This window comes from Halopenitus persicus, from assembly GCF_900107205.1.
Taxonomy (GTDB): domain Archaea; phylum Halobacteriota; class Halobacteria; order Halobacteriales; family Haloferacaceae; genus Halopenitus; species Halopenitus persicus.
Map to the genome: position 1 here is coordinate 1 of NZ_FNPC01000007.1, position 115,343 is coordinate 115,343.

General features: G+C 56.4%; 85 protein-coding genes and 5 pseudogenes (1 of these 90 running past the window's edge). 41 read left to right on the forward strand and 49 right to left on the reverse strand.

What is annotated here, in order from left to right; all coding sequences use genetic code 11:
- From BLV25_RS11845 to hutU, 4 genes are all read right to left on the reverse strand, one after another.
- A partial coding sequence (locus BLV25_RS11845) for an extracellular solute-binding protein (protein ID WP_176819484.1) occupies positions 1-980 on the reverse strand: 980 nt, incomplete at its 3' end.
- 369 nt (positions 981-1,349) lie between these two features.
- The gene (gene hutH, locus BLV25_RS11850; protein WP_092733468.1) at positions 1,350-2,924 is read right to left on the reverse strand and encodes a histidine ammonia-lyase; all 1,575 of its coding nucleotides are present in this window, start codon (positions 2,922-2,924) and stop codon (positions 1,350-1,352) included.
- Complete coding sequence (hutI, locus tag BLV25_RS11855) at positions 2,917-4,134, reverse strand: imidazolonepropionase (protein ID WP_092733471.1); 1,218 nt, start codon at positions 4,132-4,134, stop codon at positions 2,917-2,919. Before hutI ends, hutH begins: the two co-directional genes overlap by 8 nt.
- Positions 4,135-4,214: 80 nt before the next feature.
- A complete protein-coding gene (gene hutU / locus BLV25_RS11860) occupies positions 4,215-5,969 on the reverse strand; it encodes a urocanate hydratase (RefSeq protein ID WP_092733474.1) in 1,755 nt (584 codons plus the stop codon).
- A 155-nt stretch (positions 5,970-6,124) separates the two neighbouring features.
- On the opposite strand from hutU, the gene BLV25_RS18240 reads away from it, so the two are divergent.
- Both BLV25_RS18240 and BLV25_RS11870 read left to right on the forward strand, forming a co-directional pair.
- Positions 6,125-6,775, forward strand: a complete 651-nt coding sequence (locus tag BLV25_RS18240; RefSeq protein ID WP_092733477.1) for a helix-turn-helix domain-containing protein — start codon at positions 6,125-6,127, stop codon at positions 6,773-6,775.
- Positions 6,776-6,842: 67 nt separating this feature from the next.
- Complete coding sequence (locus BLV25_RS11870) at positions 6,843-8,018, forward strand: ABC transporter ATP-binding protein (protein ID WP_256335710.1); 1,176 nt, start codon at positions 6,843-6,845, stop codon at positions 8,016-8,018.
- Positions 8,019-8,764: 746 nt separating this feature from the next.
- Here the strand turns inward: BLV25_RS11870 and BLV25_RS11875 are convergent.
- The 5 genes from BLV25_RS11875 to BLV25_RS11895 form a co-directional block, all read right to left on the reverse strand.
- Positions 8,765-9,718 (reverse strand): C-terminal binding protein, encoded by a 954-nt coding sequence (locus BLV25_RS11875; RefSeq protein WP_092733831.1) that lies wholly within the window; start codon positions 9,716-9,718, stop codon positions 8,765-8,767.
- Positions 9,719-9,822: 104 nt separating this feature from the next.
- On the reverse strand, positions 9,823-10,983 hold the full coding sequence (locus BLV25_RS11880; RefSeq protein ID WP_256335711.1) for a pyridoxal phosphate-dependent aminotransferase: 1,161 nt from the start codon (positions 10,981-10,983) through the stop codon (positions 9,823-9,825).
- A gap of 65 nt (positions 10,984-11,048) precedes the next feature.
- On the reverse strand, positions 11,049-11,492 hold the full coding sequence (locus BLV25_RS11885) for a RidA family protein (RefSeq protein WP_092733834.1): 444 nt from the start codon (positions 11,490-11,492) through the stop codon (positions 11,049-11,051).
- A gap of 220 nt (positions 11,493-11,712) precedes the next feature.
- A complete protein-coding gene (locus BLV25_RS11890; RefSeq protein ID WP_092733483.1) occupies positions 11,713-12,960 on the reverse strand; it encodes a M20 family metallo-hydrolase in 1,248 nt (415 codons plus the stop codon).
- A 200-nt stretch (positions 12,961-13,160) separates the two neighbouring features.
- Positions 13,161-13,805: a helix-turn-helix domain-containing protein gene (locus tag BLV25_RS11895; RefSeq protein WP_092733486.1), complete on the reverse strand. Its 645-nt coding sequence runs from the start codon at positions 13,803-13,805 to the stop codon at positions 13,161-13,163.
- A gap of 1,508 nt (positions 13,806-15,313) precedes the next feature.
- Here BLV25_RS11895 and BLV25_RS11900 point away from each other — a divergent pair.
- Complete coding sequence (locus BLV25_RS11900; RefSeq protein ID WP_176819494.1) at positions 15,314-16,603, forward strand: orc1/cdc6 family replication initiation protein; 1,290 nt, start codon at positions 15,314-15,316, stop codon at positions 16,601-16,603.
- A 592-nt stretch (positions 16,604-17,195) separates the two neighbouring features.
- On the opposite strand, the gene BLV25_RS11905 is transcribed toward BLV25_RS11900, so the two are convergent.
- From BLV25_RS11905 to BLV25_RS11945, 9 genes are all read right to left on the reverse strand, one after another.
- Positions 17,196-19,343: a type B DNA-directed DNA polymerase gene (locus tag BLV25_RS11905; protein ID WP_092733492.1), complete on the reverse strand. Its 2,148-nt coding sequence runs from the start codon at positions 19,341-19,343 to the stop codon at positions 17,196-17,198.
- Between the two features lie 319 nt (positions 19,344-19,662).
- Entirely contained in the window at positions 19,663-20,871 is a 1,209-nt protein-coding gene (locus BLV25_RS11910; RefSeq protein WP_092733495.1) for an RNA-guided endonuclease InsQ/TnpB family protein, read from the reverse strand.
- A 202-nt stretch (positions 20,872-21,073) separates the two neighbouring features.
- Positions 21,074-21,427: a hypothetical protein gene (locus tag BLV25_RS11915; RefSeq protein ID WP_092733498.1), complete on the reverse strand. Its 354-nt coding sequence runs from the start codon at positions 21,425-21,427 to the stop codon at positions 21,074-21,076.
- A 17-nt stretch (positions 21,428-21,444) separates the two neighbouring features.
- Positions 21,445-21,861, reverse strand: a complete 417-nt coding sequence (locus BLV25_RS11920; protein ID WP_092733501.1) for an HVO_A0114 family putative DNA-binding protein — start codon at positions 21,859-21,861, stop codon at positions 21,445-21,447.
- A 33-nt stretch (positions 21,862-21,894) separates the two neighbouring features.
- Positions 21,895-22,212: a toxin-antitoxin system TumE family protein gene (locus tag BLV25_RS11925; protein WP_092733504.1), complete on the reverse strand. Its 318-nt coding sequence runs from the start codon at positions 22,210-22,212 to the stop codon at positions 21,895-21,897.
- A 95-nt stretch (positions 22,213-22,307) separates the two neighbouring features.
- Positions 22,308-22,988, reverse strand: a complete 681-nt coding sequence (locus tag BLV25_RS11930; RefSeq protein WP_092733507.1) for a ribonuclease H-like domain-containing protein — start codon at positions 22,986-22,988, stop codon at positions 22,308-22,310.
- Positions 22,985-23,299 carry a hypothetical protein gene (locus tag BLV25_RS11935; protein ID WP_092733510.1) on the reverse strand — a complete coding sequence of 105 codons (315 nt, stop codon included), beginning with the start codon at positions 23,297-23,299 and terminating at the stop codon, positions 22,985-22,987. The genes BLV25_RS11930 and BLV25_RS11935 overlap by 4 nt, the downstream gene beginning before the upstream one ends.
- Before the next feature lie 2 nt (positions 23,300-23,301).
- A complete protein-coding gene (locus BLV25_RS11940; protein WP_176819485.1) occupies positions 23,302-24,246 on the reverse strand; it encodes a hypothetical protein in 945 nt (314 codons plus the stop codon).
- A gap of 230 nt (positions 24,247-24,476) precedes the next feature.
- The gene (locus tag BLV25_RS11945) at positions 24,477-25,370 is read right to left on the reverse strand and encodes a hypothetical protein (RefSeq protein ID WP_143114433.1); all 894 of its coding nucleotides are present in this window, start codon (positions 25,368-25,370) and stop codon (positions 24,477-24,479) included.
- A gap of 160 nt (positions 25,371-25,530) precedes the next feature.
- Here BLV25_RS11945 and BLV25_RS11950 point away from each other — a divergent pair, with 160 nt between their 5' ends.
- Positions 25,531-26,217: an SOS response-associated peptidase gene (locus BLV25_RS11950; protein ID WP_092733516.1), complete on the forward strand. Its 687-nt coding sequence runs from the start codon at positions 25,531-25,533 to the stop codon at positions 26,215-26,217.
- A gap of 18 nt (positions 26,218-26,235) precedes the next feature.
- Here the strand turns inward: BLV25_RS11950 and BLV25_RS11955 are convergent, their stop codons facing one another.
- Positions 26,236-27,264, reverse strand: a complete 1,029-nt coding sequence (locus tag BLV25_RS11955) for a Cdc6/Cdc18 family protein (protein WP_092733519.1) — start codon at positions 27,262-27,264, stop codon at positions 26,236-26,238.
- A 458-nt stretch (positions 27,265-27,722) separates the two neighbouring features.
- Here BLV25_RS11955 and BLV25_RS11960 point away from each other — a divergent pair, with 458 nt between their 5' ends.
- Positions 27,723-28,694 (forward strand): competence protein CoiA family protein, encoded by a 972-nt coding sequence (locus BLV25_RS11960; RefSeq protein ID WP_176819486.1) that lies wholly within the window; start codon positions 27,723-27,725, stop codon positions 28,692-28,694.
- A 6-nt stretch (positions 28,695-28,700) separates the two neighbouring features.
- Here the strand turns inward: BLV25_RS11960 and BLV25_RS11965 are convergent, their stop codons facing one another.
- Together BLV25_RS11965 and BLV25_RS11970 are read right to left on the reverse strand one after the other, a co-directional pair.
- Positions 28,701-29,918: a hypothetical protein gene (locus BLV25_RS11965; protein ID WP_092733525.1), complete on the reverse strand. Its 1,218-nt coding sequence runs from the start codon at positions 29,916-29,918 to the stop codon at positions 28,701-28,703.
- A 222-nt stretch (positions 29,919-30,140) separates the two neighbouring features.
- Positions 30,141-30,467 (reverse strand): DUF262 domain-containing protein, encoded by a 327-nt coding sequence (locus tag BLV25_RS11970; protein ID WP_092733528.1) that lies wholly within the window; start codon positions 30,465-30,467, stop codon positions 30,141-30,143.
- 89 nt (positions 30,468-30,556) lie between these two features.
- Between BLV25_RS11970 and BLV25_RS11975 the strand changes: the two genes are divergently transcribed.
- Entirely contained in the window at positions 30,557-31,612 is a 1,056-nt protein-coding gene (locus tag BLV25_RS11975; RefSeq protein ID WP_092733531.1) for a GNAT family N-acetyltransferase, read from the forward strand.
- 21 nt (positions 31,613-31,633) lie between these two features.
- On the opposite strand, the gene BLV25_RS11980 is transcribed toward BLV25_RS11975, so the two are convergent.
- The gene (locus BLV25_RS11980; RefSeq protein ID WP_092733534.1) at positions 31,634-32,071 is read right to left on the reverse strand and encodes a TIR domain-containing protein; all 438 of its coding nucleotides are present in this window, start codon (positions 32,069-32,071) and stop codon (positions 31,634-31,636) included.
- A gap of 53 nt (positions 32,072-32,124) precedes the next feature.
- Here BLV25_RS11980 and BLV25_RS11985 point away from each other — a divergent pair, with 53 nt between their 5' ends.
- The 7 genes from BLV25_RS11985 to BLV25_RS12015 all read left to right on the forward strand — a co-directional run bounded on the left by BLV25_RS11985 (position 32,125) and on the right by BLV25_RS12015 (position 45,907).
- On the forward strand, positions 32,125-33,141 hold the full coding sequence (locus tag BLV25_RS11985; protein ID WP_092733539.1) for a TIR domain-containing protein: 1,017 nt from the start codon (positions 32,125-32,127) through the stop codon (positions 33,139-33,141).
- Entirely contained in the window at positions 33,134-33,904 is a 771-nt protein-coding gene (locus tag BLV25_RS11990) for a RipA family octameric membrane protein (protein ID WP_092733542.1), read from the forward strand. Before BLV25_RS11985 ends, BLV25_RS11990 begins: the two co-directional genes overlap by 8 nt.
- A 6-nt stretch (positions 33,905-33,910) precedes the next feature.
- Positions 33,911-34,132 carry a hypothetical protein gene (locus tag BLV25_RS11995; protein ID WP_092733545.1) on the forward strand — a complete coding sequence of 74 codons (222 nt, stop codon included), beginning with the start codon at positions 33,911-33,913 and terminating at the stop codon, positions 34,130-34,132.
- A gap of 128 nt (positions 34,133-34,260) precedes the next feature.
- Positions 34,261-37,320 (forward strand): Eco57I restriction-modification methylase domain-containing protein, encoded by a 3,060-nt coding sequence (locus BLV25_RS12000; RefSeq protein ID WP_176819487.1) that lies wholly within the window; start codon positions 34,261-34,263, stop codon positions 37,318-37,320.
- A 7-nt stretch (positions 37,321-37,327) separates the two neighbouring features.
- Positions 37,328-38,968: an Eco57I restriction-modification methylase domain-containing protein gene (locus BLV25_RS12005; protein ID WP_092733551.1), complete on the forward strand. Its 1,641-nt coding sequence runs from the start codon at positions 37,328-37,330 to the stop codon at positions 38,966-38,968.
- 248 nt (positions 38,969-39,216) lie between these two features.
- On the forward strand, positions 39,217-42,273 hold the full coding sequence (locus BLV25_RS12010) for a PD-(D/E)XK nuclease family protein (protein ID WP_092733839.1): 3,057 nt from the start codon (positions 39,217-39,219) through the stop codon (positions 42,271-42,273).
- Entirely contained in the window at positions 42,266-45,907 is a 3,642-nt protein-coding gene (locus tag BLV25_RS12015; RefSeq protein ID WP_092733554.1) for a UvrD-helicase domain-containing protein, read from the forward strand. Before BLV25_RS12010 ends, BLV25_RS12015 begins: the two co-directional genes overlap by 8 nt.
- 71 nt (positions 45,908-45,978) lie before the next feature.
- Here BLV25_RS12015 and BLV25_RS12020 read toward each other — a convergent pair whose 3' ends face one another.
- From BLV25_RS12020 to BLV25_RS12030, 3 genes and pseudogenes are all read right to left on the reverse strand, one after another.
- A complete protein-coding gene (locus BLV25_RS12020) occupies positions 45,979-46,536 on the reverse strand; it encodes a hypothetical protein (RefSeq protein WP_092733842.1) in 558 nt (185 codons plus the stop codon).
- Positions 46,537-46,550: 14 nt separating this feature from the next.
- The gene (locus BLV25_RS12025) at positions 46,551-47,174 is read right to left on the reverse strand and encodes a transcriptional regulator (RefSeq protein ID WP_256335713.1); all 624 of its coding nucleotides are present in this window, start codon (positions 47,172-47,174) and stop codon (positions 46,551-46,553) included.
- 182 nt (positions 47,175-47,356) lie between these two features.
- Positions 47,357-47,910, reverse strand: a pseudogene (locus BLV25_RS12030) (RNA polymerase subunit sigma-70); the annotation flags it as partial.
- Here BLV25_RS12030 and BLV25_RS17910 point away from each other — a divergent pair.
- The 6 genes and pseudogenes from BLV25_RS17910 to BLV25_RS12055 all read left to right on the forward strand — a co-directional run.
- Positions 47,905-48,073: pseudogene (locus BLV25_RS17910) on the forward strand (ArsR family transcriptional regulator); the annotation flags it as partial. The pseudogenes BLV25_RS12030 and BLV25_RS17910 overlap by 6 nt on opposite strands.
- Positions 48,074-49,114: 1,041 nt before the next feature.
- Positions 49,115-49,399 (forward strand): ubiquitin-like domain-containing protein, encoded by a 285-nt coding sequence (locus BLV25_RS12035; RefSeq protein ID WP_092733560.1) that lies wholly within the window; start codon positions 49,115-49,117, stop codon positions 49,397-49,399.
- 1 nt (position 49,400) lies between these two features.
- Positions 49,401-49,892 (forward strand): hypothetical protein, encoded by a 492-nt coding sequence (locus BLV25_RS12040; protein ID WP_092733564.1) that lies wholly within the window; start codon positions 49,401-49,403, stop codon positions 49,890-49,892.
- Entirely contained in the window at positions 49,889-50,479 is a 591-nt protein-coding gene (locus tag BLV25_RS12045; RefSeq protein ID WP_092733567.1) for a Mov34/MPN/PAD-1 family protein, read from the forward strand. Before BLV25_RS12040 ends, BLV25_RS12045 begins: the two co-directional genes overlap by 4 nt.
- Entirely contained in the window at positions 50,476-51,888 is a 1,413-nt protein-coding gene (locus BLV25_RS12050) for a ThiF family adenylyltransferase (RefSeq protein ID WP_092733570.1), read from the forward strand. Before BLV25_RS12045 ends, BLV25_RS12050 begins: the two co-directional genes overlap by 4 nt.
- An 88-nt stretch (positions 51,889-51,976) precedes the next feature.
- Complete coding sequence (locus tag BLV25_RS12055; protein WP_092733573.1) at positions 51,977-52,297, forward strand: hypothetical protein; 321 nt, start codon at positions 51,977-51,979, stop codon at positions 52,295-52,297.
- Between the two features lie 16 nt (positions 52,298-52,313).
- Here BLV25_RS12055 and BLV25_RS17665 read toward each other — a convergent pair whose 3' ends face one another.
- The 8 genes from BLV25_RS17665 to BLV25_RS12090 all read right to left on the reverse strand — a co-directional run bounded on the left by BLV25_RS17665 (position 52,314) and on the right by BLV25_RS12090 (position 64,569).
- On the reverse strand, positions 52,314-53,120 hold the full coding sequence (locus BLV25_RS17665; protein WP_218128635.1) for a hypothetical protein: 807 nt from the start codon (positions 53,118-53,120) through the stop codon (positions 52,314-52,316).
- Between the two features lie 23 nt (positions 53,121-53,143).
- Complete coding sequence (locus BLV25_RS12065) at positions 53,144-55,027, reverse strand: Piwi domain-containing protein (RefSeq protein WP_218128636.1); 1,884 nt, start codon at positions 55,025-55,027, stop codon at positions 53,144-53,146.
- Between the two features lie 46 nt (positions 55,028-55,073).
- The gene (locus BLV25_RS17670; protein WP_218128637.1) at positions 55,074-55,883 is read right to left on the reverse strand and encodes a hypothetical protein; all 810 of its coding nucleotides are present in this window, start codon (positions 55,881-55,883) and stop codon (positions 55,074-55,076) included.
- Positions 55,880-56,782, reverse strand: coding sequence for a DUF2797 domain-containing protein (locus BLV25_RS12070; protein WP_092733576.1), 903 nt, complete (start codon positions 56,780-56,782; stop codon positions 55,880-55,882). Before BLV25_RS12070 ends, BLV25_RS17670 begins: the two co-directional genes overlap by 4 nt.
- 175 nt (positions 56,783-56,957) lie before the next feature.
- Positions 56,958-58,817 (reverse strand): ATP-binding protein, encoded by a 1,860-nt coding sequence (locus BLV25_RS12075; protein ID WP_092733579.1) that lies wholly within the window; start codon positions 58,815-58,817, stop codon positions 56,958-56,960.
- Positions 58,814-60,187 carry a DNA double-strand break repair nuclease NurA gene (locus BLV25_RS12080; protein WP_092733581.1) on the reverse strand — a complete coding sequence of 458 codons (1,374 nt, stop codon included), beginning with the start codon at positions 60,185-60,187 and terminating at the stop codon, positions 58,814-58,816. The genes BLV25_RS12075 and BLV25_RS12080 overlap by 4 nt, the downstream gene beginning before the upstream one ends.
- Before the next feature lie 3 nt (positions 60,188-60,190).
- The gene (locus BLV25_RS12085; RefSeq protein ID WP_092733584.1) at positions 60,191-63,367 is read right to left on the reverse strand and encodes an AAA family ATPase; all 3,177 of its coding nucleotides are present in this window, start codon (positions 63,365-63,367) and stop codon (positions 60,191-60,193) included.
- Positions 63,364-64,569: a metallophosphoesterase family protein gene (locus BLV25_RS12090; RefSeq protein WP_092733587.1), complete on the reverse strand. Its 1,206-nt coding sequence runs from the start codon at positions 64,567-64,569 to the stop codon at positions 63,364-63,366. The genes BLV25_RS12085 and BLV25_RS12090 overlap by 4 nt, the downstream gene beginning before the upstream one ends.
- A gap of 231 nt (positions 64,570-64,800) precedes the next feature.
- Here BLV25_RS12090 and BLV25_RS12095 point away from each other — a divergent pair, with 231 nt between their 5' ends.
- Positions 64,801-66,201 carry an ATP-binding protein gene (locus tag BLV25_RS12095; RefSeq protein WP_176819488.1) on the forward strand — a complete coding sequence of 467 codons (1,401 nt, stop codon included), beginning with the start codon at positions 64,801-64,803 and terminating at the stop codon, positions 66,199-66,201.
- A 1,302-nt stretch (positions 66,202-67,503) separates the two neighbouring features.
- On the opposite strand, the gene BLV25_RS12100 is transcribed toward BLV25_RS12095, so the two are convergent.
- Positions 67,504-68,739, reverse strand: coding sequence for an orc1/cdc6 family replication initiation protein (locus BLV25_RS12100; protein WP_092733593.1), 1,236 nt, complete (start codon positions 68,737-68,739; stop codon positions 67,504-67,506).
- 807 nt (positions 68,740-69,546) lie between these two features.
- Between BLV25_RS12100 and BLV25_RS12105 the strand changes: the two genes are divergently transcribed.
- From BLV25_RS12105 to BLV25_RS12115, 4 genes and pseudogenes are all read left to right on the forward strand, one after another.
- The gene (locus tag BLV25_RS12105; protein WP_092733596.1) at positions 69,547-69,888 is read left to right on the forward strand and encodes a DUF6788 family protein; all 342 of its coding nucleotides are present in this window, start codon (positions 69,547-69,549) and stop codon (positions 69,886-69,888) included.
- Between the two features lie 89 nt (positions 69,889-69,977).
- A pseudogene (locus BLV25_RS18155) lies at positions 69,978-70,727 on the forward strand (helix-hairpin-helix domain-containing protein); the annotation flags it as partial.
- A 78-nt stretch (positions 70,728-70,805) separates the two neighbouring features.
- The gene (locus tag BLV25_RS17915) at positions 70,806-71,423 is read left to right on the forward strand and encodes a ribonuclease H-like domain-containing protein (RefSeq protein WP_256335715.1); all 618 of its coding nucleotides are present in this window, start codon (positions 70,806-70,808) and stop codon (positions 71,421-71,423) included.
- A gap of 2 nt (positions 71,424-71,425) precedes the next feature.
- On the forward strand, positions 71,426-73,825 hold the full coding sequence (locus BLV25_RS12115) for a DEAD/DEAH box helicase (RefSeq protein ID WP_092733602.1): 2,400 nt from the start codon (positions 71,426-71,428) through the stop codon (positions 73,823-73,825).
- Positions 73,826-73,852: 27 nt separating this feature from the next.
- Here the strand turns inward: BLV25_RS12115 and BLV25_RS12120 are convergent, their stop codons facing one another.
- Positions 73,853-74,260 carry a hypothetical protein gene (locus BLV25_RS12120; protein ID WP_092733605.1) on the reverse strand — a complete coding sequence of 136 codons (408 nt, stop codon included), beginning with the start codon at positions 74,258-74,260 and terminating at the stop codon, positions 73,853-73,855.
- Positions 74,261-74,619: 359 nt separating this feature from the next.
- On the opposite strand from BLV25_RS12120, the gene BLV25_RS12125 reads away from it, so the two are divergent.
- The 3 genes from BLV25_RS12125 to BLV25_RS12135 all read left to right on the forward strand — a co-directional run bounded on the left by BLV25_RS12125 (position 74,620) and on the right by BLV25_RS12135 (position 77,378).
- Positions 74,620-75,504, forward strand: coding sequence for a ParA family protein (locus tag BLV25_RS12125; RefSeq protein ID WP_092733608.1), 885 nt, complete (start codon positions 74,620-74,622; stop codon positions 75,502-75,504).
- Positions 75,504-75,929, forward strand: coding sequence for a hypothetical protein (locus tag BLV25_RS12130; protein WP_092733611.1), 426 nt, complete (start codon positions 75,504-75,506; stop codon positions 75,927-75,929). The genes BLV25_RS12125 and BLV25_RS12130 overlap by 1 nt, the downstream gene beginning before the upstream one ends.
- 180 nt (positions 75,930-76,109) lie before the next feature.
- A complete protein-coding gene (locus tag BLV25_RS12135; protein WP_092733614.1) occupies positions 76,110-77,378 on the forward strand; it encodes an RNA-guided endonuclease InsQ/TnpB family protein in 1,269 nt (422 codons plus the stop codon).
- 45 nt (positions 77,379-77,423) lie between these two features.
- On the opposite strand, the gene BLV25_RS12140 is transcribed toward BLV25_RS12135, so the two are convergent.
- The 9 genes from BLV25_RS12140 to trkA all read right to left on the reverse strand — a co-directional run bounded on the left by BLV25_RS12140 (position 77,424) and on the right by trkA (position 89,772).
- On the reverse strand, positions 77,424-77,858 hold the full coding sequence (locus BLV25_RS12140; protein ID WP_092733845.1) for a TRAM domain-containing protein: 435 nt from the start codon (positions 77,856-77,858) through the stop codon (positions 77,424-77,426).
- A gap of 614 nt (positions 77,859-78,472) precedes the next feature.
- Complete coding sequence (locus BLV25_RS12145) at positions 78,473-79,078, reverse strand: hypothetical protein (RefSeq protein WP_092733618.1); 606 nt, start codon at positions 79,076-79,078, stop codon at positions 78,473-78,475.
- Complete coding sequence (locus BLV25_RS12150; protein WP_092733621.1) at positions 79,075-79,740, reverse strand: phosphate starvation-inducible protein PhoH; 666 nt, start codon at positions 79,738-79,740, stop codon at positions 79,075-79,077. The genes BLV25_RS12145 and BLV25_RS12150 overlap by 4 nt, the downstream gene beginning before the upstream one ends.
- Complete coding sequence (locus tag BLV25_RS12155) at positions 79,737-82,358, reverse strand: ABC transporter ATP-binding protein/permease (RefSeq protein ID WP_256335716.1); 2,622 nt, start codon at positions 82,356-82,358, stop codon at positions 79,737-79,739. The genes BLV25_RS12150 and BLV25_RS12155 overlap by 4 nt, the downstream gene beginning before the upstream one ends.
- Positions 82,355-83,356: an ABC transporter permease gene (locus tag BLV25_RS12160; protein WP_092733624.1), complete on the reverse strand. Its 1,002-nt coding sequence runs from the start codon at positions 83,354-83,356 to the stop codon at positions 82,355-82,357. Before BLV25_RS12160 ends, BLV25_RS12155 begins: the two co-directional genes overlap by 4 nt.
- Before the next feature lie 4 nt (positions 83,357-83,360).
- Positions 83,361-85,010 carry an ABC transporter substrate-binding protein gene (locus tag BLV25_RS12165; RefSeq protein WP_092733627.1) on the reverse strand — a complete coding sequence of 550 codons (1,650 nt, stop codon included), beginning with the start codon at positions 85,008-85,010 and terminating at the stop codon, positions 83,361-83,363.
- Between the two features lie 105 nt (positions 85,011-85,115).
- Complete coding sequence (locus tag BLV25_RS12170; protein ID WP_092733630.1) at positions 85,116-86,174, reverse strand: DUF7350 domain-containing protein; 1,059 nt, start codon at positions 86,172-86,174, stop codon at positions 85,116-85,118.
- A complete protein-coding gene (locus BLV25_RS12175; protein ID WP_092733633.1) occupies positions 86,161-87,459 on the reverse strand; it encodes a DUF7405 family protein in 1,299 nt (432 codons plus the stop codon). The genes BLV25_RS12170 and BLV25_RS12175 overlap by 14 nt, the downstream gene beginning before the upstream one ends.
- A 975-nt stretch (positions 87,460-88,434) precedes the next feature.
- Entirely contained in the window at positions 88,435-89,772 is a 1,338-nt protein-coding gene (gene trkA / locus BLV25_RS12180) for a Trk system potassium transporter TrkA (protein WP_092733636.1), read from the reverse strand.
- Between the two features lie 254 nt (positions 89,773-90,026).
- Here trkA and BLV25_RS18160 point away from each other — a divergent pair, with 254 nt between their 5' ends.
- From BLV25_RS18160 to BLV25_RS12205, 6 genes are all read left to right on the forward strand, one after another.
- The gene (locus BLV25_RS18160; RefSeq protein ID WP_394327124.1) at positions 90,027-90,230 is read left to right on the forward strand and encodes a double zinc ribbon domain-containing protein; all 204 of its coding nucleotides are present in this window, start codon (positions 90,027-90,029) and stop codon (positions 90,228-90,230) included.
- A 215-nt stretch (positions 90,231-90,445) separates the two neighbouring features.
- Positions 90,446-92,014: a TrkH family potassium uptake protein gene (locus tag BLV25_RS12185; protein ID WP_092733639.1), complete on the forward strand. Its 1,569-nt coding sequence runs from the start codon at positions 90,446-90,448 to the stop codon at positions 92,012-92,014.
- A gap of 119 nt (positions 92,015-92,133) precedes the next feature.
- A complete protein-coding gene (locus BLV25_RS12190; protein WP_092733642.1) occupies positions 92,134-92,574 on the forward strand; it encodes a universal stress protein in 441 nt (146 codons plus the stop codon).
- Positions 92,571-94,931: an amino acid permease gene (locus BLV25_RS12195; protein ID WP_092733645.1), complete on the forward strand. Its 2,361-nt coding sequence runs from the start codon at positions 92,571-92,573 to the stop codon at positions 94,929-94,931. The genes BLV25_RS12190 and BLV25_RS12195 overlap by 4 nt, the downstream gene beginning before the upstream one ends.
- A gap of 87 nt (positions 94,932-95,018) precedes the next feature.
- Complete coding sequence (locus tag BLV25_RS12200) at positions 95,019-95,702, forward strand: potassium channel family protein (protein WP_092733648.1); 684 nt, start codon at positions 95,019-95,021, stop codon at positions 95,700-95,702.
- Between the two features lies 1 nt (position 95,703).
- A complete protein-coding gene (locus BLV25_RS12205) occupies positions 95,704-97,398 on the forward strand; it encodes a potassium transporter TrkG (RefSeq protein WP_092733651.1) in 1,695 nt (564 codons plus the stop codon).
- Between the two features lie 42 nt (positions 97,399-97,440).
- On the opposite strand, the gene BLV25_RS18165 is transcribed toward BLV25_RS12205, so the two are convergent.
- Positions 97,441-97,797: a hypothetical protein gene (locus BLV25_RS18165; protein WP_092733654.1), complete on the reverse strand. Its 357-nt coding sequence runs from the start codon at positions 97,795-97,797 to the stop codon at positions 97,441-97,443.
- Positions 97,798-98,037: 240 nt separating this feature from the next.
- On the opposite strand from BLV25_RS18165, the pseudogene BLV25_RS12215 reads away from it, so the two are divergent.
- Positions 98,038-99,619: pseudogene (locus tag BLV25_RS12215) on the forward strand (transposase).
- Between the two features lie 256 nt (positions 99,620-99,875).
- Here BLV25_RS12215 and BLV25_RS12220 read toward each other — a convergent pair.
- Entirely contained in the window at positions 99,876-103,796 is a 3,921-nt protein-coding gene (locus BLV25_RS12220) for a PAS domain-containing protein (protein ID WP_092733657.1), read from the reverse strand.
- Positions 103,797-103,906: 110 nt separating this feature from the next.
- Between BLV25_RS12220 and BLV25_RS12225 the strand changes: the two genes are divergently transcribed.
- From BLV25_RS12225 to BLV25_RS12240, 4 genes and pseudogenes are all read left to right on the forward strand, one after another.
- Positions 103,907-104,320: a response regulator transcription factor gene (locus tag BLV25_RS12225; protein WP_004062125.1), complete on the forward strand. Its 414-nt coding sequence runs from the start codon at positions 103,907-103,909 to the stop codon at positions 104,318-104,320.
- Between the two features lie 53 nt (positions 104,321-104,373).
- Complete coding sequence (locus BLV25_RS12230; RefSeq protein WP_004977674.1) at positions 104,374-105,540, forward strand: poly-gamma-glutamate biosynthesis protein PgsC/CapC; 1,167 nt, start codon at positions 104,374-104,376, stop codon at positions 105,538-105,540.
- Positions 105,537-107,177 carry a Mur ligase family protein gene (locus BLV25_RS12235; RefSeq protein ID WP_256335717.1) on the forward strand — a complete coding sequence of 547 codons (1,641 nt, stop codon included), beginning with the start codon at positions 105,537-105,539 and terminating at the stop codon, positions 107,175-107,177. The genes BLV25_RS12230 and BLV25_RS12235 overlap by 4 nt, the downstream gene beginning before the upstream one ends.
- Before the next feature lie 79 nt (positions 107,178-107,256).
- A pseudogene (locus BLV25_RS12240) lies at positions 107,257-108,922 on the forward strand (transposase).
- Between the two features lie 290 nt (positions 108,923-109,212).
- On the opposite strand, the gene BLV25_RS12245 reads toward BLV25_RS12240, so the two are convergent.
- Entirely contained in the window at positions 109,213-110,001 is a 789-nt protein-coding gene (locus BLV25_RS12245; protein ID WP_092733663.1) for a TrmB family transcriptional regulator, read from the reverse strand.
- A gap of 83 nt (positions 110,002-110,084) precedes the next feature.
- Here BLV25_RS12245 and BLV25_RS12250 point away from each other — a divergent pair, with 83 nt between their 5' ends.
- The 3 genes from BLV25_RS12250 (at position 110,085) to BLV25_RS12260 (ending at position 113,516) form a co-directional block, all read left to right on the forward strand.
- The gene (locus tag BLV25_RS12250; RefSeq protein ID WP_092733666.1) at positions 110,085-110,417 is read left to right on the forward strand and encodes a DMT family transporter; all 333 of its coding nucleotides are present in this window, start codon (positions 110,085-110,087) and stop codon (positions 110,415-110,417) included.
- Positions 110,418-110,511: 94 nt separating this feature from the next.
- Positions 110,512-111,759: a digeranylgeranylglycerophospholipid reductase gene (locus tag BLV25_RS12255; protein ID WP_092733669.1), complete on the forward strand. Its 1,248-nt coding sequence runs from the start codon at positions 110,512-110,514 to the stop codon at positions 111,757-111,759.
- A gap of 80 nt (positions 111,760-111,839) precedes the next feature.
- Positions 111,840-113,516, forward strand: a complete 1,677-nt coding sequence (locus BLV25_RS12260) for a transposase (RefSeq protein ID WP_092733672.1) — start codon at positions 111,840-111,842, stop codon at positions 113,514-113,516.
- Positions 113,517-113,813: 297 nt separating this feature from the next.
- On the opposite strand, the gene BLV25_RS12265 is transcribed toward BLV25_RS12260, so the two are convergent.
- Positions 113,814-114,572 carry a sugar phosphate isomerase/epimerase family protein gene (locus BLV25_RS12265; protein WP_092733675.1) on the reverse strand — a complete coding sequence of 253 codons (759 nt, stop codon included), beginning with the start codon at positions 114,570-114,572 and terminating at the stop codon, positions 113,814-113,816.
- A 49-nt stretch (positions 114,573-114,621) separates the two neighbouring features.
- Positions 114,622-115,343 carry the 3' portion of an alpha-D-ribose 1-methylphosphonate 5-triphosphate diphosphatase gene (locus BLV25_RS12270; RefSeq protein ID WP_218128638.1) on the reverse strand. Its footprint extends 442 nt past the window's final position, so 722 of the gene's 1,164 nt are visible here — the last part of the coding sequence; its start codon lies off the right edge, out of view — the gene reads right to left on this strand; the stop codon is at positions 114,622-114,624.

Genomic DNA, 115,343 nt, shown 5'->3' on the forward strand with positions numbered 1-115,343 from the left:
GCTGCTGCGTAGTTGATGAATTTCTGCCCCCAATACGTTTGCCCTGGATCGAGATTTTTCGGGATATACATCCCGTCACGCTGTGCGAGAGCGCCTTCCTCAGGAACCGTGAAATCAACCGGCGCCCCGTCAGTTTTCAGATTATAGGCGGTCGCAGCTGTTTGACAAACCATCGGCGTTTCACCACTCCTCAAGCTTTGGGAAATCGAAGCCGTGTCCCCAAGCGCACCGACATTAGGTTTTAATTCCCGAATTTTATCCCAAACGGGTTCCATCGACTCAGCTGGGCCGAGCTCTGTATCAGTGATCTCAGCAACTACTGGGATGAAGCCTCCCCCGTCAGAGAACAGACCGATGCTATCATCCCACTCGTCATTCCAGAGTTTGGTCCATGACGCGGGAGTCTCGGAAATTGTGTCCGTATTGTACGAAAGCGAGTATACATACGAATAAAGGTTAACATAAGGCCAGTCCGTCTCGGTGTCTGGTTGCGTTGCAGCTAATAAGGAACTTAGATTTGAAACAACGTCTTGATCGAGTTCCTGACTGAGATCTTGTGCATAGGCCCGATAACAATACGGGGTAGTTGCCCAGTTCACGTGGACTGGAGGAGTTCGTCCTTGATTGATCGCCGTTCGGATCTTACCGTGCATCACCTCGCCTTCGGTATTATCGTACTCAACCGTGATTCCGGTGTCTTCACTAAACGGTTGTGCAACGGCTTGATCAAGTGCTTCCTGCCATGACCCACCCCAGGCCCGCACAACGAGTGTGTCGGGCTTGTCAGGAATAGATGAACCTCCAGTGGATGTGCTTGATCCCCCTGAGTCCGTCGACGGACTTGACTCATCTGAAGGGTCACCCGATGATTGTAAACAACCTGCTAGACCAACGATTGAGGTTCCTCCAGCAGCTTGGATTACTTGTCTTCGGGAGAGTTTCTTTTTCAGCCGTGTACAGGTCTTTGGTGCTTCTGCCATGCAAGAACTTCTCATACACATACAACCAAGGAGTTTAGCTCACCACATGGAGTGTTCTTTATGTACACATCGCCGTTCCCTTGGCAATGGTGAGAAAGCTATTCTACGCTTAAGGGGATCAGTAATCCGGTCACCACTACCTGAGCGAAAGCGGTAATCGAGTTTCCAAGCATCTCTCATATTGGCTCACAATTCCCATCATCTAGCTACTAATCGCAAGGCTGGAGTCCGTCAACAATGTCTATACGAGAGCGAAGAGCAATTTATAACCAAAGACAAAAAGGAATGGAGTTGACTCGTTGCTATCCGATCAAATATTATCAATTTCTTACATATATTAATTTTATAATTTCATATCAACAGTATCACTTATCGAAGTGAGCCATCGATTGCGCGTTCAACCCGATCGTCGAGCGTGTCTGACACAATTAGTTCGGTCACCGCATCAATATCGGAGTAGATTTGTCGATCACCATTGAGTCTCGGGACGCGTTCGCGTACACAGTCCTGAGCTGCTCTCGTCCCACTACCTGGTTCAAGATCCGAATCAACGTATTCGAGCGCCTCCGTCGCACAGACGAGTTCAGAAGCAATGACACGAAGTGTACGGTCAACAGCGCTGTTGGCGCGAAGAGCGCTTTGAGCGCTCATACTGACGTGGTCCTCCTGGTTACCACTCACCGGAATGTTAGTCGTTGACGGCTTCCCTTCAGCCTGATTCGTACTAACCAGATCCGCAGCAGCATACTGTGCGATCATATAGCCGGACTGAATCCCTGCATCTTTAGCGAGGAATGGGGGGAGATGGTCTTCCTGCACGTTCGGATTGAGAAGACGGTCAAGTCGCCGTTCACTAATTGCAGCGAGTTCAGAAAGTGCGCTCGTAACATAGTCAAGCGGGAGTGCTAATGGTTCGCCGTGGAAATTCCCACCTGAAAGTACTGCTGCGTCATCTGTACCGCTTGCCCGATTGTCTACGCCACTAGCATCGAAGACGAGCGGGTTATCAGTGGCACTATTTAGTTCGGTTGTGACAGCTTCTCTGAGATGACGAACAGCGTCACGAACCGCACCGTGAACCTGCGGCAAACACCGGATCGAGTAAGCATCCTGAACGCGATCGCAATTCCGGTGAGACTGTATGATCTCGGAATCAATTGTAATCGCGTGGATGTTATCAGCTGACTCACGATGACCCCGGTGAGGTCTAACATCGTTGATTCGAGAGTCTGCCGATGCGGTCGTACTAAACGTCACCTCTGTTGTCATCGCACCCGCTATATCCGCAGCGCGGATTGCTCGCTCGGCATCCAGAACGGTTAACGCTCCAAGACTGACGGTGAGTTGCGTACCATTAATGAGCGCTAAACCTTCTTTAGCGTGTAGCTCTACCGATGTTAGACCAGCACGTTCAAGAGCTGTAGCACCATCTAGCCGTTCGCCATCGATCGTTGCCTCTCCCTCACCCAGAAGTACCAGCGTCATATGGGCCAAAGGAGCAAGGTCACCACTCGCACCGAGACTACCTTTCGATCGGACGACAGGATGGACACCTTTGTTAAGCAACCCAGCGAGGAGATCGATGATTCGCTCCCGCACACCAGAAAACCCTTTCACAAGCGCATTGAGTCGAGTTACCAACATCGCACGGACAGCGGCTGTTGGCAGCTCTTCACCAGCACCTGCAGCATGGCTCCGTATGAGATTCTGTTGAATTGTCTCGATTTTATCGTTAGGAATTCGTTCCTGGACGAGTTCACCGAAACCAGTATTAACTCCGTAGACCGGTTCACCAGTTTCTAGAATATCCTCAATTCTTTCACGGGAATCTCGTACCTGCTCGCGAACGTATTCAGGGATTGTGACCTTGGCGTTCTGACGAGCAACAGCCTCGACATCGGCCGGAGTGAGAGACTCGCCATCAAGGGCGATTTCCTCACTCATTGTGAACCACCTGCCCATCTTTAAGGACGGTTTCGGTCGTTTGTACGCCTGTGTTATAAGGGATATACTCAAAGCGTGGAACGTCGGCGATGATTACATCGCCTGGAGCGCCCTCCTGTAACGTTCCGCGCCCGTCAGTAATTTGGAGTGCCTCAGCGGCGTGCTGTGTTGCACCGCGAAGTGCAGCCGTCGGCGTCATCCTCATCCCATTGCAGGCAAGTGAAATGGTAAATTCCATACTCTGAGAGTAGCAGTTCGGATTAAAGTCAGACGCAAGCGCCACCGATGCACCTGCATCTTCGAACAGTGTTGGCTTGGCGTACTCCGCTCCAAGTGTGAATGCGGTCCCGGGAAGCAACACCGGCGTAACACCTCCCTCCGCCAGCGATTCAGCGTCCTCCTCAGTAGCTTGGAGAAGATGATCAGCGCTCGCTGCTTCGAGATCTCCGGCGAGTTGCGCACCGCCGAGCCTCAAGAATTCTTCCGCATGAATCTTCGGTGTCAAGCCGTGGTCGATGCCGGCTTCCAGGATACGGCGCGACTGATCGAGTGAGAACGCCCCCTCATCACAGAAGACGTCACAAAAGACCGCGAGGTCATTGTCAGCAACTGCTGGTAGTTGCTCGTTGATCACTTGGTCGACATATGCTTCCTCCTCCTGTTCGTCAGGCACAGCATGTGCGCCGAGGAACGTCGGTATCACATCGATCGCGTGACGACCGTTGGCTCGGTCAACCGCTTCCAGAAGCTTCAATTCGGCATCCGTAGAGAGACCGTATCCTGATTTCACTTCCGCAGTCGTGGTGCCGTAGGCGAGCATCACATCTAGTTGATCAAGAAGATTCTCAGTGAGTGTTTCAAGCGACGCATCACGGACAGACCGGACCGTCGAGAGAATTCCTCCACCCTCAGATTGAATTTCCTGATAGCTCTTTCCACTAAGTTTCGCAACAAATTCGTTTATTCGCTCGCCTGCAAAAACAGCGTGTGTGTGCGGATCGACGTAGCCCGGGAGGACGGTCTTACCGCTTGCATCGATAACCGTCTCGACAGCATCGACCGGATACTTCTCGGTTATCTCCGCAGTCGTACCAATATCATCAACAGTTCCATCGGTGATAGCGATGCTTCCGTCTGCGATAGCGTCAATACCATCTTCGCTAATGCGGACGACCTGACTTGCGTCGTGGATAAGTGTAGTTCCAGTCATCAATACGCTTCCTCGTTACCAAGTTTGCTCATAGGGTACACCAATGGGGTAAGATGACCAGCTTAGTGATCCGAACAACATTAGTCCTCCTGCATCGGGATATGGACATCCGACCGTTCAGCCTCATCAAGCGCATCCTCGTAGCCTGCGTCTGCGTGTCGTACGATACCCATTCCAGGATCGGTTGTAAATACTCGTTTTGCCGTCTCTGCAGCCTCATCACTACCGTCAAGGACGACGTGATTGTTCGTATGGAGTGAATTCCCGATGCCGACACCTCCACCATCGTGCACACTAACGATGTCAGCACCCGCAGAACAGTTTACTAGGGCGTTCAGAATGGGCCAGTCTGCGACTGCGTCAGAACCATCACGCATAGCTTCCGTCTCCCGATTTGGTGACGCGACCGACCCCGCATCAAGGTGGTCACGGGTCACAACGATCGGAGCAGAGATTTCACCCTCTCGTACGAGCTCGTTAATTCGAAGGGCAAACTGTGCACGTTCGGTGCGGTCGTCATTGTTTGTTTCATAACCCAGCCAGCAGACGCGGGCGGGAAGGCCCTGAAACTCAACTTGTTCCTGCGCGAGTTCGATCCAACGAATGAGGCGGTCCTTCTCAGGGAAGAGCTCCCGAACAGCTTTGTCAGTTCGGTGAATATCTGCTTTGTCACCGGAGAGGGCAAGCCATCGGAAGGGACCCTGACCTCTGCAGAACATTGGACGGACATATGCGGGAACGAATCCAGGGAAGTCGAACGGGTCTCGCTCATCGCTGGAGGTTCCGGTAAGCGGCCATAAGTCATCCTCATCCCGATAACTATCGACCTCACCACGGATATTGTTTCCATACTCGAAGGCGATGGCTCCACGCTCCTGCATCTCAAGGATGCCATCAACGTGACGTTCCATCGTTTTCAAACTCTCTTTGCGGTACTGTTCTCTGTCTTCTTCCCGGAGTTTCTCGGCTTCTTCAAGCGTGTATCCACTAGGATAGTATCCCTCAATAGGATCGTGTGCCGATGTTTGGTCGGTCACGATATCTGGGATAAATTCGCGGTCGAGCAGTTCTTCGAACAGCTCTGCCGCGTTCATATGGATACCCACGCTGTATGACTCTCCAGCTTCAGCAGCCTCCTCTGCTCGTTGGAGGGCTTCATCAATGCTATCCACCTTCTCCTGGCAGTACCCAGTTTCAATACGACGCTCGATACGGGCCTCATCGACGTCGGCAGCAATGCATACGCCACCATTCATCGTCACGGCAAGAGGTTGTGCACCGCCCATTCCACCTAGCCCTGCAGTGACGGTTATCGTTCCTTTGAGTGTCTCGTCGAAGTGTTGGTTGGCACACTCGGCTAATGTCTCATATGTTCCTTGGATAATCCCCTGGGTTCCGATGTACGCCCATGACCCAGCAGTCATTTGTCCGTACATCATAAGCCCCTCATCCTCAAGTTCGTGGAAATGCTCCCAACCGTCCCACTTGCCGACAAGATTTGAATTCGCGATCAGGACACGAGGCGCGTGTTCGTGTGTCTGAAATCGCCCAACCGGTTTTCCACTCTGAACAAGGAGAGTTTCGTCGTCTTCGAGATCAAGCAGTTCTTCGGAGATGGCGTCGTAGGCATCCCAGCTACGAGCTGCACGTCCCGACCCTCCATAGACTACGAGATCTTCCGGAGCTTCGCCGACCTCCGGATCCAGATTGTTGTTCAGTAATCGGTAGGCAGCTTCCTGCTGCCACCCTTTGGCGTTCAACTCGGTTCCTTCGGGAGCACCCTTGAGAGTCTGCCACCGTTCGCTCGGTTCTTCGTCACGTGGATGTTCAAACATCTCTCGATCAATACAGACGGATCTAATCGTGAAGTATCGAACACCCACATATGGTGCACCATTTATATGTCCAGTTGTAGTCTAAATATAATAAAATAGATATTAACCGATGGGTTTAAATAGGGTTAATTAGAAGAAATGAGAAATAAGCAATAATGTACGAAGCCACTCTCCAAATCAACCATACTAGTCCATACGCGGATGCTACAGAGCGATGCGACACGCACGTCGAAATGTGGTGCAATCAGTATTGTGACCTCGTCTACGTAAGTGGCACTGACATTGAGACGTCGGTTGAGACCTTCCGCGACACGATCGGCATCCAAGAGCTCACTCGCCGTGAAGGGGAGGTAATTCTCATCACAGATTCCTGTCTACTCAGTTCGCAAGACAACCTATTGGAGGGCTATCTACGTCCTCACCACTGTTTGTCACTTCCCCCCTTAACATATGATAATGGAAAACTCCTTGCACGAGTCATCGCACTCGAAGAGGAGAGACTCACCGAAGTTTATCGCGACATCAACAGAGATCACCACGTGACAGTCAAGGCTAAACGCGAGGTCCAATCAGTTGTTCCCGACATTCCTATTCTAATGTTAGACTCCGCACTACCGTCGCTGTCGGAGGGCCAACAGCGTGCTCTAACTTTGGCCGTCAACTCGGGTTACTACGAAATCCCTCGAGGAGCGACCACGAGTGAGATTGCTGATCAGATGGGTGTCTCACGGCGAACTTTTGAGGAACATCTTCGTCGTGCTGAGAATAAGGTCGTCAAGAATTTGCTGGATTATTTGGTCGCATAAACTTAATTGACCCTCCATATGGAGGCATATCTTACTCATAGCGTACTGTTGTGAGACATACTCAATGATGGACCAACAGTTTGATGATACGATGAACCAGTCCGACAAGACGATGAACCAGTCTGACGATACGACAGATGAACCTACTAATACGGTCGTTCACATTGACGGAGTGACTAAGGAATATGGACAGCTTCGTGCCGTCGATGACGTGAGCATCCCGATTGAAGACGGCGAGTTTCTAACTATTCTTGGACCGAGTGGAGCTGGGAAGACGACGCTTTTGCACCTGATTGCCGGCTTCGAAGAACCGACTGATGGAGAGATCTACATCGACGGCCAAGCTGTCTCTGATGAACCCCCATACGAGCGCGATATTGGGCTTGTTTTCCAGAGCCACGCTCTCTTCCCCCATATGACGGTGAAACAAAATATCGCATTTCCGCTTAAGATGCGACGTGAAAATGTCACCGATATTGATGACCAGGTTGCCGAAGCACTCGAGCTCGTTCGACTACCCAAAGATTACGCCGACAAGCCGGTTGACGATCTTTCGGGGGGACAACAGCAGCGAGTTGCCTTTGCTCGTGCGATCGTCTATGAACCCACCCTGCTCCTTCTCGACGAGCCTCTCAGTTCACTCGATAAAAAGCTCCGTGAGGAAATGCGATCAGAGTTAGCGCGTATTCACGAGGAGACTGAGCTTACTATTGTGCATGTTACCCACAATCAGACGGAAGCACTCTCGATGGCCGACCGCATCGCCGTAATCCGCGACGGGGGGCTGGAACAACTGGATGAGACTCAAAATCTATATTCCGATCCGAAGACCCCCTTCGTGGCCGATTTTATTGGTAATACAACCCTCCTCAATGGAACCGTCTCCAACATGAACGATGAAATAGCGACAGTTTCGGTTGGAAGTGAAACAATTAAGGTTCCATCTACGGCCGTAACGAGTGATTCTGATGTCGTCGTAGCGATCCGTGCCGAGCAGATCGAAACGGATGCTTCCACGGACAACACCTACGAATCAATCGTTAAGCAAGTATCCTTTGAAGGGGACAGAACACAGTATCACGTCGAAATACCTGCGTTCGACACAACGTTACGCGTGATAGATCAAGGATCTGATGATCACGTGGTTCACTCTCGAGGTGACGAGATGTCCGTTGGATGGGACGTTGGGGACGCATTCGTGTATGATAAGACCAGGACAGAACCCGGTGGTTTTAGTCATTAACACACCGTAGAGGTCTTTTTCGCTCTTGTATAGTTATTATTTACTCTTATCGAGTGTGAGTTAAATCAGACCGGGAAACTCCCGTCGGTCTAGTGGACCGTTCAGATCGGCGTTGTAACTACCCACTAGAAGGTGAAGCTGTGTCATTTGTATCCCCCTCCGCGTGAACACAGAGAAGTCTAAGGTTAGAGGTTGCATATTTGTAGTCCAACCGTACATCCAGATGATGAGTATCATTTCACCAGAGTCTGATGACGGCGCAGGAAGCTCTGAAAACATCGACAGGCATAGAGTTACTTTGGCTCTTGCTACCAGCAGTCAGCTCCGCGCCACCCATAGAGTAGTGAGTAATCATTGACTTGTTCTGATTATTTTTGAGTGTTCGAGGCATACTGGCTGCTATCGGAATATGAGTCGTGACTCCTCAATTCCCGCCCAGATCTGGTGGGTGTACTACCAGTATTCGCCTTGACTTCTATGATCGCCACTAGACAATACACGGCTGAGCTGACTGATAATCCACAGAATGTGATGGAGTTAGATCGAGGCTGATTTCAGCGGAAAGGCTAACTGCTTTGATCTCTCGTTCCATATCCTCCAAGGTGATTTCTAGATACAGAGACTAACAACGCCAACCGAGAGAATACAAGGCATCGCGGAATTTAACCGACTTTTGAATGGTGCAGACGTTATCGTTGAATTTAGCAGACAGGGATTTGAACACTGACACAGTCGCTTTGGTTCGCTTAGAATGCGTCGGGATTCACAAGACCGTCGACTATCTCTCCATTGTACGCTGCGACCGCGATCTCAGTGCCACGTTGACGGAGCACTTCTTCGCTCCGGGTTGAATACCATGCTGCGTGGGGAGTAGCAATGACATCTTCTCGATTCAACAGGGGATTATCTGGACTTGGTGGTTCCTCCCGAAAAACATCAAGCCCGGCACCTCGGAGACGATCGTCTTCAAGTGCTGTACGGAGTGCTTCTTCATCGATGATCCGTCCTCGAGCGGTATTCACTAGTACTGCGTTATCATCAAGTTGGTCGATAACATCAGCGTCAATCATCGACTCTGTCTCTTCAGTCAGGGGCATATGGATAGATACAATGTCTGCCGACTCTAGGAGCTCCTCAAAATCAACCGGCCGTGCTCCATTCTCTCGAATCGTCTCGTCATCGAGGTAAGGATCGTACGCACAGACATCGAACCCGAGGGTTGCCGCCTTCTCTCCCGCTGCTTGGGCCTTGTTTCCGAACGCAAGTAAGCCGAACGTGAGATCCTCAACCGGATGGATAGGAACTGGGTCTCGCCATTCCCAAACGCCGTCAGACGTCGCCGCATCGTACATTGGTAGACCCCGGACGAGTGCGAGCGCAAGGGAGACCGCATGCATACCCACCTCATTGTTACAGTATGTGGGAACTCTTGTCACTCGAATGCCGCGCTCAGTTGCAGCGTCAATGTCGATCCCGTCAATACCGGTCGCATAGCGTGCAACGACAGAACAGCCAGTAGCGTCCATACTATTAGCCGACACCTCCGTATAGTGGGTGAGTAATAGATCTGCATCATCAACCCGTTCGGGAATCTCTTCATCCGTGCAATCGATAGCATCAACGACAACATCGTTGTTGAGCAAGTGCTCAAAGTGTTCTCGTTCAGCTTCGACGTCGCCAAACCAGTCGGGATCAAGCATAACGGCGCGCACAGGTTCCGTCATATTCAGTAAAAACTTTCAAGAACGCATATACTTACGACCTCCATATGGTAAATTCGTATCTGTACACTGCTTTCTTGATATTATGCTAACAAGCGTTCAAGACGATCCATCGCTGTCTCGATGGTCTCGAGGTCGGTTGCATAGGAGAGTCTGATGTGACCTTCACCGGCCTTCCCGAAGACTGATCCAGGAACAGACGCAACGTGCGCCTCAGATAGCAACCGCTCAACAAAACTGTGGCTATCCATTGTGTGATCGGATACGTCGGCGAACACATAGAACGCACCTGTCGGTTCGCCTGGATCAATGCCGTCTATCGGTTGGAGCCGAGAGAGGATCGTTTCGCGTCGCCGCTCGAAGGCATCCCGAATCTCCGTGATGATCTCCCGATTATCGAGCGCCGCCTGCGCTGCCACTTGAGCAGGCTGGGCAATCGAGGAAACCGTATGTTCCTGCAGTACCCGCATTGCATCGATTACTCTCTCGGGTGCGCTCGCGTAGCCGACCCGCCAACCAGTCATCGCATATGCCTTTGAGAAGCTATGTATCGTTACTGTGTGTTCAAAGCGTTCCGGGTCACTCGCCAACGAGTGGTGGGTCGACCCATCATAAACGAGATCTTCGTAAGTCTCATCAGCGATGATCCAGATCCCGTTTTCGGCAGCCATATGACCAAGCGCCTCCAGCCGTTGTGGTGAAATTACTGCGCCTGTGGGATTGCTTGGTGTGTTCAGAAGTACAGCTGCGGTGTTCTCCGTAACCGCTTCGTCAAGCTCCTCAGGTTCGGGGACAAATCCGTCCTCAGGAGTCGTCGGAAGAGTAACTAATTCAGCTCCAATGCTCGCTATGTGACCGTGGTAGTTTGGCCAGTACGGCTCAGGAACGACCACTTCGTCACCCGGACCACAAAGAACCTGAAGCGCTGTGAAAAGCGCCCCCATCGCTCCGGGCGTGACGATCACTTCCGACTCCGGATCCGTGTTGATTCCATTTTGGGACTCCAATTTGGAGGACAGGTCGGTACGAAGCCCAATTTCACCGACCGTCGCTGTATAACTGCTCACACCGGTCCCGATCGCGTCGCTGACTGCTGACGCAATCGGTTCTGGTGTTGCAAAATCCGGTTCACCAATGCTCAGATCCGCAAGGTCATCGTATGTCTGTGCAGCATCGAAAATCTCACGAATGCCTGACTGCGGCATCCGGTTCGTGAGTTCTGAGATCGGAAGTTCACTTGGCACAATAGCGAACGAGAACCGTAACGTAGTAACCACGGACCCTCCGTATGGTGGCCAAGCGGCTCGTGTTAAACTATACGGATGCTGTCTCCATTGGGAGTAAGAGCCTCAATGTCAGCGTCGGTAATCGGAACTTCAACCTCGATTTCGACCAAATAATCCTCGTGAGCCAGCTGGTCGTGGCCAAGGACCGTGTGGCACGGATACGGTTCGGTGAACCTTTCCCAGTAGACGGACTTATAGCCGTTGTAGTAGCGTTCAACTGGGTCAACGATATGAGTCGTGACTTTTGCAACGTCGTCAAACGTTTTGCCGACAGTATCAAGCAATATCTCAACGTTCTCGTACGTTTTCCGTGCTTGTGTTTCGATATCATCACCGATGATCTCGGAGTCCGAGTTCATCGCGACCTGTCCAGCCATATAAAACGTCTTTTCGTCGATTATCGCGTGATTGTAACCGATGTCGCGAGCATCCTTGAGTTCAGGTGGATTGATTGCGTATCGTGTCACGATCAAAGCCTTCACTTACTGGTGCAAAAAGCACCACCCTCCAGATGGTGGGTAACCTATTATTCCAACGCTTCTCCAAAGGAGGTCGTTAGTAGGGTTGCGGCTGCCTGATCAAAACATTGCTTGTGTTTCGAAGGACCTCTGACGTGATCTCACGATTCAACCCACTACCTACGTATAGTAAGACGACAATCCATCACCTATGATATGCACAAATGCGTTATTCTAGAGTTAACGACCGGAGCGTGTCACCGAGCACGGCCGTCGCGGCCGCACACTCTTCCCAGTCGGTCCATTCCTTCGGTGAATGTGAGACGCCTTTTTCCGAGGGTGCAAATAGAAGTCCAGCATCCGTTACGGTCGCGACATTGGCTGTGTCGTGCATCGCGGCAGAATGAAGTTCGATTGCGTCGACACCACACTTGGTAGCAGCGTTAGCTATAGCCCCAGTACAGCGCTCGCTCATCGTTGTCGGTGGACTGTGTCGATACCGGTCAAGCATTGTTGCTACTCCCCGAGTCTGCTCGAGACGGTTAAGGGCCGATCGACACCGTTCGACAAGTCGATCCATACCTGCCTCCGTAACATCGCGGATGTCGAGTTGATACTGGACCTTCGCGGGGATTATATTTCGAACGTTCGGTGCAATCGAACCAGATCCGGCAGTCCCGACGGCTGCATCGCTGTTCGCTGCTTCCTCTCTTGCGGCCCGTTCAAGGGCAAGAACGAACGCGGAGCCGGCTGCAAGCGCATCTGTCCGGTCGCACATTGACGTTGATCCAGCGTGGTCTGCTTCACCTTGAACTGTGACTTCACAGTTCGTAATACCAGTAATTGAATCTACGATACCAACACCTGCATCCGCCTCCCGTAATCGAGTTCCTTGCTCGATATGGAGTTCGAGCCAAGCCTTCCACGATCTCGCGTCGACAATCGAGTTACCGGCGAACCCGATCCCTTCGAGACGTTCACCAAGCGTAACACCCTCGCCATCAGTGAGAGCGAGAGCCTCCTCGACATCGCGGTGCCCCGTCGCAACCGACGAACCGAGCGTTCCAATGTTGAAACGACCTCCTTCTTCTTCAGTGAAACAGACAACCTCGATCGGCCGAGAAGGTTCGTACCCCTCCTCCTTGAGTGCCCGAACAGCTTCAAGCGCTCCGTACGTACCAAGTGGTCCGTCAAATATACCTCCACGAGGAACCGAATCCAAATGACTCCCGACAGCGACCGGTGATGCATTACAATCACATTCCTGAGGATTCCATCGCCCGACGATATTTCCGATTGCGTCAACACGGACCTTAAGTCCTGCATCGTCCAGTCGGTCAATGAACCGTTCGCGAACAAGCCGATCGGCCTTGCTTCCGGTTAAAACCGTTCTCCCCTCCCCCTCGTCAGCGTCTATAGAGCCGAAAGTCGCATTCTCCTGAATATCCTGTCGAAGTCTCTTTTGGTTGACTCTCATATCCAAGCTCATCAGCGTCCCTACTGATAAACACATAACCACCATTCGGAGAACGGATGAATCCGCTCTTTACTGTGATTGACTCTTATATAACCTTCATTTCAGGATGGTAGGTGAAATGGAGAGAGTTCCCAGCTGTCCTGAATGTGAGTTACATATGAAATCCATCACTGATGAAAACCGATCACATTGATATTATTTTATAAATATTCAATCAGAGAATCCGCGAGCTTCTTTTGGGCTCGTCTGAGGTGATCCTCTACAGTTCTCCGGTTGACACCTATTTCATCTCCGATCTCAGCGGTAGTTGTCCCACGTGGGATCTCAAAATATCCATTCTCATAGGCAGTAAAAAACACTTCTCGTTGCCTAGATGATAGTTGCGGGAGAATAGACTCCATCGAAATAATTGGGGATTCAACATCTACTTTGCTTAGTTCTTGCTTGGATTTGACTATAACAGAGTATTCTTCGGAAATATCGTGATAAAATTCGGTAAGAGTCTCTGAATCAAGTGCAAGTACACGTACAACTTTCGTACCATTTTCATATTGATATGGAGGAATAAGAAGACAATTGTTCGAGACCAAGTAGGGTTTAATGTAGTCACCTGCCGATGGTTGCAAACAATCTTTGGTAATTATGAACCTGTCATTATTAGTCTCAACCTGTTCTTGAATTCCGACTGCGGATTGAACATATTCGATAACATTTTCCTGTTGAGACCCGGAAATATGGAGCAGGTCACAGTGATCATTACACCATAATCTGAGTCTAGTATCAGTCCCTGCTGTTGAACGTGAATAGAGACTATCACCACTAATTTGAAATACAGCTCTGTACATAGAGGACCATTACATATACAGATGGTTAATAGTATTTCCTTATGGAACCTGATGTTTGAAGGTTGAAACTTGAGGAGATACTATTTAACGAGTTAACATAGTTTGTTGTAAGGTCATAATTAGAGTTTGAAATCAGATCTCAACCATCCACATTGGAATTACTATCCGTATAATAACACTAACTATTCGAATTAAACGTCATAGTATGCGAAACAGGACTAATGTGGCTAATAAACTATGCCAGTCGGAGGGTTAACACTTATAGAGAATTATGAGACATCCTTTATTTCGAATGGCGCTCTATAGAAAAGGAGAAAATGTCATCGATGTCTAAACTATCAATCACTTTTTTGGAATCCCTATCATCAGAAACGTCCAAACGACTAATGGTAGTTAGTTTCCTGTTCGCAGGGGTTGCTCTCGGTGTTGGATCCGCTCTTGAGTTTCCACTCGGCAGTGTCTGTCTTTACGTACTCGGGATGATTAGCGGTATGGCAATTCCATACTTAACAGATGAACCTCTACTCGACGATTACGATGAGGCGATTCACCAACGTGCGAGCGGCGTCACGCTCACATTGTTCGGATGGCTTTCAGCTATTGTGTTTCCATCATTCATAGTGTTATCCGCGACCCCGTACTTCAAGTGGGGACCTTGGACAACTATTCTCCGTAATATAACAGGGACTATTTACATCACCTACGCACTTTTGGTTGGATACTACCGGTGGAGATTGAATTAGAGTTCCAGAGAAATATCAGATGCAGATGAAATATTAGGTGTTCTCATAGTGGGAGCTTAGCCCCGTCCGAAGCTAATCCGATAGACTTCCCGTGTGCGAAGTGTAAATTTGCCATATTCCAACGGTACGATTCCATTAAACCGATTTTGTATTTTGGAGGAGATCTATACAACCCCTGGAATGAAACAGACTTACCAGGGACTCCGTGTAGGAAATGAATTGAGTAACAGGTTGAGCGAGAACACCCCGCGAACGGTGAACATCAAGAGGGTCGGAGACCGAACCGATTTTCACATCGATGACGGGGGATGGTCAACCCTGTGTTTACACTTCGATGATGGGGGGTGTCAGACAGGCGGATTACACTTCGATGATAGGGAGGGAAACAATAGTTCCGATCATAGATACGGGAATTCATATGAAGGCCGCTGATTCTGCGTTACACATCGATGACGAGGGATCTTCCACCAGATATACTTCGGTGACGGTTCTACCTAACGAGACGTGAAACCGCTAAATTCGACGTTTTTATTGGATACAGCTGTCGAATAAACATCGACGGGGGTTAATCTTTTTAATGCTCCGGCGTACAGCAGGCATATGGCCGGTAGTGAACAAGAAGAGGCGGACCAATCTACCTTTGATGAAGGAACTAGTTCTACATCGGATAGACAGCAGATAGAATCCGCCCGTGAGGATGCTGCCGGAGACTCAAACCAAAATCAGGGATCGACCGAAGAAAGCGCTCAGCGGTCGATCCGTGATATGCTCGATGATGAGGGGGATGCATCGGTTTTCGTCAACCGAGATCTCGTCGAGCCTGACACGATTATTGATGAGGAGCGGATCGTCGGCCGTGACGACCAGCTCGAGTCTGTCGTCTCGTTTCTGAAGCCGACTCTCCAAGGAAATCGGCCGCCGAACATGCTGCTGTACGGTCCCGCAGGGACAGGTAAGTCACTCATCATCGGGGCCGTCACACAACAGATCATCGAGCTCTGTCAATCCAAAGGCGAGCGTTTCGGCGTTGTCGATATCAACTGCCAGCCAATCAATACGCTCGATCAGGCCGTCTACGAGCTCGTCCAAACCGTCGCCCAGGACGTTGGTACGGAAGTCGGAGTTCCAGAGACCGGCGTATCCACGAAGCGTAAGTACCGACGTCTGTACGAACTCATCAACGAGCACTACGATTCGGTCATCTTCATTCTCGACGAGATCGACCTCTTGGTTGGCCGGCGCGAAAACGACGAACCCGCATACTCGAAGCTTCTCTATCAGCTATCGCGGGCAAGTAACACGAACGAAATCGAAGGCCGCGTGTCCGTCGCAGCGCTGACGAACGATCCAAAATTTATGGAAGACATCGACGGGCGTGCCGAGAGTTCATTCAATCCACGTGACGTCTACTACCCAGACTACGACGCGAACCAGCTGCGCGAAATTCTCGAAAATCGTCGCGATGCGTTCCGTCAAGATGCTCTCGAGGACGACGTGATTCCGCTTGTGGCGGCATTCGCTGCACAAAGTCACGGTGACGCACGAAAGGCGATCGACCTGTTCCGTGGCGCCGGTGACCTCGCAGACGAACGAGGAGATGAAGTGGTCACGGAGGACCACGTCCGAGAATCTCAGGAGGAAATCGACAAAGATCGGTCGCTGAAGCTCGTTGAGGGGCTCACAACACAAAAGAAGATTTCACTATACGCAACCGCAGCAGTTGCGCATCACTCGAACCGGACGGGAAGCTCCGTCCCAAGCCCGGTTGGGTTCAAAGTCTATCAGTGGGTGACGAGCGAACTCGATGCTGATCAGATGACCCGCGAAACGTACGTCAAATATGTCAAGGAACTCTCGACGTACGGATTGATTTCAACATCCCGGAAGAGCCGCGGACGAGGTGGTGGGATGTATATGGAATTCACATTTACCGGCGATCCTGAAGCGATGATGACCCGGATTGTCGATGATACTCGCCTGGGGGGAGTAGCTCAGCAGGTAGAACTCCTCAGTTCGGTCGTGACTGCTCAGTTGAATGAATTTCACAAGGAGTGAAAACTCGATCGACCATTCGGTTTGGAACACACCCATTCGTGGTCGATGTGTGAAGTCGAGACAGCGGAGAGGATGAGGTCGAGAGAGTCCAAACTGTCTGGCGTGAGTCAGAGAACCCGGAGCAGCTACACCAGATCCTTCTAACGCACAGAGATGAGTACAAGAAACAGCATCTTGTGACCCCCACCCCCCGTCATCGATGTGTAAACGGTGGAAAGTAGAAGGGAGGGTCTCGTAGGGAAAACCACGAAAGTCGGGTTAGACACCACGAGACGGTTGATAACGAGAAAAGTCGTGATAGAAACACTCGTATTCGGTTAGGAGGAGCGAACTCCTCCTAACTCTCACATCTTAATCTAATACGGGTTTGGTTATAGCGCACTACACATAAAACTTCGTCAGACAATATGCATTCCTTATGAGAATATAATTCGAGCCGCTGAGCCGTCCTTCCTTGCGTCTGTGGTCTCATCGCTGGTTTCACGCCATTCTCTTCTCCTCACCCCTCCCCCCTCTCACGGTTTTACACATCGATGACGGGGGGAGGGGGTGTGACCGTGAACCTCCATTGAAATCACTCACTGCTCGGTCACTAGAAATCGGTTAGCTCTGGCTCACGTGTCCCTGAGAGTTCTTGTTGAATGATCGTGCGATCCCACCCAAGCGGAGAGAGGAGACTCTCTATCGCCCGGACAAGTTGCGTCTCGTAGTACGACGCATCGTACGACTCGATCTCTTCGTGGGCCAACGCGACCCGCTCTCGCGAGGTTTTCTCGTCGTCGACGACCACGTACTCGATGTCCTGTCCTGGGTGGACAGCGAGATCCTGCTCCCGAACCCGCTTCAACGCCGCCACGTTCTGCGTGTTCTGCGTGTATCCCTCCAGCGGCTTGGAGACACGATTCCGTTCGACGAGCTGCTTGACTGGCACCGTTCCAGCGTGGAGGCGCTTGATGGCGTCCTGGAGACAGTCGAGTACTGCATCCGGGGACTGAGTCGCGTCGAGTCGTTCGAGACAGTCCCGCTGGACGTCCTCGATGAATACTGGCGTCGACCGCTGCCGAGCCTCGATGCCTCTGATCTTGAACTCGTCGTCGCCAGCCACTTTGCCGAAGTACTTCGTCAACGCGCCGGCGTCGCTCTTGCGCTGCGGCACGAACGCTACCCAGTCGTAGTGGGATTCGTGTTCGAGCCGAATCTCGACGCGTTCCGTGATCTCCGTCGCGAGCGTCTCGAGGTCTTCGCGATCACTATCGTCGACGTCGGGGTCCGGGGTCACCCAGATGGAGTCGACGATGCCGTGAACAACCCGCCACCCACCGGCTTCTAGTCGTTGCTTTGCCGTCAACAAAATCTCGCGAGCGAACGCGTTGATCGCCTCGTGACACTCAATGCGACCGAACTTCGCGTTGTTGAACCCTTGATAGCCGAAACAGGCGACGAGGATCCACTTCAGCGCTCCCGACCGCCCCTCGAGTTCCGCCAGTCGTTCCTCGTCGGGATCGTCCCGATCCTTCTCGCGACGAATGTCCGCCTTGATCTCGTCGCGAGCGTCGATGATCGGTTGCAGTACGTCGACGAGGTATCCATTGTCGTCGCAGATCGAGTATCCGAGACCAGGGACGTCGTCACGGTCTCGATGACAATCACACCGGATGACATCGGGCGACACGTTCCGAGTGCAGATGATGTTCGGATATAGGCTCGAAAAATCGAGTTCGTGGACGTTCTCGTGCAGGCCGACCTCGGGTGCAAAGATGAAGCCGCCGCGGTCGGCGTCGTGGAGCGTTCCCATCGGCTTGAAGAACTCGTGACGCCAAGAGTTCCGCGGCACGAGCACGCCGCGGTCGTGCGCCTCACGGATCTGGATGGCGGTGAGGACGTTCCCGATCGACGCCCAGGCGAGCTCCTGGACGGGCTTTTTCGAGCGTGACACGAGATCGAGGACGCCGTCGAGGTTCGTCTCCCCGTAGAAGAACGTGTTCGACTCGTCGATGATCGCCCGACCGGGCACGTTGTACCGCGCCGGCGAGTGACCGACGCGACCGTAGCTCGAGTACGTCGACCGGCTCGCGAGCTGTTGGTAGTCGACACCAGGCCATCGACTCAGCGAGAAGTCGTCGACGTCAGTGGTCGTCGCCATATCGTACAGCGTTGGAATGATCTCGCTCGTTGAACAGACCAGGATATCCGGATCGTGTGCTTCGAGCGCCCCCTGGACGGCGGTCAGGATATCAGTCGGCGAGCCGGTGACGGTGTCGCCGGCGACGGCCAACTCCCCATAGACGTTGTTGCTCGTTTCGGTCACCGGAACACTGAGCCGGAGCGTCGACAGCTCGCTCGCCGGCGTCGGATCGGCGCCGGTCTCCAGACAGTACCGGAACTCTCGCGAGAAGTCGACGTTGAAACAGGCGAGATCCCCGACTGGATAGGCCGACAGCTGGCGCGCTTGCCGGGCGAGTGGAATGACGCGGTCGATGTGGGCGACGTCGACTGCGAGAACGGCCTCCTCGTCTCGTCGAAAGCCGGGGCGTCGCGCAACCAGTTCGGTCGCGACGACGTCCGGGTGCTGGTCGTACACCGACTGGAGTGTCGTGAGGTCGAGGTCGGACGCTGGGTCGCGAGGGGCGACGTGGAAGCGTGGGGTATAGTCATGGCGCTCAGTTGCGATGGCGCCGTCGGCGGTTGCCTCCCACTCGAGGATGCGGCCGTCGTCAAGGAAGTCGATGGTGAACGACATTTGTTATTCACCAATCCACTGGGCATCCGAATCCGATAAGCGACGGCGTGTCACTTCCGGGCTTCAGCAAACGGGCTCGAAAAGCGTCCTCAACGCCATATTCTAGCTTGTTGTCCGTCGTCGTCCGCTTCCGGAACGATTTCCGGAATCCGTTAGTCGACGTTAACCAACACATCCGGGGATACGCACCGAATGTTGGTTAAGACGTAGCAATGTAACAGCTGCCGCGGATATGCTGTAAACTACCCTACCCTACTTCGCTCGGGGGCAATGGCCCCGCTGGCTCGTTGAGGGTAGGGCTTTCGCGTGGACTCCCGTTCTATGCCGTAGCGGAGGCAGGAGGGTTGTACTCCCCACTCACGTTCAGTGTCCCGCGATTCAAGCGCACGTCTACGGGTGCGCCTCCGGTGTCTGCGTTTTGCCGACGCCGGAGATACTGAAGGCCGATGTTCTTGGCAGCGTTGTAGTCGGCGTGGTTCTGGTAGCCACAGTCCTGACACTCGAAGTCCCCGCCGTGGCGGTTGTCGTCGTGGGTAAACCCACAGGTCGAACACCGCTTTGAGGTGTTCCGTGGGTCCACTTGGACGGCTTCGATGCCCTGCTCTCTGGCTTTGTATTCGACGTACTCGTAGAGGCGACGGAACGCCCAGAGATGGTGCCACGACGCCTGTGGGATGTTCTCACGAATGTCTGTCAAGTCCTCGAACACGATATGCGAACAGTTGTGTTCGGCGGCTTCAGCTACGATTTCGTTGGCGACACGATGCAGGAATATCTCGAAGCGTCCGTCCTCTTTGCGCTCGACGCCTGCTATCGCGTCGTGTGCCGCGCGTGTCCCGCACTGCTGGAGGTCACCACGTCGCTTTTCGTACTCTCGCTTCCAGTGGTTGAACTCGTCTGCCGACCAGAACCGTCCGGTCGAAGCGACCGCGAGTTGGTTCACACCGAGGTCCACACCGAGGACTGTTCTGTGCCCGGTCGTGGTGTCGGTGTCGTCGTCCTCTTTGAGCATCGACGCATGGAGATACCAGTCGCCGTCGCGCCGATGGAGTGTCCCCCGCCGAAACTCGTAGTCCTCGTTGGTGACGTACTTCGTCGGCGGTGTCTCGGGATTCTCCGGGAGAATATAATCGCACTCGATACGCCCGTCCGGTGTCGAGAGCGAAACGTGGTCACGGTGGAACGTGGCGCTTCGCTTGTCGTAGATGGCGGTATCAGCCGTGAAGGTCGGACGGGACGTATTTTGATCGTTTTTGAGTCGTTCGACGCCGCTCTTGATGGCTTCGACGGCTTGGCGAATCCCTTTCTGAACCAGATTTGCAGTCAACTCCGTGTCCTCGCGTAGCTGGTCGTACAGTGCATCTTCGGCCTTGGCTTTCGATGTAACGTGGTATCCGTCGTCACTATGCCAGCACCACTCGCTCGCCGTGTTGGCACAGTATTTGAATTGCTCGACAGTCTCCCGCAGGTATTCATCCGCGCCTTCGGGCGTGTCGAGCTTGATAACGGCGGTACGACGGTATTCCACGATATTCTCACATATATTATTGAAGTCACTTAATGACTGGGAGTAGGCAGGCACCAGTCTGGCGGCTAGTTGATACCAGGTCAGCTTCCTCCCCACCCTACTCGCTTGTGCTTCCGCCCGGGCCGGAAGCCCGGCGCTCCTTGAGGGTGGGGCCTCCGCCTCGAGTTTGGTGAAAGCCGCTTTTTTGACGAACCCCTTCGCTTCACTCTTGACGACAAACCCCGCCGTCGTAGAAGGAATCATCGCTTGAGAGATCGTCCTTGAGTGCGGGTATGGCGGATGACTGGTCAATCGATTCTCGGAGGAGTTTCAGGCGCATCGCTTCCTCACGGCCGAGAATCGTTTTGACGGTGTCGTAGTCGGTACGGTCGTCGTAGTAGGCGTTGCTCAATCGCCGGCGGAACGTTTCCTCGTTTGCGAGCTCGTCGAGTTTGTTTTCTATGGTGTCGATGAGAAGCTGGGTTCGTGGGATATCGAGAACCTCAGCGACGGTATCGATGCGTTCGACGAGAGACTTCGGGGCGTCGAACTCGACCCGGGTTTTCTCTTCGGACATTGCTCTGCGTGCTGGGGCTACGCGCTCACCGATGCTTCATCCCCATCGATATCGTTGATGAGCGGGTAGTCGATGTGCATCTCGATCCGGTCGAACGGGACGATGGGTTGCATTGCCCCGCCGGGGCCGCCTTCTTTCAGTTCAAGAATACCCAGCGTTTCCAAGTGCTTCAGATCCGAATGGACGTCGGACACATCACGGTCAACGAGACGGGCGGCCTCCCGCATACTTTCGGGTGCGTGTTCGGCGATCGCCTGAATGAGTTCGAGACGGAGCGGGGTGAGGCTGTCAACGAGATCGTCGTAGGTTCCGAACTGGAGTGTCGCCGCCCCGTCCTGGTCGTCGAGCGTGTCCGTCTCGGCGGCGTGGACGAACTGGAGTGCGTCCTCACGGAGCTGTTCTCGGTCGCCAACGGTGATGTGGAGCGTGGTCATTTTTGGAGTGTCGTGGTGGCGGGTGGTGTATGGTCAGTACGGCCGCGGCGGATTGCCCCCGACGGCCTCCCAGTACTCGTCTGCGCTCGCCCAGAAGTCGACGAGTAGTTCCTCCATCCCGGGAAACGTGACGTCGTCGACGTCGCCAGCGGCGGTGTGATGTTCGTGTCCCTTCGTATCTTCGTGGGCGTTATCGAACCGGACGAGCGTGAGGTCCTCAAGAGTGCCCAGATGGAGCGTGTACTTCCAGCCTGACGGGTAGGTCTCGGTCGCCTCAGTCGGCCGGAGTACGACGTTCTCGACGAGACCAGCTTCGACGTGTGTGTACTGGAAGACCGGCTCTTGGGCCATCCCTTACGTGTTGGGAAGATGCCCAACACTATAAGACCAGCGGAGGTTCGTCGATACGCTACTGACCAACGGAACGGAGACTAGCTGCCCTATCGTCACAGAACTCTGGAATCGGAGAAACATCCTGTTGACGCGACTGGATCGAGTGACCGCATCGTGAAATGAGATTTCGAGCAGTATCGCTCTGCTAACCGCATCAAGGCCCTTGTCCGCCGGATATCCGCGACGTTGTGGCGTACGAGCGACTCGAAGTCCCCTTCTTCCCACGCGTCAACCGCTTCCTTGCTGTCTACGAACGGATCGAGTTCGGTTAATCCACTCCCGATGAGTTCCTCGTAGACGGCGGTCAAGGTCTCTCCCGACGTGTTGAACCGTGTCTCGAAGACGTCCATCGCGTCGATGTACGGCAGTTCTGTGAACGGCCAGTCGATATCGTGGTAACAGAGCCGCGTGCGGAGGAACGGGAGGTCGAACCCTCCGTTCCATCGTTCGCCATTGTACGCGACCAGCTTCACGTCTTGGTGAGTGAGTGTCGATTCGACAAACGCATCCATCTCGCTTAGCAAGATTCGTTCAGTCTGCTGGACCGATATCGAGACTGAGCTCGCCAATTCTTCGTTGACCCGTGCTTCGAGATTTGACGGCGGTGCTCGCCCGTCCGTATTGAGGAAGATCCGAGAGCCAACGTCCGTGTCGAACCCGATGACAGTCAGCTGGTCGTCGACGTCAAAGCCAGTTGTCTCGATATCGAACGCAACGGTGTCGAGTTCCGTCATTCCGTGGCTCCATCCTGGTGGTGCTCCTGCTCGTGGCTCGCTTCCCGTTGTTTGAGTGCCCGTTCGAGCTCCTCGAGGCGTTCCTCGTGGTCGTCGAGGCGGGCCTCCTGTTCGAGATCGATGCTGAGCAGCGCCGGCAGCAGCGGGTTCTGGTGGTTCAACAGCCCACTCGCGTCGGCGTGCTCGCGGGCGTACTCGAACAGCCGGTCGAAGCGCGGCTGGTCGCGACGCCGCAGTGCCCGGCGGAACTCCGCCCACCGCTCTTCGATGGCCCGAAGCGCATCCCGGTACGTCGGGTTTGTGCGCCCCATCGCTATCGGCCTCCTGTCCCGGTCGCGGTCCACGCATCGAGCAAGGGATCCGCGGTGGCCGCCACCGTCTCACCATCAGCTGTGACGCCCGTCCCGACGCCCTCCGGAGTCCGCGTCGACGGCGTCGACGTCGTCGGTTCCACGCCGACCTGCGTGGCTCGCGCAGCGAGCAGCTGCCGCCAGTACGCGAACGTCGTCTGGTAGTACGCGCCGTCGTCAACGGGATAGACGAGCGTCTCGAAGTTTTCGCCGACGACCCGTGGGCCCATCCGAGTTTGCTCGCACTCGAGGTGATGGTCGGCGACCGTCACGACTGGCTCGGTGAATTCGTTTCGTTCGTTTCGCGTAACGAGCACCGAGATGTCGTATCCCTCGGCGTAGGTCGCTAACCGGGCGAGAGTACGGGCTTGGAGAGTTTTCGCGTGAGTCTCGCCAAGGGTATCGTCGGCGCGGTACTGGGCGTCGACGGCCGGCGCGACGATGAGGGCGGGCGTGTGGGGCGACGTGTCCTCGTCACGACCTGGTGCTCCTCGACCGGCCGTCCCGGCGTCGGTGGTGGATATCTGGATCGACTTGTTCACTGCCGTCGGGAGATCACAGACGGCGCCGTAGTGTTGGTAGGCGGTAAATCCACGGGCGACGTGGATTCGGTTGAGCAACCGTTGACTGGGCGCGATCTGAGCAAGTGTCGTCGTCGTCGCGTGACCATTTGTGTCGACCCAGAAGGCGGGTCCGTCGTGCAGGAGGAGATGGTCGAGTACGAGCGACTGCAGGATTGGGACGCCGCGGCCTCCCTCGACGTCGAGCAGCGTGATGCCGTCGCCGAGTGACGGCAACAACATCTCGTCTGTAGCCGGATCGGCCTGGTCAGCGAGGGACCGATTGCGGTCGGCGCCCCGTGTCGGCTGGTCCACCGCCAATCGGTTCGACGTTGAGTGTTCTCCCATACTCGAATAGAGGTCCACATTCCCGATAAGCCGCAGCGTGTCGCTTCCGCGTTTCAGGGAAGGCACGAGACAGATACTGACCCTGACTCAGCCGTCGAGTTTCCTGGGTCAATCGATTGTTTCCAAGAATGTTTCCAGGATATCCATAGTACCTGCTGACGAATACTCAGTTGTAGTGGGTATTGAGAGAGGCTCTTTTTTGGTACTTATTCGGGTCCATGATCGGTGATTCATTTCGAGTGATAGCAGTCGTTGGGGAGAATGGGCATGGCTCCGTAGTATTCCAGTGTTTCCCTTAGTGATTGGTACTGGGTTGAGATTAGTTCGCTCATTGCCTCCCCTGCTTTCCGGATATGCTCGTTTCGATTCCCTGCCCCAAAGTCGTACTCCGCGTGCTTCTTGTATTCGTGTAGAAACTTTTCGACTTGGAAATCGGGGACTCTGGTGTCTGACGTTATAATCGGCGCATTCGTTACCTGAGTCCTCTCTCGCTTTTTCTCCGTGAGGGTGTAATAGTGATATTCGCCGTCGCGCTCTACGACTTTCAGGCCATTCTCTGCTATTTCGGGGTCCATCCACAATATTTCGCCTTGGAAGTCTCCACCTGTGTATTCGGCTACGAAAACCTCTCGCAGCCAGATTGTGAGCTGTTGAGGATCGACTTCAGCCCAGTTCCGAGATATGTCTGAAAGCATTTTCTCCATCTCAGGAGACTCCTTGACCTCGTCTACGTAGGCCCTTTTCTCCGAACGGATTTCTTGGATCTTCTCGCCTATGTTTTCAAGTAGCTGATTTAGATCGTGCGGTGCTTGCTCATCTAAATGATGCTCCAAAAAATGATCCTTCAACGTAGTCGAGACTTCATCTGGGTAGGGCCTGAAACCATAACCTGCGAGCTCAGCAACAAGTGATTCGGTACCTCCGTCGGCACCAAGCGGTGAGGAGGCCCTGTAAGATGGCAGGTTATTGAGCCAAGGTTCCAGAACTTGTTCACGAATGTCGTTCGTGTGCCGTATCCTAACCCTGGTCCGGATATCCTTTCTCAAAGTCCAGTAGGTTGCGCCTGCTATCGAGAGTGTAGCTAATATCCCGCCGATGGTGAGAACGGTTTCTAGAGACACCATCTATGTGACTCCTGTTCTTTCCCTGGTGATTAGAAGCTTGTTCACAAAATTCAGCTCAACTGAACAGCCCTCATCATCAATTGGAACTATATGAGGTTTGTTGCGACGACGTGATTTCTGTGCGACCACGTTGAAGATGCTTCCCTCCGAACTCCTCGGTATGTGTGGCCGAAACTCGCTATTCATCGATCAGGCAGACCTCGAGGTTCGCTTCGACGCCGAGGTCGTCGCGGACGGCGGGTACACACCCCGATACAACATCGCGCCTGGCGACGACCTCCACATTATCACGAACGAGGCTTCCGACGAGATCGGCGCCTACCACTGGGGGCTGATTCCATTCTGGGCGGACGAACCCGAGGAGGGCATCATCAACGCTCGCTCCGAGACTGCCGACGAGAAAAGCGTCTTCGAGCGGGCGTGGGAAACCCGTCCCTGCCTCGTCCCCTCGTCAGGGTTCTACGAATGGAAATCACCGAACGGCGGGTCGAAACAGCCCTACCGGATTCACCGCGAGGACGACCCCGCATTCGCGATGGCCGGGCTCTGGGACGTCTGGGAGGGCGACGACGAGACGATCTCGTGCGTCACGATTCTCACGACGGAGCCGAACGACCTGATGAACTCCATCCACGATCGGATGCCGGTCGTCCTTCCGAGGGACGCCGAATCCGACTGGCTCGCTGCAGATCCGGACACCCGCAAGGAACTGTGCCAGCCGTACCCGAAGAACGATCTGGACGCCTACGAGATCTCGACGCGGGTCAACAACCCCAGCAACGACGATCCCGAGGTCATCGAGCCGCTGGACCACGAGCAATCGGGCCTCGGCGAGTTCAGTTCCTGATAGCTGACGGCGTCACGGTCACTGCATCGGCGACGCCGCTGCCGAATCGACGAGCGAGTATTCTCGGTCTCGGCTCGTCCCTTCCGCCTCGAGGAGGTTGTACTGCTCCATCTTCGAGAGATACGTGCGGATAGTCCGTTTCGTCCGCGGATCATCGACGTCCTCGGAATAGCGCTCGTGAATCTCGCTCGGCCCGACCGGACCGTGCTCGCGGACGATATCGTAGACGACGCGCTGGTGCGGCGTGAGCGAGTCAAGGCTTTTCTGCTTGATCTGGGCCCGAGCATCCTCGGCGGCGTCCAGGAGAATGTCGTCGGTGATGCGCTCGTGGTTCTCGCGATCTGCTTTGCCGGCGGCCGTTCGAAGGATGCCGATTGTGAGGCGGGCGTCGCCGGCGGCTGCGTCGGCGATCCGGTAGAGCTGGTCGTCGGTGATGACGTCCTCGTCGAGCCCCCACTTTGCCCGAGCACTCAGGATGTCGTACAGCTGCTCGTCGTGGTACTTGTCCATCCGGACGTGTTCGCTGGAGCGAAGCCGGCTCACGAGGCGGTCGTCGACGCGGCTGAACAGCTCCTCTTCCTTGTTCGCGATACAGATGATCGCGAACTGCGGGAGGCTGTGGAGGTCGTAGATGATGCTGGGGTCCTCCAGTTGGTCGACCTCGTCGAGGATGACGACGGTTCGCGGGCCGTCATGCTGCTGGAGGCGATCGACGAGTTCGTCGTGGGGCGTCGACTGTCGGTGGATGTCGATGGTCGCGCCGAGGTCGTCGAGGATCTGGTAGAGCGTCCGGAATCGGGTGTAATTGCGCCAGCAGTTGACGTAGGTGGTCTCGACGTTGAGCACCTCCTCACGTAGGCGTTCGGTGACGAATTGCGAGATGCACGTCTTGCCGGCGCCGCTGGGTCCGGTGACGATAGCCGTGTCGGCGGGTTCACCGTTCGTGATAGGCTCAAGGACGCTAGAGAGGTGGTTGACTTCGGCGTCGCGATGCTCAACTTCCCGAGGGACGAACCCGGCGCGGAGAACGCGAGCATCGCGGATCATCTGTCTCTGACAGACTGATTTCGGGTCAGGTTACAAAAGCCTGACCGGGTTGTTTCCGGAAACTCCTATGATAGTACCATCTTGAGCACCCAAAAATCTACGCTGTGACCCGATTTGTGTTCGTGGAAAGTCGAGGCTTCCGGAAACTTCCGGAAACTCAGCTCCCACTACTGGTTTGACACTATGTAGGTGATTTCTCTTCGATCCCCGAACGACAGGAAGCCGAAGAAATGGTCATTATGATCGAGTGACAACGAAGTTCAATACACACATCGACTCCGATGCCATATCTTGGATTTCTAAACGGAACACGGGTAATCCCACCACAAGTAGCCGACGGCACGACCGTTACTTGTCCTGCGTGTGACCAACCGATGGCCGTTGTACGGTCTCATGAACGAGGTTCTGCTTTCATCTCTCGTCATTTTCGGCACCACGAACAGGAGGGTCGTTCTGAGATGGGCCAAACTGTAGGTCAGGCAACCTTTGCTGATCTTGTAGATGTTGGCGAGTGCCCTGGTGAATCGGACGAGCATATGAAAATGAAGTCGATTGCGTATGCTCGACTGGAACACGATTTCCCGGATGCGACAGTTGAGCTGGAATCCGGTATCGACGGCCGAATTGCGGATGTCTTGCTCACATTCGACACTCCCCGAGAGCCCTATGGAAAGGGTATCGCGATTGAGGCTCAGTATCGGAATCAGGACAAAGATATTGAGGCAGTTACTGACCACTATCTACAGCGTGACTATAGCGTTGCGTGGCTCGATGAGGACGATTTCTCAGAGTACGATGTTGATCTCTCCGGAATACTGTCCGTCTGGCCCTATGCGCTTCCGTCGCGGTCTGATATGGAGGGGTACCCGGAAGTTATCAGATGGCTCTGGCAAGAGAAATCTCCCTCTGTTTCGGTAGAGATCCCTATACCCGGAGAGTATTGGGCTCCGTTCGATAAGTCGGATGAATGGGTGACTGTCGCTCAACAAGTTCTCCGCCGGAAGGGACGCGCTTGGGCGACTGTTTCTCGCTCACCAACGGGTCAGCTTACTCTTCAGCTCGGAAAGAAGGACTGGGGCTGGGATGGCGATACCCACCGTGTCACCGTTCAACTTGAAGATTCGGATACCCAGGAACTCCGATCATTCACTGATAACTTGGAACGGCTAGCGTTTGGACCAGATCGCCCGAGTGAGGAAGATCGGGAACGCCCTTGGCATAATTTGACGACTGCTTGGTTCGCTGGCTCTCCTCGTGTTACCTCTTGGCTTTCGGCTTCCTTCTCTCCCGATGACGACGTGGTCCTCTCGTTAGGAAAGAAACATCCCAAGGAGACTGACCGAGTTAGTGTCCAGATCGACGAAACTGCGACTCAGGCTCTAAATGAGCTCACTGATCTCCTTGAGAGGGCTTTCGAATTGGAAGCTTGATTGCGGTCAGAACGGTTGGTTCTCGAGGATGTGTTCCATAATGAGTTGCTCCCGAGCATCAACGAATTCCTCAAAGGTCATCTCCTTGGCGCCCTCTGGGATATGGTGAGTCTGCTTGTAGTCGTCCGTTCGGGAGTTCATCCAGTCCTCGAAGTCGTCATCGGATTTCATCTTGTTCGTCTTGTCAATCAGCAGCTGGAGGTTCCCCACTCGGTCGGCATCTGCCTCCTCCGGAAGAACCGACTTCGGGATAATGTGGTCGATATCGTAGTCCTTGCCCCGGGCCGGTTCATCGGGATAGTGCGACAGCTGGAGGAGGAACTCGATGTCGCGCTTGCCGTATTGGAGTTCCTCGAAAAGCGTGGTCAGCTTTTCTTCGGTGAAACGGAGAGAGGTCCCGTAACTGGACGCCACTTCATCACTGATCCGCTCAAGTGGGAACTCCGAGCTCTCTTCTTCTCGGATAACGTCCCGGACGAGTTCGGCGATCTGGTTCGATGATTGGCTAGTAAACCCGTTGAGTCGAGCCGCACAGATGTAGTAGAGAATGTCCCGGCGCCGGCCGCGACCCTTGATAGAGGTCGAATCAAGCGAGGGGTTCTCGTTCTGGTAGAGGTAGTAGGCGATAGGTGTGTAGAGGGCGGGACTGAGGATGTAGGTCACCGTTGGATAGTAGCTGTTCAGGAGCTCCGCGAGTTGCTCCATCGTGTTCGGGAACGTATCTGAAAGCCAGATCTCCTTCAGATTCCGCAGCAAGTCGAGTGTGTAGTTGTCGAACCGATACTGGATCTCGTTGCCGTTGATCGCGAGCAGTACCTTCTGGACGTGCTTCGTAGCAAAAGGAGCGTTCCCACCGTCGATGATCCCGTTCAGTTCGTCAACCATCGAGTGAACCTCGTCACGGGCGTTGATTTCCGGTGGCTCCTGTTGCCAGCTGCTGGTCATCAAGGAGAGGAGGATTTCGGCCCGATTCGGCGTCACACCTCCTTGATTGATCCGAACGAAGACGTCGCGGACACGGGTGATGTCGTTCTCGTCTTCGGTGAAGAAGTGGAGCTTCTCGTCCTTGTGGACCGCTCGATAGAGGTCCTCGAAATTGCGCTGGGCGTTGAGAATCAGACTATCCGAATTCTCTATCTCCGGGTGTTCTCCGATCAGCTCTTGAATTTCGCTCTCGATTTCCTGGCGTTCTGCATAGAAATCGTCGTTATCCGAGATGGACATAATCCGGTTGACCGGATACCAATAGGCATTCGCAGTCGCCGACTGTTCGGACCGGAAGGAGAAATCGTACTTATTTCCGAGTTCCGAGTCCGCTGTCTGTGGGTCCGAGAGGAGGTTGAGATAGAGGCGCTTCTGAACCCACGAACTGGCCTTGTTTCGGGGATGATTGTGTTTTCGTTCGTAGAACGATCCGGTGAGGCCGATATTGAGCGCGGTCAGCCGTTACTGGCCGTCGAGAACCAGCTTCACCGGTGAGGGGAGTGGATTTTCAGAATTGTGTGGAGGGTTTCGATGGGTTGGGGTCGTGAGTGACTGGGGGAAGTTCGGTTCGTCGATGTAGTGGGTGACGAAGCGATATTTGGGCTGAGCCTGTGCTTCCTCGGCTGAGAGGTTCCACTGAAGAAGAGCACCGATCGGATAGTCCCGTAACAGGGAATCAAACAGATCGACTATATCACTCGTTTCCCAGACGAATTCGCGCTGAATCGCTGGTAAGAGATAAGAATAATTTATATTTTCTACGACTTCAGCGATCCGCTTGGTTTCCATATTCCGTCTTGTGGTAAGCAGGTTTTATATATCTACATAGTGCTGGTCGCCTATCATTTATAACGTAACAGAGCGACTTTCGGATAGACATGAGCTTGAATATTCCTCTTCCTGCGGGTCTCGGGGATTACTCTTGGCTCGAAACTCTTTCTCAACGTGAGGAGATTGAACAAACGATTCCTCTCTATATCGAAGCTGATGACGGGATTGAGGTCGTCGCTGTTTCCCTTCTCTATGAAGATGATCTTAGGATGATCTACCGGGCACCTAATGGCTGGCAATTGCTCACAGAATACGAGTTGTCCGAGGATCCGATTATTCACGTAGACGACCTCCTTGATGCTGTCGTTGCGTTTGTGGGAACAGACGCGAGAGTCGTTCAAAAACTCGCTCAGGAACTCGGTGAGAAGTTAGAGGAGCATTGGAAGATGGGTTTTGTTCCGTATAGTCAATCTGGGAAGGGGGACAAATTTGAGGAACTTAGACAGGACTGCGATTGCTCAGGAATTGACGACCCGTCAATCGGGCGTGTTCCGGGGATGTCCGAAATCGAGGAATCTGCAGAATTTCGCTGCCATAACTGTATGAGCCTATACGGTATCGAGTATCAGGGTCGTAGAATCGATCTTGATGAGGTGTTCAGTGCTGAGTGGCTCTTCATGGATTCGACTCCGGATGACATCGTGGAGATCGGTGCCGAAGATTCATTTCTCGTGTATTCTGATGGTCGACCAATAGACAAAACAGAACGAGTCATCGGCGCGATGACTAGCTATGGTGGTGACACGAGTTCTTCTTTTGCCCGATATATCCCTGAGAACCACCAGGGATTGCTCTATATTCGAGATGACGACGCGGCTGGATACGTCACTTGGGAAGAGCTGGATGGAATACAGGTTCTTCGACAGCTGTATGTCCGGGATCATTACCGGCGCCAGGGGATTGCTGAGGAATTGATTCAGACTTGGTGCCAGGAGTACTGCGAGGATGGTGTCTACTACATCGACGAACCGAACGACAAGAGCCGATCTCTGTTTTCAAAACTGGGGCATATTGACGGTGATGGTGAATACGAAGCGATTGAACTCTACCCGATTCGCGGCGTTGGGAACAGTCTTGATGCCAGCCAGACTCTTCCTCAATAGTTCATCCACGCTCTCATCAACTCAATCAGCCAGGTCCCGAATTCCCTCTACCACACTCTTTCCTTGCCAACCCACGATCTGATCTGCGTGGTCTTCAACGAAATTGGGCATCTGCTCGTTTCCGCGCGGTGTAACGCCCAGAATTGGCTTGCTCTCGATTTTAGCTAAAATAGTTTCTTTCTTGATCCATTTGCTGTGTGCTACGTACATCCCCCCGAGTATTATTACGACCGTAGCTGGCTTGATTTGGTCTTCCCGGAGCGCCTGTTCCAGCTTCTCTTCGGTGTCAGCATCGATCTCATCCACCTTCGGTACTGAGTAGTTCCGGAAACTGAAATTCGGGTAGTCGCGAAGTAGTTCTACCATCCGATTGTACTCGTCGCTGTACTCCCAAGAGTGCGAGATGAACAGTCGGTATTCGCTCCGACGGTTGCTTGAAGATCTGCTGTTGAAGCTCATAACTATATGCGAATTGTTGACGGCTTATCCGTTTAGTACTATGGTCCTCTCTGATGCGGAATCCAAATCTGCCGATATTCCAGGGGGAAGAACTTATACTATTTAAAAAACGGATTGTTCATACGGTTATGAGCCAAGACACCTCCTCCCCATTGAAAACCACCTGGGAGGCTGCGTTTGATGATATTCGTGGCAGTTCAAACCCCGAATCAGCTGTTCGATTCGTTCTGAAGTCAGCTGTTAACAATCTACCTACCGGATTCTACCGCGATGATGGAGACCGCCTACTACCGACCTACAAAGGGAACGATCTCGGAAAGGAGTTCACCGTTCGAGAACTCGGCCCCGTTTATACAGTCACGCAATCTGGGGATAACAGTCTCCCTGAGCTTAGTTCCTCTCAACCGTCGCTCTTCGAGCCGAATGATCAACAGTCGGGCCTTGTACCGACCGACGATTCTCTGAGCCGCGGTTCTACCGATACTCAGAACCAGCAGGGGCTCTCGTCTGGGCAAAAAATCGCTGGCGGTGCTTTGCTCCTATATAGTGCCTACAAAGGGCTGGAAGCCTTGGTCTCTGCAGGCTCGTCGGCTGAAGAGTCCTCTTCCTCCTCAGGCGGAAATACTGGGCAATCACTCCCTCGCTTAGCACGCGCCGCAAACCGACTTGAGGACAAGCAGTACAACGTTTTTGTTTCCCACTCGTGGGAGTACGACGAACACTACGAGCGTATCGTTGATTTCCTTGACGAGGTCCCGTCGCTCGAGTGGCAGAATCATAGTGTCCCCTCAACCGATCCCTTGCCCGTGGATACCGAGTCTGCCCTTCGCTCTGAACTTCGGAACCAGATGAAAACGGCGTCGGTTGTCGTCGTAAGCAGTGGCATGTACGGTGCTCACAGCACTTGGATCCCGGAGGAGCTGGAACTTGCCGATGAACTGGACAAGTCGGTGATTGCGATCATTCCAGAAGGACAATCGAAGGTTCCCGAGAAAATCCAAGAAGTCGCAGATACTCAGGTAGGATGGCGAAAGGCTTCGCTCGTTGATGCACTCGCTGAATATGCCTGATTCAACTGACGAAGCGGTGGTTGACCTTCCGGAGGATGGCGCCGATACTGACAAGGAAGACACGCCTGAATCAGAACCTGAACACTCTGAGGAGGTTACTGGGGGAGATCCCGATGAGCCGACTGAGGAGGAAGATGTCACGGCTGGACCGTTGGCTAATCTGAGTGAGGACGAGAAGAATCGGCTGATGGAGCAGTACATCCATTACGGGGAGGTGGCAATCGAGACAGCCAATCAGCGAGTCCAGATGAACCGGTTTTTCGGTCTGATTTTAACCTCGATACTGGCCGGTCTCTTTGCTCTCGCCCGCGGCAATCTCACAAGCACAAACGCTGCGATCGTTCTCTTCGCATCAGGATTCGGTAGTCTTATTTGCTACTTCTGGTATCAGAGTCTTCAATCGTACCGCCGGCTGAACAAAGCGCGGTATGCCATCCTGAATGAGATCGAATCGGTTCTCCCTGTTCGCATATATCTCGATGAATGGCGATATTTGAAGCGAGAGAAACCCGACCCGGAAATCGTTGATCCTCGTCCAGCTGAAGATGCTGACCACCGCTCGCATACGATTGTGGAACAGTGGTTTGTTCGCCTATTGGCTGTTGGATACGCTTCCGTCGGTGGATATGCTGGCGGCTTTATTTTCACTTCGCTGGCGCAGGGGTTCATTCCATCTCTTCCGGCTCCATCGGTGGTCGGGTTTGGTACCGGTGGGATATTCCTGGCTGGATTGGCCATCGTATATTGGAAACAAAGCCGCTAAGAACCTATGAAACGCTTCGAAGTTGGCGACTCAGTCCGTATCGATATCCCTGATGAGACTGATCCTGATTATGAACGTCTACACGGTCGTCACGGAACTATTGTTGAGATAATCTCCGATGATGCGGATGCTTTGACTGGCGATGAACGGGAGGGACATCTCTTCCGTGTAGATCTGGATAACGGCGCAACCGTTGATGTTCGCTGGCGGGACCTTCGTCCCCTCTGACTTGCATCCACGCCGGATAGCTATTTTTGAGCTGGAGGGAAAAATAGATTCGAACCATTCACCGGATGGCGAGAAGAAATTCGCAGGGTCACGATAGGCTTTTATTATAACCTCTAATGTTGTCTATTATGAGCGGATCTTCTGGACGAGAGAAGGTTCAAGAATTGGTTGCTGCATATGAGGCTAATCGGGCTGAGTATCAAGATCCATCATACCAGGAGGCTGAAGTTAGAGAGGATTTCCTGAATCCGCTGTTTGAAGCACTGGGATGGGATGTAAATAATGATAAAAATAAATCTCCATCTGTCAGGGATGTCAAAAAAGAGGCTCGCCAACAAACGGACCAGGGTACGACCCGAAAACCTGATTACGAGTTTAGGGACGATCAGGCGAATCCGGCTTTCTATGTAGAGGCCAAGAAACCCTCTGTTTCGCTGGACAGTGATGGCCCAGCCCGTCAGACCAGAGAATACGGCTGGACATCGAATCTTACTATCTCTATTCTGAGCAACTTTGAACGCCTTATCATCTATGACTGTAAGGTTCCGGTCGATGAGGACGATGACCCGCATATCGGCCGTTTGCAAACATATCACTATACCGAGTATGTCGATAAATTCTCTGAGATTGCTGGAATTTTATCGCGGGAAGCCGTTCTGGAGGGAGCCATCGAAGACGAATTTGGCGACCCCAGTGAGGCGGCTGAGCGGAAGACTTTCGATGAACTCTTCCTTGAACAATTGGAGCGATGGAGACAACTCCTGGCCGAAGACGTAGTTGAAAACAACGACAATATCAATAATCGCGATCTCAATTATTTGGTTCACCGTGTACTTAACCGCGTTATATTCCTCCGGGTGGCGGAAGACCGTGGTCTGGAAAGACACGAACAATTGAAAGAACTGGATGAGTACACATATCAAAAACTTGAGGGTCTATTTGAAGAAGCAGAAGAACGCTATAACTCTGAGCTTTTCGATTTGCTGGAAGACTATTCGGCTGAGAACATCGATATTGATGCTGAGGTAGTTGGGACAATTTTGGAGGAGCTCTACTATCCACATAGTCCATATAATTTTGCAGTCGTCGAGAGTGATATCATAGGACGGATCTACGACCTGTTTCTTGGGAAGGAGCTCAGAAGAGATGGTGATGAGTTGGTTGTTGAAGAGAAGCCAGAGGTACTCCATTCCCAGGGTGCGGTAAGTACTCCAGATGCCATTGTAACCGAAATTGTGGAAGAGTCGGTGGCCAAGAAAATCGAACAGCGTGATCCAGAAGATCTAGATGGATACACTGTTGCTGACATCTGCTGTGGATCAGGAGTATTCCTCACGAAGGCTTACGAAGTGCTGGTTTCACACTACCGAGACTGGCACGCTGAGCATAAGCCGGAAGCGGATGTCCTAATTGAGGTTGGTGACGAACTTCGCCTAAAGTATGAGGAACAAAAGAGGATACTCGAAGAGCATATTCGAGGTCTTGATATTGATCCCTTAGCAATTGAGGTGACTCGATTCAACCTGACGCTGAAATTGCTAGAGGACCAGCCCTCTGCACTAATTGATCAGTATGAGCGTACCCGTGATGACCCCCTCGTGGGTGAACTTGGAGGGGTTGTGAAGCATGGGAACGCATTGGTGTCGACAGATTACTACACGAATTTCGATGTTTCTGATGATACTGCATATCAGGTCAACCCATTTGACTTTGAGTCCGAGTTTTCGTCTGTGATGGAGCAGGGTGGCTTTAACGCAGTTATTGGGAATCCTCCATATATTCGAATTCAAAAAATGAGGGAATACACTCCTGATTCTGAGGTTGAATACTATTCTGATGTATATCAGTACGAAACCGCTCAGGAGAACAATTACGACAAGTACTGCCTGTTCATCGAACGAGCTCTTGATCTCGTTTGTGAAAACGGAGATGTCGGGTATATTGTCTCCCAGAAATTCCTCACCATCGAAGTTGGTAGGCAGGTCCGAAAACTCATCGCAGATCGGGAAGCTCTTCGCAAACTCGTACACTTTGGGGTGAATCAAGTCTTCGAAAATCATAGCACGTATACGTGTTTGCTGTTTCTCAATTCCAACGGGACTGATAATTACACCGTGGAGACTGATTTTGACTATGAAGCCTGGAAGGAAGGCGATCATAACCCCTCGGTTTCGACAGGAGAAACAGACGCCTTGTCAGACGAACCTTGGAGCTTCGTAGGTGATGCAGTTGATGACTTATTCAGTCGAATTCGGGAGGAATGTGAATACAACCTTGATGACGTAGCAGATGTTTTTGTAGGATTACAAACGAGTAGGAATTCGGCCTACTTCCTCAAAGATTATGAATACAGGAATGGGTTTTACCATTTCACTGACTACAAGGGTAACTCTCAAAAAGTCGAGGAGGAATTAGTCCGGGACCACCTACACACGTATAACAAATGGAAGCCGTCAATTAGATTCCTCGACAAGGTAATCTCCAACCAGAAGCTCATATACCCATACGAAGATGGGGAGGTCATCTCTCCCGATGAGATGCAAGACAGATTCCCTGAAGCTTGGGAATATTTCACCACAGACGAGGTGAAAAAGGATCTCAAAACCCGAGACCTATACGATACAGACGTTGATGGAGCATTCTACCGATACGGTCGTAAACAGGGCTTCGGGAAGATTGAAAAGGATAAGATCGTTGTTCAGGTTCTGGCACTAGAACCCCGATATGGATTAGACCGGAACGGCATTACGAATACCGCCGGCGGAAATGGTCCGTTCTACAACATTAAGTCTACAGATTCATTACCGGATGATTCCGAACACGTTGTTGATTTAGATCTCCGCTATCTGATGGCTGTGCTATCGCACCCGGTTATCGAAGCAATGGTACGGGCCCGCAGCACGTTCTTCCGGGATGGATACTATTCGCATGGCGGGCAGTATATTGAGCATATCCCCATCAAAGCGATAGATGAGAGTAGCGATGAAGAACAAGAAACCTACCAAGAGATAATCTCGGATGTTCAAACTCATATTGATCTCTCTGCAGACCTCCGTGACGAATCTGACCCCAATCGTCAGTCTCAGATTGAGACACGGATGGAATCTCTCCGGGATTCGATTGAAAATAAAGTTAGTAGCCTTTACGACCTTTCGGCGGAGCAGATAGAGATAGCTGAAAGCGTCTGATCTCACTATGGAATCTGAACAAGACCGGAAACTCAGAGGAGGATTTTACACTCCAGAACCAATCGCAGATTTTCTCGCTGACTGGGCTGTCCAAGACTCGACTACATCTGTCTTGGAGCCCAGTTGCGGTGACGGGAATATAATTGCCAGTCTAATCAATCGCTGTGAAGAACTTGAGGACCCAGGGCGAAAAGTTACTGGCGTCGAATTCAACGCTCAGGAGGCGACGAAAGCTGAAGAACGGGGAAAGAAACTTCGAGATGCTACTGAGCTTGAGATAATCAACGAGGACTTCTTCAAATATTGTATCAATCAGACTCGTTGGAAGCAATCGGAATTTGATGCTGTTGTAGGAAACCCTCCGTTCATCCGTTACCAGGATTTCCCGGAAGAGCAGCGTGAACGAGCATTGGAAATCCTCTCTGGGTCAGGTCTTTCTAAAACAAGACAGATGAATGCTTGGATGCCATTCTTAATCGGTGGTACCCAGCTCCTCTCCGACGACGGCCGGCTTGCGATGATCGTGCCGGCTGCACTATTGCAAGTAAAATATGCGGGTGAATTGAGGGAGTTTTTGATTGAACAATTTAGTCATCTGACGATAATCACATTCACCGAATTGGTATTTGATGATGTACTAGAAGAAGTAGTTCTCGTCCTAGGTGAGCGTAACGGGAAGAAAGCAGCCGGAATGAATCTGATTGAGCTTGATAATGTAGATGATCTGGAAGAATATACTCACAAGTCGTTTGATGAGTCTGAAGTCAAGGACGTTAAACACTCGACAGAAAAATGGACGCTGTACTTCTTAGAACAAGATCATATTGACTTAGTTCGTGAACTTCCTAATAGGGAAGGTATTGCTCCTGTTGATGATTTTGCAGATGTGAACGTTGGTGTAGTAACGGGTCGGAACGCCTTCTTTCTTCAAAGCCAAATTGAAGAGGAAACCAGAGGTCTCAGCGACTATACGCGGCCGATTGTCACCCGAAGTGCACACCTAGGGGATGGCGTTCGATTTACCAGAGACGTATATCAAAATAACATCTCGGAAGATCGACCAACAAGGTTGCTTGATATCCCCGAAACAGAGTACGAAGATCTTCCACAGGCAGTCCGAGCATACATCCGACTTGGGGAGTGGCACGGTTATCACACGGGGTATAAGACTAGCCTTCGCGACTACTGGTATACTGTCCCGTCAACTTGGATTCCAAGTGGATTCCTACTTAGACAGATTCACAAATACCCCAAGTTCGTATATAATGAGACTGACGCCACGTGTACTGATACGATCCACCGGGTCAATTATAATGGTCCTGAGGAGGATGCGCGTAACTTCTTCGCCGCGACCCATAATTCGTTAACATGGGCATTTTCTGAATTTATTGGACGTAGCTACGGTGGCGGGATTCTTGAGCTTGAGCCTAATGAAGCGGAAGAACTCCCCATCCCTACTAAAAACTGGGATGAAATTGATTTAGATCGTGTAGATGATCTCTTGCGCTCTAGTGGTCCTGAAGCAGTATTGGAATATACTGATAATATTCTTCTGAAGCAAGGGATTGGTCTTAGTGATAACGAGATTCAAGAACTCCGAGATGTCTGGAAAATACTGCAAGAACGACGACTAAATCGGTCCCACTGATACTGCAAAGGTAATTCTCTTTTTGAATCCCTCAACCTGATTGCAGATACATAATCTTAGTCCTATGAGTATCGCCAATAGTGAAGTGTGGTCGATAACTTGGTGGGAAGTGTTCGATGGATTCAACGCTTCTCATCGGCCCGAAACACGCCCGATTGGAACGACGGGCATTTCAGCGGGCTGCTGACATCGCCACCGATTCGCTGGGGAGTATTCTCTTCATAACGCGGAACGACGCTCGCCGGAGTATAGTTGAGGACCGCTGGGCCGCGTCCCACGAACCCCTCCGTCTTCGTGCCGAGACGCTCGATGCGGTCGTTCGGGAGTGGTACGAAGAGCTCCACGGTCCGGTCCAGCCACTCTCCGGACAGCTGAACCGCCGGCTGGCGGAGTACGCGCTCGACAGAACGACAGCCGAAACAGATGGCGCTCTTGCCGGCGAACCAGCCTCTGCCGCCCTCGCTGATTCGTTCAGTAGCCGCTTCTCACTCTTCGATGACGCCGGCGTCGAGACTGCCGACGTATTGGCAACGGAGTTCGAGGGCTCAGCCCTCGATGACCGTATCGCGGCAGCTACTGTCGACGCGTACCGCCACTATCAGGATCTCCATGCTGACTACGTTGATGAGTGGGTCTGTACTCGAGGAGAGATGTTTGACGCCGTCGCGACGACAGACGGGTCACTATCGGCGCTCTCTCCGGAACTGGATGTCGTCGTCCTTTCCGGGTATCACGAATTCCGTCCCGTCGAACGCCGCCTCATCGAACGCCTCGTTGACGAACTTCCGATGATCGCACTGCTGCCGCTCCACCAAGATGGCCGGAGCGGAGTCGACTCCGTTGCGGAGGACGCCTTGGATGTCTACGAAGCACTTGACTTTGAGACACTAGAACTCGAGCCCGTCGACGAGTCAGGGCAGGCCTTCGGAACGATCACCGAGTCGCTCTACCGCCCGGACCCGGACACTGTCCCTGCTCCAGACACTCTGCAATGGCGTGAACTCCCGACGCCCGAGCGCGAGATTCGCTTCGTCGCTCGCGAGCTCCGGACTGAGTTGGCCAATGGTCGCGATCCTGACGACCTGGCTGTGGTCGTACCTGGGACCGAGGCCTATTCGGGATACGTCGAAGACACGTTCGATACGTTCGACATCCCGCACGTCACGACCGCCGCCTCACAGCTGAACCGAACGTTCACTGGGAGCGTCGTCCACGACCTCCTGAACCTCGCCGAACCGGATCCGCGGGCTGAGGACCTCACGTCCCTGTTTGCGAATCCACTAGTCAATGTCGTCGACACCGACCAAGCCAACGCCGTCACGGCAGCTGCTCGCCGGCGTGACACCGTTTCTGTGTCACCCCTGCTCGATGACGTCGACGGCGAGGCGGCGGAACTGATCGAGAACCTACTGGCAACGCTAGAGACGCTCCGAACAGGCGACGTCGAGGGCGCAACCGAGACGCTCCGTCGACTGTTGGACGACCGGTTCGACCTAGAGGCGGCGACGGAGGACTACGCCAGCGGCGCCGAGCAAGCCGTCGAACAGCGAGCCTACAACCTCGTGGATGAGGTCCTCTCCTCGTTCGAGTCGCTGGCGGCGGTCAATAGCGATCTCTCCCCGTTGGCACTGTTCACCCGTGCGTTCGATGGTGTGCCGATCCGGATTCCGCAGCGCGCTGCCGGCGGCCACGTCGAAGTGATGGGTTTGCTCGACGCTCGGATGCGCTCGTTCGAGAGGGTGTTTCTCGTGGGCCTGACGAGCGAGCACTTTCCGGTGACGCCGGAACGCCCGGCTTTCTTCGAGGAGATGACCGACGCCCACCCGCGGTTCGACACCGGCGACGAGCGCCTCCGTGGCCGCTATCTCTTCGCGACGCTCCTCGCGAACGTCGACGAACTCACGGTCACCACACCAGAGACGGGCGACGACGAATCCGCCGTCGTCCGGTCGCCGGTCCTCGACGAACTCCAGCGCGTGACTGGCATCGAACCCCAAGACGGGCTCGACGACCGCGTGGGCTCTCGCGAAGACCTTCAGCGGCACGTCGCTGCAACGGCCGACCGGCGTGCGGCAGTCAGCCGCGCCGGCGACCGAGGTGATCTCTCCCCCGAGCAGACCAAGCGCACGGATCGGGGACTCCACTGTGCGGCCAACAGGGGAACGGCTGGCCTCTCCGACCACGACGGCGTGTTGGATCCCGAGACAGTCGATGAGGTATACCCTTCGTCGGAGCGGGAACCCTACAGCGCGAGTCGCATCGAGCGATACGTCGAGTGTGGGTTCAAGTTCTACGCCGACGAAGTGCTCGGAATCGAGGATCCCGACGACGTCGAAGTCGTCCCCACACCCCTCGAAACCGGGTCGTACGTTCACGACGTCCTCGAACGGTTCTTCGCGGATATACAGGACGAGACCGGGGACGGTGTCGATCTCACGGACTTCGACCGCGAGGACCTGGCGACACACCTTCGCGAGATCGCCGTCGAGGAACTCCGGGATGCTGACTTCGAGTACGACGGCCTGTTCTACGAATGGTGGAAGGCGGAGCTGTTTGCGGGCCTGGGTGACGGCGAGAGTGCTCCGTACGAGGCCGGGAGCAAACCCCACGACGCACCGGAACAGGGGTTGTTCGCTACCTTCCTCGACAACGAACTCTCGCGGGACGGCGCCGCCCGCCCACACCTGTTCGAAGCCCCGTTCGGCGAGGGGCTTCCTGACTCGGATGCTGGACCGTTCATGGTTGAGCGGCCGGACGGCTCGACTGTCTCGATTCGAGGTTACATCGACCGCGTTGACGTGAGTCGGGATGGCGAACAACCGACGCTCACGCTCTACGACTACAAGACTGGTCGAGCACCGTATATGACGAAGACGACCGGCGGCACGAAGTTCCAGCTCCCCATTTATTTGCTTGCTGCCGCCGAGGTCGTCGACGGTGACCTGTTCGCGGAGGGCTCGCTCTCGTCGACGTACTATCAGGTGCGACCGCCAAACGACCTCAAGGTTCCACGCGGCGTCGAATCGAAGTTCGATTCAGAGGTCGAACTCCGCCGGTTCCTGAACGATGTCGTTCCGGAGTGGTTGGGCCAGATCGACGAGGCGATCGGCAACGGACGGTTCCACACGACGCTTCTGTCCGCCCGCGGAGCAAACTGCCGATACTGTGACTACCGTCGGGCGTGCGATGTCCGCCATCACCGCAAGCGGGAGTTCGTCGAGAAGGTCCACGAGGACGAGGCTGCGTACGTTCCGCTTCGTGTTCACGATGGTGAGGACATCGAGGCGGTGATGAGCGATGACTGAGGACCCCGAGGAGATTCAGCTCACAGAGGAACAGGAGGACGCGCTCGCCCAGGGCCGGAACGTCGCGATCACTGCCGGCGCCGGGACGGGGAAGACGACGACGCTCACCGAGCGGTACGTGACGATTCTGGCCGAGAACCCGTCGCTCACTCCGGAGAACATCGTCACGATCACCTTCACGCGAAAGGCTGCTGCCGAACTGACCGAGCGCGTTCGGGAGGAGGTGTACGACCGGCTCGAGGCCGTCGACTCACCAGAGGCCTATCACCGCTGGCGAAACGTCCTCGACGACCTGGAGGACGGCTACGTCCACACCATTCACGCGTTCTGTACCCGGCTCCTGCGGGAACGGGCTGTCGAGGCTCCGGTCCCGCTCGGCTTCGACGTGCTCGACGAAGACGGCGCCGCGACACTCCAACGCGAAGTCGTGACGGAGTTCTTCGAACGCAACCAAGACGATGACGACGTGGAGCTCCTTGCTCAGCTTTGGAGTCGTGACCAGTTGGTCGATGTACTCGCTGGATTACTCGATGATCGCCCACAGAGCGAGACCGTCCTTGAGGCGTGGCGTGACGCCGAGGTCGATGACTACGTCGATATCTGCTGGGAGTTTGTCTGTGACCTCGATGCTGCCGACGCTCGACAGACGCTGTATGCGGACGGACTCCTCGAGCAGCTACGCACGGTCGCGGGCCGCGTCGACCGTGAGGGCGCTATCGCCGACGAGGACGGCCTTGGGGCCTACCGGACCTTCACCGAGGTCGCGACGACACTCTCGGACGACCCGGAGGAAAGCGATCCTCGCGACTGTCAGCGGGCAATCCTCGAGCTCTACGAGGCCTGTGAGAAGAAGAACGGCGGCCTCTACAGCAGTTCGAGGTACGTCGTCGGTGACCGGGACGATTGGGGTGAGTACGGTGACGTCTATGACGACCTGAAAGACACCATCGACACGGTCATCGATGCCGTCGAACCGCACGCGGATGCGGTCGAGACGACGCCAGGGGAACTGGAAGCGAATAGCGCTCACTACGCGCTGGCTCTGATGCGGGTCTTCGACGACGTCCTCGCAACCTACACCGACGAGAAGGAGCGCCGCGATACGCTCGACTTTCCCGACGTGATCGAGACAACCCTCGAGTTCTTGCGAGCGAACGATGCCGTCACGGAGCGGCTCCGAGAGCAGTTTGCGGCCGTGATGGTCGACGAGTTTCAGGACACGGACCCGCGTCAGTGGGAGTTGGTCAAGCTCCTCACGGGCGTTGACGAGCAGGCGGCGTCGAACGTCTTCCTGGTCGGCGACGAGAAACAGAGCATCTACGGATTCCGTGGGGCCGACGTGACGACGTTCGGGGATGCGCGCAGAGAACTCCAGACCGTCAACGAGGCCCGTGGGGTTGACGACGTTCCCGACAGCGATGCCGAGAGTCCGACCGCCCTCGAACTCTCCGGGAATTTCCGGACGCTGGACGAGCCGTTGTCGTTCCTGAACGAGCTCTTCGAGTACCTGTTCCAGCCGGAGGGTGACAGCCACGAACCCCACGAAGCGCCACCGCAGGAGTTGACCACACAACGCGACCGTATCGAGGACATCGAGGGACTGACCGGGAGTGTCGAGTATCTCGCTGTCCCCGACGACGCTGACACGGCGGCAGAGCTTTTCGGCGACGACCATCCGGTCGCCGAAGGTGCGCTGGACCACACCATCGAGGCCGAGGCGCAAGCGCTCGCTGCTCGACTGACCCACCTGTTCGACGATCCGCCGCAAGTCCAAGACCCCGACACGGGTGCTCATCGCGACGCTACGCCGGACGACACGGCAATCCTCCTCCGCCGGCGAACCCATTTGGATCGGTATCAGCGCGCCCTTGAGGAGTACGACATCCCCTACACTGTCGTCGGTGGCGTCGGGTTCTACGATACGCCTGAGGTCCAGGCGCTCACGAACCTGCTTCGAGTACTCGGTGATCCACAGGACGACGTCTCTCTCTACGGGGTGCTTCGGTCGCCGCTGTTCGGATTCGCGGATGATCGCCTCGCACCGGCGGTCGCAGAGGCTGATTCAGTGTGGGACGCGCTCGCCGAGACGGACGATCCACAGCTCGCGGACGCGTTCGACCTCCTCACAACGTGGCGGACTCTCAGCGGCTGTGCGACGCCGTCCGAAGATGGCGTCCTCCCGTGGAACCGCCTGCTGTCCCGAGTGATCGACGACACGGGGTATCTGGCGAGTGTGAGTGCTGATGAACGCGGTCGACAAGCCGTCGCGAACGTCGAGAAGTTCCGCGACCAGGTCCGTACTTGGAGCGAGAACGGTGTTCACACAGCTGCCGGGTTGCTTCACTGGATCGACCGCCAAGCCGAGATCGATCCTCGTGAGGGGGAGGCAGATATTCCAGGTGACGCCGAGGGCGTCCGGATTATGACGATCCATTCCGCGAAGGGACTCGAGTTCCCGATCGTCACGGTCCCCGATCTCGGGAGTGATCTCAACTTCGGTCGCTCCGTCGACGACTATGGCTACGTTCGACTCGTGGATAGAACTGATAACGCGCCACCGGTGCCGGCGGTCGGCGGGCCGAATCCGGGCGATGCGTTCTCCATCGAGAAGACGGCCGTCCACGAGTACGCCGACCGACGGTCGCGTCCACAGGAGCGGGCAGAGTCAAAACGCCTCCTCTACGTAGCGTGTACACGAACGCGGGATCACCTCCTTCTCTGCGGTACGCACGAGATGGATGTTGGCGAGTCCGGCGATATTGAACTCGGTGAGCCTGCAGCCTTCGACGACGCGGACCGGTGGAGTGACTGGCTTCAGCCATCCCTCCTCGACGGAGCACTCGTCGCCGAGGCGGTTCGTGACGGACAGGCCTGTGGCGAGATAGATGGGGCTAGCTATACTGTTCGCAGGCCGCCACGCCCAGTAGACTGGCACACCGACGACGACGCTGTTGATTCAGCGCCAGAGATATCGATTCCTTCACCGCCTTCACTCGCACCGGCGAAACGAATCGCGGCTACGACTCTCGTGAATGCGGTGGCGGATGCGTCTCCAGACGGTCACAGTTACTCTCAACGTGAGGAGTCGGCGGGCCTGAGTCCAACGACGTTCGGGACGGTCGTCCACCGGATCAACGAACTTCGTCCACCGAGAGACGACTGGCCTGCTCTGATACGACGTCTGAGTCGGATGGCCGGTGAGGAGCCGACAGAAACAGACCTCTGCGATGCTGTCGATCACGCTGCTGATGCGGTCGAATTTGTGGACCAGGTTGAGGCCGATTCCCAGCTTCAAGCGGTCTACGACGAGTACTCCGTTGTCGCTCGCATAGGTGAGTCGCGAATTGTCGGTGATATCGACCGGCTGCTCGTTACTCCAGACGCCTTCCACATTATCGACTACAAGACCAACGACCTCTCAGCTACGACGTCGGATGAGCTCGCAGAACATTATCGACCGCAGATGCTCACGTACGCGTTTGCTCTCCTACAGCATAGTCCCGATCGCAGTATTCGTGCTTCACTCCGATTCACCGATGCCGGCGTCGAAAAACGGTTTGAATGGGACCCGAGTGAGTACTCTGTGATCGAATCTGACCTTCGTTCTATGGCTGAGTTGCTTCCTGAAAATTAATTCTCGATCGGAATAGAAGCTCTTGCCAGACGAGGGTACCCTAGCTACACACCTCCAACCGTCGCAACTCTCTACTCATTCCACGTAAGCTGGTCAACGGTTGGAAACTCAGATTTTGCTGTCTGAGGCGGGTTGTAGTATCGGGATTTGATATCGTAGTACCCGAATTCGGGAGGGAGACGAGCACACGCCGTTGCCAGATTTTTGTCCGCAGTATGGGTAATCACACGAATTCGGGTATTTGCGTCGAACAATCGAACTGCCAACGCGACCAACGATGCATCCCGCCAGTTGTTCGTCTCTGGATACTTGCTTTGCTGGTTGAGAAACTCATCTGCAACGAATCGAGCTTTCTCAACCGGCCCAGCACTATTATCAAACCCTTTCGTTCGATCACCGGGCAGCGGTGTGGCTACTCGAAGCCACCCCTCTTCGATAGCCGAATCGAGGTACGGATTTGTCGGTGGGTCGGTATTTCCAGTATCCACCAGTTCGCGGTAGACCGCTGCTGGCACCCAAATCTCCGTTCCGACTTCCTCAACGGCTCTCTTGAGCGACTGTAAACGCGGGCTGGGATGCTTCCCTAAATTCCGAAACATTACCGTGTCCGCAATGTTCGCAGTGTACATCCTCGTCATTCGGTCTACTTGTCGGCAAATTCCCCGAGGAGATCGCCTTCGTCCTCGTCGAAATTATCCGGTGTGTACGTTGTCGGGGTTGACTCGTCGTCACCGAGATCGAGAATCGAATAGAGCGCTTCGACGAGATCATACGCAGTTCCAGGCGAAAGGTCTGTGAGGCTCGCGATCTGCCGGATTGTGACATTCCCCTTACTGTGTGCTTTCACGAGATCGTATGCGAGTGCGAATGTGACGATGCCGTAGTCTTCGAGAACCCGCTCGATCGCTGGGTATTCGTTTTTCTGTGCGATCACTTCGATAAGTTCGGGCGTGATCGTGACTTCCGTCTCGCGGACCGTTAATGTCAGTTCGAACTCTTCAGCGGTGTATACGGCGGTCCCGCCATCGTCGTCAACCTTGCTGATCAGGCCCGCCTGCTCCAGCTTATGGAGATAGTCGTACACCGTCTTCTTCGAGACGGTCGTTGATTCAACGAGTTCGGGGCCCGTGGCAGTCGCTGAGCGTCTAATTGATGTATAGAGGCTAGCGAGGGACGGGTTCTCGAGTAATTCTGTGAACGTGGGGATTCCGGTGATCATCCCGGGAGTGTCACCTGCGTTTCGCACGTGTTCGGTATCGTAGCTCATCTTGTATAGAGTTACGAAACTAGAAACCATAAATGTTTGCCACGGAAATGGGTTGCTGTAGTGTTCACAGGTTGTAGAGGCGAATGCCACGGGACTCGGCCCCGCGGTGGTTTACACACGAGGTAACTGCTTTTCCTCCTGAAGATCTGTACCTCGATAGAAGCCGTGACTGACTGCATACGTTACCGCCCCGTGGATTGGAACTCACTCCCTAATGGATGGCCTGGAGGTATGTCTCTATATGCCTGTTCCGTCTCCCGGTAACTGACGTTGAGGTCGAGGTCCTCGTACATCCGGTCGAGTATCGCGAGCGCCGACTGGAACTGGGCGTAGCTCTCGCGCATATATTCGATTGTCTCTGCTCTCGGGATCACCGGGTACCCTTCGACGTGCTCGATGTCGAGTGACGGGTGGGGCTCGAGGACGATCTGCAGCGGTCCGTCCAGCTCGTTTCGGGGCTGTCGTTCGAATGCGGTCGGGAGTTCGAACGACTCGAGAAACGCCTCCCAGGCGTCGACGTCCTGCTCACGAACAGCGAGGAACAGCGGATAGTCATCCGGATTCCGCCCAACTTGGTAGCCGCCCTGGATCCACACGTAGACGGCGTCGACCGCGTGAACGCGAACGGCCAGTCGCAGAATTGTGGGATGACGTAGGCCTCCTCGATGGAGGGTGGACTGACGGTAGCGCTGACAGCGACGAGCTCGCAGACTACGTCTCGTACGCGATCATTGATGTCGGCCTCGTCGAGCAAGTGCCAGCGCACGGACCGCGGACAGGACGGCCTGTACACGTATTATCGATCCAAATTCGGCAAGGTGACGCTTACCGACGGTGTCGACGAGTTGATCCGTGGTGAGCAGGCGTTTGAAGAGACATACGACGGTTCGACCGCTTAGTCACCATACCGCCGCTGCCGTTCACACGTATTTGACGGACTTCCCATTTCGACATAGAACGTTCCCGAAGTTAATTGGCGGCTTGTTGTCTTACCTAACAATTCACGTCTGTTCTAGTCCTTTTATTTGGTAAGAAATTGAGCAATTAGGGTGGGAATTACTTGCAAAAGTGTGTCTGGCCTTTACAGATCAGCGACGGTCTCGATAGACGGGCCCACCACTGTTTCAGGAATTGATCCAGTCGGAAGGACACCACGCCCCAGGATCAGAGAGAGTGTGTAACTCAAAATGGAAGAATGGTCAACACTCGATTGGGGCTAAAGATAGCTGTCTCGGAAGACCAGATACCCCCACGTCTCTCAGGAACTCCTCTCGGGAGAGTAGCCACGAGATTCTCCAGGTGGTTTTGGAGATACGGATAGTCGGTCAATTCGAATCATCGTGACGAACGATCCAGGCACCCCCCACCACCGTTGCAGCAATTTAGCTAGAGTGGAGGACGGGTCAAGTACCAAAGATGGTTCTGCGAAAGACACATTTGTAATAAATATCTCAAAAAGCGGGTGCTACAATCGTCTAAACGGCCCTTATTGCTCTCCTACAACTATTCGTCCCGGTCTGTTGTGACTACTAATCTCACGTCTTCGACAGCAACCTACCACAGAGCCCTCGATTCCGCGAAAGATAATCTTGGGACTACACCATACCGCAACCACAGTCCTCTGGTTCTGAAATAAGTTCCAAATTAGGATATTAGGAACATCACTGTGGACCAAAGCCCAAAATTAAAGTCTCCCCAGTGCCTACCATCTGGTAACGCCTGAGAGGGCGGAATCAAACGGTGAAGAAGACCAGTTGGCACTTGCGATGACAAGTTCGGCGTCACGCGCCCGGCGTTCTGTGGAATGGTCGGCGGGCCCGTGACGCGGGCAGAGCCGCCGCGGTGGACGCGACGAAACTCCAGTTGCCCGCTTCAAAGTGGGCGGGAGTTCGTCTTGAAACCTGCGTCTGCCGCGCTCCAGTCAGCAACCACTCTCAACTATGAGTGAATCCAACGACGCCGCCGAGCGCGGCAACGACCAAGGCGCATCGGACGTCTCGTTCACCGTCAAGTCCGGACGGGGCGACAGTCAAGAGTTCGAGTTCCAGAAAGGCACCAAGGTGGGCGACGCCGCCGAGGAAGTCGCCGAGACGTACGGCTACGACCCGGACGACCCCACGTTCGTCCACCCCGACGAGGGAGAACTCGACCGCAACAAGCCCCTCGCTCGGTACCACCTTGACGGCGACACGGTCACCCTCGTCAACGAAGAGCGGGGCGTCTAACGTGCAGGCGGACGTCACCCGGACGCTGGTCGAGCGACAGCTCGCCGACGTCAGAGAACTGGCCCAGACGAACGGCTGGGAGGTCGAGGCCGATCTTGACGCGCTGACCGTCGAGGTGCGGATGCAGAGTCCCGTCGACGGCGAGGAATACGTCGTCCGGTTCGGTTGCACGGGATACGACGAGAAGCCCCCACACGTGGAGATGGTACACCCCGAGACGGGTGAGGTCGGTCACTACGAGGCCTACTTCGATGACAGGGGGAAGAATCCCTTCCTCATCGCGTTCGACGACGGGCCCGAAGATCCCGTCCTGTGCCACCAGTACAACAGACGGGTGTATGACGACGACACCGACCTCCACAACAACTGGACGGTGGGTGACTGGCAGTCCGACGCCGGGACTCTGACCACCCTCGGCGACATTGCCGCCGACATCTACCACCGCATCAGCGACTCGGAGCGTTATCAGGGACGGTACGACGGTCAACGATGAACCTCATCGCCTCCCTACGGACGGCAGCTCGTCGCGTCTTCACGACCCAGAGTGCCGACGCTCTTGAAGACAAGTGGACGCCGCCGCGGCTCCTCGTCACCGAGGATGTGTGCGAGGAGACGCGTCGCGGCCTTCGGAGCCATTCGCCCTCCCGCGAAGATCACGAGGGTGTCGTCTACTGGGCAGGGCAGTCGCTCCCAGACGAGTCTGCGAAGGCCGCGCTCTCGGTCGTCGTCCCCGAGGCCACCACGACCCCCGGGTCGTACGACATCTCTGCGGTGGCGAACGCGGCAGTGATTGACGCCATTCACGACCATGATCTCGAGCTAGTGGCCACCGTCCACAGTCATCCCGGCGAGCGAACGAGCCACTCCGAGTTGGACAGTGAGGCCGCCCAGCTCCCGCACGAGGGATACTACTCGATCGTCGTTCCGAGCTACGCCGAGGACGGCGTCCGCCCCTACACCGACTGCGGTGTCCACGTGTACCACGACGGCGACTTCGTGGAGTTGGACGCCGCGGTGGTCGACGAGCGGGTTGAGACACTCCCCTCGGCGCCGACCTATATCGACACCAGAGACCGATGACGTCACTACCACCTCCGGACGAGTTCTACGCCGCTCGTGACGACCGGACGAACCGGATCAGTGATGGGACGGACTACCGGGACGCGAGGATTCTCGTCGCGGGCGAGCGCGACGTGTTGTCGACGTATGCCGGCCGGGTCGCCGCCCGGACGACCCTGAACCTCCTCAGTCGGTTCGCCCGGAACGTCGACGTGGCCTTCCCCTCCGTCCCGGCCGACGACGAACTGGAGCCGGCCGCACCGACGCTGGCCGAGCAGTCCATCAAGCAAATGCGGGCCGCCGATCCCCACGGCCGGTTCAGGTGGACACACTCCCCAGCTCCTTCGTCGTACGACTGTATCGTCGCCGTCGGGAACCCCGACCTCGAAGCGGGAGCCACGCCGACGATTCGGCTTGACGGCGGAGACTGGCTCGCCCGCGTCGTGCGGGACAGACCCGTGGAGTCTGTCGGCAGCAGAGACGAGAACCCGATTGGGCCCGCCGTGGCCGCGTGCCTCGGGGGCGCGGAGGCATTCAAAACGGTCGTCGGGGCGTCCAGGGCGGCCCTCACCGACGCGGTGACCTACGACGCGTTCCACCACGAGACGCACGGGGTGTCTGCCGAGCCCGCCACCCCGGATCTCCCCTCGTCGATCGATCTAGGCACGGCACGGATGGCCGGCGTGGGTTCCGTTGGTTCCGCGGCCACGTACTTCCTCAAGCGGCTCCCGGTCGAGGGAACCCTTCAGCTGATCGATTTCGATCCGGTGGAGTTGGTGAACCTCAATCGATCGCCGTTGTTCACCGCCAGCCACGCCCTTGAGGGGGCTTCGAAGGTGGAAGCTGCTGCCGAGTTCCTCGCCGACCACGTGGACGTCCGTCCCTTCGAGGGCGACTATGACGGGTTCACCGCGACCGACCCCGAGGCTGCGGACATTGTCCTTCCGCTCGCGAACGAGCGGAACGTCCGCCGTAGCATCCAGCACGACCGCCCGCCCCTGATGGTACACGCCTCCACGGGCCAGTCGGACGTGTTCGTACGACGGAACATCCCACTGGAGGAGCCATGCCTCCTGTGCCACTTCCCGCCCGACACGGCAAAGACTGATGCGGCCTGTGCCGCAGGGAAGGCGCCGGCGGATGATGAGGCAGAGGAGGGCGGGCCGGACGCCGCCTTCCCCTTCGCGTCATTTCTAGCGGGATGTTTCGTGGCCGGCGAACTCGCCAAGCTCCCGCTTGACGGCTACCCGTTCGTCGAGCCGATTGCGCTCGTCCGAACGTTAACCGATCTGGGCGGGGTCGGTGCGGTGATGCAGTACACCCCCAGTGGAGACGACGAGTGTCCCTTCTGCCCGAAGGTGTACCCAGAGGTGCATCGGGCCGCTATTGAGAGGACTCGGTTCGCACACCTCACTGGGGTAGAGCATTGACTGACAGAGCGTGCGAACGACGCTGATGAGGTGATCAGACGACGGCACACCAACCGGATTAATATGCCTGCTATTGCTCATCAGCACTATGTCACGTGATTACGACGTTGCGGAGCACATAGAAGAGGCCGAAGAAGCGGTGGAGGAGTACAGTGGATACGAGGACTTTGCGGACGCGATAGACGCGTTCGCGCAGTCCCAGATCGAGGAAGGTAACGAGGTGCAGATGGAGAGCGACGCGGAAGAACAGGCGGGACTCGCCCCCGATGAAACCGAGCGTGCGGCGGCAATACGGGAAACCGATGTACGCCACGAGGTCGGACAGGCACTCCACGGGTTGCTCCGCGAGTACGGATACCAGCCCCGACAGAGCTTCGGTGCGGACGCGGACGCGCGGCAGGACGACTAAGTCAAGACCGCCTCATTCAGGCCGGCGATTCAACTTCGTGAATTCGCAGGGAGTGCTGGTCGGGCAACTCTTCGATAAGCATCCGGATCTTCAGAACGCGCTCCTCCCGTGCAAGCTGCTCCATTGCTGCGATCTGTGACCGCTCGAAGGACGCGTTCCCTGTCTTGATCTCACAAAAGTACCGCTCCAGAACCGGCCCGTTCCATCCGTCTTTCACGACCACCTTGCAGTCGGGCACCCAGTTATTCCGCCCCTCGTCGTCACCGACTGAAAGGAACCTCCCCGGCTGGACGTCGACCTTCAGTCCGTTCTCCACTTCACCTTCATCGAGGGTCAGATCCTGCCGAACGAAGTAGTGGATTGCGTGTGGTCTGGGCGCCTCAAGCAGGATTGCCTCGCCGAGGGCGCCGTAGAGATTTGCACCGATGTCGAATGTCCACGTGTCTCCATCAACGTGTGCCGGCTCCTTGATCGACGGACTGTGATCCGCAAGTAGGTACGCGTCAACCTCGCTTGGATCGTTCTCAGCGGCGGCTTGAATACGGAGTGACCCCCCGGAGGTCGACAGCTGGCGGGCGTAGCTCTCGGCATGTGTCCGCGATCCGAATTCGAGAATGCGACTGTGGGCCTCAACGGCGTCGACGAGCGTTCCGTTCACATCGAGCACCCCCGGTTTTACCTCGACGACGAATCCCGTTCGATCGCCGGGCTCAATCGGGTCGACAATATGATCTACATCGCGGTTTTCTACCTCGGAAGACGGCTCGACGAGCTCTCCGTCCTCGAATCTTAGTTGAGATGTGTCCGATTCATCGTCGTGCATTGAGCCTTCCTCCGTGGTCGTGGTCAAAGGAATCCAATGTTCTTCCGAAGCCGTGACGTCGGCGGCAGGTACCCCTCCGCGGCCGCTTCGCTCGCCCGATCGGCGTAGTATGTCGTGATCGGGAGCTGGGCGGTCGCACTTATTGCGCCGATGTGGGACTGCGAGAGTAGGTACACCTGCGAGGCGAGTGTCCCGATGTCCGTGTCGCCCGCCTCTCGCTCCACCTGAATCGGCTGGGGGAGCCCCGTGTACCGGCTCGTAGCCTGTGACTCGGGTTTCCCGAAGGAAGCGAGGATGGCGTGTGCGTCGCTCTCGTTCAGTGCTGCGATCCCCTTGTCAGGGACGCTCGCTCGGCCGTCCTCGAGATCGAGGACACGTGCCGGCGACTGCTTCCGAACCTCTACGATGTCGTAGGTGATCGAGAATTCGGCGAGCAACTCTTCGACAGGGCTCAGATCCTCGTTCATAAAGCCGTCGCGGTGGACGACGATATGTTCCGGATACTCTCCCCGCTCTTGTTTGTAGCCGACGACCGCCTGCCGGACGATGTCCTTGAGCTTCCCCGGCGGGATCTTCTCGCCCGCCTGCGGGTTCGCCGAGGTGTACCCGAGGATTGTCCCGTCGTCGTAGATGCTCGTCGTTGAGGCCGCGATGTGGATGCGGTCGTCGCTGTCCTTCGGGTAGCGGTGCGAGACGTCGATCCCGATGAACAGGTCGGCGTCGCCGGGCATCGAATCCTCGGCGGTGAAGGGAACGCCACCCGCGGCCGCAATGAGTCCGAGCGCGATGTTCGGGAGCGCATTATCATCCGCCAGCGTGTCGATGTGCGCCATCTGGCTGTCGATGTGCTTCTGCCGGAGGGCCTTCTTCACCTCGTGGTAGATGTCGCTGGGGTCGCTCGCCCCGAGGTTGAACCCGTCAGGCGGCAGGATGACACACGCCGCGGTGTAGTCGTTCTCGTCAGGGATGTCGTAAATGAGGTCGCCGTAGATCGCGTCGGCCGTGTCGTCGATGCTGTACTCGTAGCGGTCGACCTCGTCGGCCTCGGCACCGATTCGAGAGAGCATCCGATCGAGGTTTGTCCACCGCTCCGCGTGGGGCCCCTTGTCGGGGTGGATGATGCAGACGTTGAACTCCGAGGGCGGCTGGTAGACCGAGTTCGAGGTGATTCGCTTCGGGTGGTCTCCAGACTGGTCGTCGCCGAACTGCAGAATGTCGGCGTCGGTTTCGAAGAGGCGTTCGATCGAGTACGTCTCGCTCTCCGACAGTGGGGTCGGGTCGAACGCCACGGCAGAGTCCTGAAGCGGGATCGGATCGAGGCCCTCCACGAATGCCGTGCCTCGTTCTAAACACCGCTGCGCGGACAGCCGGGTCTTCCCCTGTGTTGCCTCGTTGAACGCGGGCGCGAACGATTTGAGGTTCTCGAAGTGGGGCTGGAGGACGAGCAGCTCTTGGGGGTAGGTTTCCGTGTTGAGGCTGCCCTGTTTGGTGACCTGTACAACCCGACGGTTTGCACTCTCGAACTCGTCGATCGTCTTCTTCGATACCTGCTTCGCATCCCGGTGGTACTGGACGACGCTCCGGTTGCCCAGCTGGCGGAGCGAGTCGGTGGCTCGTTCCTGCAACAACTCGTCCAGATACGCTCCCTTCCCCGACTCGCGATACGTTACGTTCACCCTGAGTCCACGATAGAGGCGTGACTGGTCGACCTCGTCGAGTCGGTAGTCCGAGATGATCTTGTGGCGGAAGTCGACAAAGAGGTAGAGACATCCCTCGGGCGTGACCGTGAACGAGAGGTCGTATCGCTCGTGGAGCCGGAAGCTCTCCTTCTCGACGATCGGCTCCTGTGAGAGGATCTTGTGAATGCCGTGGCGTGTCCGGTAGTCGCCCTCGAGATGGCGCTTCACCTTCGTCTCGAGGAAGTCCTTGAGGATATGGCGATCCTGCGGTCGGTCATAATCGAGGCAACGCGTCTTGGGGCCCCTCGAGTCGGAAGTCGTCGATGTCGATCGCACTCTCGTCGATTTTCTCAAGGGCCACCAGCGTGAGCGGTTCGACGACAGCAACTACCGGCCGGTCGCCGTGCTGGCGTGCGATCTGCCGGCGTGCCTTGTAGGTGTCACGGAGGGCGGCTTCATCATCGTCGGGCAGATAGCCGTTGACCGCCACCAGTTCGTACTCGTGTACGGTTAGAGAGCCCGCGCGACCGGTGCTCGCAAAGGCTGTCAGGGCATGCCTCGTCTGTGTGGTCGCCGGGTCGGGGACTTCGGAGAGAGCGTCATCGATGTGCTCGTCGAGCGAGGGAGATTCCCTCGTGTGAGTCGGAGCTTGCTCCTCTGCGACGGCGTCCTTGGTGGCAACACCGGTGGAGGGCAAGTCCTCGGACGCGCTCGTTATGGCTTGTCGGTTCGTCGCGCTGTCGTCCTCTGGCGGCCCGTGACTGACCTCCGTCTCCTCGGTCGCGTTCAGGTTGTAGAACACTCTCCTGCTCGACTCGTTGGTGGTAAACTGGACTTCGGTGAGAGTGTAGGTTGCGTCCTGCTCGAAGTCGAAGTCGTACACCGCTTCGGGCGTGCTGTTCGCCCAGAGGGTCAGGTAGCGCGTCGTTCCTGTGTCGTCAATATACTGCAGCTTGCGATTTCCAGAGCCCTGATCGGGGTTGCTGTACGTGTTCTTGACCGTTACCACGACGGTGTACGTCTGATACTCTTCGAGATCGTTCCGAACGTCGGCTTCTTCCAGCAAGATGATGTCGTCAGTCATGTGTTGGAATCCTCCTCGGGCACCGCGAGGTCGCCCGTCGTTTCGAGCGTGACTCGTGTTCCGGCGTGCAGCTTGGCATTGAACGTGAACGACTCGGTCGCGATGACGCTCCCCCGAACGCCGACCACGTGACCACGCTGTCGGTCACCCCTCGACAGCTCCGAGGTTCCCGCCACGATCTCGTCGTTCACCCGAGTACTCCTGTCGGGGACGGAAACAACCCGCTCCCGGATTTCGGCGGTGCTCAGGCCGTCGAGGGTGTAACATCCCGCGAGCCTGTCCGGGAAGCACTCCCCCGCCTCCGCGGCGGCCTCGACCAGTGTTTCGACCGGATCATCGACGGGAATATACCACGAGCTGTCGGCCTTCGAGGGGTACTCCTCCGCGAGGCACATCTCGACGATGCCCGCGACCTTCCGGTTGTGGCACTCGCCGATGATGGCCGCGTGAGTCGCCCCCTGCTCCGCCCAGCGGGCCTGCCTGCGGTCGGCCCGGGTGATCCCGACCTTGACCGAGTCCTTGGCGACGAGGTAGACGACGAACGTGTGGGCGCACGCGTCCCGCTTGTACTCCGGGTAGGGGCAATCGCTCCACGAGCATTCCGTCCCCGGATTCCAGATGCAGGGGGTCATCAGTGGAGAGTCGGCACAGTCCCAGCAAACGTCCCGGTCGGGATCGACGTCACCGCCGCACGACGAGCAGACGTGGTCGTCGTGAACCGTGATCCGGATCTCATCCCCGATCAGTGCGTCACAGTTGACTGGGTCGTCAAACCCGAAGAACTGCAGTGCGGGCCGACTGTTGTACCACGTGAGATGGTCTAAATGCCCCTCTCGCTGGTGGGGAAAGTCAGCCGGCTTGCTCCCAAACGAGTTGAGCCCGACTTGATACCCGCTCATTGTGCCCTCGAGGCCATTCGCTCCTGTAGAGAGATCAGAGGCGAGGAGTCGAGCGTCGATTCAGACGAAACACACGGACGCAGTTCACACCGGCCGAATCTCTCTCGGGCCGGGGGTGCTCCCCAATCGCCGTCATCGGCCGCGCCGACCGGCACGGGGATCGTTGGCCTGCTCATCAGTCGTGTCTCACCACCGGGTGATCGAGGCCTCGGATCTCGACGGGACGGACGTTCGGCGCCTTGATCACCGCCTGCCCCTGCGAGAACGTGGCGAGGTCTTCAGGGGCGTACCGGCCGGGGATCGGGACATCCTCCCCGATCTCCTCCTCGAGCTGCAGGTAGATCCGCGTCCGGAGCTGTGAGCGAATCTGGTCGTCGATGTCCGTCGGCTCCTGAGTCACCAGCGACAGGCCGAGGCTGTACTTGCGACCGCGCTTGGCTATCCGGCGGAAGGACTCGACGATCGAGCGAGTCTGCACCGTCGCAGTATCGCCGAGGAACTCGTGGGCCTCGTCGAGGCCGAGCAACAACGGCGTGTCGGCGACGTTCGGGTCGGGGTCGTCGGTGGCCAGCTTGTTCTCGACGATGTAGGTCAGCAGAGCCATCACGACCAGCCGCATCTCCATGTCCTCGGGGTCACCGAGGTGGTTCACGGGGACGACCGTCACGCGACCGGGCTGGAACAGTTCGTTCGAGATGTCGGTGAGCAGGTGCGTGCCGGAGTCGAACACGTCGCTGAAGTACCCCTTATCGACCCGGTTGTTCATCGCCCGCCACGACTGGTCGTGGATGTCATACTCATCCGCGAGGGCATCGCCGCGGTCGTTGAGGTAGTCGATGAACCCATCGTAGCTGGGGTCTGTAACGTCGCGGAAGTACGCGTCGACACAGTCCACGATGGCCGCGTAGGTGGGCCCCTCCGCCTCGAACGGCATAATGAGTTCCGGATTCGACTGCACGAGCTCGAACGGCACGCCGAACTCGCGGAGGTTGTCGAGATCTGGCGTGGACTTCCCGTCGACGACTGGCGCGAACGTCCGGAGGTCGTGCGACCCGCACGCACCCGTGTTGATGCCGCCTACCTCGATTCCCTGTTCGTCAAGGCGCTGGCGGACATCGTCGGGAAGATCTCCCACATCGGGGTCGTCACCGAGACCACTGTACTCGGCTTCGGGGTCGACGATGACCATCCCCAGCAGCCGGTCTTCGGTGCCGCCGTCAGTGACGGTGATTTCGTAGGTCTGATCGGTCGCCAGCTGCCGGTACAGATTCTTGGTGAAGTGTGTCTTCCCGGCGTCGGTCGATCCGGTCACGAGCGTGTGCGTGTAGATGGCGGGCGTCGACGCGCTCCCAGTCCCGTCCGGGAGCTGGAAGGCGAGCGGGTCGTCCGACGGATGCCGTTCGCCGCCGACGGCGAGATGGCCGACGAATGGGCCGCGCTCGGGGAGGTTGAGTCCGGTCTGGAGGAACGCATCGCCCGTGGCCTCGTAAATCTGCGTGAAGGGCTTGGGGACGCGATCAACCGTCGACCGCTCGAGGTCGTCCTCGTCAATGCCCTCCACGATCGCGATGGGGTCGAGTTCGGCCGCCTGCACGTACTGCCGCTCGTCGATCGTCTCACCGTCGATCCCTCGCCGGATGTCCGACTTGTCGTCGATGTCCGCCCGTTGCTCGTAGCCGATTTCGATCACCTCCGTGAGCAGTTCCGCGTGGGGCTCGTTCTCTCGGCCGGGGTACGGGATCTGGATGTAGTCGCCGAGGCACAGGGCGTCGCGCGTGTCGCTCCGGACGTAGCCAATGATCTCGTGATCGCCACGGCGAACGCTGAGTCCCTCGCTCGCCGTGACGTGTCCGAGGGAGTCGCTCGTCGCAGTCGTTCGGAGGCCGCGGGTTTCAGGCCCGCCCGCGAACTCGAGAGTGACCGTTCCCCCGTCTTCCTCCGCGTCGGCCTTATCTTGCGCTGTGTCGTCCTCGGTGAGGTCGCTCATTCGGTCGACGAACTGGTCGAAGTCCTCGTTGGTGTCGCTGTCGCTCATTGTTCGGGTATGGTCTCATTGGAATCGGCAGTCTGTTCGACGGGCGATTCGTCCGTCCCCTCCTCGTCGGCATTCGCCGAGTCATCGTCGGCGGCCACGATGTCCGGCTCTCGGGCGAGGCTCTGTCCCCCGCCGAAGCCCCACCGCCTGTCGGTGTTGTAGTCTCCGACCTCCTCGGTGCCACGGATGAGCCCCACGAGGTGGCGGCGGGCTTCACGCGAGATACGTGCCCGGTCATCGGCACGCTTGATGGCGAACGGGACGTCGCCGGCCTCCGCGATGTGGGCTAGTGCGAGCTGTTGGAGGCGCAGCCGTCCCTCCTTCGCATCCACCAGCATCAGCGGTGCCTCGACCCGGAGGACGATGTCGTCCGGAAGGCGGACGAAAAAGAACGCCCGCCTGAAATCGCGGGGTTCTCGCCCGTCCGGCATCCGGAACCCGGCGAGCGGTTCGAGGTCGGTGCCGTAGACGCGCTGGTGGGAGCGGACGAGCCACGATGTGAACGTCAGGTGGTCGGGCTCGTCGTCCGCGAGCAGGGCAGAGACGAACTGCGAGTCGTCGTCCCACGGAATCCGCGGGGGGTCGTCGATTTCCTCCGTCTTGCTGGACAGCCCCTCGACGACATCGTCCGAGCGGAGCGTCTTGGTGAACCCCAGCGTGGGCAACCCTCGGCTTGCCAGCATATCGATCGCGTCGACGCGAGACTGGATGGCCGAGGCGGCGAGGCCCATCTCCTCGATCTCCTCGAATGCGATCGAGTCGTCCGGGCCGCGGCTCGTTCGAGACATGTTGACGAACGGGAGCACGGACATCGGGTAGAGGCTGCCGTCGACGAAGAGGGGGCCTTCGATTCGCTCTGCCAGCCGCTCGCTGTGCCAGCACTCCGCGGGGACGCGCGCGGACGCGCCGACCCACCTGTCGAGTTCGCTCCGGGCCGGGGCCTCCTCGACGGGCACGAGTGTGAGGGTCACGTCGCCGTCGATCAGGTCGACCGGAGAGTCGAGGCCGTCGAATTGGGCGTGAACGGCCGCAGTCAGGGTCTCCAACTCTTCCACCTCCTCGTCGCAGTCGCCGAGGGCCCCGCCACTCGCCACGGCGGCCGACGCGACCATCCCGTTGCGGAACTTCTTGGACGGCACCGTACTGGCGTCGACGCCGTACCAGCAGTCAAAGAGCGTCCCGTCGGTGAGGTCGCCGGCCGGCTCCCGGTAGACGCGCGGCGGATCGAGTGGTTCGACCTCACCGCCGTCGCGGGTCATATGGTCGCGGAACAGCTCCCGGGCGTCCGGGACATCGTCGTCCCCGTCCGCGTTCTCGTCGATGTAGCGGAACACTTCCTCGAGCGCCGAGACGGCGTCGTGGGAAACCATCCGTCAGTCACCTCCAGCCTCGGCGCTCTCGGGGCCGTCACCAACCTCGGGGTCGGTCTCGACCTTCGACCCGCCGTCCCCGTCGTCCATCTCCACGTGAATACGGTGGTCGGCGTCTTGGACGAGTCCCTCGTAGCGGTCGACGACGAACACCTGCGGCACGTTCCAGTCGCGGATGCTGTCGACGGCCTCCTCGAGCTGGTCGATGTGCGACTCGTCGAGGTGGTTGGTCGGCTCGTCGAGGATGAATGGCGGGAGACGGTCGTCGCGGCCCTCGGCCTGATCGGCGAGGACGCGGTAGACGCCGGCCCGGAGGGCAATTGTCACGAGTACCCCCTCGCCCCCGCTGGCCTTGTGGGGATCGCGCGCCGTGTCGCTGCCGCTGACCAGCCGGAGGTCGTAGTCCTCGTCGATGTCGACCGCCTCGTAGGTGCTGTTCTGGTACAGGTCGCGGAATACCTTGTTCGTGTGGTGCTTCAGGCGGTCGAGAACGCGCTCGCGCATCCGCGTCTGCACCTCGTCGTACGTGTCGGTGATTGCCTCGAAGTCGTCGAGGATGGACTTGGCCCACTGAATCTTCTCCTCTAGGTCAGTCTTCTGGTCGCGCTTGTCACGGAGTCGATCGAGTCGATCCTCGGCCTTGGTCTTGGCGTCCCGCGCGTCGTCGCGCTTCCCACGGGCGGTCTCGAGCTGCCCCTCCAAGTCGTCAACCACCCCCTCGATTTCCTCTTTCCGTTCCTGTAGTTCCTCTTCCGTCGTGTCGCCGAGTTCCTTCTCCAGTTCTTCGATTTCGCTCTCGATTTCCTGCAGGTCGTCGTGCTCGGATTCGATCTGCTCGCGCTTGTCATCGCGCCGGTCGCGGTATCCCTCGCGGTCGCTCTCCAGCGTCTCTATCTCGTTGTGCGCGTCGCGGGCCTCGCGGGCGACGTCCCGGGCGCTCTCGACGCTCGCGAGTTCGTCCTCGGCGGCGGCGAGGGCCACTTCGGCCGCCTCGACCGCGTCGCGGGCCTCGTCGAGCTCCGTCCGCTTGTCCGTGATGTCGCTCTCCAGCCCGGCGATCTCGTCCTCGACGTCGGTCAGTTCCTCGCGCGCGTCCTCGAGTTCGCGCTCGGCCTCCTCAACCTCTTCGGCGGCATCTTCGACCCCCTCGATGTCATCGAGTGCCGAGTCGCCAGCCTCGATTTCGTCCTCGAGGCCGTCTATTTCCTCGGTCAGGGCCTCGATCTTCGCCTTCAGATCGGCACGCTCCTCTCGGGTCGAGTCGATGGTCGCCTCCAGTTCGGCGATTTCGGTGGCCACGTCGGCGAGGGCCCGGAAACTGGCGGCCTCGAAGAGCGCCTCGGCGACTGCCTGCACGCGGTCGAGATGCACCTTCGCGTTATCGAGGTCGTCCCCGGCTGTATCGGCGGCCGACCGGGCCTCGCTCTGCTCCGCTTCCAGTCGGTCGATGTGGTCGCCGTAGTCGTGGGCGACTCCGATCTCGCCCCCGTCAAGTGGCCACTCCCCCTCGGCGAGCGACCGGAGATCATCGACACGTGCCGTCGTTCGGCCCACCATCTCCCGCGCGTCCGCGAGGTCTTCGGCCGCACTGCGGTGGTCGTCGAGTGCGCCTTCAAGTTGCTCGGGCAGCCGCCCGGTGAACACCGTGTCGATGTCCTCGGCTGTGACCGAGAATCCGAGGGTCGATGCCGCCTCGTCGGCGCGTTCGACAGCCGCCTCGAACGCTTTCTCGGGGTCGTCCACGTCGCCCTCCAGGCTCTGGCGGATGTCCTTGCGCCGCTCGCGGGCGTCGGTCAGCTCGTCCTCGGCGTCGCTGATCTCGTCCGCGAGACGCGACCTCCGGTCGCGCTTGGTCTCCCGCTCCGTCTGGAGGTCGGACTTCTCTCCCCGGAGGTCGTCCATACGGTCGCGGACGGCCTCCTCGGGGTCGTCGACGTCGTCCAGCGTGGCGTCGAGGTAGTCCCGGAGCACCTCGTCGCGCTCGGTGCGCCGCTCGTCGAGTATCGTCTCGGCGTCCTCGAGCGCCTGTTCGGCATCTTCGACCTCGGCTTCGCGAGATTCGCGACGTGACTCGGCGTCGTCCAGCTCGTCCCGCAGGTCGCCGAGTTCGTCCTCCAGCCGCTCGACCTCGTCCTCTGCGCTCTCGACGCTGGCACGCTTCTGCTCGACGGTGCTGTTGACGTCGTCGTACTCGTCCTCGTAGTGACCGACGGCCTCGTGGGCCGCTTGCTCGTCGGTCAGGTCGAAGTCGTCGACCTCGTCGTCGAAGTCGGCGATTCGACTCCGGTGTTCCTCGATGTCCTCGTCGCATAGCCTGATCTTCTCCTCCAGCTCCTCGATGTCCGACTGGAGATCGTCGATGGTGCTTTCGACCTCGTCACGTTGGCTCGTCAGATCGTCCAACTCCGACCGGCGTTCGCGGTGCTCGTCGATGTCGTCCTCGATGTCTCGGAGACGCTCGCGGGCCTCCTCGATCCCGCCCTCCAATTCCTCGATGCGACCCTCCAGATCCTCGATCTTTTCGGTCTTCGTCTGCAGCGTCGCCTTCGGGTCGTCTGCCTCGAATTCCTCGATGTCGTCGCGGACGGTCGAGAGTCGCGACCGTTTGTCCTCCAGCCAGTCCTCGACCGACTTCGACACCTCATTGATGTCCTCCTCGTAGTCGTCGGGTGCGGTCAGGCCGAGCAAGTTGTCGAGAATCTCCTCGCGGTCGCCCGGCGAGGCCTCAATCAGACGGTTTAGCTCCGTCTGCTGGGCGTAGGTGCTGTTGGCGAACGCCTCGTAGTTCATCCCCAACAACTGGGTGACCTTCTCCTCGATCTCGGTCGACTTCTCGCAGTAGGTTTCGCCCGTCCCGAGGGTGGTCATCTCGGCGCTGGCTCTCGCCCCACCGTCGCTTTTCCGGTCGATGTCCACGGTGATCTGGTACCGTTCATCGCCGACGCTGAAGATGAGTTCGGAGGAGGCACTGTTCTTGCCGTCCTGAATCAGGTCGACTAGTTCGTGGGCGCCGATTCGGTTCCGGCCGCGGTAGGGATACAGTGTCGTGTACAGCGCACGGGCGATGGTCGACTTCCCGGCGCCGTTGGGACCGTAGATCAGCGTCAGCCCCTCTCCGAACTCGATCTCCAGTTCGTCGTAGGACTGGAAGTTGCTCAGTGTGAGGGTCTCGAAGTTCATACGTCCCCCTCCGTCGAGATGTCCTCGAACCGCTCTGCCGCCAGCTCGTGGAACCGCTCCTTCGCGTTCGCGCGCCGACGCGTATCCGCGAGGTCTGGATCCGCGTGGCGCAGCAGCTCCTCGATCTCCCGAGCCTCGTCGCCGATGTCCAGCTCGCCGACGGCGTCGTCCAACTCGGCGTCAACATCGATCTCGCTCTCGGTGTCGATGTCGTCGAGGTCGCCGGCGATGGCCTCGACGACCCGCTCGTCAGTCACGTCCGCGTGGACGACATCGCGGTCGTGGAGGTAGTCGAGGATCTCCTGCTTCGTCACTCCGTTCTCGGTGCCGCTCACGTCCACGAACACCACCGCGTCCTCGACCGGGCCCTTCTCCACCACCCGTCGCTCGACCAGATCGAACGTGTCGGACTCGCCGAACTCGATGTCAATCTCGATGAACTTGCGGGTGTCGAGCAGCAGTCGCTCCCGATAGATCGGGGGTTTCTCCTCGGGGGAGATGGTCAGGAGGTCAACCGACGGTCGGGGCTTGTCACGACCTGTCCGTTCGGTCGCGCCCGGGTACCAGACAGGCACGCCGCGGCAGGTGTCGCCATCCCGTTCGTGTGAGTCCCCGAGTGCGACGCCGTCAACCTCCGTCCCGAACCGGTCGAAGACAGGGTCGAGGTCGATGATGTTGGAAGAATCGTGGTCGATGGGCTCGAGCGGAGGCGTGAACAGTTGGTGCATTGCGACGAGCCGAACGAGCCCCTCGTCGGCGGGCTCCAGCGAGAAGTCGGCGTCCTCCCAGTCAGGATCCCGGACTGAGTCGATGCCGTACAGGGCGACCTCGCCGTTGAGGACGGTCGGCGAGCGGGTGAGGCGGATCGCGTCGCCGGTGAGAGCAAACTCGTCCACGAAGTCCGTGTTCCGCCTGAGTTCGTGGTTCCCGACGATGACGTAGAACGGGATGTTCGTCTCCCGGAGGCCGCGGAGCGCCTCGTGACATGCGAAGACATCGTCGAAGCTGGTGAGTTGGTCGTCGAACAGGTCGCCCGTGTGCAGGACTGCGTCCACCGGGTCGTTGTCGTGGTCTGGGTGCTCGCCGCACGCAATCTGCAGCGCCTGTTCGAACGCGTGCAAGTAGTCCTCTCTTCGCGTCGAGTTTCGGTACTGCTGATAGCCGATGTGCGTGTCGCTGACGTGGAGGATCTTGGTCGTCATTCGATCTCCCACCCCTCCTGTTTGGACTCATAGGCGGCCCGAAGCATCTCTACTCCCAGTGTCAACTCCACGGAATATAAAACTATGTTCTTAGGCCATCAGTATGATCCTAAGAATCTGGATTGCGTTTTACAGTAGTCGTAACTAGATTAAGTTGTCGTTTATCGGTGTTCCAGAGATAGAATTAAGAGACATCGAACAGCATATGCGCTTAGAGATATGAACTCGAGTATGCAGACTGCCGAACTCGGGACAGACTACGGGCGGCAAAACCCGTGGTGGGAGACGGGCGATGTGTCGTCGTCTGCTCGGTATCATTCCGAGAGACATTCCGATTATCAGTACAAATTGGACAACGTCCGTTCCAGCCGATTCACAACCATAGCGGGAGCCGCGGGCAGTGGAAAAACGACGATCCTCCACCAGATTGCGCACGATTTAATCGAAGACGATGGCGTACCAGCTCAGAACGTCATATATCTTCCACTCGGGAACCCCCGGTTCCAGATTGGTTCGAACGTCATCCGGGATGCTGTCGACATTTTTGCGACCTACTACTGGCGCCGTGATGCCGACCACGGTGAGGGCTACGTCCTCATCGACGACGCCCACGCGTCTGACTCTTGGGACGAACAAGTACGGTGGTGTTTAGAAGAGTTCGACGACCTCACGGTTGCGGTGACCCTTCCGACGCTCAATCGGGCACAGACAGGCCCCACCGAAGATCTCGGCGTGGACACCGAGAGCGATCTGCTGCTCCCCCCAAAGTTCTACGACGTCATTACCGAGAGTGGGCGGGCACAGGTGGAAAAGAAGCACGCACGTGGATTGCGTGATGCGCTCGAGACGGGTGCGGACTCTGGCGACCTCGAACCGCTTCGCTCGTCGGTCGACGCACTCACCTCATCGTTGGAATCCACTAGTGCCGTCAAACGCGGTGTTTTAGACTACTTCAGAGGATCAGAGCGAGAAGTGGACACCGCGGATGTCGCACACAATCTGGAATCGACTATCTACAGGGACATTCCGAGGTACCAGCAATTTGAAGACCGGAGTGATCTATATGCCCTGTGTGCGATCGCAGCCCTGAACACGGGAGAGACGCTCGGGCTCAAGGATCTGAGCGGAGTATTGGAATGCGATCGGCGCACGCTCCAGCGATACCTCGACATCCTCGAGGACTTCTTCATTCTGACTCCCTCGTATCAGTACGAGTACGAGCGCCGGCGAAGTGTCCGACTGTACTTGCGCGATCCGCTCGTCGTCGGTTCGCTCGCCGACCTTGATTTCGACGGAATGCTTGAACCCGACGTCGAACGGTTGCTCACATCGACCGTTGTCTTCGATCATCTGAAACGACTCGGCTTCTACTACCAGAGACGGAACGCCCAAGTCCACTTCTGGGAGAGTGCTGGCGAGGCAGTCGATTTCGTCGTCGAAACTGGTGACGAGAATCCTCTTCCAGTCGTGACACAGAACGCATCCCTAGATAGCGATCCGATCAGATCGATTCGAGCTTTCTGTGACGACCACGACTGCGAATTCGGCATTGTGGTCGCCCGTGATCTCGAGCCATCGATCGATGAGGAGGTGGCAAAGCTGCCACTCTGGCTCTTGCTCCTCACAATCTGATCCGACCGCGTGTAGAGACTCTCGCTCAAGCCCTGATCGCGAACCTGAGACTTTCCAACTGCACCATCCCTTCGGACGACGCGTTCTAATACGGAAGGAATCAACTGAGAGCCACATTTATTAGGGTATGACTGAAGCAAGCTCGTCCGCGCGGTCGGCAAACGGACGCCACGCCGGGATGAAAGTGTCAATGAATTTGGTGAGGTAATGATGGCAAGAAAAGACCGCTACTACTAAACGAAACATTATAATATATAATATTAGCCGTCGTGAAGTCACTCCGGCCGAAATAGAGGTTTTAGGGCTGAACAGCAGGTTTTCGTATTATATCACGTGTTTAATTCGGAACAGGGGATCCCCTATCCGTTCACACGAGAATTGCTGAAACGGTGGTGTGGGTGTGGTATGTCTGTTTCTTTTGGGACCGTCCGTTGGAGACATTCAAGACATTCCTGCAACCAGGGTTTTATTATGTCTTGTCCAGATCCCGCATAGAAATACCAGCTCCAGGTCGACACCGAGATAGCTGTCGAAGTGCTCAAAGATACAGCTCGATTCACAGATATCGACTTTGAGCAGATCAGTGTTGATCGACCGAACGCATAGTCTTTTGTTGGTGACTCTCGACTCCCTTTTCTCCTGCCCAACACCCACCACCGTTTCAGCAATTTCGGGCATATCTGACGAACATTGTGGAACGATCCACATACCGAACGCCCCAGGACGTCAACGTCTTGCGTAGACACCCTCCACTGTTTCCGGAGCTTTTCGCTATGTGATTATCGGAGGGCCCGGGTATGCGTGATACCCACAGAGAGCCAAGATTTCGACGTCTCAGAAGGGAAGTTCTTACCAAACAACTGCCTGGTTATTCGATTAGATTTGTTAGATAAGATACGATCATATTTTTGCGATTTGAATCAGAAATCGGCCGGTAGAGCAGTTCACAGCCTGTTCTTCACTTGACGGAGTGGTGTGGTGACACTCAGAAATCGTAAGTCGATATTCGTTCCTCCAAACGATTTTTCTCCACCGAACTACAGCACTGTTTCCTGAGCTTTCGGAGGTTGGAACACTCCACTATTTCCGGAGCTTTGCTCAACTCAATCACAGACTGAGATCTCCAGCTGAGGTAGCTCCTCGAGTCACAACATCCATCCCCTCCACTGTTTCCGAAGCTTCACGAGAACCAACCCCCTCCACCGTTTCCGGAGCTTTTTCCAGTTCAAACAATCAATTAAAATTGTTATCTCAACTACATCAAGAATCTATAAATGAGATTCAATAATCGGAGATATCGGTCTACAAGAGGTTGTTATCATCAGCCGCCGACTGGATGATGTTCGCGGGTTCTTCAAAGCGGTTTGTTGAAAGAAGAACCTCGAGAACAGCCTTCAACGGAACGTTGAGCTCGTATTCATGATACCGACCAGCGGAGAGTCCTTCGTTCCGTTCGTACACGCTGATGAGGCCGAGCATGTTCATATCGGAGAGGTGATCGCGAACACGGCGTTCACTGACGTTATCAGCGTCGAGACGTTCACAGATTTTCACATATCGTTGGTACAGGTCGCGAGATCGCACTGGAACCTCACCAATCGCCTGATGGTATGCGAGCGCACAAAGCACTGCATGGCCTTGCGTCGTGAGTTCCTGCATCCCCTCGTAGAGTTGGTTCTTTTCGAGCTCGTCCTGGGCGTCCCGGACGTGATCTTCAGTAACGGCTTCCGTATCGTCCGCCTGGGCTAGCTCGCCGGCTTCGCGAAGCAGCCGGATCGCTTGCCGCGCCGAACCCGTATCCTGTGCAGCAAACGCCGCACAAAGTGGGACGACGTCGTCATTGAGGACATCGTCGTGAAAGGCTTTCTCAGCACGCGGATTAAGGATCGATCGGAGTTGGTTCGCGTCATACGGGGGAAAGAGAATCTCCTTTTCAGCCAGCGTGTCCTTGACCTTCGGTGAAAGATTTTCTCGGAACTGGAAGTCGTTGCTAATCCCGACGATCACCGGTCGGACATCCTCGACGTAGCCGTTCGATCGTGCTCGAGGGAGACCATAGAGAATATCGTCGGAGTGACCAATATTGTCGATCTCGTCGAGGACGATCACGACAGTTCCACCGAATTCATCGAGTTCTTCGTATAGAATGTCGAAGACTCGTTGCTGGGAGTACCCCGTCGTACTGATGCGGTCTTTGCCCTTACTCTCTCGGAGTTCGTTAACGAGAGTAACCGCTACCTGGTAGGATGAGGAGAGATTCTCGCAGCTGACCCAGACGGTCGAGAGTTCGACGTCGTCGTACTCGGTCGCATCGTTTTCGAGGTGGGAGAGCATAAACTTCGTCGCGACGGTCTTTCCCGTCCCCGTCTTACCGTAGAGAAAGATGTTCGACGTCGGGCGGTTGTCGATGATCGGTTGGAGGGCACGTTTGTACTTCTCGAGTTCCTCGTCGCGTTCACGGATGTCTTCCGGCTCGTAGGAGTCGTCAAGGGGTTCAGCATCCGCAAACACCTGACGATCTCGCTGAAACATCCCCATGAAAGGTGGCCTCACACCACGATGTAATAAAACCACCGCTTCCTTAGTTTCCGAAGCGTCCCAAGCTCTGTAGTATATAAATAAACACCCACCACGGTTTCCCAAGCTGTCTTCCTTTTTATAACACACTCACTCCACTGTTTCCTAAGCTATTGTAGAAACGTACCCTACCCCTCTAACGAACTCATCTAATAAGGGAAACTATTAAGACACTATACTAGAAACAGTACCCGCAGTACCCTAGAAAAGAACAGTAATAAATACAATATATTTATTTTATTACATTAAGATCCGAGACGTTCCGACGTTCTCCGGCAATATCTTCTGTATCCCACGCCCCACCCTCTTTCTCTAGACGGTAGCTTAGGAAACAGTGGAGTGAGGGTCTTCGTTATCCTTCGTCGATAATAGCTTAGGAAACGGTGGAGGGTTGCCTAACGCGTCAGGACGAAAACGTTCCGATCTTCACGGAAACATCGTCATTGTCTCGTACAACATCCTACGTTACTGACCAAGGAAGAGCTCAACTTGTCTCGGCCGTTCTTCTTCTTCTCGCACATCGTTCAGAGATACAGCTCGTACAAAGCTCCGGAAACGGTGGAGTGTACAGTCGTCTTTCGAGGATACTTTTGGAAAGTCTGGGATAATAAATCTCTCTGAGAAACCACCGTATCCGAAGAAATCTAATCGTTGTATACTCCGCGATGTGAGATATCTCAACCGGTATAGCTCCGGAAACGACGGAGGGATAATGTTTCAATCTTACCTAACTTTTAATTATTACCACGTCTATTGTTTGGTAAGACGATGTCGACTCAACCATCTGCCCCTGATTCGCTCCCGAAGTATCTCGCTGAAGGAGTTCCCAAACAGGACGATCCGACTCTCCACGAGCTCCAGGCGTGGATCGACGATCTTCTCGCGTACCGCCAAGACGTCGACGCCGACGACATCGACGTCGACGAGGATGAGTCGATCGAAGCAGTTGAGGACTCGAGCGACGGAACGGTCGTGATCAAGAAAGTCAGCTGTGGCAAAGACAGCTGCAAGTGCCAGTCAGGTGAACTGCATGGTCCCTACAAGTACACCGTTCGTCGACGGGGAGATAGCCTCGAGTGGGAGTATCACGGCCCGGTTTCTGATGGGTAAACGTGAATACCCACGTCAATCGAGTTGATGGAACCAGACACTCAAGACGGTGGCCGCCGTACCGATGAACACACTCTCTCTCTCCAGAAATGTCGACACCTGCTACTACTCGTATCGCGTGTGCATCTCCACAGTTCGTCGAGCAGGCTGAGCCATCACTGCTGGATGACTGGCTCACCTACTACGATCCGTCGATCGTCCTCTTAACGGGAGATGTTCCGGCACCGCGTGCTGCAAGTCGTCTTCGCCGACGTCTTGGTCCGGAAACTCTCCTGTACCATCCTGCGAGTAACGCACCAGCGAGTGGTCCACGTCGTATCGATGGCGTTCAGGTCGTCCTTGCACCGACCGAACAGTCCCTTCGCGAACTTCGTGAGTGTGAACCCCGGGACCTCGACGTCGATCAGCCATCGTTCGTCCTGAGTGGACTCCTCGAATTGGATGTGGACACGACATCACTCTCGACCACACTCGTCGGTCGCGAAGCGTACATCTCATCTCTTCAAACGAGCCAGCTCGAGGGAGAGTATGTCCACATCTCGGCGTCCCTTCCAGCCGACTATCGCCGTGAGTGGGATGGCCTCACCGTCATTGGTGGAGGGTTCGACTCGGGATATGCCGGCACTCCTCTCGTCGCTCTTGACTGTCGCGATGATGGACGTGTGCTCACGCGTTCAGTGAACCAATCGCAACTAGGACTTCGAGCGTTGGATCAGGTCGGAGGCAAACGCGCACAACAGCTCCGAGAAGCAGGTTTCACGAGTCGGGAAGATATCGCCAATACGTCTACGAGTTCACTGTCTGATCTTCCCGGACTCGGGCAGACGATCGCTGACCGAATCCAACAAAGCGCAACGGCGATCGCTCACGACGAGATCGTACGCAAGTCCGACGATCCGCTTCCGAACGGAGATCCTGTGTACATCGACATCGAAACGGATGGACTCTCTCCGACGATCACGTGGCTTATCGGTGTCCTGGATGGCACAGCTGCGGACGGCCGATACCTGTCATTCATCCAGACAAATCCCGACGAACCGGGACAGGCCCTCGAGGACTTCCTGGCGTGGTACACGGCAAACGCGAGCCATCGTCCTCTCGTGGCGTATCGTGGCTGGAAGTTCGACTTCAGCGTCATCCACGACCACATCATCGAGTATTGTCCACACTACGAGGACGACTGGAACAGTACCTATCGCTTCGATCCCTACCAGTGGGCCGTTGAGAAGCAGAACGCGATCCTTCCTGGCCGCACGAATAAACTCGAAGACGTCGCCGCAGCGCTTGGTTACGAACGTGACGAGACCGGATTGACTGGAGCTGCAGTTGCCAGAACATATCAGCAATGGATGGCGGACCGATCCCCGTCGACGGAGCCGGATTGGGATCGGTTCAAGTCCTACTGTGAAGACGACGTCCGCGGACTCGCTGTGATCTATGAGTCACTCGCGAAGAGTAACCGTATCGTATCGACCAACGAACCATCTCGCAATACCACGGAAACAACCACACAGCAACGTCTCTCTGATTGGTAACTATGAGCTCAGATCCAGACCCACCGGAGTACGCCCCAATTACTGCTCGAGGACTCGAAGGAACGTTTCCCCAGTACGAGGGTCAGTTACAATACGCCGAATCCGTTTCTGCACAAGCCGGTGCATACGTTGATCCGCACGAAGTACTCGATGCTGGACTCGCTGATTCGGTCAGTGAGTCTGTGGGGGATCTTTACACCCACCAGGCATTTGCCCTCCGTCACTTAGCAGATGGTGATGACGTCTGTGTCGCAACCTCGACGTCATCGGGAAAAACCTACGTCTATGCCCTTCAAATTGCTCGGAACTATCTCGCGGATCCGGATTCGACGGCACTTCTCGTCTACCCGACGAAGGCGTTATCTCGAGATCAGGAACAGGAACTCAACGAGTTCTTCAGCACGCTGGGATTGAACATTTCCGTTCGAGTATACGATGGCGATACTCCCCAGGATCGCCGAAAGCAGATTCGGGAAACGGCCGACGTTATCATCACGAACTTCGTCGGGGTCAACGTCTACTTGGCACACCACACGCGATGGCACACGTTCTGGGCAAACTGCGACCTTCTCGCGATCGACGAATCCCACACGTACACGGGCGTCCACGGGATGCACGTTGCGTGGACGATCCGCCGATTACGACGGATCCTTGAACACTACGACAGTGACCCGCAGATCGTCTGTACCTCCGCAACGATCGGGAATCCCTCTGAACACTCGCGGCGACTAACCGGGAAATCGTTTACCGTCGTTGATGAAGACGGCTCGCCTCGAGGCAAGCGTGACATCGCGTTCTGGAAGCCACCCGTCGACGACGGGATGTTGGGTCCTGATGCCGACTTCGAGGAATTTCAACAGGCGCAAACGAATCCTGTTCGCGAAGCGAGTTCCGTTCTTGCGCATCTTGGACTCAACGGCATCCAGACGCTGATGTTCACTCGGAGTCGGAAGAATGCGGAGCTCGGAGCGAAATACGCCAGTAACGCGGCGAGTTCTCACCCAAACTCCGGCTATCTAAGCGTCGAACCGTACCACGCCGGCCTGGGGAAGGAGACACGTCGTGGAACCGAATACCAGTTCAAGAGCGAGCAACTTGACGGCGTCACGTCGACGAACGCCCTCGAGCTCGGGATCGACATCGGTTCGATGGATGCAACGATACTCACGGGATATCCGGGTACCCGACAGTCGTTCTGGCAGCAGATCGGACGATCCGGCCGTGGCGATTCTGATGCCCTCTCGGTGTTCGTTGCTCGTGCAGACGCGATCGACCAGTACATCCTCGATGATCCTGCGTACGTTCTCGGCGATGCGATCGAGGATGCCGTCATTGGGCTCGAAAACAACCCTGTCTACGCACAGCATATCCTGTGCGCTGCACAAGAACACCCGCTGACGGCCGCCGATCGGGAGTGGTTCGATGGAGACCGCCTCGATCGTGCCGTCGAGATGTGGATCGATGCCGGAAAACTCGCAGGTGATCTGTCGCGAAGCGTCCGCTATACCGGTTCTCCGCGACCGCAATCCGACATCTCGATGTATACGTCCTCAGATATCCAGTTCGACGTCCGCTGTCAGGATCGGGACATCGATATGGAGCCGATCGACCGTGAACGAGCATATCGAGACCATCACGAAGGCGCGCTCTTTCTCCACAACGGGGTCCAGTACGAGGTCGTTGACTTCGTCGAAGACGTTCCAAACCCCTACATCACCGTCGAAGAGGTTCGGACGAACGAGTATACCGAGACGATCTCCGAAAAGACCGTCCGTAATATCGATCCCGAGGCAACCCGAGATCTCGGGAACGGATACCAGCTCTCCTGGGGAACGGGTACCGTCGAGATCCATTATACGCACTTTCGGCGGAAGGACATCAATTCTGGCTCAGCGACCCAACCGTTACGATCCACGGGCCTTCCGCCGATCGAACTCAATACACAGTTGATGTGGATCGAAACTCCACCGTCACTGCAGGATGACGTCCTTCGCGAGATCACGGGTGAAGATTCTTCGACGCTAACGGACAGCGACGTAATGGAAGTCTTTGGTGGTGGCCTCCACGGCGCTGAACACGGAATGATCAAGCTCACACCCCTCGAACTGCGGATGGACAAATCCGACCTTGGCGGCTTGAGTACTATCGCACACCCGGAGACGGGCGTTCCAACGTGGTTCATCCACGACGCTGTCGAAGGAGGGCTCGGCTTTACCAAACGAATCTTCGACCAAACAGCGACGATCGCTGAACGGACTCGCGAGCGAGTGAGCCAGTGTGACTGTAACGGAACGAGTGGCTGTCCTGCGTGTATAATGGACTCTCAATGTGGGAACCAGAACCGGTTCCTCCATACTGACGCTACACTGCTTGTACTGGACAATCTGATCAACCAGCTCTAGACAGTCGTCTGGCACGATAGTGTTCCTTCAAAACGGGTTCGCTAGATCTGTTTGCGTTAGGCGAATGGCCCCTTGTTGGACTGCGTTTTCGACAGCCGACTGATCGGTCATTAGAAAACAGTTGTAGCCATTGACTGTCCGCTGGACGACGGATTCTTTGAAGATATTGTCCGGGTGATCGGTATATTTCTTCACTACCACAACGAATTCCTCGGTCACGTCGACGTCGACGAGTCCATATCCGTGATCCTCGAGAAACTCCCGGAGTTCTTCAAACTCGTTCGCAGGAACTTCGAACCGATATTGATGGTTGTTGTAGTACCGCTTCAGCCGGTCGAATACCTCGTCGTCATCGAAGAAATGCTTGAAGAGATGAACGTCGTCGACGACAAAGACGTTGACTCGTTCGTCACCCGCTCGGCGGAATTCCGCCATTTCACTCTGTTATTGAGGCTACATATAATTGAATATACCGGCAGTAGCCACTCTGAACGTATTTTTCTACTTCCAGATTGTTGAATATCCAATCGAGGAGTTGAGCTCCGTTGTGTCGTCGAGGATTTCGTCCATCTAGTACATCCTTAAGGACACCGACGCAAGGCCTCCTCTAGGTAACTTAGATCTCTATCTAAGATGTATCTGATTGACATCTGAGTGGGCTATCTAATGTATGTATCTAAGGTATCTTAGATAGAGATCTTATGTATATGTCTATAGTAGGTATCTAACTAAGGTAAGATAGTTGGACAACTGTCTGACGTACCTTCATTAGCCAAGAGTTCTATCTATCTCATATGCTTGCGTACACGGTATACAGTGAGGCGGGCGGTGTCGGCAAGACGTCGCTGGCGGCGAACGCCGCCATAGCGCATCAACGAGCCGGACTTGACGTGTTGGTCGTCCCGCTGGATCCGCAGGATGGTGACTTGAGCCGCCTTCTGGGTGTTGACTCCGATCGTGCGGACGCCAGCGCCGATAGCTTAGTTCGCCATATGGTCGGGAGTCCACGGGGTCCCTTCGAGGACCTCATCGAGACGGTGGAAGGAATCGACGTCATCCCGGAACACAACTCACTGTCCGATCTCACTCAGCATCTCGATCGTGAACAGAAGAAAGCCGAGGACTTCGGCGACGCGTACAACGTCCATGCACAGCTCCGTCGCGTTCTCGGCGACGCCGGTGTCCCTGACACGTACGACATCCTCATCTGTGATCCGCCGGCGACCGAAGGATCCCACCTCTATAACGCGATTTATGCGACGCGAAACCTGCTTCTTCCCATCGAACCATCGGCGAAGGGACAAGCTGCCGTCGAGGGGTTAGAGGATCTGGCAACCAACTTCGCTGACCAACTCAACATCGATGTCGGCGTGTTGGGCGCTGTGCCGATTGGGTTCAAGGGAACTCGTGATCAGGAAGCAACGTTGGAGGCAATCCCGTATGAAGTCCCTGAGATCATCGCCGACAGGACGTCGCTGATGGAGGGCTGTTGGCGCCAGCAGTGTTCGGCGTTCGAGTACGTCCGAACTCACCGTGACCGCCGTCGTGAGTACGAACTCGACACCCTTGCACAGTTCGATCGGATCGCTCGGTTCATCGAGCAGCAGGGTGGGATCGAAGCCCCTGACCCACCGGAGCCCGGTGCTCTCGATATTGACGAACGAGAGGTGACGGCCTGATGGGGGGATTCAAAAGCGGCGCTGCGGACGACGATTGGGGTGATACCGGAACGGCTCCTGACGCCGAGTCGACAGCCGAGACGGAGACATCTCGACCTGACCAGTCGAACGACTTCGAAACGCCTGAGACACACGATTCCAACGTCCATTCGAATTCGAAGACCGATCGATCGAGTCCCACACAAGGCGATCTCCCGTGGGTCCTTACTCGGAACAACATTACCGATGGCCGCGATCAAACAGTACAGCTCCACCTACAGCAGTCGACGGTTGACACACATCGTGAAGCAGCGCAGACGATCGAAACGAAACTGGGCGAATCGGTCAAAAAAGCCGATCTACGTGAGGCAGCGTTACTCGTCGGACTACAACACACCGATGAGGTCGCTGCGACACTTCGTGAGTGGGGTTACGATCTGGAGTGACTACGACGACTGCGTAGGGCGCCGTGTTATTGAAGATTCAAGGCTAAAACTCCGCCGTTCAGGGCGGGGATACAGCCGACCATTCCTACACGGGCCACGCTCGACAGCAGTCCGGATATTCCACGCCCAGTCGTTAGTTTTAATATATAATCTTCCATAACTTGTTATGAACACAGTCCGATGCTGGAGACAACCCGCACCTATCGAGCGAAAATCGTCAATCACCAACAGGTGAGCGACGACCTCGACGAGTGCGGGTTCTCCGCGTCGAAACTGTGGAACGTCGCCCGATACTACACGCAAGGTCGATGGGACGAAGACGGAGAAATCCCCGACGACGGCGAACTCAAATCCGAACTCAAGGAACACGAACGATACAGTGACCTCCATTCTCAGTCAAGTCAGCGAGTTCTCGAAGAGCTTGCTGAGTCGTTCACCAGTTGGTACAACGCACGCCAACGCGGAGACGAGAACGCCAACCCACCCGGCTACCGTAAACACGGCGACGAACACCCGCGTTCCACGGTGACGTGGAAGCAGAAGGGCATCAAGCACGATTCTAAGCACAACCAACTCCGTCTGAGCAAAGGCTTCAACCTGAAGACCCACCGCTCGGACTTCATCCTCTGTGAGTACGAGACGCGACCCGACGTGACCGTGGAGAGCATCCAGCAAATACGAGCCGTGTGGAACGGCGACCGCTGGGAACTCCACCTCGTCTGCAAGGTCGAGATTCCCGTCGAAGACGCACCCGGCGAGAACACTGCTGGAATCGACCTTGGCATCAGCAACTACCTCGCCATCGCCTACGATGACGGTGACGCCGAGTTGTACCCCGGAAACGTGCTGAAACAGGACAAGCACTACTTCACCCGTAACGAGTACGATACCGAAGGTGAGAACGGCCCGTCTCGTCGTGCGCTTCGCGCTCGACGGAAGTTGTCCCGACGGAAAGACCACTTTCTTCACGCCCTCGCCAAGCACATCGTTGAACAGTGTATCGACCACGAGGTCGGGCACATCGCCATCGGTGACTTGAGCCAGATTCGTGAAGACGAGAACGGTGACGCTCGCAACTGGGGCAAGCGCGGGAACAAGAAACTCCACGGCTGGGAGTTCGACCGATTCACGAACCTGCTCGAATACAAAGCCGAGGAACACGGCATCCTCGTAGACCGCAAGAGCGAGCGAGACACGTCAAAAACGTGTTCGTGCTGTGGTCGGAAACGAGACGCCAATCGCGTGGAGCGTGGCTTGTACGTCTGTGAGTCGTGCGGTACGACGATGAACGCTGACGTGAACGGCGCGGTGAATATTCGCAGAAAGATAACTCAGAATCCTCCGACGGAGGATATGAGTAACGGTCGTTTGGCACGGCCAGTAGCTTACCTGTTCAATCAAACCTCGGGGTCGTTCCACCCGAGGGAACAGGTGGGTTCCAAACCGTAATATCCCAACGCTCGGGAATCCTCGCCCTTCAGGGCGGGGAGGATGTCAACACCTAACTTCTGGATCGGCCACTGGTTCGGCGAAGGCTACTGAATTCTTCACGTCCGTGATCTTGACGTCAGCTATATCGCCGGGCTGGGTCCCAGGAACAATTACGATGAACCCTCGCTCGACCTTCGCGATTCCGTCACCTTGGTCACCTAATGTGTCAATGGTAACAGACCGCACTTCTCCCTCTTCTACTGGGGGTGTATCATTGCCGTTGCGATTTGAGTCATTGTCGTTCGTCGCTCGTTCCGAGCTGGCTGCTTCATCTTGAGCTTCCTTTGCTGAGGCAAGCAACGCCACCCGGTAGACGTCATCAGTGGTAAGTGAGCTTCCGTCGACTATCTCCTTCGGGATTGAAATCGTATACTGGCCATCGCGCTTTTCAAGTGTAGTTTCATAGAGAAGGCGTAGCGAGTCAGGTATCTCCGTCATTACCGGTTGTATCATAGGCTAACTAATGGAATTTGGGTATCCAGTATATCAACGGTCTTCGCGAATTTGCTCACTGGAAGTTGAGACTGCCTGTCTAGTGTATGCTTCAGAGTTGGTCGATCGGCAGAAGAGCGAATCTGATATACAATAGATTCTCAGTCGACTTATGGGACCAGCTGGTAGAGCAGGTCCAGACCAGCGACCCCAATCAACAAACTTCCCAGTAAAAATCCGCTTCTCACAAGACGTGTGGATTGGCTTCCTCGGAACTGGAGCATTTTTGCCGTGAATACTACAACCACTCCAATCCCACCAACGATTGGTGTGTCTCCTACCGAATCATCACTTGGTTCCAATGGTGTTTCTGGCGTTCCGTCCCTATGTTCCAGGTGCGAAAGGGCAGTCCCGCTACCGATCACTGAAAGTATCGCTATCGCCAGCAGGAGCCGGAGTAGGAAATGGACTCTGCTCCTCATATATACTCCCGCTTCTTTGGGTCGAGAGTGCTGATAGCCCTCTTAATGTCCAGATCCAGTCCCCAAACCCCTCCAGATTTGTCCGGGTAAGGTGCACTCTGCCAGGACGTCAACAACGATGTCTGTCTGTTGATCCACCTACAGGAATTCATCGTGGAGCCACGGGAGAAATCCCGACAGGAAGCGATCGGTTGCGGGCATAAAGTGCGATCCGAAATGGTAGGTGGGATCAAGCGTAGTGACGAGTGTCTGCCCTGCCCACGTTTCCGTATCGATGTATAGGACTGCATCTCCTTCGTCGTCCTCGATTAACACATCTGCCTCCTGAGGCGGGTCGAACGATCCGTGGAAGTGCCACTCGCAGTCACTAGGCGGTATATGTTCGAAGAACGAATGATCTCGTCGGGGGAATCGAAGGCCGCTGTCCCCGTTTTCGTTGAGCCACCACCAGAAGTTGGTCGGTCGGTGGGTCCACTCGATCTCCGGCATCCACGGGTCAGGTTGCTGACCGAATGTGACGACGTCCCCCCCATCCTCAAGGAACTCCCGGAGACGGTCGCCGTGTGCATTCCGGGCCTCGATGTGCAATCGTGACGGAATAAACAATCCGTCGAACGCGTCCAAGCCACTGTCGGGGATGTCGAGGACGTGAACGACCTCGTCGAAGTACCGGGCATACTCGGATTCAAGTAGCGTTCGTCGGTGAGGCGCCGAGCCACCGTACAGAGCCGCGAGATCACTCATGTGCGATCACCCTGTGCTGATGCCGTGGTCGACCGGACGGTCGAGACCGCCCGCATCCACGCGACCAACTGTTCCGGGACACGTTCTGCCGTCGTGTCACGCCGCCCGAACCCGATGAGGTCGTTCCCGCTGTGGACGAAAATTGTCCCGGCAGTGCTCTCATCGTCAATGTAGACGACCGGTTCACCGTCACGGAGTCTGAGGAGTGTCGTGGCGTGCCCCGGAGGCGGATTGTGGCCGCGAGCGAAGAAGCCAGCGACGCCGCGCTGGTAGGTGAGGTCGGACATTTCGACATCCTCGAAGATCGGATGCGGCGTCACCTCGACAACGGTATAATCATCGTGTGACTCGATAGACTTCGGCTCGAAACACCCTGCACCTGGGAGCCACTGCCGCAGGAGGTGGCCACTGAATGCGACGACCCCGCCTGCCGCGAGAAACGAACGTATCTGATCTCGGTGTCGATAGAGGTGATCCTGATCGACTTGGCTGGAGACGATGAGGCCGGGGAGCCCCGTCAGATCGACGTCTGGGAATTCGTACATATCGATGCGTTGTAGGTGGGTCTCCACGAAGTCCGACTCGACGAACCGTCGCGTGAATGCGTCGTCTGGGTCCAGAAACCCGACCGGTCGATGTGTCTGATGTTCTGTCGAAATCATTGGTTGGGTACGATGGGCTGCGGTTGCTCTTTGGGGTCGGCCTGCCCGCCACTCGATACCGCGATGGCCGCGTCGATCAATTTCTGCGTCTGTTCGTGTTTCGGCTGTTGGAAGATCGTCGTCGGCGTTGCCTCCTCGACGATGCGACCATCGTGCAGGACCGCGATTCTGTCGGCGAAGGCACCTGCCTGGGCGATGTCGTGCGTGATGTGCAGGAGTGCGATATTCCGCTCGTCGATCAACTCGTACAACAAGGTGAGGACTTCGTGCTGGAGCGGCGCATCGAGCATCGATGTGGGTTCGTCCGCGATGAGTACCGTCGGCTCAAGCACGATAGCACGGGCTAGTGCAACCCGTTGACGCTCCCCACCCGACAGTTGGGTCGGATACCGCCCGGCGTACTTATCCGCTGGTTCCAGCCCAACGTCAGCGAGTGCTCGCTGGACGCGTTCTGCTCTTTCAGGATCTGTCCCTACCTCGTGGATGTCAAGCGGTTCGCGAACAATCTCTCCGACTCGACGATTCGGCGGGAGCGACTCGTAGGGATCCTGGAAAAGGTAGTGTATTTTGCGGGCGAGTTGACGCTGACCGCGGTCGTGCCACCGATCTAGGCTCTTGCCATCGATAGTTATGCTTCCATCATCCGGCGATTCGAGGTCAACAGCCATCCGACCGAGCGTGCTCTTTCCGGCGCCGCTCTCTCCAATCAGTGCAACTGCCTCGCCGCTGGCAACGCCGAGATCTACACCGGTCAAGACCTGCTCGTCCTTACCGAACTCTTTCGAGACATCTTCGTATATGAGAGACTGTTGGGAACCTAGTTCATTATCTCGAGCGTCTCGCTCGAAGGCGGTATTCGTCGTCTCCGAGACCGCTGTTTTGGTCTTGTTGAGGGTGATTGGCTCCGAGACTGGGAGCGGCGTTCGAGCATCGAGCAGTCTCTTTGTGTAGTCGTGCTCGGCCGACGAAGTGAGTCGACTGGTCGTACCGATCTCGACGACTGACCCCGCCTGCATCACTGCCAATCGGTCTGCCACACGAGTCACTGCCGGAAGGTCATGGGAGACCACTATCATAGCGAACCCGCGGGCCTCTTGCAGCTCCTCAAGTAACTCGAGGACAGTTAACTTCGTCACGACGTCGAGTCCCGTCGTGGCCTCGTCGACGATAAGAACCGACGGGTCGTTCACGAGCGCGGTCGCGATGACCCCTCGCTGTCGCATCCCACCGCTCAGTTCGTGAGGGTATTTGTCATAACTGGATTCATCGAGTCCGACCGTCTCTAGGATCTCGTGGGCTCTCGTCACTGCTTCGCCGCGGTCGCAGTCCCGGTGCGTCTCGATCGCCTCCACGATCTGCTCGTCTAGCCGTAGTCGTGGGTCGAGAGCATTCATTGCCTCCTGTGGGACAAACCCGATCTCGTCACCTCTGATGTCCGAGAGGTCGGCATCGTCTTCGACGTCTCTCGCGGCGGTGAGCGTGATATGACCGGACGTGACCCGTCCCGGTGTTCGGAGCAAACCTAGGACGGCGAGTGCGACGCTGCTCTTCCCACTCCCGGACTCGCCGACGACGCCAAGTACTTCCTTCTTCCGGAGTTCCAGGTCCACATCGTCGACTGCAAGAGTTGGTTCCTTGTTTCCGTATTCGACTGTGAGGCTCGACACCTCAAGGACGTTCGACGAGCGCTTATCATCCTCCGTGTTTTGGATGTCCACGTTGGCGTGGTCCGTGTCGGTTGCAACACGTCGTCGTTCGTTTCCTGTTGTCCGTTCGACGCCGAAGGCCAGGAATGTAAACGATAGCACGCTGGCGGTTATCGCGAGACCCGGCGGGAGGACCCACCATGTCCAAGCGTCGGTGAGGAAGGCGTTCTGTTTCTGTGCGAAGAACAGGACTGTCCCCCAACTCGGTGACGTCGGATCGCCCAGGCCGAGGAAGCTTAGAGACGCTTCGAGCAGGATAGCTGCGCCGACTGCCTTGGCAAGCTGGGCGATAACGATGGGTAACAATGCCGGAATGATGTACGTGCGCGCAACGTGGAACACCGACCCGCCCATCGAACTCGACGCCTGAACGTATTCACGGTTTCTGACCGAGAGAACCTGAGATCGGAGTTCGCGTGCCGGACGCGCCCACATAACGGCAGTCAGGACACCGATTGTGGTCCAGAGACTCGGACCGAGGACGGCCGCAGCCACGATTACAAGTGGCAGGAACGGGAGCGTCAACACGACGTCCACGAACCGCATCAGGACAATTTCCGTTCGCCCGCCGAGCAGGCCCGCCGAGACACCGACGAGGAGTCCCACGAGTATTGCCACCGACCCAGTAACGACTCCGACGAGCAACGAGACGCGTGCGCCGACGAGGAGGAGCGAGAGGAGGTCGTGTCCGAGGTCGTCGGTCCCAAGTAGGTGGTCGGTGTTCGGCGCCTGGAACGGCGGCCCAACTCGAGCATCGGGCTCGAACGGGGCAAGCAGTGGCGCGAAGAGGGCAAGAAGCCCAACGAGTACCACCCCGATACTTCCGATGACGAGGAACCACTCTCGCGAGCCGCCGATTCCCTCACTCGGTGTGATTTCTTCGAGAAGTTCTTCCAGGTGATTTGATATCACTCGGCGGCCCTCCTTGTGTTTCCTGCGGTCGTCCGCGGATCGAAGAATGGATAGGTCAGGTCAGCGAGGACGTTCGCTGCGATTACGGTAACAGTGAGGACGAGGAACGCTCCCTGGAGAAGCGGGTAATCTCTCGCGATCGCGGCGTCATAGATGAGTAGACCGAGCCCGGGATACGAGAAAACCGTCTCGACAACAACTGCACCACCGACGACGCTCCCGAGTTGGAGCGTGAACCGAGTGTATATTGGAAGCAATGAGTTCGGTAACGCGTGTCGGAGAAGTACGTCTCGGTCAGATAGGCCCTTAGCTCGCGAGAACAGGAGGAAATCCTCTCCGAGCGTCGTGAGAACCGATCCGCGTGCGATGAGATATATTCCCCCGATCCGGGCGACGGTGAGCGTGAGAAGCGGTAACGTGAGATGGATCGCGATACTGGCTATCGAGCCGATGTAGCTGCTTCCCGCGGCGACTGACGAGACACCGTATGATGGAAACCAGCCCAGCCAGGAGACAAACACTGCAATGACTAGCATTCCGACCCAAAACGCAGGTGCCGATTCGGCCGTGACGTGGGCGGTCATAAGCGCGGCGTCGGTCCGGTCTCCCTCTCGCCACGCGCTTAGGCCACCGAGTAGAGTTCCAACCACTGTGGAGAGTACGAGTGCTGACCCGACGAGGAGCAATGTCCAGGGAAGTCGCTGCAGCAGGACGTCGCTGACGGGTTGGCCGTACATAACGGAGGTTCCGAGTTCGCCCTGTGTGATGCCGAGCAGGTAGTCGACGTACTGGATGTGGATGGGCTGATCGAGACCGTAGGTCTCGAGTAGTTCCGCTCGCTGCTCCACACTGAGGCTCTCGACTGCCCGGCCAAGTCGATAGTGGAGTGGGTCTCCGGGCGCGACGTACGGCAGTGCGAAATTCACTGTGAGTGCTGCGAGGAGTGTCACTCCATATTCGAGGACACCGCTTCCGATAGCCTGGATGCGTGAGCGCATATCGTCATTCGAAGGAATCGGTCACCGAAGCGCCGCGGACCGATTGTGGGAGCAGCGACCACTTGTGGTGGATGCCAAATCCAGGCGACTCTGCCCACTTGTCGTGGGCTTCAGGACGGTACGCGAACCGGGGTTCGGGATACCACAGCGGCAGGGAGGTCGGCTGATCGTTGAACAGCCGCTGCATCTCAAACAGCACCTCCTTGCGCTCCGCGACTGTAGCGGTCTGTTTCCAATCCTCGAAAAGCGAATCCCACGCCGGATATTCAATCTCCTTGTCCCAGAGATATCCTGAGCGATGTGACATCACGAACTGGTCAGGGTCAGCAACACCGTGTGGAGTGATACTACTGATGTACATATCGAAGTTTCGGGAGCTGAACAGGTCACCGATTGCACCGGGATCGAGGGTCTTCGCGGTCGTTTCGAGGCCGATGGCTGTGAGGTCTTCAGCGACTAGTTCGGCGGCCCGAATGTATGACGACTGATTCGATGGGACTTTCAGTGTGAACGAAAGCTCCTCACCGCCCGGAGTTTCCCTGACACCGTCTCCGTCCCGGTCGCGGAAGCCGAGTTCATCTAGGGTCGCTCGTGCCTCTTCGGGCTTGTAGGGCTGGCCGATATCCTGTGCCGTCCACGGTGACTTCGGATGTGGATATCCCTCACTACCGGGGACGGCCTTCCCGAGCATCACCACGTCGACGATCGACTTTTTGTCGATCCCACGTGAGAGCGCCCACCGAAAGTCGTGTTTGTCGAATGGTGCCCGCTCGTAGTTGATCCGAATCTCCACCAGTGACAGCGTCGTAGCTGGGACCAGATCGAACGCATCGTTCTGTTCGAACTTATTCACCGTTGACGGTGGGAGCCCGACGCTGGCCGTGTCGATGTCGCCACTCTGGAGAGCGGTGAAGAGTGCCGAGTGGTCCTGGATGATAGGGATGACGACTTCATTGACGAGCGGTTCACCCATAAAGTACGATTCGTTCGCCTCAAACCTGAGATGTGATCCCGACTCGTATTCGACGAGTTCGTACGGACCGGTACCGACGGGAAGCCCGGCGTACTTGGATGGGTCTTCAACGTCGTCCCACACGTGCTTCGGGATGATCGGGAGGTCGGCAAACGTGATGTCGGCGAGCGTAGGACAGGGATAGGCACACTTGAACCGGACAGTCTCCTCGTCTACCGCCTCGATAGTCTCAATGTGGGGTGCCTCGCTCACGTGGTGGGCGTATCGGGTCGGCGGACCGTCCCGGAGATACCGATAAGTGAAGACGACGTCATCGGCGGTGAACGGTTCGCCGTCGTGCCAGCTCGCGTCAGATCGGATGGTTGCCGTCCAGGTCGTGTCGTCTACTTGGTTGGTTTCTTTGGCCAGCCCTGGCATCGGTTCATCAACGTACGGAGATGGCGCGAGGAGTCGGTCGTATACCAGGTCCTTCATCCAGTCGAACTTGCTGTGACTGCTGACGTAGATGTTCAGCGGTGATCCCGGGTCAGAGTCAGTCGCGATACGCAAGGCATTATTTCCAGGGGTAGAACCAGTAACCTCGTCTATCTGACCTGTACACCCTGCTAACAGCGTGGTTCCTGCGGCAGCACCGATCCCCGTTTTGAGGACACTCCGTCTCGTCGATTGTCGCTGAACCATACTAGTTTAGGTCAGCCTAAACAATTTAACTGTTCCGATTTTTAGGTAGACCTAAATCTTTGCATAGATGTACGAGTTACTGCAAAGAGTACGCTCTTCCTGCTGCTACAGCTTTAGCGTCATTTCCGGCATCTCAAAGAACGCTGTTTCGTAGCCTTCGTGTCGCGCCGTCTGTGGCAGTGCATCGATCGTTATTGTCAGTTCATCGCCGGATTCGACGTCGGAGACGGCAGCTCCATAGTGATATCCGAGGTTGGAATCAATCCTCGGTTGGAGAATATTGTCGTAGATGATCTCACTGCTTCGCTTCTGAATAGCTGACAACGACATCAGCGGAAGTGGATAGCGGTTGTAGGGTGTTCTTGCTGAGACAGCGAGATATACCTCATTCTCCTTGTGGTCGAACCGCGTCGCATCGTCGAGAGTCGTGACGACGAACTTTCCATCGCCACTGGTCACTGTTCCACGAACGCTCCCAGGCAATCCACTTGGTTTCGGGAGCTGAGTGGACGGCAATCCGTTCATCTTCATCGGTGACACTGCGCCCTTCGTCCCTTGCTTCTCCTCGGAAATGTTTCTGTATGTGATATCGTCCATCTTGGCTTGGCTATATTCCAGTGAAAACGTGAATGATGCCGGTCCAGCATCAGCGAGTATACCGGCTCTATTTACCGACCCGTCTCCGACAGAGACCTCAATTTGATAGGTGGCTTCTTCCGGAAGTCGGACGTTATCTCCAAAGTGGAAGCCCATAGGCTGGGAGAGCATTGGCCACGGAGAAAGCGACGTGACGGCTTCACCATCTAGACGAACTCGCACTTGTGGGTTCAAATCCGCAGGGACGATTCCAGTTTCCTGGTGCCAGACAACTGGCATCAAGTGCATCGAATCGTTCTCATTGAGTTCCACCTTGTTTTTTCGGTCGCCTGTGACGAGCCAGAATCGATGTGGGAACGTATACGCTAATATACACTTGTAGGCCCCATCTTTCCTCACCTCTGTCAATTGCATTCCATCAACGTGCGTCGGATAGTACACAGCCTCCGGCCGGTTCTCAACAAGTGAAGTACCACCACTTGATTCCTGCAGCTCGGCATCCGTACATCCAGCGAGACCAACCGCTCCTGCTGAGCCACACCAACTGAGAAACTCACGCCGCTGCATTGTTCTCCTCTTTTGTCGATGGAGGATTTGCAGGAGGCAATGCGCGTAGTGAGCGTGGTGGGAGGAGATAGTTACCTCGGTTAGTGACGTTCATATACTGGAGGATTCCGTTGTTGTTCCGCTGGCCAACAGCGGACTGTTCTGCCAAGTCAGTCCCGTTCATCGCCTCTCTGGTTTTTACAAAGTCAGATATTTGCCTTTGGAGAGCAAGGAAGTGAAGCCCGGCTTGGCCGCCGTCTGTCGAGTCGAAGTCGCGTCGGAGAATGATTGGTTTATCGTCTTCCCGAACCCGAGACATTTTTTGGGAATGACCAATCACACCTTCTTCCCTGGCAGCGTCTTTCGCGTGTTTGCACTTATCCATCTCTGTGTCTGTATTGAGGTTGTTCCCGGTGCCTTCGACAGCCTCTTCTGCCGCGTGATGGGGACAGAACATCTTCGCAACCCGTTGATAGCGGCTGTCCTGGTTGTACCACTGGTTGAGATTCAACGTAATATGCGAGATGTGCTGGGTTGTCCCGTCTGCAAATGGACCTCTCTGGATCGAGACCCGATCCTCAGATGCCTGGTTATTTTTAAACCCCGATTTGAATCCCATATAAAGTGGTGAGTCCTCAGGAATTTCGTCGCTAGGAACACCCTCGACATCGTCATTCTCGGCAGGAAGGCCCTTGCCGACGAATCCCGTCCGTCGATCGGCAATCTCGAACGCATCCGTAAGAGTAGCGTCCGGCTGATCGACGCCGTTCAGTGTATCCTTATTCCCCTTGAGTGCCTCCTCAGCGCCAAGAACCACCTGTGAATGGTCGCTGGCAAGATGGACGACGGTGTCAGGGGTATCCAGTTTTGGATCTTCGAACGGCGCCAACGCCTTTGGCATCGGGAGGTCCACATTCTCGGGGAGCGACTGTTCGAAGCGACCGAAGTACGCCGGGGAGTAACCCACGGTCATTAGGAGCCCGTCGGCGCTTCGCTCGTATGCGTGTTCGATGCCTTGTAGCGCAGTCTCCATCGCCTGTCGGTCGCTGTCGGCCGGCGTTCCTTCTCTGTTGAAGTTTAAGAAAAGCAGCCCGTGATGGCGTGGAACAATGGTATTTCCGTAGTCATCTGTCGAGAGAACGCTGTTCCAAGCGTGCTGTCGTTCAGGTAGATCTGACAATTTTGACGGGCCTTTCGGAACGTCTACTTGCTCGCGACCGACACACGCACTGAAAGCTGCTGTCCCACCAATTGCGACAGCAGATTTCAGAAACTCACGACGTTGAATTCCTCTCTGTCTCGTCATCAGCTTATGTAGTCTCGCCTCGCCGCCTGTGGCTTCTCGCCCACACTATTGTCTGTCATAGATTTAGGTCTACCTAAAGAATACAAAACAGTTGTGAAATTTAGGCCGGCCTAATGTTCTAGTGTGGAGCACCGTAGCGGGGACACTTTGGGGCCAGCCCTCTATGTAAATGAACCCGCGATGGAGATACGGTCCGTCGACGGTATATCAGCTGGGCGATCAGGAAGGTTGGTGGGTCGTCACTTCGTTCTGACACCATCGAGCCAGACTCCGATCCAATGCCGGTTTCGAACGCTGCGAGTCGTCCAAACGCTTCGGTTGCCCGCACCCGTACGGATTTGTTTCATCGAACCGTCCTTGGATCGGGACCTCTGTCTCAGTTAGCTTCGGTGGAGACCCACCCCAGACAACCACCAGCGCTGTAGAGGGGGGGACACCGGACGAGTTCGTATTTGTCGTCGAGTGCAGCATAGGCCAGCGTCTCCGGACGGTGACTTCCTCGGACGAAGCGACCGGACCGTATCGAGTGTTTCCGCACTCCTCGCCTGAACGTAGTAGAACTCCTCGTCGCGGCTGGCAAGCGGCGAGCGCGTCGACAGTGAGGAGGACGGTTCGGCTCCGACTGAGCAGCGTGACGAACAGTTTCGCCGTCGTCAGCACTACCGCGTAGTTCTTGTTGGTCAAGAACGTCGAAAACGGATCAGGTCCTTTGAAGACAGCCAGTTTCTCCTCGGTCACTTGCGGACCGTCCGTAGTGACACTCGCGAGTTTCAACTTCATAATCTCGGAGGATAGATTTGATGCGTGCCTTCTATTCCGTTGACCAGGAATAAATTAAAATTGAGGCTGGTATCTTGACGGTATTACGCTGGGTACTCTTCCTACCGATCTCAACTGTTAGTCTCTCTGGCTAGCAAAATGAACGCCCAAAGGTCAACAGATTTGTAAGATACTCTATAGAATTTGGAGATGTTTTCACGTAAATGAAGCCAATTCACTAGCAAATTCCATCTCAACGAGCATAATTACGTGGTCTCCCGGCTCTAGGACCGTCTCTCCTCGTGGGCTAATCAACGACTGCTCCCGTGTGATCGCCCCGATAACGAATTGCCCCTCAATCTCTTTTACGAGGTTTTTGATTGGCTTTCCCACGAGGCGTGAATTGTCACTCAACTCAAGCTCTAAGACTTCTGCCTGATCGTTTTCGAGGACCGCGATGTTTTCTGCAACGCTCTCGTAGGTGAACCTGATAATCTCTTCAGCGGTTACGGTTCGGGGATTAATCGCAACATCGATGCCGATCTCTTGGAACAGTGTGATGTAATCCGGACTGTCGACGATCGCAAAGACCCGATCAACACCGAGGCGCTTGGCAAGAATCGATATGAGGAGGTTTTGCTCGTCGGAGTCAAGCGCTGCAATGACAATATCAGCCTCATCAACGTGCTCTCGCGTAAGGAACTCCGTATCGGTTCCGTCGTGTTCCAGTACTATTGTCTTCGGGAGGTTTTCTGCGAGCCACTGCGCACGATCCGTGTCCTGTTCGATAATTCGGGCTGCTAGCTCACGCTCTTCGAGAAGCCTGGCCGTTTGATACCCGATTTCGCTGCCACCGAGAATTACGATATCATCTGTACTGTCTGGGGTAACCTGCGGTGCGATATCCTTGGCAAACAATTGGATGCTTTCTGGACTCCCGATAACGACTGCTCGATCGCCAGCTACGATATCCGTTTCTCCCTTAGGCAAAATCATTTCATCGTTACGGAAGAGTCCGATAAAGGTGAGCGATTCAAATCGGTCGGCTTCAGCAACCGTCTGTCCGACGACCGGACTATCTTCCGGGAGTTCAAACTCCGCCATTTGAACGAGCCCCCCTGCGAATGGGTCGACGTCGATCGCCGCTGGTAAACCGATAATTCGCACGATGTTCTCCGCTGTCTTCAGATCCGTACAGACTATGAAGTCGACACCGAAGGCTGTCTGGTCACGTTCCCAGGTCCGCAGATATTCCGTGTTTTTCACCCGCGCGATGGTGAATGCATCACCCAGTGTTTTTGACGTTCCACACGCGACGAGATTCGTCTGGTCATCGTCGGTACAGGCAATGACTATGTCGGCATCCGGAACATCCGCAGAGCTCTGTATCTCGGATGTCGTTCCATCACCGGCCACGGTGAGCACGTCGTATTCGTATTTGAGTTCCTCTGTACGACTCGGATCGATGTCGATCACCACCACGTCGTGACTCGTTGCGAGACTGGCAGCAATACTCGTGCCCACCTCACCTGCACCAATAATGACCACCTCCATAGACACACTACATATCTATTCGCTGAAGTCGGTTACTATGCCTCGGGCTCCTACTGTTGATACAGTGAGCTGCCATAAGATTCTCTGGAGGGCTGTGACAGCAGTGATTTCGAGTGACCCAATTCATTGAGTATCGGTTCTGTCGTTGGGTCGTGTCATCTGAAATAGAGCTCTCAAACACTCCCGATGGATACAAGCGTACACCGAGTAGAAAACGAGGAACGTACAGAATGGCGTTACCGATACTCAAGAGGATGCTTCCTTTCTGGTCAAGGAAATCTCCGTCTGTCGAGTGTCCGTCTTGCGATACGACCATTAACGTCGCTCTCGAAACGTGTCCATATTGCCGTTCTGCTGTCGCTATCGAATGCCGCCGTTGTGGGAACACGATCGAGACAGAGACAAACACGTGTCCTGACTGTGGGGGCACCGAATACGAAACATTCCTCTTCGAGTAGTCTACCACGCCGACTAGAGTTGTTCGGCGAATCTGCGATCAAACACCCGCACTGTGCCACGGATGATTTCACATCGATCGATATTGCGAATCCCCGCCAGCAAGGTCCTTGCGGGTGTCGCAGCGCAAGGAAACTGATCGTCTATCTTCGCTTGTAACCTCCTCTTCGACAGTTTAATACAGCGAACGAGTCACCGCTATATCGATCGAATAAATATGTCTTGGGGGGTCAACTGGAAGGCGAGTGTGGGGCTTCTCGGGGTTGGAATCAAATATCTTGCTGTCACGATGCTGGTACCGCTGGTCGTGGCGATTGCCTACGGTGAGGATGTCTGGGTGTTTCTGGTCTCGATGGCGCTGGTCGCCGCGCTCGGATTGATGGTCGAGCGAGTCGACCCGGATCCAGACCTCGGGCCCCGAGAGGCGCTGCTGTTTGTGTCTCTCGCATGGCTCGCCGCTGCGGCCATCGGCACCGTCCCCTACCTCCTCGCCGGCTACGGCACGGCGTCGACAGTTGGACTTCAGACTGGATCGGTCGGCGCGTTCACAGGGTCGATCAGCAACGCCCTGTTCGAATCGATGAGCGGGTTCACCACCACAGGCGCAACCGTGCTCGGGGAGATCAGCACGGACCGCCATTCACACGCCGTGCTGATGTGGCGACAACTCACGCAGTGGCTCGGCGGGATGGGAATCATCGTGCTGATGATCGCCATCCTTCCTGAAGTCGCGGTCAACGGCGCGCAGTTGATGGAGTCGGAGGCACCGGGCCCGGAACTCCAGAAACTCACGCCGAGAATTACGGAGACGGCACGCGCGCTCTGGCTAATCTACTTCGGGTTCACCGTGGTGTACATCGTGATCCTGTATGGGCTCCACCTCGCTGGAATGGCGCCAAATATGGACCTGTTCAATGCGATTGCCCACGGGTTCACGACGCTGCCAACCGGTGGATTCTCACCGGAGGCCGACAGTATCGCGGCGTTCTCAGCTGCCGTCCAATGGGTCGTGATTCCGTTTATGGTCGTCGCCGGCGTCAACTTCGCGCTGTTCTGGCACGTATTACGTGGCGAGATCGAGATCGTGCTGGAGAACGCAGAATTTCGAGCGTACGCCGGCGCGATCGCAATTGTAACCGCCATCCTCGCGGTGCTGTTGTTCCGCGGCGCGGCGCCGGCCATCGAGTTGGGTGGAACGACACAGGGGGTCGCGGAAAACTCGCTCCGACAGGCGACGTTCCAGATCGTGTCACTTCTGAACTCCACCGGGTACGCGACCGCCGACTTCGTACAGTGGGATACCGACGCACAGATTTTTCTTATGTTCGTGATGTTTATCGGCGGCTCCGCCGGCTCGACCGGCGGTGGCGTAAAGATTGTGCGGTGGCTCATCGTTGGAAAGGCGATCCGGCGGGAACTGTTCACCTCCGCACACCCCGATGTCGTCCAGCCCGTTCGCCTCAGCGGGAGCGTCGTCGACGAGGATGCAATTCGCGGCATTATGGCGTTCACCATCCTGTACCTCGTTCTATTCGGCATCTCGGCGGTGTTTCTTTCCCTCGACGCCGCACGGATCGGGATTCAGCTAACGATGCTTGAGTCCACAAGCGCGTCGCTCGCGACGATCGGGAATATCGGCCCGGGGTTCGGTCGCTTGGGCCCGTTCGGGAGTTATTTGTTTTTCCCCGACACGTCGAAGCTGTTGATGGTGTTTCTGATGTGGATCGGTCGGCTGGAGATCGTCCCGGTGCTCGCAGTGTTTATTTCGGCGACTGATAACCGGTGACCCCCGATCGATCCATTCCATATTGGGCTTCTTCTACGGCTAATTGGTTCTCTAACAGCCTCTCGAATCCTCAACGTGGAGAGCTGATATTCTTAACTGACGAGGATAGTAGTATTCGTATGACGAGCACCGACGACACTGACACACAGGATCTGCTCGGACACGTACTTCTTCCGGTCGCTCACGAAGAAGACGCCCTAGCGACCGCACGTGCGCTCGCCCCCTACGACCCGGATCGCGTGACCGCGCTACATGTCGTCGAGAAGGGGAAAGGCGTCCCTGACAAGACGCCCGTTGAGCAGTCCGAGGAACTTGCGGCCGAGTCATACGCCGCGGTTCAACGCGTATTTCCGGACGCTGGCGAGCATACGGCGTACGCTCGCGATATTGTCGGTGCAATCTTCGATGCCGCTGACGAGGTCAACGCGAGTGCGGTCGCCTACCGATCGCGAGGTGGGAACCGGCTTATGCAGTTCCTCTCCGGCGATCTCTCACTGAAACTGGTGACGAAGGCACCTCTCCCCGTGATCGCTCTCCCGAGCGAGGAACCGGGCGAATGAGCGACGAAGAACTGGCCAAGGACCTCGGCCCGCTCGCCGCCCTGACAATCGGGATCGGGACGATGATCGGGGCTGGTATCTTCGTCCTCCCCGGCACTGCGGTCGCCCGCGCGGGGCCGCTCGCGGCGTTCACCTTCGTGCTCGGCGGCGTCATCGCGCTGTTCACGGCGCTGTCGGCCTCCGAGCTCGGAACGGCGATGCCGAAGTCCGGCGGGGCGTACTTCTACGTCAACCGCGCGCTCGGCCCTATGTTCGGCTCCGTCGCGGGGTGGGCGAACTGGCTTGGGCTGGCGTTCGCGTCCGCCTTCTATATGTACGGCTTCGGCGAGTACGTCAACGCCCTCGTCGGGCTCGGTCCCGTCGGCCTCGGCCCGGTGACCTTAGAGGCCGCACAGGTGATCGGCCTCGCCGGTGCGCTGTTGTTCATCGCGGTCAACTACTTCGGCGCGAAAGAGACCGGCGGACTCCAGATCGTCATCGTCATGTCGCTTCTGGGGATTCTCGCCGTTTTCACCGTCGTCGGCCTGCTGAACGCCGATATGGACTCACTGCGACCCCTCGCCCCGCCGGGGACGACGAGCCAGGTGCTCCCGGTGACGGGGATCATCTTCGTCTCGTACCTCGGCTTCGTGCAGATCACCTCGGTCGCCGAGGAGATCAAAAACCCCGGGCGGAACCTCCCGCTCGCGGTCCTCGGCTCGGTCGTGATCGTGACGGTCGTGTACGCGCTGTTCCTCCTCGTGCTGCTCGCGGCGGTGCCGAACGAGCTCGTCGCGAACAACGAGACCGCGGTCGTCGACGCCGCCGAACTCCTCTTCGGTAACTACTCGATCTTCGGCTTCTCGCTTGGTGCCGTCGGCGCCGGGATGCTGTTGATCGGCGGGCTGCTCGCGACCGCCTCCTCGGCGAACGCGTCGATCCTCTCGTCGTCGCGGATCAACTTCGCGATGGGCCGCGAGAAGATCGTCACGCCGACGCTCAACGAGATCCACGAGCGGTTCGGCACCCCGTACAAGTCGATCGCGCTCACCGGCGCGCTCATCCTCGTCTTCCTCGTCGCGGGCGGCGTCGAGTCGCTGTCGACGATGGGCTCCGTCCTCCACCTCATCGTCTACGGCCTGCTCAACCTCGCGCTCATCGTGATGCGGGAGTCCGGCGTTGAGGGGTACGACCCCGACTTCGAGGTCCCCTTCTACCCGTTCGTCCCGATCATCGGGACAATATCGTCGTTCGCACTGATCATCTACATCGAACCGACGATCATCCTGATCTCGTTCGGGCTCGTCGCCTTCGCCGTCTTCTGGTACCTGCTGTATGCCCGCGGGAAGGTGGAGTCGCGGGGCGTGCTGGGCGCGTGGATCCTCGACCGCTCCGACGAGCTCCCGAAGGCGGCCGTGTCGGCGGCCACGTCGGTCCAGCCGAGCGGCGACGACTACCGCGTGATGGTGCCGCTCGCGAACCCCGCGACCGAGGAGCACCTGATCACGCTCGCATCGGCCATCGCCAAGCAACGCGACGGGACGGTCGTCGCGGTCAACATCGCGAACGTGCCCGACCAGACCTCGCTGGAGGCGGCCCGCGACCGCGGCGCCCACGAGGCGGCGCACGGACTGCTGGAGCAGGCCCGCGACGACGCCGAGACGTTCGGCGTCGACGTGGAGACCCACGTCGTGCTCTCGCACCGCGTGTTCGAGGAGGTGTTCGACGCTGCGCGCACCTACGGCGCCGATCTCACGGTGATGGGCTGGGGCGAGGACTCCCACGGGGCGCCCGGGCGCGCCGAGACGGCGGTCGACGAGCTCGCGCACTCGCTCCCCTCCGACTTCCTCGTGTTCCGCGACCGCGGGTTCGACCCCTCGCGGATCTTGGTGCCGACCGCCGGCGGGCCGGCCTCGGACCTCTCCGGCGCGGTCGCGAAGATGCTCCAAACCGAGTTCGACGGCGAGGTCACTCTGCTGCACGTTGCCGACGACGAGGCGGCCGGTCGGCGGTTCCTTATGGGGTGGGCCGCCGAGCACGACCTCGCCGACGCGACGCTGCGGATCGAGAGCGGCGACGTCGAGGACAGCATCGACCGCGCCGCGCACGATGCCACGATGCTGATCATCGGCGCGACCCAGAAGGGGCTGCTCTCGCGGCTGGTCAGCGGATCGCTCGTGCTGGACGTGCTGAACGACGTGGAGTGCTCCGTGCTGCTCGCCGAGAAGCGCGACGAGCGCGGGATTCGGGCCCGACTGTTCGGGAGCGGCGCCCGGGCGAACACGCCGAGCGGGGTAGAGGACGCCCCCAGCGCCGGCACCGGTGTCACGTCCGAGCCGTCGACGCCGCCGGTTGAAGGAGACGAGACCAACAACTGATCGGCGCCACTGATATCGACACCGTTCGTATTGCTGTTGTATTATGGAACGGCAGGCTTTCAGTGGTCGCCTCTGAACCGCCGTAATATGTATCTGATCGTCGTAGGTGCGGGCGACATCGGAACACCGCTCGTCGATCTCGCGACCGACACCGGCAACGAAGTCGTCGTCATCGAGCGCGACGAGGAACGGGCCGAACGAGCGTCGAGACAGTATGACTGTCTCGTGCTCAACGACGATGCGACGTCAAAAGAGACACTACAGGACGCTGGAGCCGACCGGGCCGACGCCCTCATCTCGACGACGGATCAGGACGCGACGAACATTATGGTATGTCTGCTGGCCCAAGAGCTGTCGATCCCGAACATCGTCTCAGTCGTCCACAACCCTGAGCATATGAACGTGTTCGAACAGATCGGCGTCAACACGATGCAGAATCCACAGAGCTTGATCGCGGAATATCTCTACCGGGCAGTGAGCCGTCCATCGGTCATTGACTTTATGCACATCGGCGAGGAGGCGGAGGTGTTCGAGATCACCGTCGGACCCGACGCGCCGATCGCTGGGAAGACGCTGCGAGAGGCGGATGAGGCGGACCTCATCGGCGGCCAAACCTTGATCGTCGCCGTTGAGCGGGACAGAGAGGACACGCCAATTACGCCGCGCGGGAACACGCGTATCGAGGCTGGCGATCTGCTCACAGTCTACTCGGGGATCGGTGTGACCCCGGAGGTGACGGACGTCTTTGGTCACGTGGAGGGCCACGACTGAGATGTCCGAACCGGAAGGCGGCCGACTCCCATCCGATCTGGGTGTCATCGCCCGTGACATCGGCTCGCTGCTCCTGATGGAGTCCGGACTGATGACGATCACCGTCGTCGTTGCGCTTGTATTCGGCGAACTCTACGCCGCGCTCGGGTTCCTTGTCGCAGGCGGGATGACGGCGCTTGTCGGTGGGGTGGCCAATCGACGGTTCGCCGACGCGTCAGAACCGAAAATGAAACACGGGATGGTGATCGCCGCCGGCGGGTGGCTTATGGTTGCTGTCTTCGGGGCCCTCCCGTTGTTCCTCACGGCGTGGCTGACGCCGCCGGCCGTTATGGACACGTTCGTTCCCATCGCCGCAGACACGGCCTCATGGGAGCCGATCAGCGTCAGCGGGACCACCACCCTCTCTAGTCTTGCGTACTTCCGCAACCCGTTACACGCCTTTTTTGAGAGTATGAGCGGGTGGACCGGGAGCGGGCTGACGATGGCGATCCACGAGCCGTCACTGCCGCGGGCGGTACAGTGGTGGCGGTCATTCATCCAGTGGGTCGGCGGCGTCGGCGTCATCGTCCTCACAGTCTCAATCCTCTCGCGTCCCGGCAGCGGGAGCTATGCGCTCTATCGGAGTGAGGCTAGAGAGCAGAAGATCCATCCGAGCGTCGTCTCGACGGTCCGGACGGTCTGGAAGCTCGTCGTCGGGTACACACTGCTCGCCTTCCTAATGCTGTTTATAGCGATCTCTGCCAGCGGAAGTGCCTACTCCGAGTCGCTTTCACCCGGGGAGACTGCTTGGCAGGCCCTTAATCATGCTATGACAGGGCTCACAACGGGAGGATTCTCCGTCACCGACAATTCGATCGCGACATACGGTTCCCCGCTGGTGGAGGCGACACTCTTGCCGATTATGATTCTCGGCGCCATTGCCTTCCCCATCCACTACATCGTGCTCAAAGAACGGAACGTACACGAACTGGTCGCAGATCTCCAGACCCGGTGGCTGTTTGCGCTTCTTGGGATCGGCGTCGTTGTGCTCTCGATACAGAACCTCGCATCCGTTCAGACCGCTTCGGACGCGTTCACGACGAGTTCGTTCATTCCGTACCCCGTGCCGTTCCTTGACGGAATACAGCTTGACGCCGTTCGAGACTCGACATTCCAGTGGATCAGCGCCTTGACTTGTACCGGGTTCCAATCGGCCCCAATTGGCCGCTGGATCGCTGGCGCGAAGGTGATGGTCGTTGGTGCGATGGTTCTTGGTGGTGCTGCGGGGTCCACCGTCGGCGGGATCAAGATCGTCCGCGGATACACGGTTGGTCGCGGTATCGCCTGGCAGTTCTCCCGCGTGTTCCTGCCGAAAAACGCCGTCGTCACGGCGCGCATCGGCGACCGGACGCTGGACCGAGAGACGATGGAACGCGAGTTCGGCGAAGCCGCAATCGTCACTCTCCTGTGGCTCGTCGCACTCGTTATCGGGAGCCTTGTTCTCGTCAACGTCGCCGGCCCGGAGTTCGGCTACGCCGACGCACTGTTCGAGGTCGCCAGTGCACAGGGGAACGTCGGACTATCTTCAGGAATTACGGGTCCTTCGATGTCACCGCTGGCTGAGGGGATGTTCGTCATCAATATGTGGATTGGGCGACTGGAGATCATTCCGGTGCTCGTGTTCGTTCGGGCTGGTATCTGGGGCCTTAATCCATGATCACTATTCGGCCCATCTAAAGGGACGGTTGTTTTCGCTTAGTTACTCCTCTTGAGAGTGGACCGGTCCCATGAACGACCAGTGGACTTTGTGGCTTCCGTCCGGATGCGGTTCCTCCGTGACGTGGTAAAGGTAAGGTCCGTGTGGGCAGTCGTCGCAACCGTCCGCACACCGGAACTGCTTCACTACTTCTGTGTAGCCCTCGTGTTCTGTAACGCGGAGGATATCGTCATTAACCTCTGCGTTGATGGGGAGCTCCGCCTCTCCGTGGAAATGGAGCAATTCCTGAGCATGGACGATCGCTTTCCGAAGCTCTTCCGGTGTACAATCGGTTAGTGCGTCGATTACTTCTGACGGGAGTCCTTCCGGGGGTGTCGGACGCTCTGAGGAACGAGTCATAGACCGAGATTGAGGCCGCAGTCATATAATGATCTGTGGTAGAGATGGCTACAAAGGTATATGGCGGTTGGACAGGATTTTGGAGGTGTTTTCCAGATTTATGCCCCTCACATCAATAAAACCAAAAATTGATTATCAGCACTTGGTTTACCCTCATACGATCTCAGTACGTTAATTTCATAATCTCTCAATTCCCGTATGTAGAGTTCTGACGGTTCACATCCCAGTTCGGCTCGACGAATGCGCTCTTTGTGCGAAGCGTACCAGCTCGGGATCACTATCCGAAATGAACTCAAAAATGCCGACCTCGTCACAGCGGTAGAGGATCTGGAGCATTCGCTAGACGCGATCGAAGACGAGTATCCTGCGTGGCATCCTACGCCGCTCTCTTTTCACGCGATGGTTCTTTCGTTCGTGTTTATGGAAATAACGGGTGATTCGTACGCAGAGTTCTCTCGACGACTCACTCGGCAACCAGAGGTAGCGACAATCCTCGGCTTCAGCCGAGTGCCCGACGAATCAGCATTCACACGGGCATGGCGGAATCGGTTCGATGACGCGATCCACGAATACGTCCACGCTGCCGCCCACTTCGTTGTCAAAGAGGTCCACGATCGCGACACTCAGTGCCGGAGGTGCGGCCAAAAGCAGAGATTGTCGACGATACCAAGAAGATACAGACACAGTAGAGGACGACTCTTTCTCACAGGAGGTGATTATTCAGACGACGCACCTCGCGCGTGATCACGCACTTCGGTTACTTCGACTCTAGTCGAGCGTCGAACGCCTCTTACGAGGACGGCAATTTTTCGAGTTACAGACGTTTATGGGGATGGTCCGCTGTAGCACCGCGCAGGGAGCGACTCGCTTCCAGTACCGGCGTGGTGAAGAGTATTGGCCTCACGGTGACACCCATCTCCGCGCCGTCAAGCAGTTCGATCCCGAAGGGCTTGTGAACGGCTTCAATGGGACGACGGACCGCTTGCTCTCAGTGATCGCCTCGGAAGCATCGTTCCGCCGGCCAGTCACTGCGGCGATCGATATCACCACCATTCCCTACTACGGGGATACTGAGGAGATGCCGATGGTCAGCGGGACCAAAGACAGAGACAGTCGAGCCTTCAAATTCGCAACGCTCTCAATCATCGGACAGAATATCCCGCTCGTTCTTGCCGTGGAACCGGTTCGAGAGAGCTCTGAGTGGGATGAGAACCCGTCGAATCAGATCCATCGTACTGTGCGACGGCTCGTTCGACGAGCGAAAGAGCACGGTCCAATCGAGACGGTGCTGTGTGATCGAGAGTTTGACTCGATACAAGTGTTCCAGACACTCTCAAACCTTGATGTGAACTACCTCATTTCGAAGCGGGTCTCCAGCTCCGAACGGGATGTATTTGAACAAATGAAGGAAGACAACCAAGAGGTGGTTGTTGAGTCGGCTTCTGTCCTTGTCGAATCTGGATCGCATCCAATGCGGCTCCTGTACGTGCCGTCGACGAGTGGGGAGGGAACGGCCGTCTTCGCTACGAACCTACGAGTCAGTCCCGAGGAAGCTGAGACGTTCTGTCAGCGCTACAGCCGCCGGTGGCAGATCGAGAGCGAGTACAAATCGATCAAAGGTGACTTTCTCACCAAGACTTCCTCGAAAGACTATCGCGTTCGCTTGTTCTACTTCGTGTTCGCGGTTCTTTTATACAATATCTGGCGGCTGACCGATTTTCTGCTGAAAGCAGGCGTCGACGACGAGATGGACTACACACCAGTGTTGACTGCGGGCGAGTGTGTTGAGCTCGTTGCCTCGGCGTTGATTCCACACGACTGACCGGCTGAGCCCTCGCTGAGTCTGCCGTTCGGGAGTGGCAACCCTATTCAGTAGCGCCAAAACTCACGTGATCTCGTACGTTCGTCTGTCAGTTAGACAGTGAGGATTCCAAATCGATGCTTGATCGGTGAGAATCACCACGACTTGATGATGATTTGATCCAAAACTGGCCTATCCTCCGAAACTGTGGGCACCTTCCCCCCGGCCAATAGTTGAGACTGGTTCTCTCAATGCATAGACCGCAGGCACGGTTTGCTCACTGACAACGGGTACTATTCGACCGCTTGAACTCGAACCGTGCCCCGCCATTGCTTCCGTCTGTCACCGAAACCGTCCAACCGTGCGCCTTCGCGATGTCGGCCACAATCGAGAGCCCGAACCCGGTTCCCCCCTCGCTGGACGTGACGCCGTGTTTGAACACGTCGTCTTGCTTCTCCTGGGGAATCCCGCTGCCGGTATCCTCAACGTAGAATCCATCGTCTCCGTCTAGTCCACCCACGGTCACCGTGACGTCGGCACCACCGTGCTCGATTGCATTTCGGAAGAGATTCTCGAAGAGTTGGGTCAGCCGCCCTGCATCCCCGGTGACTGTCGGAATTCCATCTGCGACTGTAAGCGTTGCCTCCTCAGTATCGACGTATCCCCACGCCTCCGTTGTAATACTCTCGAGGTCGATCTCTTCTGCATCCTCGATCGTCGTCTCCCCACGTGCCAGCGTCAGGAGGTCCTCGATGAGTCGTTCAATTCGGTCGTGTGCGGATTCTACTTTTTCAAAGTGCTCCGCCTTCCCGGTCTCCTCCGCGATTTCGAGGAACCCCATTGCGACAGAGAGCGGGTTCCGAAGGTCGTGGGCAACGACGCTCGCGAACTGGTCGAGTCGCTCGTTCTGTCGGCGTAGTTCCTCTTCCCTGCTCGCTCGTGCGAGTGCTGCCTCGACAGTCGCACCAAGAATCCGGAACAGGTCGACGTCCGTCTCAGAAAAGACCTGCGTGGAAACTGACCCCGTCGACATGAGCCCATACTCACCTAGTGGGACGAGAATCTCACTCCGTATCTCTGTGTTCGGGTTATGGGGTTGCCCCTCAGCTTGGATATCATCATATACCTGGGTTTCTCCGGACTCAAACACGTCCCAAGCGAGACTGTCTCCAGGAGTGAACCGGGGAGACTCGCCAAACAGGTCTCGTGCTTCGGACGTTTCCGTAATTGGGGCGAGCACGTTCTCTCGGTCGTCGTACTCCCAAATTCCGGTGATATCGAGGTCGAGTATCTCGGCCGCGGCATCGACGGCGATCGCTCCGATCTCGTCGCTTGATTCAGCGCCGCTCAGCTGCTGTGCGGTGTCCTGAAGCGAGCGGAGGCGAGCTTCCAACCGTTTCTGTTCGGTTATGTCCTCCAAGACGGCGAGGATGCTCGTAGTCTCTCCGTCGGGACCTGTAACCGGCGCGACCGACAAGAGCAGGTCCAGTTCATCTCCGTCTTTCGTCTCTCGCCGTATCTCCTTTGCTCGGATTCGCTCGCCGTTCAGGACGCGCTGCCGGTGTGAGGCAAACTCTTCCTGCTGCTCGTCCGGGACCATCGGATTGAACTCGCCAAGCACTTCGTCCTGCGACCAGCCGAACATGGTTTCAGCCTCGTCGTTCCAGCGGATGACGGTCCCATCCGTGTCGATCTCCATAACTGTGAGTGGCGTGGCCTCGATGAGCGATTCCAGTCGCTGGTTCGTCGCTTCGAGTTCACGCTCTCGTTCGACTTGCTCGGTAACGTTTCGAGCGATACCCACAATTCGAACAGTCTCGCCATCGACGACGACCGGTGCGAGGCTGGTCTCCCAGAACTGCGCACCGTCACCGATGTCGAGTTCTTCGCGATACGAGATTGGGGCCCCCTGATCGACGCAACGAGTGTAATTAGCCTCGAGTTCAGCACCTTCCTGGTCGCCAAACACGTCTCGTGGGGTCTTGCCACGAACTTCCTCGGTCGTAATTCCGGTCTGTGACTCGTATCCGGGACTGAGTCTGGCGAACTCGAATGATGGGTCCTCACCAGCGGTATCGACGTCAAGCAAGAATATCGCGTCCCCGGACGTTTCGAGCAACGCCTCGTATTCCTCTGCGAGCTCTCGATGCTCACGGCGTTTCGCTTTTCGCTCCGTTATATCCTGAAAAACGCCCCGAAGTGCTGAGTCGCCGCGCTGTGTGTCGTCGACGTATTCTCCCCACGCCCGAACGTCACGCACCTCGCCGTCGGGTCGAACGATTCGGAGGTCGAGGTCGTACGGTTCCCCGTCTTCGATTGCTCGGTCGACTGCTGCGGTAATCGTCTCTCTGTCGTCGGGGTGGTAGAACTCGATCGCGTCGTCGAGGGAGGGCTCGTAGTCCTCGTCGACACCGTGAATCTGACGGACCCCGTCAGACCAAATGAGCTCGCCGCTTGATGGGATGAATTCCCAGATACCGACATCCGCGATGTCCTGAACGCGGTCGAACAGGAACCCCTGGCGCTCGAGTTCGGTATGGTCACGACGACGCGAGAGTTCGGCACTCACCAGTTCCGCGACTAGCTCGACGAACGTTCGTTCGAGCGCTCCGAACGGCGCGACTCGTGTCGTCGGACTCGAGAAATTGACGGTTCCGTAACGCGTGCCATCGACGACGAGTGGCACGCCGATGTACGATTCTAACTCGAACTCACGGTAGGCAGGATGCGTCTCTTTCCCGTCGCTAACGGCGTCTACGAACGAACAGACCGAATCCGTGCCGACGACTTCCGCACAGTACGTCGATTCGAGATCGAACTGATCGCCAGCTTCGATATCGGCTTCCGGTGCGTGAGCTGCTTCGACCGTGTAGTCGCTGTCCTGAATCCGCGAGACGATACCGATTTCGAGTCCGAGCGTCTGGCAACCGACTTCAAGGAGATTCTGGAGGCGTGACTCGGCCGAGACATCGCTTTCTGCCATGACCGCCTGGAGGTCCTGGAGTGCGTCCCGCTCTCGTTCCAGTTGCCGCTTTACCTCGCTTTGTTCGGTCACGTCTCGAGCGACAACGAGAACCTGCTTACTTTTGCGACTCTGGAACGGGGTTACCCGGACGTCGAATGTCCGCTCGCTGGTCCCGGCCACGACGTCGAGTTGGAGGTCTGCATCGTACAACCCGGTGGACCCACCATCGCTCTCGATCTCGTCGAGCGTCGATTCGACTGCTTGGGAGAATCGCGATGCATCGGAATCGCTAACGCGGTCACCGACGACCGTTTCGAGCTGTTGTCCTGAGAGCTGGGCCGACTGATCTCCGGCGAGCAACCGCTTTGCAGCCGTATTCGCGAACTCGATATCACCTTGCTCGTCGAGGACGAACACGACGTCGTGGATGTTCTCCAGAATCGCGTCACTGCGCTCTAGCTTCAGTTCCCGCTCTCGCTCGGCAGTAATCTCACGCGAAAAGACAGTCAGCCCGTCGTCATCTGGGAACGCTCGCACTTCGACCCAGTAGTCGAACGGCTCTTCCAGATGCTGTTCGAACGATACTGGTTCACCAGTCTCCATCGCCGTTCGATACTTATCTTCGAGTTCCGTCCCAACGATCGAGGGGAACTCCTCCCAGATGGTTTCCCCGACGACCGCGTCGGACTCACGGTCGACTCGATCAGCCATTTTCTCGTTCATATACTCGATGCGCCAATCGCTATCGACGGCGTAAATCGCGTCAGTTGCGCGTTCGAGCGTTCGTCGGAAGCGCCGTTTCGTCTGCTCGGCCTCCGTGCGTTTGCGAGCAGCCCTTGTGAGCGTTCGAATGCGGGCCGCGAGTAGTGTGAAGTTATCACGTTCCGACCGGACTGGGATGTAGTCAGAGATGCCGGCCCGAGTCGCCTCGATCGCGATATCCTCACTGCCTTTTCCAGTAAAGAGGATTATCGGGATATCGTCGTTCCGCTGCCGAATCGACTCTGCAAGCTCGATGCCGTCGGCATCTTCGAGCGAGTACGCCGTTACGATACAGTCGATTCGTTCCGTAGCAAGATGGTGCAGTGCTTCGTCGATACCGTCGGCAGGTATACAGTCGATCTCGGTACTCGTCTGTTGGAGTTTGGTTTGAACCAACTCCGCGAACGCGGGATCGGAGTTCACGTAGAGGACGCGGATTGGATTGTCCAGTTCGTCAGTAGTACCGAGCACAGTTACAGAGATTTGACTGTCTAACTGGTTAAATATTTCTTGCGAGACACTCTCGTGGGCTATCGAGGTCGCTGACGACTGAAAAGCGCAATAACCGAGGGAGTTGTGGTATGTCGGTCAATATAAGGAAACGGGACGGATACGCTGCTAGTATGCCTGCGGAAATTCTGGCTGCCGACGACGACGAAGACATCAGAGAGATGATCGATGTTAGTCTCAGTGAGGAGTTCGATGTGGAGACTGTAAAAGATGGTCGGGAGGCATGGGAGTACTTAGAAGAGTCCCCGGATTCATTACCGAAAGCGGTCATTCTCGACGTCATGATGCCAGAGATGGACGGGTTTTCGGTTCTGGACCATATCCGAGAGAACGACGAGATGCAGGACATTCAGGTTATTATACTGACATCTCGGAGTCGGGAGGAGGACATCGTTCGAGCGCTCGAGGCAGGCGCGGACGATTTCCTGGCGAAGCCCTTCAATAAATCCGAACTGTACGGACGTGTACAGCAAACTCTCCAGTAAGCGACCGTACAGAATTGAAACAGTAAAGGTGCATTAGCTGGTAGATAGTCACAATGTGGGTGGCCACACTAGTCGCCGTTATCGGTCTCTTGAGCGTCGGGGCCATCACTCAGTTCACCGGGTATCGTATGGGAGGGTCAATCACCATTCCCGTTCTTGCCGTGTACTCTTTGAAGAACTTCGTCATGCTCCCCGTTTTTGTGTTGAGCGCGGCAGCCGCGTACGTCGGCCTGTGGATCCTCCGTCGTCGAACATTGATATTTGGTCGTGACGAGCTCATCGCAGCGATGGTCATCGGCACAGCCGTTCCAGTAGTCACGCTCTTTTTCATCCTGCAATTAGGACTTGAGGTGGGAGTGGTTGCGTTTCTGGGAAGTATTCTCCCTGGACTCGCAGCGTACAATTACCATCGAATCAAGCCGGAGTATCGCCGAAACGACCTCTTGGCGAGTATCGGGTTGTTCGTTACCCTCACTGCGCTCGGTTGGGTACTGGTTTCCAATGGATATGCGCGTGAATTTGGTGCGCTGACGCCCCCAGTCCTCTTCTCTTCGACGGCAGACGTCGCTATCTACAAAGGTGTTGCAGTGCCCATCGACCCCGAATCTGTCATCCTCCCTCGAAAGATTGTGGCCGGACTGTTCGCTGGTGGGCTGGTTCTATCTGAACGGCTCCGGGGCCGGTTCGGTGTTCGGGTCGGAATCATTGGTGCGGTCCTCCTCGCGATTTACGCGCTAGCGAGCTATTGGCTCGTAATCCTGTACGTCCTTTTGCTTGCGCTATCGTTCGGTTTCATCCAGTTGTCGAACTACCTCACACTCCGGTACGGACGAGTGCTTCTCGGAGTGACTGTCGCAGTCGCGATCTTCGCCGCAGTATCGCTGACGTTTGTCGTACCAATTGAGCGAGGGCTGTCGGCGTTCTTTACTGCGATTTTGGCAGGTGTTGGGGCGTACAACGCGCATGCGTCGGCACCATTCGAGCGCCGCCTCGTCGTCCCGCTTCAGATCGTGGTCTTTGTCCCCGCTTTGATCGTCGCTCGACTGTTCAGTGCTCCCCAACCTCGTGGGTTTCCACAAGAGCTGACGTTGCCTGTCCTGGGGATTGCAGCGGTTCTCTGGGTGGCTGCCCTGGGTGTCGCGTACTGGTATACTGTGTCACCCCCGGGTGAAGATGAGGTCCTCTCTGCGTCGGTTCTCTCTGAAGGGGGTGAAACATGAGTCGGACTGCCTTCGAGATCTACGGCCGTGGGTTCGGCTGGTCGTGGCGTCTTAGGGGCCCAGCGGAGGTACTAGCAACCGGCAGCCGCCACTACGACACATCCCGAGCAGCACGCGATGCAATTGACATTGTTCGCGCCGCTGTTGCAGAAATATCGGGACACGAGGAGTCCTTCCCAGACACCGATGTCGACGCGCCCGACATAAGCGTCGAACAAGAGGCCACACCGTCAGGAGAGCTTCCGGAGGAACGAAACAACTGGGTCTGGCGGCTCCAAACTGCAAACGGGGTACTGGGACATAGTGCCGATCGCTTCTCGACCGAAATGGCAGCACAGTCCGCGGCGGACCAGTTCCTCGACTATGCGGCGGGGGCGCTGCCGATGTTCTTGGTTGGGGCAGAGTACGAGTGGAAGACTGGCCCGAAGCCAATCGAAGTCGGCTCGTCGAGTTTAACAGGGCTGGTTAGTGAAGCAACGAGAGGTATTCGACATCGTAAGGTCCTCGATCAGATCGATACCCAGATTGTCGTCTCGGGGACCCGCGGTAAATCCTCAACCACCCAACGGCTCGACGACGTCTTCAACCGCCGAGGGTACGACACGCTCACGAAGATCACCGGCAACCATCCACTACTGATCCACAACGGCGAGGTCCATCCTATCGAACGACGGGGGCCTCGAACGACGCTCTACGAGAATATCAGTCTCATCGCTGAGTTCGTTCCCGAACTCGATGCGTACGAGCCGGACGACGTCGCTATCTTCGAGAATCAGGGTATCACAGAATACACGACCCGGCTGTTCAACCAGCGTCTGACCGATCCGGACATCATCGTGTTAACAAACGTCCGTCAGGACCACACAGATACCCTTGGAAAGACCAGGACAGACCTTGCACGTTCGTTTGCGCGGTCGGTCCCAGCGGGAACACATGTTGTGAGCGGCGAGCAACACCCGGTGTTGCACGAATATATGCAAAAAGAGATCGAACGCCGCGGAGGGACTATCGAGCAGGTTGATATTCCCGACGAACACGAAGGGCTAATCGGTTCTGAAACGATTCACGCAGTCAATGCGGTGTTAGATGTTGTTGGCGAACCGCCACTTCCAGCCGAGGAAATCGAATCGTTCCTCAGTGCGATCCAACCAACGTGGATAGAAATTGAAGACGGGTGCATCTTCAATGCAGCCGAGGTGAACGACGTCGAAAGTACAGAAATGGTTCGACGGGTGCTCGTCGATGACGAATATATCACCCCGTTCGTGTACCTCCGAAGAGACCGGCGGGGGCGTACAGCGTCATTTGCTCAATACATCGAGTTGCTATTCGAGCGAGAGTTAATCGATGAAGCTCACATCGGTGGGGCTAACACACGCGCATTCGCCGAAAACGTCGATGTTCCAACCAAGTGCCACAGTCAAAATGCGGACCCAGAGCAGGTTCTAACTGAACTGTTCACCGATGGCCGACCGGTCATCCTCATGGGTAACACGGTGGACGAGTTTATGCGTGAGATGCAGGCGTCGATTGAACAACGAGTGAAAGAGAAAAGACAGGCTGCCTCGGCAAGCGAAGCTGTTGACATTTCTGAACAGGGGAGCGCGGAAGCGACTAAACCAAAAGATCACGAATAAAACGTCAGCTTCTGTAAGAAGCGGGCCTTTTCGTTAGATGTAGACGTGTTCTTGAGGGGGCCAGAACGATTGTCCGGTAGTGGCCATTACTACTGAATCTCGGAGAACCGTCTTTCGACAAATTGCACGACTGTCGTACGTTGAGTGGCCAGCGTACGATTCGACACCGTTGTACGACCGCACCTCACTTACCGGATTAGAGTCGGATGTCCGGATCGTCTCAGGAGCTTGGTTCACGCACCATGAGCACATCTCTGTTGAGCAGTTCGTCTCCGAACTTCCGCTGGCCTACTTCCAATTCGAGGCCCACGACTGCTACGAGGATCCGACACACTACGAGATGGACACCCTGTTTCGCGTGTTCGTTCTGAAAGAACTTCACGGATGGGAGCACGAAACAGCACTCTACGAGTACCTCGAAAGTCATCCGGAACTTTGCGAGCGGCTTGGGCTGGAGACAGTGCCTGACCAATCGACACTCTGGCGCAGTTGGCACACACGCTTCACTGATGAGTTTCGCGAGACGGTCCAGAAAGCGGCTCGAACGATCCTCATCAAAGCGCAGAACGCCGACGTCACCGTCCCCCGCGAACCGGAGCAGATCCTCCCGGCTCGTTGCGATGACGTGGACGAATCGGTTCCAGAAGATCGAGCCATTCTGGACAACGCCGATAGAGTCTCCAAGCACGTCAGCCGTGTCGTCTTTCCCGCGTTCTCTCTGGACCGTGGAGAGGGCTGTGAGATCCACGAGAACGCCTACTGGGGCCTGCAGACATATCTCGGACTTCGCGAGCGGCTGGCTGCGAACGAAGGTGCTCGTAGTTTCCTCTACGAGTCGACTCGGGATCGGACACCGCTGGGGCACGCTCATCGGGAGCAGATTCGAGACCTCTCGATTGAAGAGATTCGAGCGATGTACCAGCAGGCCACCACTCGGCTCCTAAACGAAGTTGCGGAGACAGAGCAGTTCTTTCGAGCCGGAGTCGTCGCCATCGACATTACCGAAGCCGACCCTTTCACCGGTGACAGGACGGGCTACGAAGACGAAATCATCGGAACGAAAGAGAAGAGTGACCAATACGCCTACCAGTGGGCGACAGTACAGCTGGTCGGCAATGCCGTCCCAATCGTGCTGGACGCGCGCCCCGTCCGAAAGGGGGAGACACGACTGGAAATCGTCGAAGACTTGCTCGATTCGGCTGAGGACCTCGTTCACGTCGATAACGTGCTGATGGACCGAGAGTTCGATAGCCAGCACGTCCTGGAGATGATCAGCCAGCGAGGGCTCTCCTACGTCGTCCCGAAGCGGATGCAGACTAGCGAGAAAGCCCAGGCCAAGCGATTGCTCCAGCGTGACCGGGACCGACCGGAAGCTCCACCTCGGGAAGAACGAGTGGCACGAGACGACGCTCATCTATCGTCGAAAAGAAGACTCAGAGCACGACGACCATCGACAATATTCGGTGTTCATGACGCATTGCGGGAGTGGTCACCTCACGGAGTACGGGTATCGGTGGGAGATCGAGAGCGGCTATAGATCTATAAAGCGGTTCATGGCGGCGACGACGTCGATGGATTTCGGGCTACGGTTCTTCTACTTCGCATTCGCCTGCCTGTTGTACTCGATCTGGCGGGCTGTCGATCTGCTCGTGCAGGTTGAGTTGACTGGTGAGTACGAACATTCACCGATCGTAACAGCCGACAACACGCTGACGCTGCTGAAGAAGGAGACTGGAATCGGATAGCGAGGATCTCTCCCCGTGGTAGCGCGGTGTCTGAGTGGCTACACTACCCGCAATCTCGAAAACACCTCGAATAAATTGACTATCCAACAATAACGGCCGTTCAGAAAGCGATCTGAATCAGTTTCTGCTCATCGACTCGGCCGAAACCACGCATCACAGGCCCGCTAATCCCGCTGTAGTCTCAACTTCCACACCCCGATCAAAAGTTGAGACTGGTCTTCCCAATGCACAGAGGCAATATCGGTTTGAGTCAATCACACCAATCACGTCTTCCTTCCATCATCACTGTCTCACTCAAGGAGGGGAACAGCATCGGTCCACAGTCGTTGGAAGTACTGCTCAAACTCGGAGACTACTTGCGAATCTTTGATCCCGATCACACCGATCCTGTCTTCACCAGATACTGGATGTAGCACATCGATCGTCGTCTCCACATTGTCCACGATATCAAACGAAAGCGCAATCTCAGGAGTCGTTCTGACAGTTATGTCTGCAGGCTGGTTTTCAATTAGATGTGGGAATCGGTCGGGGAGTACGGTAACTGCTTTTTCACTGAAGAGGAGGTCAACAGACAAATCCGTATTAGCACCCTCGAAAAAGCCTTCCACTTCAGATTGGAGTGTCTCCCACGTCGCATCCTCGTAGGGAGGCCCGACGGCTGCTTTGACAACGCTCTCCGCGGTTCGCATATGCTGCTGGAGTGCTGTACTCATTTCGTCACTCCCGAGCGATCCAAGCCAGAAACTACTCTCTGTTGGTGGTGTCGGCAAAAGGTTCGAACGAACTGTTTCTGCTTTCTCCCGGTAACGATCCCACTCTTGTTTCAGTTCATACGCTCGTTCAGCCAGAAGCCTGTCGACGACGGTTTCTGGCTGTACGGCAACGTACTGATTTGGATCGCTTGACTGTCTCCAGATCAGCTTGCGAGCTTCAAGGCCGTTTAGTACGTCGTAGATACGGCCTTTTGGAACCCCACTAGTATCAGAGAGTTCAGCTGCCGTCACTGCTCCTGTTACGAGAAGGGTTCGATAGGCCTTCTCCTCGTAACTTGAGAGTCCAAGCTCGCTCAATTCCGTCATGCTTTGTCATTGTGCCTCTAAACAAATTGTAAGTGCTGTTTTGTTTCAGTAGTCGTATATCGGGGGCTTCGAGACCTAACGATATGCATCCGTACGTACTGCTCGCTGGTGCAATACTCTCCGAATTATTCGGGACAACTGCCCTCAAACTCTCCGATGGATTTTCACAACTGGTTCCCAGTATTGGGGTTGTCCTCGGATATGGGGCGGCGTTCTATCTACTATCCCTGACGTTAGAGGAATTACCGATGGGTGTCGTCTATGGGACATGGGCAGCATTGGGTATTGTCGGTGTGGCAGGTATCGGGGCCGTTGTTTTTGATGAGCCAGTTGATCTGGCAGGCCTTCTCGGAATCACCCTCATTATCGGCGGCGTCTACTGCGTTAACGTGGTGTCACAGATGTCTGCCCACTAAGATGGTGGGCCCCGGGTCGGTGTAGAAACAACCGAAAAGTGGCACTATGTTCCAACATCTTGTTCGTCATCTCCTGAGTAGTTGTTCTCCAACGATGTCAAACAACTATGATGTAATCATCGCTGGGGCAGGGCCAGCGGGGGCGCAGTGCGCACGAGATTTAGCTGACCGTGGGTACGATGTTGTCGTCTTGGAAACCGAAGCAGAAGATGAGTTCCCTGCTCAAAGTAACAAATCTACCGGCGGAACGTTTGCGTCAATGATGACCTCCTTCGGCATCCCGGACGACGTCGTTATGCACGCGACTGAATCAGTAGTTCTTGAATCTCCCAATGAACACTTTATCCAGGACCAGCCGGGCTTTGTCTTGGACTTCGAGGCGTTCAAGAAGTTCCTTGTCGAGGATGGTCGTCACAAGGGTGCTGAGTATCGGTTTGATGCTCGTGTTCGTGACCCGATCGTCGAAGATAGCGACCTCGTTGGTGTCCGTTATAATCGTGACCAGGAGGTCTTTGGAGAAATCGTTATTGATGCTACGGGTCCGGCTGCGCCACTGGCTAAAGATCTGGGGATAGCCAATCTTGAGCGGGAGAACCACGCGATTGGTATTGAATACTTATTCGAAGGCGTCGATCTCAATCATCCCGAGTTTGCTGATCTCACTGACGCGATGATGTTGCGGTTGGACCACGAGTACGCCCCTGGAGGTTATTCGTGGATCTTCCATACGGGTGACGACACAGCAAAAGTCGGTATCTGTTACATCCAGAATAAACGCTATCAAGAAAACGCCATTCACGATCGCACCGTCGACGGGTATCTCGAACATTGGCTCGATACTGACCCACGGTTTGAGAACGCCAGACAAATCGCAGAGAGTCCAGTTCGGGGATCAGCACATGTACAGCCCCCCGGATCGATGAGTACTGATTCGTTTATAGCGATCGGTGATACTGTCCCATCGGTTGATCCTGTCTGGGGAGAGGGAATCTACAAGTGTATGAAATCAGCTCGAGCAGCTGCGATGACAGCCGATCGTTGTCTGACGAGGACGAAAGACACCTCTGCTAAGGAGATGGGAGTCTACGACGACCTCTGGAAGGAGCAAGTTGCTCCCAGACAAGACCGACGGTTGATGATGACGAGGTTGCTATACCTTGCACCAAACGAACGGTACGACCAGCTTATGCGAGATCTGGACAAGCTCTCTCGAGATACCCTTTCAGATATTAACGATGGCAGCAAGCGGGAAATTTTAAAACTATTGTATCCTACTGATTTTTCCTATCTCTGGAAATACTGGCGAGAAACACAATCTGGAATTGCCTCTTACTTCAGCTAACCACAACACTTCCGCTGATGAATCCAATTTCTATTCGATCATAATCAACTGGTCTTGGACGTTTTACTATCAGTACCCACATGGCTATGACCCCCGAGTCACGTCGAACAGTCTTTCGCCAGATCGCCCACCACTCCTATGTCGACTGGCCAACGTATGAGTCCAACCCGCTGTTCGATCGCTCGTCGCTTCCCGCACTGGAGTCGGATGTCCGCGCCGTCGCAAAAACGTGGTTTCAACAAGACAAACACGAGGCCGTTGAACCATTCGTCCACGCATTACCGATCGAATACGTCCAGTTCGATGCTCATGACCGATACGCAGGTTCGACGAGCTACGAGATGGAGACACTGTTTCGCTTGTTCCTGCTGAAAGAATGCTATGGCTGGGATCATGAGACTGCCCTCGTCGAATATCTCACCCAGCGTCCCGATCTCTGTGATCAACTTGCCTTAGAGTCGGTGCCGAATCAATCAACCCTGTGGCGCAGCTGGCACCACCGCTTCACTACTGATCTCCAAGACACCGTCGAGACCGCAGCGCGAACGATTCTCATCAAAGCCCAGAATGCGGGCGTCTCAGTCCCGCGCAAACTGGACCGACAGAGCCGCAGACATAATAAAGAGAGTCCGAAATCGGATCCTGATGACCAGACCGTATTAGAGCGGGCCAAGACAGTCACTGATCACGTCAGCGATATTGTCTTCCCGGCGTTCTCATTGGACCGAGGCGAGGGCTGCGAGATACACGAGAACGCCTACTGGGATCTCCAGACCTATCTCGGACTTCGAGAGAACCTCGCCGTCAATGAGGGCGCTCGGAGCTTCATCCACGAGTCCAATCGGGAACGGACGCCGCTCGGCCACGCCCATCGCGAGCATGTGCGGGACCTCTCCATCAAGCAGATACGCGAGATGTACCGCCAAGCCGTGGGTCGCCTCTTGGATCGAGTCGCAGAGACGGAGGAGTTCTTCCGAGCTGGTATCATCGCCATCGACATCACCGAGTCCGACCCGTTCACCGGTGACCGCGCCGGGCACGAAGATGAGATTATCGGGACGAAGGAGAAAACCGACGAATACGCGTACCAGTGGTCGACAGTCCAGCTGGTCGGTAACGCTGTCCCACTCGTCCTTGATGCCCGCCCGGTACGGAAAGGCGAGTCACGACTAGAAATAGTGGAGGATTTGCTGGATTCGGCCGAAGAGCTCGTTCACGTCGATAACCTGCTGATGGACCGGGAGTTCGATAGCCAGCACGTTCTAGAGATGATCAGCCAGCGCGGGCTTTCCTATGTCGTTCCCAAGCGGGTGCAGACCAGCGAAAAGGCCCAAGCGAAGCGATTGCTCCAGCGTGACCAGGACCGATACGAGACCGACCGGAAGCTCCACCTCGGCAAGAATGAGTGGCACGAGACGACGCTGATCTACCGCCGGAAAGAAGACTCCGAGCACGACGACCACCGGCAATACTCGGTGTTCATGACGAATTGCGGGAGTGGGCACCTTACTGAGTACGGGTATCGGTGGGAAATCGAGAGCGGGTACAGATCGATAAAGCGGTTCATGGCGGCGACGACGTCGAAGGATTTCGGGCTACGGTTCTTCTACTTCGCGTTCGCGTGTCTCCTGTACTCAATCTGGCGAGCTGTCGATCTGCTCGTGCAGGTTGAGTTGACTGGTGAGTACGAACACTCGCCGATCGTAACAGCCGACAATACGCTGACGCTGGTGAAGAAGGAAACCGGAACCGGATAGCGAGGAGCTCTACCCGTGGTAGCCCGGCGTCTGAGTGGCTACGCTGTCGAAAGTCGCGGAAATTCGCGCATATGGTTGGAAGTTCAACAGAATGTGCCGTCTGGAGGGTAATCTGAGTCGGTTTCCGATCACTGAATCGGCCGAAACCACGCATTATACACCCGCTATACCCGCTGTAGTCTCAACTTCCAACTTCACCAATAGTTGCGACTGCTCGTCTCAATGCATATGATCTGGATGTCGTATGGTCCCATTTAGGGGACAGTCTGGATAAACTGTTTAGTCGGTTCTCATGGACTATGATGTCGGCATGACGCACCGTTCAATATCGGCAACTTGCTTGAGTTCAAGGACTGCGTAGTCGGGATTAACGGCTGCGATGAGTTCTTCGGCGTGGTCGTGTGGTTGGTGTTGGTCGCTCTCACCGTCGTTGTCGTGTATGTGGAGTACTCGTACGTGCTCGTCGATGTGGTCGTGGAATGCCTTCCAACCGTGGCCGCTTACTTTCGCGTGTCCGACATCGAGTGTCACGTCGAGACCGTCGTTGTCGCGGAGGTGGTCGCGGAAGTCGTCTGGGGTGGTTGTGTATCGACGCTTCGACGCGCTGGGCGGCTGGTTCTCGAGGCAGAGTGGGACACCGACATCTGCGGCGTGGGCGGCGCACTCGGCGAGTGATTTACGGGCGTTTTGATAGGCTTTTTCGTGGACGTACGTGGGATAGCGTTCCGGGACCGAGCCGCCATGGACGACAACCGCGCCCGCCCCACAGGTGGCTGCGTCGTCGAGCGTTGCCTTCACTTGTTCGACGGCAGCGGCGCGCGATGCATCGTTGAAGCTACCGAGATTCCAATCACGGAACGGCGCATGTAGGGTTACACTGACTCCGTAGTCGTCCGCGAGTTCACCAAGCATGTCCGCATCTGGTGCGTCCGGGTGACCATGTAGGTATTCGCGTTTGAATTCGACGTGGTTGAGACCGAGGGCTGTGATGTGCTCAAGGAATTCTGGGACGGACTCCGTGAAGCGGATGTCCATCGCGGCGCCGAGTCGTGTCATCGACTGACCTCCACTGCGGGAAGCGACTCGCCGACGCCGTGCGTGATTATCATGGAGAGGCCTCCGCGCAGAAGACGTCTTCACCGGCGACGACTGCGCGTTCGACCGTTGGCATTGGGTCGGGATCGACGACGAGGAGGTCGGCACGAGCGCCGGGTTCGAGTCGGCCACGGTCGTCAAGGCCGATGGCGGCTGCGGGGTTGGCGGTGACGCGGGCGACACGCTCGTGGAGTGGTTCGCCGGTGTCGACGAATGGCGCGGCGAGAAGCGATGGTGGGTGGTAGTCTGCACAGAGGATATCAACGACGCCCGCATCGATCGCGTCGGCGGTCGAGAGGTTGCCCCACTGGCTCCCGCCGCGGACGAGGTTTGGCGCTCCCATGGCTGTGGTCATTCCCTCTTCTGCGGCGCGATTTGCGGCGTCGAGCGTGACGGGGTACTCGCTGAGTGAGACTCCCTTCTCGGCACGATGGGAGACTTCCTCGGGATTCTCGTCGTCGTGTGAGGCGACTGTGAGGCCGGCCGCGGTCGCGGCGGCGGTCACGCGCTCGATGCGGTCGTCGAATACGTCGTCAGTGATTTTCTGTCTGGTTTCGATTATCTCATCGACTTCGCCCTCGTCGAAGCCAGCGTCGTCCATGTACCACTGCTTGAAGCTCTCAACACTCGCGAATTGTCCCTGGCCTGGGACGTGCGCCATCAGCGATGCCATCACGACGATGTCGCGATCGATGATTTCGCAGACAGCTTCCACACAGCCCGGATCGGTGA

What these genes read in the sequence shown, in the direction of transcription:
- BLV25_RS12200 (WP_092733648.1), top strand. Translation starts at nt 95,019, where the DNA reads ATGTATCTGATCGTCGTAGGTGCGGGCGACATCGGAACACCGCTCGTC.
- BLV25_RS11995 (WP_092733545.1), top strand. Translation starts at nt 33,911, where the DNA reads ATGAAACGCTTCGAAGTTGGCGACTCAGTCCGTATCGATATCCCTGAT.
- BLV25_RS12000 (WP_176819487.1), top strand. Translation starts at nt 34,261, where the DNA reads ATGAGCGGATCTTCTGGACGAGAGAAGGTTCAAGAATTGGTTGCTGCA.
- BLV25_RS18240 (WP_092733477.1), top strand. Translation starts at nt 6,125, where the DNA reads ATGTACGAAGCCACTCTCCAAATCAACCATACTAGTCCATACGCGGAT.
- BLV25_RS12105 (WP_092733596.1), top strand. Translation starts at nt 69,547, where the DNA reads ATGTCGACTCAACCATCTGCCCCTGATTCGCTCCCGAAGTATCTCGCT.
- BLV25_RS12135 (WP_092733614.1), top strand. Translation starts at nt 76,110, where the DNA reads ATGCTGGAGACAACCCGCACCTATCGAGCGAAAATCGTCAATCACCAA.
- BLV25_RS12245 (WP_092733663.1), bottom strand. Translation starts at nt 110,001, where the DNA reads ATGACGGAATTGAGCGAGCTTGGACTCTCAAGTTACGAGGAGAAGGCC.
- BLV25_RS12020 (WP_092733842.1), bottom strand. Translation starts at nt 46,536, where the DNA reads ATGTACACTGCGAACATTGCGGACACGGTAATGTTTCGGAATTTAGGG.
- BLV25_RS11935 (WP_092733510.1), bottom strand. Translation starts at nt 23,299, where the DNA reads ATGGGGCGCACAAACCCGACGTACCGGGATGCGCTTCGGGCCATCGAA.
- BLV25_RS17670 (WP_218128637.1), bottom strand. Translation starts at nt 55,883, where the DNA reads ATGACTGACGACATCATCTTGCTGGAAGAAGCCGACGTTCGGAACGAT.
- BLV25_RS11875 (WP_092733831.1), bottom strand. Translation starts at nt 9,718, where the DNA reads ATGCTTGATCCCGACTGGTTTGGCGACGTCGAAGCTGAACGAGAACAC.
- BLV25_RS11930 (WP_092733507.1), bottom strand. Translation starts at nt 22,988, where the DNA reads ATGACGGAACTCGACACCGTTGCGTTCGATATCGAGACAACTGGCTTT.
- BLV25_RS12225 (WP_004062125.1), top strand. Translation starts at nt 103,907, where the DNA reads ATGTCGGTCAATATAAGGAAACGGGACGGATACGCTGCTAGTATGCCT.
- BLV25_RS11980 (WP_092733534.1), bottom strand. Translation starts at nt 32,071, where the DNA reads ATGAGCTTCAACAGCAGATCTTCAAGCAACCGTCGGAGCGAATACCGA.
- BLV25_RS12265 (WP_092733675.1), bottom strand. Translation starts at nt 114,572, where the DNA reads ATGACACGACTCGGCGCCGCGATGGACATCCGCTTCACGGAGTCCGTC.
- BLV25_RS12050 (WP_092733570.1), top strand. Translation starts at nt 50,476, where the DNA reads ATGACGTCACTACCACCTCCGGACGAGTTCTACGCCGCTCGTGACGAC.
- BLV25_RS12250 (WP_092733666.1), top strand. Translation starts at nt 110,085, where the DNA reads ATGCATCCGTACGTACTGCTCGCTGGTGCAATACTCTCCGAATTATTC.
- BLV25_RS12190 (WP_092733642.1), top strand. Translation starts at nt 92,134, where the DNA reads ATGACGAGCACCGACGACACTGACACACAGGATCTGCTCGGACACGTA.
- BLV25_RS12080 (WP_092733581.1), bottom strand. Translation starts at nt 60,187, where the DNA reads ATGGTTTCCCACGACGCCGTCTCGGCGCTCGAGGAAGTGTTCCGCTAC.
- BLV25_RS11945 (WP_143114433.1), bottom strand. Translation starts at nt 25,370, where the DNA reads ATGGTGTCTCTAGAAACCGTTCTCACCATCGGCGGGATATTAGCTACA.
- BLV25_RS12095 (WP_176819488.1), top strand. Translation starts at nt 64,801, where the DNA reads ATGCAGACTGCCGAACTCGGGACAGACTACGGGCGGCAAAACCCGTGG.
- BLV25_RS12120 (WP_092733605.1), bottom strand. Translation starts at nt 74,260, where the DNA reads ATGGCGGAATTCCGCCGAGCGGGTGACGAACGAGTCAACGTCTTTGTC.
- BLV25_RS12025 (WP_256335713.1), bottom strand. Translation starts at nt 47,174, where the DNA reads ATGAGCTACGATACCGAACACGTGCGAAACGCAGGTGACACTCCCGGG.
- BLV25_RS12235 (WP_256335717.1), top strand. Translation starts at nt 105,537, where the DNA reads ATGAGTCGGACTGCCTTCGAGATCTACGGCCGTGGGTTCGGCTGGTCG.
- BLV25_RS11870 (WP_256335710.1), top strand. Translation starts at nt 6,843, where the DNA reads ATGGACCAACAGTTTGATGATACGATGAACCAGTCCGACAAGACGATG.
- BLV25_RS12005 (WP_092733551.1), top strand. Translation starts at nt 37,328, where the DNA reads ATGGAATCTGAACAAGACCGGAAACTCAGAGGAGGATTTTACACTCCA.
- BLV25_RS12055 (WP_092733573.1), top strand. Translation starts at nt 51,977, where the DNA reads ATGTCACGTGATTACGACGTTGCGGAGCACATAGAAGAGGCCGAAGAA.
- BLV25_RS12195 (WP_092733645.1), top strand. Translation starts at nt 92,571, where the DNA reads ATGAGCGACGAAGAACTGGCCAAGGACCTCGGCCCGCTCGCCGCCCTG.
- BLV25_RS11960 (WP_176819486.1), top strand. Translation starts at nt 27,723, where the DNA reads ATGGGCCAAACTGTAGGTCAGGCAACCTTTGCTGATCTTGTAGATGTT.
- BLV25_RS11890 (WP_092733483.1), bottom strand. Translation starts at nt 12,960, where the DNA reads ATGAGAGTCAACCAAAAGAGACTTCGACAGGATATTCAGGAGAATGCG.
- BLV25_RS11920 (WP_092733501.1), bottom strand. Translation starts at nt 21,861, where the DNA reads ATGACCACGCTCCACATCACCGTTGGCGACCGAGAACAGCTCCGTGAG.
- BLV25_RS12145 (WP_092733618.1), bottom strand. Translation starts at nt 79,078, where the DNA reads ATGAGTGATCTCGCGGCTCTGTACGGTGGCTCGGCGCCTCACCGACGA.
- BLV25_RS11965 (WP_092733525.1), bottom strand. Translation starts at nt 29,918, where the DNA reads ATGTCCATCTCGGATAACGACGATTTCTATGCAGAACGCCAGGAAATC.
- BLV25_RS12085 (WP_092733584.1), bottom strand. Translation starts at nt 63,367, where the DNA reads ATGAACTTCGAGACCCTCACACTGAGCAACTTCCAGTCCTACGACGAA.
- BLV25_RS11990 (WP_092733542.1), top strand. Translation starts at nt 33,134, where the DNA reads ATGCCTGATTCAACTGACGAAGCGGTGGTTGACCTTCCGGAGGATGGC.
- BLV25_RS11975 (WP_092733531.1), top strand. Translation starts at nt 30,557, where the DNA reads ATGAGCTTGAATATTCCTCTTCCTGCGGGTCTCGGGGATTACTCTTGG.
- BLV25_RS12170 (WP_092733630.1), bottom strand. Translation starts at nt 86,174, where the DNA reads ATGCAGCGGCGTGAGTTTCTCAGTTGGTGTGGCTCAGCAGGAGCGGTT.
- hutH (WP_092733468.1), bottom strand. Translation starts at nt 2,924, where the DNA reads ATGAGTGAGGAAATCGCCCTTGATGGCGAGTCTCTCACTCCGGCCGAT.
- BLV25_RS12035 (WP_092733560.1), top strand. Translation starts at nt 49,115, where the DNA reads ATGAGTGAATCCAACGACGCCGCCGAGCGCGGCAACGACCAAGGCGCA.
- BLV25_RS12100 (WP_092733593.1), bottom strand. Translation starts at nt 68,739, where the DNA reads ATGGGGATGTTTCAGCGAGATCGTCAGGTGTTTGCGGATGCTGAACCC.
- BLV25_RS12070 (WP_092733576.1), bottom strand. Translation starts at nt 56,782, where the DNA reads ATGAGCGGGTATCAAGTCGGGCTCAACTCGTTTGGGAGCAAGCCGGCT.
- trkA (WP_092733636.1), bottom strand. Translation starts at nt 89,772, where the DNA reads ATGGAGGTGGTCATTATTGGTGCAGGTGAGGTGGGCACGAGTATTGCT.
- BLV25_RS11895 (WP_092733486.1), bottom strand. Translation starts at nt 13,805, where the DNA reads ATGTACAGAGCTGTATTTCAAATTAGTGGTGATAGTCTCTATTCACGT.
- BLV25_RS12185 (WP_092733639.1), top strand. Translation starts at nt 90,446, where the DNA reads ATGTCTTGGGGGGTCAACTGGAAGGCGAGTGTGGGGCTTCTCGGGGTT.
- BLV25_RS12260 (WP_092733672.1), top strand. Translation starts at nt 111,840, where the DNA reads ATGGCTATGACCCCCGAGTCACGTCGAACAGTCTTTCGCCAGATCGCC.
- BLV25_RS12255 (WP_092733669.1), top strand. Translation starts at nt 110,512, where the DNA reads ATGTCAAACAACTATGATGTAATCATCGCTGGGGCAGGGCCAGCGGGG.
- BLV25_RS12230 (WP_004977674.1), top strand. Translation starts at nt 104,374, where the DNA reads ATGTGGGTGGCCACACTAGTCGCCGTTATCGGTCTCTTGAGCGTCGGG.
- BLV25_RS12160 (WP_092733624.1), bottom strand. Translation starts at nt 83,356, where the DNA reads ATGCGCTCACGCATCCAGGCTATCGGAAGCGGTGTCCTCGAATATGGA.
- BLV25_RS11950 (WP_092733516.1), top strand. Translation starts at nt 25,531, where the DNA reads ATGTGTGGCCGAAACTCGCTATTCATCGATCAGGCAGACCTCGAGGTT.
- BLV25_RS18165 (WP_092733654.1), bottom strand. Translation starts at nt 97,797, where the DNA reads ATGACTCGTTCCTCAGAGCGTCCGACACCCCCGGAAGGACTCCCGTCA.
- BLV25_RS12140 (WP_092733845.1), bottom strand. Translation starts at nt 77,858, where the DNA reads ATGACGGAGATACCTGACTCGCTACGCCTTCTCTATGAAACTACACTT.
- BLV25_RS18160 (WP_394327124.1), top strand. Translation starts at nt 90,027, where the DNA reads ATGCTTCCTTTCTGGTCAAGGAAATCTCCGTCTGTCGAGTGTCCGTCT.
- BLV25_RS12090 (WP_092733587.1), bottom strand. Translation starts at nt 64,569, where the DNA reads ATGACGACCAAGATCCTCCACGTCAGCGACACGCACATCGGCTATCAG.
- BLV25_RS11940 (WP_176819485.1), bottom strand. Translation starts at nt 24,246, where the DNA reads ATGGGAGAACACTCAACGTCGAACCGATTGGCGGTGGACCAGCCGACA.
- BLV25_RS11985 (WP_092733539.1), top strand. Translation starts at nt 32,125, where the DNA reads ATGCGGAATCCAAATCTGCCGATATTCCAGGGGGAAGAACTTATACTA.
- BLV25_RS11900 (WP_176819494.1), top strand. Translation starts at nt 15,314, where the DNA reads ATGCTCGATGATGAGGGGGATGCATCGGTTTTCGTCAACCGAGATCTC.
- BLV25_RS11970 (WP_092733528.1), bottom strand. Translation starts at nt 30,467, where the DNA reads ATGGAAACCAAGCGGATCGCTGAAGTCGTAGAAAATATAAATTATTCT.
- BLV25_RS12115 (WP_092733602.1), top strand. Translation starts at nt 71,426, where the DNA reads ATGAGCTCAGATCCAGACCCACCGGAGTACGCCCCAATTACTGCTCGA.
- BLV25_RS11915 (WP_092733498.1), bottom strand. Translation starts at nt 21,427, where the DNA reads ATGTCCGAAGAGAAAACCCGGGTCGAGTTCGACGCCCCGAAGTCTCTC.
- BLV25_RS12125 (WP_092733608.1), top strand. Translation starts at nt 74,620, where the DNA reads ATGCTTGCGTACACGGTATACAGTGAGGCGGGCGGTGTCGGCAAGACG.
- BLV25_RS12075 (WP_092733579.1), bottom strand. Translation starts at nt 58,817, where the DNA reads ATGAGCGACAGCGACACCAACGAGGACTTCGACCAGTTCGTCGACCGA.
- BLV25_RS12175 (WP_092733633.1), bottom strand. Translation starts at nt 87,459, where the DNA reads ATGACGAGACAGAGAGGAATTCAACGTCGTGAGTTTCTGAAATCTGCT.
- hutU (WP_092733474.1), bottom strand. Translation starts at nt 5,969, where the DNA reads ATGTTTGAACATCCACGTGACGAAGAACCGAGCGAACGGTGGCAGACT.
- BLV25_RS12045 (WP_092733567.1), top strand. Translation starts at nt 49,889, where the DNA reads ATGAACCTCATCGCCTCCCTACGGACGGCAGCTCGTCGCGTCTTCACG.
- BLV25_RS12150 (WP_092733621.1), bottom strand. Translation starts at nt 79,740, where the DNA reads ATGATTTCGACAGAACATCAGACACATCGACCGGTCGGGTTTCTGGAC.
- hutI (WP_092733471.1), bottom strand. Translation starts at nt 4,134, where the DNA reads ATGACTGGAACTACACTTATCCACGACGCAAGTCAGGTCGTCCGCATT.
- BLV25_RS12015 (WP_092733554.1), top strand. Translation starts at nt 42,266, where the DNA reads ATGACTGAGGACCCCGAGGAGATTCAGCTCACAGAGGAACAGGAGGAC.
- BLV25_RS17665 (WP_218128635.1), bottom strand. Translation starts at nt 53,120, where the DNA reads ATGCACGACGATGAATCGGACACATCTCAACTAAGATTCGAGGACGGA.
- BLV25_RS11925 (WP_092733504.1), bottom strand. Translation starts at nt 22,212, where the DNA reads ATGGCCCAAGAGCCGGTCTTCCAGTACACACACGTCGAAGCTGGTCTC.
- BLV25_RS11905 (WP_092733492.1), bottom strand. Translation starts at nt 19,343, where the DNA reads ATGTCGTTCACCATCGACTTCCTTGACGACGGCCGCATCCTCGAGTGG.
- BLV25_RS12205 (WP_092733651.1), top strand. Translation starts at nt 95,704, where the DNA reads ATGTCCGAACCGGAAGGCGGCCGACTCCCATCCGATCTGGGTGTCATC.
- BLV25_RS12130 (WP_092733611.1), top strand. Translation starts at nt 75,504, where the DNA reads ATGGGGGGATTCAAAAGCGGCGCTGCGGACGACGATTGGGGTGATACC.
- BLV25_RS12165 (WP_092733627.1), bottom strand. Translation starts at nt 85,010, where the DNA reads ATGGTTCAGCGACAATCGACGAGACGGAGTGTCCTCAAAACGGGGATC.
- BLV25_RS11955 (WP_092733519.1), bottom strand. Translation starts at nt 27,264, where the DNA reads ATGATCCGCGATGCTCGCGTTCTCCGCGCCGGGTTCGTCCCTCGGGAA.